Here is a 109,793-nt window from a genome sequence, read left to right on the forward strand (position 1 = left end):
ACGACAGCATTGCGCCGAAAACCCGTCTGCTTGGCTAGCGTCCGCGATGGCGGCAGCGGCTCGCCGGGCATCACCAGGCCGCCGACGATCATTTCGCAGAGCGCCTGGTACAGCCGATGCGCCGCGGAGGCGCCTTGCGTGACGTGCGGGCCGGTGAGGTCGAGCGGAAGCTCACTCTTTGCCGGCGATGGTCTGGAATTGGTCGAAATTTTTCGCATGGAATTGGAACTATCGCAGACCAAATCGGACGCTACAACTGGCTTCAAGATCGAATTCTCGACAGGAGCCATCCCGTGTCCGACGGTGAAAACCTCGCGTCCTATCCGACCTCCTCGCGCAACCAGGTAAAGCGGCGTCACGATCGCGGCTTCTACGACCACGAAACCGTCCACCGCATCCTCGACGCCTCGATGATGTGCCACGTCTCCTATGTGATCGACGGCCAGCCTTATTGCACGCCGACCTTCTTCTGGCGCGAAGGCACCAGGCTGTACTGGCACGGCTCGAGCGCAAGCCGCATGCTGCGCAACCAGTCGAGCGGGCAAAGGGTCTGCCTCACCGTCGCCCATCTCGACAGCCTGGTGCTGGCGCGCTGCGGCTTCAATCACTCCGCGGATTATCGAGCGGTGATGGCCTTCGGTACGGCCTATCTCGTCACCGACGTGGAAGAGAAAGAGCGCGCCGTCATAGCCATGGTCGACCGTTTCTTTCCGGACCGCACCGCGGGCCTGCGCCAGAGCAACACGCAGGAGATCAAGGCGACCTCCTTCATCGCGATGGAGATCGAGGAAGCTTCGGCAAAAATCCGCGCCAAGGGGGTGGCCGACGACGAAGAAGACTACGAATTGCCGATCTACGCCGAGCGTATTCCGGTGCGGACCGTGCTCGGCGCGCCCGAGCCTTGTTCGCGTCTGCTTCCCGGCGTGATGCGGCCCGAGACGCTGAATGGCTATTCGGAGGGCCGGCTGCTCGAAGATGCATTGCGAGATGCCTATTTTCTGCAGTACCCGACGCGATGAAATCGGCTAGCTTGCGGCTCCCAAACAACAAAAAGACCGATTGGAGTAGCCGCATGGATGCCGATACGCAGCAAAGGATCTTGGACGCCGTCGACGCCGGCTTCGAAGCCCAGCTTGCGACCACAAGCGATTTCGTTGCGATCCCCTCCACCCGCGGTGCCGAGGGCCCCTGCCAGGACATGATCGGCGATCTCCTGTGCGAACGCGGCTACGAGGTCGACGACTGGCACATCGACGTCGACGACCTCAAGGATTTGCGGGGCTTCGGTCCGATCGAGCACGATTTTTCCAAGGCGCGCACTGTGGTCGGCACGTACCGGCCGACCAGCAACGGCGGCAAATCGCTGATCCTGCAGGGGCACTGCGACGTAGTGCCGGCGGGTCCGCTCGATCTCTGGGAGACGCCGCCATTCTCGCCGGTCATCAAGGACGGCAAGATGTACGGCCGTGGCGCCTGCGACATGAAGTCCGGCACGATCGGTGCGCTCTATGCGCTGGATGCGATCAGGGCCGCGGGCTTGAAGCCGACGGCGCGGATCCATTTCCAGTCTGTGATCGAGGAGGAGAGCACCGGCGTCGGCGCGCTCTCGACCCTGCAGCGCGGCTATCGCGCCGATGCCTGCTTCATTCCGGAACCCACCAACGGCAAGATGGTGCGCTCGCAGGTCGGCGTGATCTGGTTCCGCCTGAAGGTGCGCGGTTATCCCGTTCACGTCGCGCATGCCGGCTCAGGCTCGAATGCCATCATGGCGGCCTATCATCTGATCCAGGCGCTGCAAAAGCTCGAGATCGAATGGAACGAGCGCGCCAAGCAGGACCGCCACTTCAAGACGCTCAACCATCCCATCAACTTCAATCCCGGCATCATCAAGGGCGGCGACTGGGCCTCCAGCGTCCCGGCCTGGTGCGAGGTCGACTGCCGCATCGCGGTGCTGCCGGGCTGGTCGGTCGCCGACCATCAGAAGGAAATCTTGGCCTGCGTCTCGGCCGCCGCCCGCAATCACGGCTTCCTTGCCAACAATCCGCCGGAGGTGGAGTGGTCGGGCTTCCTGTCGGAAGGTTATGAGCTGACGAACTCGGCTGCGCCCGAGGCCGCGTTCGGCAAGGCCTTCAACGCGGTCTATGGCGGCGCGGCGGAAGACCTCGTCTTCACCGCGCTGACCGACACGCGCTTCTACGGTCTCAACTACGACATTCCGAGCCTCTGCTTCGGTGCGACCGGCGCGGAGATGCACGGCTTCAACGAATATGTCGACCTGGAGTCGTTGAAGAAATCGACCAAGGCCACCGCGCTGTTCATCGCGGAGTGGTGCGGGGTGGAGAAGGGGTAGGGCTCCGCCGTCATGGCGGGCTGCGTAGGGTGGGCAACGGCGCTCTTGCGCCGTGCCCACCGTCTTTCCTCAACGGTGAAAAAGAGGTGGGCACGCTTCGCTTTGCCCACCCTACGGCATCTGCGTCTGACCGAAGCAGTGGCGCATCCAAATGCTTTAAGCTTAAAATAAAGACTGTTCCCGCGGCCTGGCCGGTGGCAGACTGGGTCCGACCGCCGCCGAGTCCACGAGGGAAAACGATGCGCGATTGGGACGATGCCTATGCCAACTCGGCCCATGTGCCGGGGTCGGACAAGCTGCCGGCACTGTGGACGGAGCGGGCGGCGGCCTATCGTGCGGCGCTCAAATCCTTCACGCCCGACATCGCCTATGGCGCGGGCGAGCGGCAGCGCTTCGACCTGGTCCTGCCTGACGAAGACAGCAAAGGTCTCGCCGTGTTCGTGCATGGCGGCTACTGGATGCGGTTCGACAAATCGTTCTGGACCGATCTTGCTGAAGGCGCGCGGTACCATGGCTGGACGGTGGCATTGCCGAGCTACACGCTGACGCCGGCCGCGCGTATCTCCGATATCACCACCGAGATTGCCGCGGCGATTGTCGCCGCGGCGGCGCGCGTGGCGGGTCCGATCCGGCTCGCCGGCCATTCCGCCGGCGGCCATCTCGTCACGCGCATGCTGTGCGACGACGGCCGCCTCGAACCTGCCGTCTACAACCGCATCGCATCGACGCTGTCGATCAGCGGCCTGCACGATTTGCGCCCGCTCTTGAAGACCAAAATGAACGACACGCTTCGTATGAGTCTGGAGGAGGCGACGCTGGAGAGCGCGGCGCTGCACCTGCCGCGCGGGCCATCGCCGGTCACCGCATGGGTCGGTGGCGGCGAGCGCCCCGAATTCATCCGCCAGTCCGAGCTGATGGCGAACGTCTGGACCGGTTTTGACGTGCCGACGCGCCTCGTCGTCGAGCCCGGACATAACCATTTCACCGTCGTCGACGGGCTGAAGGATCCATCCTCCGCCATCACGAAAAGCCTGGTTGGTCTCGACTGACGGCGGGCGGGGCAGGGATCGGAGAACGTGTCATGACCAGCAACGACTACGATCCCGCGAACGAAGGCGCCGAGACCGATTTCGCAAAGAAGATGTCGTACGGCGACTATCTTCAGCTCGATGCGCTGCTTGGCGCCCAGCATCCGATCTCGGACGCGCATGACGAGATGCTGTTCATCATCCAGCACCAGACCTCGGAGCTGTGGATGCGGCTTGCGATCCACGAGATCAGCGCCGCCCGCCGTGCGATTGCGCGCGACGAGGTGTCGCCGGCGATGAAGATGCTCGCCCGCGTCTCCCGCATCTTCGAGCAGTTGAACAGCGCCTGGGACGTGCTGCGTACGATGACTCCGAGCGAGTACACGCATTTCCGCGCGCGGCTCGGACAGTCCTCGGGCTTCCAGTCCTTCCAGTACCGGTTGATCGAATATCTCCTTGGCAATCGCAACCATGCAATGCTGAAGCCGCACGCGCATGATGCCGAGGTGATGGCCCTGCTCGAGGCTGAGCTCGCCACGCCGAGTCTCTATGACGAGGTGCTGCGGCTCGCCGACCGCAAGGGCCTCAAAATGCCCGCGACCGTGCTGGCGCGCGACGTCCGCGAGACCCATCATTTCGACGAGGGCGTGCTGCAGGCCTGGCGCAGCGTCTACGAGGCGCCCGAGTCGAACTGGACGCTCTACGAACTCGCGGAGAAGCTGGTCGACTTCGAGGACTACTTTCGCCGCTGGCGCTTCAACCACGTGACGACGGTGGAGCGCGTCATCGGCTTCAAGCGTGGCACCGGCGGTACCGGCGGCGTCAGCTATCTCAAGCGCATGCTGGAGATCGAGCTGTTCCCAGAACTCTGGCGCGTCCGCACCATTCTCTGAGCTGTAGCCATGACCGAGACCCGCCTTCGCGTTTACGACGACACCAGAGCGCTCTTCCATCTGCCGCCTGATGTGATCTATCTCGATGGCAATTCGCTCGGTGCCTTGCCGCTCGGGGTCGCCGAACGCGTCGTGCATGTGATCAAATCAGAGTGGGGCGACGAGCTCATCCGCGCCTGGAACACCGCCGGCTGGTACGTGCAGCCGCGCCGCGTCGGCGGCCGTATCGCCCGCCTGATCGGCGCGGAAGTGGGCTCAGTGATGATGGGCGATACGCTGTCGCTCAAGGTCTATCAGGCGCTCGCGGCCGCGCTGGACATGAACCCGGGCCGCAAGGTCGTGCTCTCAGACACCGGCAATTTTCCGACCGATCTCTACATGGCAGAAGGGCTGATCGCGACGCTTGGGCGCGGCCATCGTCTGCAACTGGCGGCGCCGGAGGATGTCGAAGCGCATCTCTCCGACGAGATCGCGGTGTTGTATCTCACCGAGGTCGACTACCGCACCGGCCGCCGCCACGACATGGCTGATTTGACCGCGAAGGCGCACGGGCTCGGCATCGTCACGGTGTGGGACCTCGCGCATTCTGCCGGCGCCTTGCCAGTCGATCTCTCGGGCGTCGGTGCGGATTTCGCCGCCGGCTGCACCTACAAATATCTCAACGCCGGCCCCGGCGCGCCGGCCTTCCTCTACGTCGCGCCGCGCCATGCCGACCGCGCGCGTGCCGCGCTCTCCGGCTGGATGGGCCATGCAAAACCCTTTGCGTTTGATCTTGGTTACGCGCCGGCCGGCGGCGTCGAACGCATGCGGGTGGGCACGCCGCCGGTGCTGGCGATGGCCGCGCTCGAAGCCTCGCTCGATATCTGGGATCGCGTCGACCTCAGGGAGGTTCGCGCCCGTTCGCTGGCGCTTGGCGACCTCCTGATCGCCGAGGTCGAACGCCGCTGCCCGTCTCTGAAACTGGTCACGCCACGCGCCCACGACCAGCGCGGCTCGCAAGTGTCCTTCGCCTTCGCAGGCGGCTACGCCGCCATGCAGGCCCTGATCGCCCGCGGCGTGATCGGCGATTTCCGTGCGCCGGACATCATGCGCTTCGGCATCACGCCGCTCTATATCGGCGAGGCCGAGATCATCCGCGCGGCCGAGAGCATCGAGGAGGTGATTTCCGGTGAAGTCTGGCGCCTGCCGGAATATCAGGTCGTCAATGCGGTGACGTGAGGGCGATGCGGATTCGCGGGATGGGCAAAGCGACTTGTCCGCCGTAGCTCGAAGAGCGAAGGCGGAAGCGTGCCCCCACTTGCGGCCATTGCGTCGTCTCCGTTTTTTAGTGGACAGAGGATTGAGTCTGATCGATGGAGGCCCGTTGCGGCAACGGAAGGCGCGGATCGGCCGCGCGGAGGGTTTCGATCGCGCGATAGGACAGCCAGATCAGGTTGAAGGCCTGCGCATAGTCCCGCTCGGCAAGCCGGTTGGCTGCTTGGGTAACCGTTGGTCCGCAATGTTCCAGGCCGGCATACTGCGCAGCGTTGGCCTCGAGATAGGCAGAGAGCGAGCGCAGGGTTGCTGCGAGCATATCTCCGATCATGTTCTCCGAAGCCTGATGATCGAGCACCGGGTTCGGGATCGGGAAGTTACCAGGCATCGTCCGGAACGACTGCTCGAAACCTTGCGATTGTAGGCGCATGAGCAGCGGCATCAAATTGCCGAGCAGGCCTGCAAGCTGCTGAATGTCGGACGAGCGCTGCTGCGACCCAGTTGTGGCAAAAGGATTGGAATCTGACATGAGGGCTCTCCTTCAGAGGAAGCGTGTAAGACGCTACATGCGCGACCGCCGCCTGTGGCGGCGGTCGCCGATTGCGCTCGGATCTGCGGCGAATTGCAGTCACATCATCCGCTGCTGTCCATAAGACTGAAGGTTACCGATGACCTGAGGAAGGACGCCGATCAGCTGCCGGGTTATGTCGGCGACATCCTGCTGCGTCAGTTGTCGCTGCTGGCCAAAAGCCATGGGACCGCCGAACGCCGCCTGGAATTGCGGCGCGCCGAACTGCGACCCCCAAGTCTGCGCAGGAGAAGCCTGCGACCCCCAAGTCTGCGCCGGATGGCCGGGACCGATTTGACCAAGACCTGCGAATTGACCGAAACCCGCGCCGCCGTGCATGGCGGAATGCTGCATATATGGCTGGCTTTGCAGCATTCCCACGATCTGGGGCACGATGGGCAGGATCTGCCGCACCACCTCGTTCACGTCCTGCGGGCTTAGCTGCCGCGGCGACTGGCCGTAGGCCGCATAGCCCATTCCTCCGAACGGAGTTTGCGCCTGGGCGAGGATTTGAGGCAGCGCCGGTACGAGCTGCCGCACGACCTCGCTCACATCCTGCTGCGAAAGCTGGCGTTGTTGTCCGCCCCACTGCTGACCCCACCCCATCGGTTGGGCGCCCCAGCCAGATGCGCCGAAGGTCGGCTGACCGCCGTACTGCTGCCCGTAGGCTGCTTGGCCCAATCCTCCATAGGGCTGCCCGCCTTGCGAACCGAATGCGTTCCATCCCCCTTGTTGCGGACCGAACTGGGAATGCCCGAGGTTCTGCTGCAGGGTGTCATAATGAGTCATCGCTTGCCTCCTTGCGATGGTGGATGCCCTCAGCCCGAATTCCTGCGAAAAGCCGTCCGCGTGCGCGGTCCTTATGGCAACAGCGGTCCGTCAGCTGCCAATTTCAAATGCTCAAGACGGAGCCACAAGACACCTTCCTCGTTGAGGCGCGCGAGCTGCGCTCCCCGAGGTGACTAGCGGATGGAAATATTTAGGGCGGCAAAACGAAAGCCGTTTGAGAGATGTGGGAGCGGGTTGTTATTTCTTGATGGCCACGTCCTGGAGGCCAGTCATTTACGTCCGCTCAGACGCTCTGCGATTGATCGCTGACTTCTCCCCGATTCTTCGGCGTGAGGAATTGGACGCAAACGCACGCAGGCCCGAATAGTTTCGCGGAAGCGCGGCGATATTTTGGCGGTGATCAAATTTCGAGTCGCGCGGATTCTTGTCAGTACTCTTTGCCTGGTCAGCGATCTTTCCGATGTGCATCGGCCTACGTTGACGCGAATGCTAATAGGCGAGGTTGAGCAAAGTGCCGACGCGCTCTGAAGTGGCGGGATGGCTGCGAAGCAAGCGCATCGGGTCATGCGCGACCGCTGACGCGCGCATCGGCGCAGCGCCAGTATGATGGCGCTCCAATTTCTCGAGTGCGGCGACGAGCGCCCGCGAGTCGCCGGTCAATTCGAGCGCTGTGGCATCTGCATCAAGCTCGCGAACGCGCGACAGCGCTAGCCCAAGGAGATGACCGAGAGTCGGAGCTGCGCTCAGCAGCGTCGCCAGCGGCCGGCTTGACGTCATGCCTCCGTGATGATGCCGCGTCCGCAGCAGTGTGAGGCCAGCGAGCGATGTCCAATCGATCGCGCGACGCAACGCTGTCGCCCAGCTCATCGTCCATGCGTCATTGTTGCGGATATGCGCAACTTCGTGGGCCAATATCCCGGCAATTTCCTGGCGCGTCATGCCGCGCAGCAGTCCCTCGGTCAACACGATGGCGCTGCGTTCCGGTCGGCCGAGCGCATAGGCATTCATGTCGCCCGGTGCCGGCAGACAATAGAGCTCGGGTAATCGGACCAGGCCGGCGCGGCTGCAGACCTTCGTCAGGATCGCAAACAGGTCCGGAACCTCGACGTGAGACAGCAGGCGCGCACCGAACCAGCGATACATGTTCTCGCGCGTAATGACCGTTCCATCCGGGCGAGGCGCGCTTTCCATAAGCGCCCGCTGCATTCCCGCGGCTCCGCCGACGATCCAGCCGCACACGGCAAGCAGCAACATCATTGCAAGGATCGCCAATGCAGACGATTGATGGTTCGCAGTCTGATGGGCCAGCCGCTGATGGCCAAACAAGTCCCGATGTCTTGAGTCCAGCTCGATACGGCATCGCAGGAAGGTACCCGCTGCTCCGGACGGTGTGTAAATATCCAGGATGACGGTCGTGTTGCACCGTGAAATGCGCAGCATTTGCATCGGTGCACTTCGTACCAAAGCGAATGAAATGCCTGGCGTGGGGCCGGCGACATCTCGTCCGGACCGACTACCACGCAAGGCCATCCGGCTTACGCCAGCGTCAAACACCTATCGATCCCCAATGCGCGCCCAACTCCAAAAAGCTAGGGATCGTCCGCTGTGTTGTCACGCCAATCCCATGCCGAAGACACAGAATCCACAGGAGTGTATCCGCGCTACCACGGCGAGTGCGTTCCTGGTTAATCAGGAACCAGGTTCCCATTCAAGATAAACGATGGTTTGGTCGGATCGCGCCCGGCCGGCGCCACACCGGCGAAAGCAGGTCAGCCCGGGCAATTCAGGACCGATCAATGGCGGTTGCAGAACACGCCTGCGATGTTCGTGCGAGGTGCATGATATTTTGCGACACCTCCGTGGCGGCAGCGGAAGGCGAAACCGTCCACATGCTCGCGCGCGTTGCTGTGTGGGCGTGATGCAGCAAGAAGCACGATGCCTAAAGCGGTGTCAGGCTTTACGAACCTCTCGATGCTCTTGTTCTCTGCCAGCACAAACGTTGGGCCCTTACGAGCAAGACAGCGAAGTCTCCCACTCATAGCCATTGCGCAAGGGACCTCGTGAAGATGGGGGTACTGGCAGATCATGTTGATGCCATCGACGCTACGTCCTGCCAGGCTTCGAAATACCAATGCGGTGACGTAGGGGATCGCGTTACAGCCTCGCGCGAAAGCTCGCCACCATGCCTCCGTCTGCGCCGTCGCTGCGCGACGCGTTCACAGGCGCTTCCCCCACAGCGCCGTGACAATCGCATCTAGTCCGTCCGTCAGCGCCGCCGGTCCCGGCTGCAAGATGATCGGCGACTTGATCTCGACGATGCGGTTGTTGCGCACGGCAGGGATCTGGTCCCAGCCGTCGCGTTTGCGGATGCGGTCGGGCACGACTTTCTTGCCGCACCATGACGCGAGGATCACGTCTGGCGCTGCCGCGCGCACGGCATCGGGCGTAACGATGCGGTCCTTGGCGGCTTGTCGATGACGCAGGTCTGGAAAGACATCCTCGCCGCCGGCGATCTCGATCAGTTCGGAGACCCAGCCGATGCCGGAGATCAGGGGATCATCCCATTCCTCGAAATAAACGCGCGGCCGTGGTGAAGGCCGCGGCGTCGCCGCGATCTGCGCCAGCCGCTTCTCAAATCCATCGGCGAGTTGGCTGGCGCGCTCGGCGCGTCCGACCAGAGCCCCCAGTGTGCGGATCATCGCCAAAATGCCGGCGATGTCGCGCTGGTTGAAGACGTGCACGTCGACACCAGCGCGAACGAGGTCGGCGACGATGCCGGCCTGGAGATCGGAGAAGGCGAGCACCAGATCCGGTTCCAGCGCCATGACCTTGGGAATGTCCGCAGAGATGAAGGCCGACACCCGCGGCTTCTCGCGGCGGACCTGGGGCGGCCGCACGGCATAGCCGGAGACGCCGACGATGCGGTCCTGTTCGCCAAGCAGGTACAGCGTCTCCACCGTTTCCTCGGTCAGGCAGACGATGCGGCGGGGCGGGAAGTGGGGCATGGGACGAGCATATGCCTCAATGTCGGCGCCCATGTCATTACGGCCATGACCTCAGACGTCATTGCTTTGCCGCGCCTGGCAATTCACCTTGGGCATTCAAGAGATTGGGAGGACAACCGATGACGCCGCTTGAGAAACTTCACGCGATGAAAATGCCGTTCGCCGAGCTCAAGGGCGTGCAGTTCGTGGAGGCCGAGAAGGATCGCGTAGTGGCGCGGATGACGGTCAAGCCGGAGCTCTGCACCCTTGGCCGCACCATTCACGGCGGGGCCATCATGGCATTGGCCGATTCCGTCGGTGCGGCTGCGACTGTCATCAATCTGCCTGAGGACGCCAAAGGCACCACGACGCTGGAGAGCAAGACCAATTTCATCGGCGGCGCCAAGGAGGGAACCACGGTGATTGCGACTGCGACCCCGATCCACCGGGGCCGGCGGACCCAGGTCTGGCAGACCCGGCTGGAGACCGAGGATGGTAAATTGGTAGCTGTCGTCACCCAGACCCAGATGGTCCTTGTATGATTACTGAGCTTTGATTTTGTTAACGAAATTTCACTTCCCGTGCCGCTATCTTGGCATCTTCCCGTCTTGAAAAAGATGGTGCGACGCACAATATTGGGGGCCTAGGGATTCGAACGCCTCCTCGAGGGACACCAAGAGGAGTTTTGACGTGGCACTTGACGAAACCATCCGTACCAAGCCCGTGTCGGGCTATGTGCGGACCCTGATCCAGCAGGAAGAACTTCCGCTCCTGCGCGATCATCTGCTGAGGCTCGATCCCGAAAGCCGGCACGACCGCTTCAACGGTTTTCTCGACGACAGCTTCATCGAGCGTTATGCCGCCCGCTGTGCGGACGACGGCACCGTGATCGTCGCCTACATCGTCGACGGCGTTGTCCGGGGCGCGGCCGAGCTGCATCCGCCGGAAGGCGATTCCCTGCCAGAAGTCGCCTTCAGCGTGGAAGCGTCCGCGCGCCGCCAGGGCGTCGGCAGCGTGCTGTTCCGCCGCCTGATCGCGGAAGCGCGCTGGAAGGGATTTGAGAGCCTGCGCATCACGACGGGCGCGGACAATCATGCGATGCGCGCGCTCGCAAAGAAGTTTGGCGCGCATCTGGTGTTCCGTCATGGCGAATCGACCGGCACGATCGATCTGACCAAGACGCCGGAAGCCGAACTGGCCGAGCTTGCCGCCGCGCCATTCCGGGCCGGACGCGCGATGCTCAGCTTCAACTCCACCTGGTGGAAGCTGTTCTCCAGCATGGTCGGCTCGAACCGCGCCGCCTGAACAAAAAAGCGGACCGGCCAGGGCCGGTCCGCTTCAAAACTCTGAACTGCAAAACCCCGGAACTGTAAGTGAGCGGCCTCAGGTGCCGATGCGCTTGTCGTTGCCGAAGCGGCGGACGACGCGGCGTTCGACCACCACCGAGCGCTGCGCGCCCTGTTCGCCGGCGATCACGCGGGTCGCGGTGATGCGATTGTTGACCCGCGCCTGCTTCTTGACCTCGGCCTGCACGACATCCAGCGGCATCCCCATCAGGGACGCGGCGATCTCGGCCTGCTGCTCCTGATCATCGGTGATGCCGACAGCCGCGAAAATCGCCTCGTCCAGGGTCGGTGGATCGTGGCGGACGCGCCGCGTGCCATATTTGGTATTCCAGTCTGCGCTCATAGGGGCCTCGTTTCGATCCGGGATACCTAGTGCCGACCATGTTGCATTGCAATATGAATTTGAGATGGCAATCCAGCCATGCACTCACAATTTCTCAATCCGGCTCGCATCGTAGAGCTCAAGCGTGGTCGCCCCTGCGGCGAGCGACCGCAGGGCGCGGACGAAGTCGCCCGAAGCCGGCACCTTGAAATGGGCGGCAAGGGCCGTCCTGTCAGCCCATTGCTCGAAAAAAACCAGCCGCAGCGGGTTCTCGCAGTCGACATGCACGGCGTGCGAGATGCAGCCGGGCTCGGTGCGCGAGCGATGCACATGCTCGAGGCTCAGCCGGCGCACCTCGTCGAACGTCTCGGGCCGGGCCGTCACGCTTCCAGTTACCACGATCATCCTGCGCTCCGTTATTTTGCTGCCGCGTCGAGCGCCATCTCGACCGCCGGCTGTTGCGGCCAGCGCTTCAGCGCGGCGTGGCCCGCATCGGTCAGCTCATAGATCCCGCGCTCGGCGCGCGCGAACCAGCCATAGACATTGTGCAGGAGAATCTTGCCGGCATCCGGGCATTGCACGCGCAGATCGCGTACCTTGCGCGGACCAGCTGCGAGCGCGGATGCGCAGGCGAGCGCCTGCTGGCGATAGGCGGTCATGATCGGCGCGCGTGTGCTGCCGCCGAGCACGGGATCGCCCTGGCGGCGCTGGTGTTCTGCGACGAGCCGCGAGCGCTTCTTCGGTTCGCGGCGCGGAGCTGATGTCGGCGGCTTCACCAGCACCTCGACCTGGCCGCGATCCGTGACGCCAAGCATGCCGAAGCCAAGGCGCCGGCAGAGATTGCGATAGCGTGCGTCACCCTCGCGTCCCTTGCCGCGCGCCGACATCTTTGCGGCGATCCAGATCTCGTCGCCCTTCGGCGCGCGATCGACCGCCTGCAAGATCAGTTCAAGATTGAAGGCGAGCTTCAACTCGCCGATCACAACGACCGGCGGATCGTCGGCACTGAGGCCCACGAGATCGCAACCGCCGATCTCACCTTTCACGGTGAAGCCGAGCTTTTCCAGGAAGCGTTTGACGGGCAGATAGAGCGCGGTTTCCACGGGCGTTCCGAGGCGGAGAATCAGTGCGGGCAGTCTAGCCCGGATTGCTCCCGCGCTGATCGGGCCTTTGGGAGGAGGTGATCCCTATACCCGCCCGCTTACTGGAATCAGTGCGCCGGTCACAGCGCTGGCGGCATCACTGGCCAGGAACAGGATCACCTCGGCGAGCTCCTGCGGGGTCACCCATTTGACGAAATCGGCGTTCGGCATGCTGGCGCGGTTGGCCTGCGTGTCGACGATCGAGGGCAGGACCGCATTCACGGTGACCTTGCCCTTCCATTCGTTGGCGAGCGCCTCGGTCAGGCGATGCACGCCGGCCTTCGAGGCCGCATAAGGGCCCATGCCGGAGCCGGCCTGGAGCGCGCCCATGGCGCCGACATTGACGATGCGGCCGCTCTTGGAGGCGGCGAGATGCGACAGCGCGGCGCGCGAGGCGTTGAGCGCGGTCAGCACGTTGAGCGCATACATGCGCTGCCAGGTCTTGGTGTCGCCGTCACCAACGGTCTCGAACGCAAAGCCGCCGGCGATGTTGATGAGCGCATCCAGCCGGCCGAAATGCATTGCGGCGGCCTCGATCGCCTTCTTCGCCTGCACCTCGTCGGACAGGTCGACGCCGCCGATCTCGAGATGGTCTGCGGTGGCCGGCGTCTGCGACGGCGCGTGGTCGATACCAGCAACGCGTGCGCCGCGTGACAGGGCCGTCTCCGCGACCACTTTTCCCAGCGCGCCGAGCGCGCCAGTGATGACAATAGCTTTTCCCTGCACGAGATCCTCCGTCGGCCCAGTTCGCATCGACTATTGCTCTCCGCGAATTCGACTTGCAATGGCGGCGGGCTCCGGACTGCGTTATAGATACAACTTTAGATCGTGAAGGAGGCTATTTTCATGTCCGACATTTTGCCGACCCTCGAATTTCCCTCTGCACTCGTTAATCTCGAGCATCCGCTGAACAACTTCCGAACGGCGCTAGCCGGAACGGGCCCCGTACGCATCGTGGCGATGGGATCGTCCTCGACGGCCGGACTCGACCATGTCGTGGCCTATCCCGCGCGGCTCGAGCTGTATTTGAGACGACACTTCAAGGATCATGATCAGCGTCCGAACATCCGGATCGACGTGTTCAACCGCGGCAAGGGTGGCGAAGATGCGCCGCAGGAAGTGAAGCGGTTCAACGACGACATCTTTGCCGACAACCCTTCGCTGGTGCTCTGGCAGGTCGGAACCAACGCCGTGTTTCGCAAGGAGCTGTTCAACTTCGATGAGGTGGTCAGCAAGATCGCCGAGGGATTGAAGATCCTGCGGGGCCATCCGACCATGGATGTCGTGCTGATCGATCCGCAATACGTGACGGCCATGCTCTATGACGACAATGCCGAACTCTCGGAAAAGATGGTCTTGGCGATCCGGACAGCGGCTGAAGACGCTAAGGTCAATTTGTTCCAGCGCTGGGCGCTGATGCGGCACTGGCACGTCTCCAACAACGCTTCGTTCGAGCAGCTGCTCGCAGCGGATGACAGTCTGAAGCTGCATCAGAGCGACTGGAGCACCATGCACGTGGCCCGTGCCTTGCGTTCGGCGATCCTCAAGGCTATCGGAGCCGCGCAAAAATGCGGGTGCTTGATTACGCCTGCAGATACCGCGCCCTCAGCGCCTCCCGCTCCGGTGGGCCAATCTTGAGTCCATCGCGCAAATAGGCTTCGAGGTCGCCGTACTCGGCGCTGACAGCCTCGAAGCCGGCGTTGAGATAGGAGGCCTCGACGCTTCCGATCGCGTCGCGCACGTCGTCCGGCAGCTCGGACGCAGCAGTGGCGTCGCGCCGGTAGAACTGGTTGGTCAGCAGATAGTCTTCCGCGATGACCTCGTCGGACACACCGAGTGCGTGCAGGATCAGCGCGCTGGCAAAGCCGGTACGGTCCTTGCCTGCCGTACAGTGGATGACGAACGGTGCGTGGTCTTCGAGCAGATGGCCGAACAGCGCGCGGAAGCTGTGCGTGTTGTGGCGGACATAGTTGCGGTAGGATTCGCGCATGATCTCCAGCGCAACGGGCGCCGTCAGCGTGCCGGCGTCGAGCCGCGCGCGCAGCGCTGCCACCACCGTCGGCTCGATTGGCAATGAATGCACGGTGATGTCACTCATCCCGCAAACGCCCCCCAAGCGTTCCTCGACGCCGCGGAAGTCGAATGCACGCCTAACGCCGAGGCCGCGGACGATCTCGCTGTCGGCTGCCGTGAGCTGGCCGAGATGGTTGGAGCGAAAAATCTGCCGCCAGCGCGTCAGGCGGCCGTCGGCGGTTGGATAGCCGCCGAGGTCGCGAAAATTGCTGGCGCCTTGCAGATTGAGGTGGCGGGAAGGGGAGTCTGACATCGGAGCAGCTTGAGCTATCTTGTTGGCGAGGAGCGGCGCGCGGCTGGCGCGTAGGGCTGTCTATTACAAGGGGCGAACATGGATCGGCACAAGGCCATTATTTTGGCTGTCGCAGTTCTGGCGGGCGGAACTGTCGGCGTGCGGCCGGCGGCGGCGCAGACGTTTCAGAATTATCACTGCGCCGACGGTACCAACTTCATCGTCGGCTTTTATGACTACGACAAACGCGCGTTCGTGCAGATCGACGGGGCGTCGCTGCCGCTGAAGAAGCGGGTCACGCTCTCGGGGGCGCGCTATTCGGGAGCGGGAATCACGCTGAAGATCGGCAAGGCCGGCACCACGATGCAGCACCTCAAGCGGCCGGTCACGGCCTGCGCGCTAGTCGAGCGAACATGAATCAAAAAGGGCCGAAACATCGTTGTTTCGACCCTTTTTCAAACTGCCGCCGGGCGCTTGTTGGCGCGGGGCGGTACCGAGACCGGTACAGACATCAGCGATCCCATTTCGGCTTGGCTTCCTCGATCGCCTCCTGGTGATACCAGCTTCCGCTGCACACCGTTTCAACGACGGGGGTGGAGCCTTGATTGGCCGGCAGCCTGGGCTCGCCGTAGCGGCGACCCCCGAGGGCGGCACGGCCCCCGACCGGGAACTGGAAGATCTCAGCAGATCCGACACTCAGACCATTGTTCATCATTGCGGTAGTCTCCTTGAGTCGGAGCGGTTGACCTCCATGGTGCGCCCGACTCGTTCGCTAGTGGTTACTGGAATCCCCATATCGGCCGCCCCTCCCGAAATTCAAAGTGCTGAAAATGAAATCAATGTTGGCCTATTTTTTGAGCAGTCGGGGTTCTGCACCCTCGAAGGCAGCGGCTGGATGACTAACGCGGAGGCCATTCCGAAGGTTGCGAAGACATGGCCTCCGGCTTCGCAAAAATTGCGGGCGGCTGATGCGTGTTTCATCGGCAGCGCAGTGCACAGCCTCAGGTGCAACAGAATCGGGCGTTTTCCCCGGGATTTTTGCGGTGCGGCGTCACGAACTCGTGCGCTGCTATGACGCACTCGCCTGTGAATTGCCCCGGGTCCGCGGATCCGGGTTCCCCGCAGTGGAAGACCTCCCGCAATGCGGCGTTTTGGCACGTTAAATGCTTGTAAGCGGGCGGCCGATGATGGCCGGGTACAACGTGCGGGGGCCTGAGGTCCCCACCTTTCGCATCATCTACAGAGAGGCTCAATGACCAAGTATAAGCTCGAGTACATTTGGCTCGACGGATATACGCCGACTCCGAATTTGCGCGGCAAAACTCAGATCAAGGAATTTTCGTCGTTCCCCACGCTCGAGCAGCTTCCGCTCTGGGGTTTTGACGGCTCCTCCACCCAGCAGGCCGAAGGCCACAGCTCCGATTGCGTGCTGAAGCCGGTCGCCGTGTTCCCGGACGCCGCGCGCACCAATGGCGTGCTCGTGATGTGCGAAGTCATGATGCCCGATGGCAAGACCCCGCACGCCTCCAACAAGCGCGCGACCATTCTTGACGACGCCGGCGCCTGGTTCGGCTTTGAGCAGGAGTACTTCTTCTACAAGGACGGCCGTCCGCTCGGCTTCCCGTCGTCCGGCTATCCGGCCCCGCAGGGCCCGTACTACACCGGCGTCGGCTACTCGAACGTCGGCGACGTCGCCCGCAAGATCGTCGAAGAGCATCTCGACCTCTGCCTCGCGGCCGGCATCAACCATGAAGGCATCAACGCGGAAGTCGCGAAGGGCCAGTGGGAATTCCAGATCTTCGGCAAGGGCTCGAAGACCGCTGCCGACCAGATGTGGATGGCCCGCTACCTCATGCTGCGCCTGACCGAGAAGTACGGCATCGACATCGAGTTCCACTGCAAGCCGCTCGGCGACACCGATTGGAACGGCTCGGGCATGCACGCCAACTTCTCGACCGAGTACATGCGCACGGTCGGCGGCAAGGAGTATTTCGAGGCGCTGATGGCGGCCTTCGACAAGAACCTGATGGACCACATCGCCGTCTACGGCCCGGACAACGACAAGCGTCTGACCGGCAAGCACGAGACCGCGCCCTGGAACAAGTTCAGCTACGGCGTTGCCGACCGCGGTGCTTCGATCCGCGTTCCGCACTCCTTCGTCAACAACGGCTACAAGGGCTATCTGGAAGACCGTCGTCCGAACTCGCAGGGCGACCCATACCAGATCGCTTCGCAGATCCTGAAGACGGTCTCGTCCGTGCCGACCGACAAGAAGGCGGCTGCTTAACGCATCCTCCGGCCCGGGCTGGGGGGCTTGCCCGGGCCGGCAATCAAATCCGCCGAGGCCGAAAGGCCTTGGCGGATTTTTGCATTTTGATGACAACTCGCCTCGCGGTGGAATTGGTGCTGCATTCTCGGCCCGCGCTATATCCAGCCAGGGCGAAAGCGGGATAAACTGCGTGCGGATGCGCGCAGGCCGGGGACGGCTGGTGTTTGAAGGTTTCTACAAGGTACGTTTTCAGCTTGCCGACGCCGTCGGCCGGAGCGTGATGCATGTCGGCAACGGCAAGATGCTGGGCGGCAACTCGGCCTTTGCGCATATCGGCACCTACGAGAAGACGGCCGATGGACTTACGATCGAGATCAAGACTTTTCGTCACAATCCCGATCCCCACTATCGCGCGATGGCGGGCACCGACAATGCGACGCTCATCGCCAAGGGTTGGGCGGATGGCGATCTCGTTCGCTTCAAGGGCGAGATGAAAGAACTGCCCGGCGTGCCCTTCCAATCCGTGATGACGCCGATCCGAGAGGACGAGGCGCCGATCGCCGGCAGCGTCGGCGAGGGCGGCATCGCCAACGGTCTCTATTCCATCCATTTGCGCATGCTCGACGGCGTCGACGGCGGGCTCACCGGCGTGATGCTGCTCAACCAGGGCCGCATCCTGGGCGGCGATGCCTCGTTCTACTATCTCGGCAGCTACACGGCGGCGAACGGCCGCTGGAAGGGCCAGATCCTCAACCAGGAGCACACGCCGGCGCGCGACGAGAATCCGGTGTTCGGCGGCCATGAGGTCGGCATCGGCTTCTCCGGCAGCTATGACGACGAACACGCCGTGCTGGAAGCAACGGCGCTCGCGGGCAAGCGCAGCCTGCGCCTGACCGCCGCGCTGCGGCTGATGCACCGCGCCTGATCGGCAAGACCATGGACACCATCCGCATGCTCTCCACGCTCGGCCTGATGGGCGCGATGCGCAGCATGTCATCGGCCTGCGAGGCCGCAACAGGCGTGCGTATCGATGTCGATTACGCGCCGACCATGGCGCTGTTGCAGCGGCTGCGCGAGGGCGAGGCGGCCGATGTCGTGATCCTCACCCGCGAGGGGCTCGACGAGGTGATCGCCGAGGGCCGCGTGGCCGCCGAAAGCGCTGTCGATCTGGCGCGCTCCTATGTCGGCATCGCTGTCAGGGCAGGGGACGCGCATCCCGACATCGCAACCGAAACCGCGCTGCGCAAGGCGCTGCTGGCTTCGCGCGCGGTCGCCTATTCGCGGCTGGGGGCAAGCGGCATCTACTTCGCGCAATTGATCGAGCGCCTCGGCATTGCCGATGAGATCAACGCCCGCGCCGTGATCGTGCAGCAGGGCTTTACGGCCGAGCGGCTCGTGAGCGGCGAGGCCGATCTTGCCGTGCAGCAGATCAGCGAGTTGAAGCAGGTCGCCCGCATCGAGGTCATAGGTTCGATCCCGCGCGAATTGCAGACGCCCGCGCTGTTTTCGGCGGGCCGGATGGTTGCGGCGAGGAATGCTGCGGGCGCCGACCGGCTGCTGCGCTATTTGGCGTCATCAGAGGTCGCGCCGGCCTTGCGGGCGTCAGGACTCGAGCCTTGAATTTGACGACGGCCGGACGCAACCTGCGCGTCATGCGAAAGATCGCGCTCGCCATCCTCCTCGCTCTCGCATCGCCGTTGCAGGCGCATGCGCAATCGGCCGACCTCGTGCTGTGTGACCGGCTGGCGGCCGACCCCAGCGATCCCGACAAGCCTGCCGACATCAGGGGCGTCGCCGAAGTTGCCCCCGCGGACATTCCGACCGCGATAAAATTCTGCAAGACCGCGTCCGGCGCCTCGCGGCGCGCGATGTTCGAGCTCGGGCGCGCCTATGCCGCCAACCGGCAAATGCCGGAGGCGCTCGCCGCCTGGCGCAAGGCCGCCGACAAGGGCTCGACCTCGGCGATGGTCGAGCTCGGCGTTCTCTACGGCACCGGCTCGGGCGTTGCGAAGGACGAAGCGCAGGCACGAAAACTGTTCGAGAAGGCGGCGGAGGCCGGCAATCCCCGCGGCGTCAGCAATCTCGCGGCGCTTGGCGGCGGCGCAGCCGCCCCCGCCAACCCCGCGCGCTCGCGCGAACTGCTCGGCAGGGCGGCCGAGACCAATGCCGAGGCGCAGTATCAACTCGGGCTGATGCTGTCGAACGGCAGCGGCGGCCAGCAGGACGACGTCGCGGCGCGCGCGATGTTCGAAAAGGCGGCGGCGCAAAACCATCCCGGCGCGCTGGAGCGGATGGGCGCCTTCGCCCAGGAAGGCCGCGGCGGGGCGAAGGACAAGGACGCCGCAAAGGCCTACTACGAGCGCGCCGCGGCGCTCGGCGACGAAGACGCAAAGAAAGCGCTGGAGCGGATCCGCTGTCCCTATGCGATCAAGAACAAGCAGGGCCAGCTCGTTACCACGCTGTGCTTCTGATTGCGACTGGGGGAAGGGGAATGTGGGCATCGATCAGGCGGCTTCTCGCGCGGACGAAGTCGCTTGAAGTCCTGTTTGGCGATGTCCTGTTTGAGTCCCAGCCTGTTCGTGGGCAATCGTCGCATTCGAACTTCCAGTGGCAGGTCAAACGCGGGTTGGACGAAAAATCCTACTACGTCTGCGTCAAGATGAAGCCCGATGGCTATGCAGGCCCGGAGGGCTCGCCGACCAATTACATATCCTTCGACCTCGCGACGGCCCTGAAGCTCCGCGCTGACATCGACGAATGCATCGCGCTGGCGCATTCGTACGCTAAAGCAGGTTCCCGCTCATCAGCGATTGCTCGCAAGCCGTGAAGGAACTTCCAACTTGCAGTCACGCTTGAGGGGAAGGAGGCGCCCAAAGAGGAGGAGCGATCATGATCCGCAAGCTGGCATCCGGCGAATACCGGCTCTATTCGCGCAAGGTGAACCCGAAGACGGGCAGGCGCCGCAACCTCGGCACCTTCAAGAGCCGTGCGGCGGCCGAGAAGCACGAGCGCGAGGTGCAGTATTTCAAGCGTCACTAAGGCGTGATGAATGCCCTCAGGAGGGCGGAACAGACAAAACATCGAAACAACCCCATGCAAAGTAGCCGGGACGCCCGGATACGGGATTGCTGATTTTACGAAATCGCTTGACGCGTCGGGCAAATCGGGGGTATTATGCTGACATCGCAGAGGAAGGCTCCACAACGGTCCCTGCGTGAAAAAGCCTGATAGATTCGGTGCGGAGGCGGTGCTAGGTAGCGCGCGACTCGCAATGGTTTTCCGGGATCTTTTCGTTGCTGAACGGGCTCTACAAGGTCGAATACGGCGTCAACGATGCGTTCGGCCGCAGCATCATGTGCATGCACAACGGCAAGCTGCTCGGCGGCAATTCGGCCTTTGCCCATCTCGGCAGCTATGAGGAGCGCGGCGGCGAGATCATCGGCGAGGTGATCACCGAACGTCACAATGACGATCCCCACTACAAGCCGCTGATGGGCATCGATGTCGCCACCATCCGCGTGCGTGGCCGGACCACCAGCCGCGGCATCCGCTTCGAAGGCGAGGCCACCCCGGTGCCCGGCGCGATGTTCTGGGCCGAGCTCACGCGGCTCGACGACGATGCGTTGCCGCCGCGGGGCATCGTCGGAGCCGGCGGCATCGCAAACGGGCTCTATTCGATCCATCTGAAGGCGCTCGACGGCGTCGAGGCCGGGTTGTCCGGCGTGATGCTGCTTATGGACGGCCGCATCCTCGGCGGCGATGCGTTTTTCTACTATCTCGGCTCATATTCGTCCGAGAACGGCCGCTGGAAGGGCGAGATCCTCAACCAGGAGCACACGCCGGCGCGCGGCGAGAATCCGGTGTTCGGCGGCTATGAGGTCGGGATCGGCTTCTCCGGAAACTGCAACGAGGACGGCGGCGACCTCGAAGGCATCGCGCTTGCGGGCAAGCGCAGCCTGCGACTGGCCGCGTCGCTGAAGCTGATGCGACGCGCGTGAGCATCGCAGGGCTCACGGAAGTGTTGAGAACAGTTGACGTGCTGCTCGAACCTCGGGAGTCTCATTGCTCTCCCTGAACTTGGCACAGATAGGGCCGAGAAGATTCCGCGCCTGAAGTTTCAGACCGGATGCAGCACACAACGCCGCCAAGCTCGTTGCTGATCTTAGCTCCCAGATCGCTGCCCCTTGACGGAGCGCCACCCGCAAAGCCTGCTTGAGGAGAGCCTCGGCTTGCGCCTGATTTCCGCCGGAGAGGTGCACGATTTCTGCTCGCAAGCGCAGGATTTCAGGGTCGCAAAGCGCTTCGCCGTTGTCTTCGGACTGTCGTTCGAGTTCCTCGAGAAGGCAGCTCGCCGGCTCAAGTCTCCCCATTTCGATCAGAGCGGTGGCCAGTTCGGCTTTGAAGCGGTTGTGATTGGCTGAAATTCCTCGGTCGTCCAGCCGCGCGATTCCTGCAGCTAGTTCCTTTGCGCCCGTCTCCACTTCTCCCTGACGGATCAGGATCATCCCGCGAAGGGAGGGCACCCAGTTGGCATACGGCCGATGACGCTGACCGTGGGTCTCGAGCCGGGTCAGATATTTCTCGGCCAGGTCCAGGCGACCGGCGAAGATCGCGGTCGGACATGCAGCCTGCTGGAGAGCGTAGAATTCCGACACAGGGTCCGCTCGAGATTCGGCTTCCCGAACGGCGTCATGCGCCGTGTCGATGGCCTCTTCGATTTCGCCGCGCAGAAATTGGACCTGCGCGAGCGTGCTCAGTGCAAGGCTCCTCTGATTGTACACGAGTCTCGCATCTATCGGAGTTTCCGACCGATCCAGGCGCTCCAGCACGCTTTGCAGAAGTCGTGCGGCTTCGATCTGGTCACCCATGACATGGCGGATATTGGCGATCAGCCGGTCTCCGATGAGTATCGCGGCAGCGTCCCCGTTGCGGACCCCCAGCTGTTTGAATGCCTCGGCATGTGCTGCCGAGACCTTGAATCGACCGGAGTTCCATGCGTTGACCATCAAGCTCCATCTGGCCCTCAATTGGTGGGGCAGATCGTTGAGAGTCTCCGCGACGGTGCGCGCACGCTCGGCGATCGCGATCATATGCGGTCCATGGGAGTCGATCTGGAGCAGCGATGCAAACAGTTCGACAAGGAGTTGCATCTCGGTTCGGGGATCGCCCGCAAGATCGGTGGACTCGAGGGCTTGGTTCACTCGCGCCCGGCACTCCTCGACAAGCTGCCACGACCACCAGAGTGGAACGGACGCCAGTGTGAGGGGCAGTCCGATCGCATATGCCTGTTCATGTGCGAAGGCCCAGTCGAGAGCCGCGCGAACGTCGTCGATCTGCACCGGCGCTTTTCGGCGTAGCCGCTCGAGCATAAGTAGCGCGTGCCGCTGGCGGATCGTTGCTTCCTCACCCTCCTGGCGAAGACGCTCCAGCGCGAAATGTCGCGTCGTGACCAGCATCCGGAAACGCCGCGTGTCTCCGTCAGATTCGATCGAAAGAAGCGATTTCACCGCCAAGGCAGCGAGTTTGCGAATTAGCGCCGCAGGTGGGCTGCTTTCATCCGCTGCAACCGCCACAGCGTCCTCGGCAGTGAACGCGCCAGCGAATACCGACAATCGCCGAAACAGCGCGCGGTCGGACGGCGAGAGCAGATCATGGCTCCACTGCAGCGTCGCGGTGAGCGTCTGATGGCGGGCGATAGCCGTCCTTCGCGAGCCCAGGTCTTCGAGCTGCAGCCGGCCGAGCTGTTCGGCTAAGCTCCTTACACCCAACGCATCTGCCTGCACCGCCGCCATCTCGATTGCGAGCGGCAGGCCGTCCAAGGCGCGGCAGAGGGCGCAGACATAGGGCGCTTCGCGATCGCCGAAGGCGAAGCCCCCAGCAGCCGCTGCGCGTTCAGCAAACAATTGGACGGCCGAATAGCTCAAGGCTTGCTGCGCCGAGGCCAGATCAACGTGGGGAACGTCGAGCGGATCGACCCGGTAGATCCATTCTCCTTCCACCCGCAGCATTTCGCGGCTGGTCGCGATAATGCGGACCCGTGGTGCACCTCGCGCCACCGTCTCGCAAAAAAGGGCGGCCGCATCGACGAGATGTTCGCAATTGTCCAGCAGTATGAGGACGCGCCTGTCCTTCAGGGCCGCGACCAGCATCTCCGTCGGATTTCCTGAAAGCACCACCTTTCCCAACGCCGTCGCGACCGCTGTTGGGACCCACTCGGGCTCGGCCACCGACGCAAGATCGACAAAGACCACGCCGTCTGGAAAGTCACGTTCCAGTCGGATCGACACGGCTTGGGCCAGCCGCGTTTTTCCGATGCCGCCGGCACCTGCGACAGTAACCAGTCGGTTTTGTTGGACCAACGCGGCCAGATGGTTGATGGCGGCCTCACGCCCGATCAGCGACGAGAGCGGTTGCGGAACGCCTTCCGGCGTGCGGGGCTCCTGCACCGCTGCACTCGGGTGGGCTTCAAGCGTTATAGGAGCCGCCAGCCGATAGCCCCGCCCAGATTCCGTCCGGATAAGGGACGCACCGCCTTGCGTTCGACCGAGCGCGTTGCGGAGCTTGGAGACGTGTGCCCGAAGTGTGCCGTCGTCGACGTGAACCCGCCCCCAGACGCGCGCAAACAAGTCCTCTCGGCTCACAAGATCGCCGCGAGCCTCTATCAAGGCGAGCAGGATTTCGAAGGCGCGGGGGCCGAGCGGGATCGGCGCTTCCCCCTCAAAAATCTGTCGTTTGAGGCGATCCAGGCGCAACCCTCCGAAACGGAGCACAACGTACTCCGGGACGTCAGCCGACCGCTCACCCGTCAGTGTCATCATCGGGCGCTCGCCCACCGCAACAATTCTTCGCAATACGCAACATACTCCTCGGTGCCGTCCCGTCTATAGTTCGCTTGGCCCTGTTGTCGCCGACAAGCATGGAGCTGGCGATGGGGAACACAACTCCGAAAACTGTCATTCTAGTCCATGGAGCTTGGGCTGACGGCTCTTGCTGGTCGCCCGTAATCACTCAACTCAATGGCGCAGGAGTCGAGGCAACCGCGGTCCAGCTCCCCTTGTCTTCGTTGGCTGAGGATGTAGCGACCGTTCAGCGGGCCATGGCTCTTGAGGAAGGACCGCTGCTGCTGGTGGGACATTCGTATGGCGGCGTGGTCATCACCCAGGCTGGCGATGATCCGAAAGTCGCGGGGCTCGTCTACGTGGCTGCGTTCGCGCCCGATGCGGACCAATCCGCCTTATCCATGGGCGAATTGCTTCCGCCATCACCCGCAGGATCGGAGCTGAAGCGCGATGGTTCCGGCTTTTTCAAACTCACTCGCAAGGGAATCTTCGAGGACTTCGCCCAGGACCTACCCGTCGGACAGAAGGAAGTCATGGTCTCCACTCAGGGACCGACATCCATCCACGCGCTCGGCGCTCCGGTCAGCAGCACCGCCTGGAGAGGCAGGTCTTGCTGGTACGTGCTGGCGGAAAATGATCGCACCATCTGGCCTGCGCTTCAGGAAAGAATGTCGAGTCACATCCGTGCCGAGACCATTCGCGTTCCCGCTAGCCACGTCGCGATGCTCTCGTGTCCTCAAAAGGTCGCCGAGGTGATCCTGCTCGCCAGCGCAGCAACGACGCCACGACAGACATTATGAGCACACGCCCTGGCGCAGGAGCGAAGTCATGAGCGAAGCAAACATTCTGATCAGCGGCGCGACCGGGCGTACGGGGGGAGCCGCTATCGACGAACTGCTCAAGATGGGCAAGCGCGTGCGGGCCTACGTACGCTCGGATGATGACCGGGCGGCTACGCTGAGGCGCCGGGGAGTTGATATCGCCATCGGCGGCTTCACTGATATCGACGACATCCGTGCTGCCATGGAGGACATCAGCTCGGTCTATTTCCTTCATCCGATTGCGCCGGGAATTATCGGCGCTGCCGCGTATTTCGCACAGGCCGCGAAAGAAGCGGGCGTGACAGCGATCGTGAACATGTCACAGATTTCGGCCCGGCGGGACTCGACGAGCCATGCCGCGCAAAATCACTGGCTTTCCGAGCGGGTCCTCGACTGGTCGGACGTGGCGACGACCCATCTGCGCCCGACGTTCTTTGCCGACTGGCTCGTCTCCCCGCATTTCGCGAAGGAGATCTGGGCCAAGAAAAGAATCGAATTTCCGTTCGGGAATGGGCGCCACGCTCCGATCAGCACGGAGGATCAGGGACGGGTCATCGCCCACATCCTCGCGAATCCGAAAGGCCACGAGAGCAAGATCTACACTCTGCACGGCCCGGTCGAGATGGACCACACCGAGATCGCCGCCGCCATGAGCGACGTGCTCGGCGCGAAAATCGCGTACGCGCCAACATCGATCGAAGAGTTCAGGCAGAGGATGGAACAAGTGTACAAGTTTCCCCCATTTCTGGTGCAGCACCTCGTCGAAGTAGCCCAGGACTATCAGGACGGCATTTTCGCAGGCACGAACGACGTCGTCGAGACAGTTACCGGAACGCCCCCACTATCCGTCGCAGCCTTCATCGGAAAAAACCGGAGAGCCTTTGCATGACGGTCACGCTTGGAGTTCGAGCAACTCAACCGAAGCTCTGACGGAAGAAAATCGCATTCATCGGTTTGTCCAACTGGAAGCTTCCGAGATCAGCGAAAGGGCATCCTTATGCCGAAGACATGGTTCATCACGGGTGCGAGCAGCGGCTTCGGACGGGAGCTGACTGAGCTTCTGCTTCATCGCGGCGACCGGGTAGCCGCCACGGTACGCAAGCCCGAGGCTCTCCAGGGCCTCGCGACAAAGTATGCCGAGCGTCTTTGGGTAGCCGTCCTCGACGTCACGAACGGTGAGGGCGTGCGCCAGGTCGTCAGCCGCGCCTTCGCCGAGTTGAAGCGGATAGACGTCGTGGTCAGCAACGCCGGTTACGCGCTGTTCGGCGCGGCGGAAGAGGTCAGCGACGTCCAGATCGAGCGCCAGATCGACACCAACCTGCTCGGTTCCATCCGGCTCGCCCGCGCGGCAATCCCCCACCTTCGGCTGCAGGGCGGTGGGCGGATCATTCAGATTTCGTCATCAGTCGGTCAAGCGGCCTATCCGACGATGGGCGTCTATGCCGCCACCAAATGGGGCATCGAAGGTTTCTTCGAGGGTACGATCCCGGAGATCGCACCCTTCGGCATCGAGGTCACGCTGGTTGAACCAGGCGCATCACGCACGAATTTCGCGTCGTCTAGCGCAGACGCGGGCCAAATCCTCCACGTTTATGACCAAACGCCTGCCGGCGACTTCCGTCGCATGGCAGAGTCAGCCGGCCTCGCGATGTTTCCCGGTGATCCGCGCAAGGTTGCTTCGGCGATCATCGCCTCCGCCGATCAGACCCCGGCGCCGAAACGTTTGACACTAGGCAGTGACGCTTTTGCGCTCGTCCATGCGGCGCTGACGGAACGGCTTGCAGCCCTGGAAAATCAGAAAGCATTGGCACACTCGACCGACGTGGCGATCCAAGGAGCCGCGTAGTGACCGCTCAAATCGAGAGAGCCGGGGAGACGTGCGCGATCTCGCATAGGTAACGCGCCGGAGCTCGCAGTTGTTGCAACACAGAACAACCACGGAAAAGGATCTTGAGATGGACTTCTTCACCGACGCAAACCTTGCCTCCCGCCGCGACTTGCTGTTTGCGACCGCTGGAGGCTTGGCTCTCGCTTTGGCCCATCCGGCCCGTGCAGCTCAAAACACGACGAGCGTTGAAGCGCCGATGGCCTCGGCCGTTCCATATGTCGAGCATCGCATAGCTCACGGCGGCCATATGATTTACGCTCGCGAATACCCCGGCCAGGATCCGACTTTCGTCCTGATGCATGGATTCCCGGACAATCTCCACATTTACGATTACCTGGTGCCGTATTTGACGCGCGCCGGCAGGCGGGTGGTGATGTTCGACTTCCTGGGCTTCGGCCAGTCGGAGAAGGTCTCAGCAGAAGGCTATCAGTACACATTCAAGCAGCAGGTCGGAGACGTTGCTGCCGTTGTCGATGCGCTGAAGATCGACAAGTTCGTTCCGGTCGGTCACGACTCCGGCGGCCCGTGCGCTGCCAACTACGCACTCGACAATCCCGATCGCGTGGCCTGGCTTTGCCTGCTGAACTGCTACTATTCGGACTCGCCAACATGGAGACTGCCCGAAATCATAGAAGTGTTTGGCGATCCCTGGCTCAGGGAGCTCGCTCAGGCATTTCTGTCCAATCCGGACAAAATGAATTGGCTGATCACGTTCCAGGACAACCATTTTCAGGTCAACATGCCGCCGAATTTGAGGGAGCGCTTTGTCGGCATCGTGCGACCGATCGTCGATGGCAACTTCGCCGGCGGCGCCGGCCCCGCCTTTTCGCAAATGACCTCTCAAGTGCGCGAGAGCGTCGCCTATAATACGTCGCGACTCCCGGACGTCCGTCGCTTCAGCCCAAAGGTCAACCTGATCTGGGGCGCCATGGATCCCTATTTGACATCCGCTACGGCGGCCGCGATCGCCGCGAACTATCCCCACAGCGAAGTAAAGTCGATCGAAGCCGGCCACTGGCTGATGATCGACAAGCCGGCTGAGGTGGCGCGGCTCCTGCTCACAGCGGCCTAACAATCATGCTTGCGCACCGCCTTCATTTGAGCGCTTGCGCAGGCTCACCCGCGGACGCTGCTGATATTGCGACCCGGGCTGAAAAGGCGCGGGCCTTAAATTCTGAGGAAGATACATGAGTACACCTGTCGCCATCGGAGGAATTGTTGCTCCGGATTCAGATCTCGCTCGCAAGAGCGCCGCACTCGCCGAGCATGCCCATTCCAAGGTTCTGCTCAACCACGTGCACCGGACGTGGTGGTTTGCCGAGTTTATCGGCAAGAAGAGAGAGATGAAATACGATCGCGAGCTCGTCTACATCGCATCGCTCCTCCACGACCTCGGCCTTTCGCCATCGCACGCCGCCGGCAAGCGATTTGAAGTCGACGGCGCCGATGCCGCCAGCCGTTTTTTGGCTGAAAGCGAATACCCGAAGGCGAAAGCCGACGTCGTATGGGATGCGATTGCACTCCACTCCCTCGCCGACATCGCCGACCGCAGGCAAGCAGAAGTGGCCCTTGTCCATTTCGGCGCACACGTCGACGTCATGGGGCTTCGGATCGAGGAAATTTCCCCGTCTCTGATCGACGATACCCTGGCTCTCTATCCGCGAATCGGAATGAAAGCAGCATTCACGGAAGCTCTGGCCGAGGTCGCCAGAAAGAAGCCGCATACGGCGATTGGCACAGGCTTGGCCGACATCGGGCGCCGCCTCGTGCACGGTCTCGAGATTCCGAACGTATGTGACATCATCCACGCCGCGCCTTTCGAAAGCTGAAAGTGCAGTCCGTCGAGTTGATGATTGCGGGCCTGCCTTTTGAGCAGAGGCCTCGCGGGCCGCGATGCGGCGACCACGCGAGATGTCGGCTGTCTGCCTGGGAGCTGCACCAAGGCAGCCATCACGAGAGGTCCGAGTTGGGCCGGTGCGTTTCGCAGTTCCAGTCGGTCGGAACGAATTACCTATTTGATCTATCTCAACGATCGTCTGGCCTGACTGCACGATTGCTCGTCCAAGAGGAGGCGGTCGTGACGCACGACAGTACGCGGATACTGCACTCGCTGGCCTGGACAGCAGCCTTGATCGGTCTGCTGGCTCTTGCCTCGATGCTCTGGTGAGTGGAGCGAAGGCGCGGTCGACCCCAAAAGTGCAGGGGCGAGAAAAGCCGTTCGGCTAATCCGGCCGAGGCCTTTTCCGCAATGGCAATTGGATCATTGCTCCGCGTGGTCTCGCCAGGCGTGCGTAGCTTCGAACGCCGCTTCCCAATAAGAGGACGGAGGCATCCTGTGCTGACGTAAAATCACCGCCAAATGCTGGATGGAAGCTATTGCATCCGCCCGATGCGGGTCATCTTGCTGCGTTGGTCTAAGGTCTTGCAATAGATTATTGAGCAGCTTTGTTGCTCGACCTTCGCTGGTTTCTCGCGCTTCTTGCAATGTCAGCAGCGCGTATCGCGCCTCTACATACTGGCTCATCATCGTCGCCTGCAAATGCAATTGACTCAACATTCACAGCGACCGAAATTGTTCCTCGGCTGCCGCTATTCGATCACCTCCATGGCCTGCGCGAGCAGAGTGGGCGGGACGGTGAGGCCGAGTGCATTCGCGGTCTTGCGATTGATGACGAGTTCGAACTTTGTCGGCAGCTCGACAGGCAGGTCAGACGGCTTTGCGCCCTTGAGGATCTTGTCGACGTAGCCGCCCGCGCGAATAAACAAATCGGCCAAATCGGGGCCGTATGAAATCAATCCGCCATTGGTGGCGAATAGTCGGAATAGGTAAATCGCGGGCAGACGATGCTTCGCCGCCAGCGCGGTAACGCGTGGGGCGTTGTTGACGGTCAAAGCATCGCCCAAAACACTTATTGCGTCGGCGTGCTCTGCTGCGGCCGAGGCAAAGGCGACGTCGAGTTCCTCCACCGTGGTCGCCTCTACTATCGGCAGAGCCACGCCTAGGTTCCGGGCAGTTTGGGGTAACTCCTCGGCGACTATCAGCCTGTGACCTGGAGTGCCGGGATTGACCAAGACTGCAATTTTCGAGGCGGTAGGAACCATCTCCCGCAGTAGCTCTATTAATTTGCCAACGAATCCGGGCGCGACCGCCGCGAGACCCGTTATGTTGCCGCCAGGATGCGACATACTTTGTACGAGGCCGAGCCTCTCAGGAAAGGAGGCCGCCACGAATACAATCGGAATGCTGGCAGTTGCCGATTTCAGCGCTGCGGCTGCTGGTGGATTGGGGGCGATGAGCAGATCGGGGCTGAGAGCTACAAGCTCGGCGGCGAAAGCTGGGAGGCGATCCGGGGAGGGGGCATAACGATACTCGATGATCAGGTTTCTTCCATCAATCCAGCCGTGCTTTCGCAGCCCCTCAAGCCACGCTTTTTGAACGGTCGGCTCCACCACATCCATGGCGAGAAAGCCAACCCGACGACGTGTCCCTTGCGCCAGCGAACGGCGCGGCGAAACGAGCAGCGCTGCACTGGCCGCAATGAACTCTCGCCGCTTCATTCGATCCTCCTCGCAGCTTGAGGAGACGGGTGGAGCGTATCACGTCTCGATGGTCACCGCATTCACTGCGGGTGCAGATGGAAGCTACTTCGGATTGCGCGGAAACGGGATGAACCCGTCCCGGTTCGGCATTCTCACCTTAGGCAGTGACTGCGCATCGATCACATCGTTCGATCCGACGATCCCGTTGAGATTGAGGATATAGGCCGATACCGCGTAGAGTTCGTCCGCGGTGAGCGATTTCGATTCCTGGAATGGCATTGCGCGGCTGATGTAGTCGAACAGCGTCGTTGCATAGGGCCAGAAACTTCCCACAGTCTTTATCGGTGTTTTGTCCGGCGCCAGTGTACCCATGCCGCCGACGAGTGCTCCAGCGAACGCGACACCGGGGTTGGTTCCCTTCTCGCCGTGACAGGCCTGACATTTCGCTGCATATATGGCTTCCCCCTCGATTGCGGTGCCACGACCAGGCGGCAGACCTGCGCCATCCGGTGCGATGCTGATGTCCCAGGCTGCGATGTCGGCGGGCTCGATCGGTTGCCCGAACTGCGGGGCCTGGGCCAGGGCCGCCGGTGCAATGGTCAGCATGGATACGCAGACTGAAATGGGTTTAAGCGTAGACATTGCTGGCCTCCCCCATCTCGTCGATGCGCCAGCTTGCGATGGCGTTGTAGTGATAGACCCCGCGCAAGCCGCGCTCGTCGGCGAACTGCGCGCGCGTTGGCTGCACCATGCCGGTGTCGTCGGTGGCGCGACTCTGCAGCACGGCGGGACCGCCATTCCATTGCCACGCTGCGCGGAAGCGCACAGGCGCCTTTGGCAGGATCGGGCCCTGCAAAGCCGCCGGCGCCCAGCTTCGTCCGCCGTCAGCCGACACGTCGACCTGCCGGATGCTGCCGTTGCCCGACCAGGCCAGCCCGGAAATCTCGTAGAATCCCGGTTCCCTTAGCGCGAGTCCCGGCGACGGACGCGTGATGATGGATTTTACTTCGATCGGGAACACGAACTGCCAGGCCTTCTCATCCTTGAGCAGGATCGTGTATTTCGATGTTTCGTCTTTGGTCATGGCGGGGCCCGCAGTCAGCTTGAGCCGGCGCAGCCACTTCACGTTCATGTTGCCTTCGAAACCAGGCAGCAGCAGCCTCACCGGATAGCCGTTCGAAGGCCGCACTCGCTCGCCATTCTGATAGAGACAGAGCAGCGCATCATCCATCGCCTTGGTGAGCGGGATGCTGCGGCTCATTGCGGCGGCATCGGCGCCCTCGGCGATCACCCAGCGCGCCTCGGGTTCGATGCCGGCTTCGTCGAGCAACGTGGAGAGACGCACGCCGGTCCATTCCGCGCAACCCAGCAGGCCATGAATAGCCGCCACATTGAGCGGCTGTGCCTGCGGCGCGTTGAGCGCCTGGCTGTTGCCGCCACACTCGATGAAGGCGATGCGCGATTGCATCGGATAGCGCGACAGCGCCTCGACCGTAAACACAAGCGGGCGCTTCACAAGTCCATGGATCAGCAGCCGGTGTTGATCCGGATCTATTTCCGGGATGCCGGAATGGCTACGCTCGAAATGCAACCCGGATGGTGTGATCATTCCCTCGAGCATGTGCAGCGGCGTGCGTGACGCGCCGACACCGGCCGGGTTGGGGGGCGGCGGAAAGATTTTGACGACCTTGCTCTCGAACGGTGAGGGTTGGCCGTAGCCCGGAAATCCCGGACCCGGCACCTTCATCCATGGCTGCACCGTAAGCTGTTCTGCCGATCCGCGGGACAGGCCCGCACCGGTCGCACCGACAACGAGCGCGCCTTCAAAAAAAATGCGGCGGCTTAGAATTCCATTGCCGGCCGCCGGATCGCCTGGTTCGGGATGTGTTTTTCTCATGAGCGGCACTCCCTCGTTGCGGTCAAGTTTAGCATTTCGCCTGCCCGTCCGCACGAGCGAGTGCTCGGTGAGGGACCGGCACCAAAGAACTGTCGGTTTTATTGAGTGTGATGCCCGCCGACGGCATTCCGCGCTGCCATTCGCTTCGAACGGAGACGTCGGCACGTCCTCGAAAAGCAGCTCTAGAAAAGACTACGCCCCTCCAAAAGACCTTCATATTGGCAAGGATGTCGCACAAGCAATCTGGTCAAAACCAGCGATTCCGATGTCCGAGTTGGGTCAAAATGCGAAGGACCCGGCGTAAGCAAATCGAGACCGCTAATGCCCGAGCGGATCTCCATGAGAGATGACGCGACCTCGCTGATGGGCCGAATGCGGAAGCAATCGGCACCGGCCCAGTCAACTGGTGCGTACAGCCAACCTCTTTCTCTCAGGCTCTCGGCCAGCCCTCGATATGCTCCCCCGTGAAACCATGTCCGCCGCGCTTAGTCGCAGTCCTTGTCGGCCGCCGTCATCTTCCGCTCGGACGGAGCGGGCTCGGCCGCACCGGCCGTCGCCTTCTTTGATTGCTCGGCGGCGGTGGGCTGGCTCTGCATCTGGCGCTGCGCGTCTTCCGACGACGTTGCGGTATTCTCCGAGGCTTTGCTCATTGAGGATGTCGGCGGTTGCTGCTTGGAATCAGCAGCTGTGGAGCCAGTGGTTTGTCCGGTATAGCCCGGGACATTCCCTGAGCCTGCGTCGCGGCTCGTCGTGTTGCAGGGACCCGCATACACGGAGCTGGCGCTGAAGGCGAGCGCCGCACCCAGGATCATAAGTCTATTAGCGATCATAGTCCTTCTCCTTTGAACTCTCTGGACGATTGAACAAAAGTGGGGGCCTTCCATTCCGGACGCGCGAGAGCAGCGCCAACATTGACGAGTGGCTGAGTTCACGGGGAAACAAGGCTGCCTCAGTTGGCGGCCTCGTCGTTTTCATCATCGTCCTTGCCCACGCCGCCTTCCACCGGAAGGCGAACGTGTCTCGACCAGCGAAGCCAAGGACAACTTCGGCCAGCTCGGCTGAAAGGACACCCGCGACCTTGACGCAGATTTTTCGCCAGCAGATTTCGCCATGAGTCATCGGAGCCGGAGTTGTCAGGATTGGCGCTGCGACATGTTCTCCGAAGCCAGGAACGCCCCGTGGCGGCCGAGTTAAGCTGACCAAACCACTTATGAGGGAGACGAAGTCACGGCCCGTGCAACAGCCCATCCGGATCATCAATGCATCTCGAGCGAAGACGTTCAAGGAACTGAGGTTTATGGAGCAGACGGCAAAAATATCGGTGAGATAGATCACCTCATCATCGACAAGGTGACAGGCCGCGTGGCTTATGCCGTCATGAGCTTTGGTGGATTTGTCGGGTTGGGCCACAGCCATTACCCCATTCCCTGGGGCGCTCTGACATTTGATACGTCGCGTGGCGGTTTTCGAACTGATATCACCGAGCAACAGCTGAAGGACGCGCCTGAGTTCAGTGATGACTCATGGCAAGATCGAGACTGGGAAACGCGCACCCATCGGTACTATGGGACGCCCACGTACTGGGAGGGCCGTGGAGGCCTATAACGCCCGGCAGCGCACCAAGGCGCGATTCCAGTCGCGCCCTGAGCGTTGCATCAAACGGCGCGTTCAATCGCTGGATCGCCGCGCGCTTCAGCCCTCAAGGAGCGGGGCAGGCAGCGCCGGTCTTGACCCAGGCTTCGACGAGCGCACCGGCCTGTTCCTGCGTGCCCGGCGCAGGTGAGCGGCCAAAGCCCGGCTTCCAGGCCCAGCCGACCAGCGTGTCCTTGCCGATGTGCTCGACGAGGTCCTGTGGCTTGCGGCCGCCATTGCGCGCGGGGTCGGTGATCTGCGCGCAGATCTCGCCGACCGTCTTGCCTTCCCAGGCCATCTCGCGCGGCGCCAGATGCCATTCGGGGTGGCCGGGCACGCGACCCGGCTCGAAATTGGCCTTCTGGTGGCAGGTGTGACAGCGCATCGCCTCCAAGCCGTGGCCGTCGGCGCCGCGCGTGACGGGCGGCTGATGGATGCGGGGATTGTCGCCCTGGCGCGGGCTGTCGCCGGCCGGATGGCAGTTGGTGCAACGCGGATGCGTCAGCACCTTGCCGAGCTCGGTGAACATCGCGGCCGATCGCTGCGCGGTGTCGCGGATGTCAGCAAAGCTTTCGGGAGAAGCAAGCGCATGGCTTCCCGTCTCCGAGGCCGCGTAGCCTGCGCAGAAGCTGCTGGTGAGTGCGGCAGTGATAACGAGCAGTCGAAACCGCGCGGGTCCCATGGTTTTTAACCCCGCGCTCATTTGGTGGCGATGAGGTAGCGCTTGGCGTCGGCCAAAATCACGTCGCGCACGGCCTCGTGGTACTTGATGTAGCCGGTGCAGCGGCAGAGATGGCCGTCGAGCGCTTCAGCGATGGTGGCCTCCAGCGCGTCGCGCGCGACCGGCGTGCGCGAGAGGCGTTCGAGCAGCACCTGTCCCTCGTTGAGGAAACCCGCGGTGCAGTAGCCGCACTGGAATGCGAAATGGTCGATGAAGGCCTTTTGCAGGGCGGAGAGCTCGCCGTCCCTGGCGTGACCCTCGACGGTGCGGATCGACTTGCCGTCAAAATTGACGGCGGGAGCGATGCAGGTCGGACTGGTGTAACTCGTGCCGTCGGGGTTATCGACGATGATGGCGCAGCTCAGGCACTGCGCGGCGCCGCAGCCGAACTTCGTCCCGGTCATGCCGAGCATCTCGCGCAGAAGATCGTTCATCGAGAGATCGTCGCGCACGTCCATCGGGCCGTGCTTGCGGCCGTTGATGGTGAGGCTAAGTATCGTCACGCGAGCACTCCCTTGAGCAGGCTTGCGGTGACCGGCAGCGCGCGGAAGCGGTGGCCGGTGGCGTCAAAGATGGCGTTGATGAGGGCGGGCACGATCGGGATCATGACGACCTCCGCCATGCCCTTCGGCGCCTCGTCCGGCGTCAGCGGCTTCAGCATCTCGATTTGGAGATCGCGCAGGGGCAGGTCCGAGCCGCGCGCGACCAGATAGCGGCCAAGATTCCATTCGCCGTTGCCGGGGCCGCCCTCGAACGGCGGCAGGCTTTCCAAGAGCGCGTAGCCGACACCCATGGCAAAACCGCCATGCGACTGGCCCATCACGGCCTCAGGCACCAGCGCGGTGCCGCATTCGAACACGCTGTAGGCTTTTGCGATGCGCAGGGCGCCCGAGGCGCGCTCGATCTCGACGCGGACCAGCGTGCCGCACATCGAGGTGTAGGCGGTGCCGATGCGGTTGTTGTCAGTCGGCGGAAATTTGACGCTTGTTCGGTTGATCCGCTCGAACTTGCCGTTGCCCTTGCGGATCGCGAGCGCGTCGATCTCGGCGCGGTACTGTTCGCCGAACAGGGGGAAGCGGGCGCGCGACCAGGCCCAGCGCGAAAAGGAGTGCGCGACCGCGCCGGTGACGAAGCCGCGCGCATGCGCGGTCGCGGCCAGCACCGGCAGCGCGAGCGGTGCGAGGTTGTCCATCACGAGCTGGCCATTCTGCCAGCGCACGTTCGCCCATTGTTTTGTACGGGGATCGGTCTTCGGGATATGCCAGAGCTCGAGCGCCGCGGGCCACAGGCCGAAGCGGAAAATGACGCGCGCGGCTTCCGATGCGGAATGCGTGCCGACATGGGCGCCGATGGAGGCTGATGTCGCCGAGCTGATCGAGGGCACCCAGCGCGGATTCCTCGCGGCGGCGTCCTGCGTCTTCTGGTCCATCGTGTAGGGATCGCCCGACGTGACGAGCCCGAGGACATCGTAGCTGTCGACCCGCGCGACCGAGACTTCGTCGGCGATGGCGCCGAGATGGCCTGCGACGCGGTTGGCAAGCGCCGTCCCGATGCCGTTGCCCATCTCGACGTGGTCGCAAAAGATCGCGATCCTGCCGTCGGGGGTGAGCTCGACGCGGCCGAGCGAGCAGTCGGCGCCGGAGCCGTAGTCCTTTGTCACGCAGGCGACGCCGGTGCCGACCAGTCGATCGCCGGATGTTTGCTTGAGCTGCGCGCGCTGCTGCCAGATCGGGTGCTTTTCGAGCTTGTCGAGAATTTCGGGCGTACGCACCGAGACGATGTAGGGATTGCCGGTCATGGTCCGGCCGTTCTGCGTCAAGGCATTGCGCCGGCGGAAGTCGATCGGATCGAGCTTCAATTCGGCCGCCGCCTCGTCGATCAGCACCTCCAGAGCCGTCATGGTCTGGAGCGTGCCGTAGCCGCGCATGGACCCCGCGGTCACGCCGCGCGAATGCATCGCCACCGTGGTGACGTCGACCTTGGGAATATCGTAGATGCCGATCGCACCGGTCGCCGCGACGACGGCGACGTTGGCGGAGAAGTTGGCGAGGCCGCCGCCGTCGAGCACGTGATCGGCGGCAAAGGCCTTGATCCTGCCCGTGGCCCGATCGATGCCGATGCGCGAACGCATCTTGATCGGGTGGCGCTTGATGCCGCCCTGGAACTGCTGGTAGCGATCATGCGCCAGCCGCACCGGCTTGCCGGGAAAGCAGACCGCGGCCAGCGCGACATAGAGAATGAACGGCGTGTGATCGCGGCCGCCAAAGCCGCCGCCGACATGGGCGAACTGTGCATTGATATGCGCCGGCTTGTAGGGCGCGCGGGCCTTGGCGAGCAAATGCGCGAGCGACTCCGCCGCCTCATAGGGCGACTGCACGCCGAGGACCAGCTCGAGATTGCCGGCCTTGCCGTCGTACCAGGCGAGCCCGCTTTCCGGCTCGAGGAACATCGGGTCGACCGACTGCGTCTCGAACTCGCGATCGAGCACCAGCACGGACGCATTGTCCGCGGCAAGCTCGGCGCGGATCTGGTCGCCATGTTTCGCGGCCTTCGCGTAGTCCGGCGGCATCTCCTTGGCGAGCGGCGACCACACCGGCAGCGCCGCGTTCTGCACCTTCTTCGGCGAAACCCAGCCGGCCTGGATCGGCGAATAAACGTCCGGCTGCTCGGGCGAGGCGCCTGCGACGCGCGTAAAACGGTAGGCCCCGTAATCGGGCATGATGACCGGGCCGGTTTCCTCGCCAAATTTGACGAAGCTGCCGTCGCGCAAGGCGAGCCGCGCCTGGTCGAAGGCGTCGAACCGCTCGAAGATCAGAAGCGCGACCGGCTGGCCCAGATAGATCGGCGTCTTGCCGACCGGGCAGAACAGGTCGCCTTTGTAGAACTCGGGAACCTGCGTGCCGATGCGATCGAGATCGGCTGATGTGACGACCACTGACGGCTTGAGCGCGCCGGAGAGGCGGGCGAGGTCCATGCCGGTGTAGACATGCGTGGCGTCATTGGCGCGTACGAGGATGGCGTGCGACGTGGTCGCGGGCCAGCCCGGCATGTCGTTGGCGCGGAAGTCGGAGGCGTAAAGTTTTGCGCCGGTGACCTTGGCGACGCCGTCGACGCGGCCGGCGCCTTTTGCCGCGGGATTGAAGTTGCCGCGTCCGGGCAGCGTCTCGTGCGTCGCGAACGGCGCTTCCTTCGCCAGAGCCAGGTGCGACAGGCTGACCGAGATGCCTCCCGCCGATAACCACTTCACGAACTCGCGTCGCGAAGGCCCCATGATCTCATCCTTGTGCAAGGTCTTGAGGGGCACGGCGATGCTGACGGCATCGATGCCCGAGACGAACGCGCCACCGCCGTTGCGACGTCACGATTCGTCACGCCACGATAGAAGCGGGTGGGGCGTTACCATTCAGTGAAGACGGCGGCGGTGATTCCGCCGCCGTGTGTCGCGATGTTTCGCTGATTATTTGAGATCGGCGATCGTCGCGGGGCCCGGGCCCGGCGTGACCAGCGTCGGCCACTGCTTCGAGCCGAATGGAACCAGCGGCGGCAGGAACGGCGTCATGCCGCGCTTGGCCGTCTCCGCGATGATGGCGGCGCGCGCGTCGCCTCCCATCAACTCGTAGTCCATCAGGTGATAATTGCCGAAGAACAGCGAGCCGACCGAGCGATCGGCGATGATCCGGGTCAGCGACTCCAGCATGTCCGCCGGCGTCGTCGTGAAGGAGACGGTCTCGATCAGAAGAAGGCGGGTGTTGATGGCGTCGGGGCCGAAGAACTGCGCGAGCACGCTGAAGATCACGTTGTTCTGCCGCGCGACATAGATGGTGTTGCTGGCGGCATAGGTCTTTTCCCAGTCGGGACCGAGCTGCGTCTTCCAGTCGGCGAGCACGCCCATCCAGTGCGCGACCTGGATCTGCGCGGCCCAGGCGACGTTCTTGGCGAGGAACGGCGCCTGCTTCTTGCCGAACGCCTCCAGTTTCGCGAAGGGAATGGCGCCGGCGGCGAGGCATTCATCCATGAAGGCGAGATTGTTTTGCAGGATGGTGCGGTTGTTGTCGCGCCAGTCGGCCTGCATCGGCGTTGCATCGAGGCTATCGAGCGCCGATTGCATGCGGGTGCGGAAGGCGAGCATCGGACCGCGCCACGACTTGTTGTCGGGATTGTCGACATAGGGGCCGACGACTTCGGCCAGCGCCATGGTGCTGTGACCGACCGATTTCAGGAGCTGATAGACGATCGGCACCTGCGGCGCGTCGAGCGGCGGCTGGCCCGGGCGGTAGAGGATCAGGCGGCCGCCGGCGCCGGAGAACAGGCCGAGGATGACCGGGTGCTTGCTCAGGATGTTCTTCTGGAACAGCTTTGCCGCGTCACCATACAGCTCGAACATCGCCGTGTTCAGCGCAAGCACGTCCTTGGTCGCGACCTCGCCGGGTGCGGCCGTGCTCTTGCCGGAGATCGGCGCCATGTAATCGGGCAGGTTTTGGGCGGTTGCGGCGGCGCCGCTGCCCAGCAGCAATGCGGCGGCGACGGCAAGGTGAAAGTGATGTTTCATCGGCATTTCCCCGGGGCTTTTTTTGAAGGCGTAACGTCGACACACGCCCGTTAAATTTCCGTCGGGCGCCTCAGCGCTTTTGGCGCAAAATTGCTAAGGATTTGTCAGGAACGCCGGATCCCCCAGGGCAACACCGGGACCTTGCCGGGCTTCCCCTAGCCGCCCATATGGATTAAGAGGCGGCAACGCAAAATTCCCCCGAAAAGAACTCATGATCCGCCTTGATAACGTCAGCAAGCAGGCTGGCCACCAGATCCTTTTTATTGAAGCCTCGGCGGCCCTGAACAAGGGCGAAAAAATCGGCCTCGTCGGCCCGAACGGCGCCGGCAAGACCACGCTGTTCCGGATGATCGCGGGCGAAGAGGTGCCCGACGAGGGGCAGGTCTCGACCGATCGCGGCATCACCATCGGCTATTTCAGCCAGGATGTCGGCGAGATGGCCGGCCGCAGCGCCGTGGCCGAAGTCATGGACGGCGCGGGGCCCGTTAGCGAGGTGGCAGCGGAGCTGCGCGAGCTCGAGGCCGCGATGGCCGATCCTGACAAGGCCGACGAGATGGACGAGATCATCGCGCGCTACGGCGAGGTGCAGCACCGCTTCGAGGAGCTCGACGGCTATGCGCTCGATGGCCGCGCGCGCGAGGCGCTCAACGGCCTCGGATTCAGCCAGGAAATGATGGAGGGCGACGTCGGTGCGCTCTCCGGCGGCTGGAAGATGCGCGTAGCGCTCGCCCGCATCCTCCTGATGCGTCCGGACGTCATGCTGCTCGACGAGCCGAGCAACCATCTCGACCTCGAAAGCCTGATCTGGCTGGAAAAATTTCTGCACGATTACGAAGGCACGCTGCTGATGACCTCGCACGACCGCGAGTTCATCAACCGCGTGATCTCCAAGGTGATCGAGATCGATAGCGGCTCGCTCACGACCTACACCGGCGATTACGAGTTCTACGAGCAGCAGCGTGCCCAGAATGAGAAGCAGCAGCAGGCGCAGTTCGAGCGCCAGCAGGCGATGCTTGCCAAGGAGATCAAGTTCATCGAGCGTTTCAAGGCGCGCGCTTCGCACGCAGCCCAGGTGCAGAGCCGGGTGAAAAAGCTCGACAAGATCGAGCGCGTCGAGCCGCCGCGGCGCCGCCAGAGCGTCGCGTTCGACTTTCCGCCGGCCCCGCGCTCCGGCGAGGACGTCGTGGCCTTGAAGAAGGTCTTCAAGGGCTATGGAGCCAAGCGCATTTATGACGGGCTCGATTTCATGATCCGCCGGCGCGAGCGCTGGTGCGTGATGGGCGTCAACGGCGCCGGCAAGTCGACGCTGCTCAAGCTGGTGGCGGGCGCGAGCGAGCCGGACGAGGGCACGGTGGCACTCGGCGGCAGCGTCAAGATGGGCTATTTCGCCCAGCACGCGATGGATCTGCTCGACGGCGAGCAGACAGTGTTTGAGTCGCTCGAATACGCGTTTCCGACCGCGGGGCAGGGAAGCCTGCGCGCGCTTGCCGGCTGCTTCGGTTTCTCCGGTGACGACGTCGAAAAGCGCTGCCGCGTGCTCTCGGGCGGCGAGAAGGCGCGCCTGGTGATGGCAAAAATGCTGTTCGATCCGCCAAACTTTCTGGTGCTGGACGAGCCGACCAACCATCTCGATCTCGCCACCAAGGAAATGCTGATCACGGCGCTGTCGGATTTCGAAGGCACCATGCTGTTCGTCTCGCACGACCGGCACTTTTTGGCGACGCTCTCCAACCGCGTGCTGGAGCTGACGCCTGAGGGCATCCACCAATATGGCGGCGGCTACACCGAATACGTCGCCCGCACCGGCCAGGAAGCGCCGGGATTGCGGTCTTAGGAAAGGGCAGGCTAGCGTGACCTAGTAGGCGCGGCCTTGTCGCCTATGGACGTGCCCTGGCGAGGCTTGATTTGGCTGCGGCGAATATGGGTTGGCGGAGCACGTGGCTGAGAGTCCCGACGCCGTCGCCCTGCACTGTTCCAGGGAAGTATAGCTGCAGTCAATGTAAGTGCCGCCGCTCTGTCCCCACCGCTGGAGGCAAAACGGATTTTGGGAATCGTATCGTTGAGCCGCGGCCGGGGCGACGGCCAGGATCGTCGTGAACGCCAGGACCATCCAGCGAAGCATGCGCATCGCAACCTCGTTCCAACCGGCGCCATAGAACAGGACCCCGCCGACCCGCGCAAGGTGCACTTGGCCGCGCTCAAGAAGAAGTGCGTGGTCGACGAGCGTGGACGATCTTCGATCGTCAGGGCGAATAAGGATCCGCCAGGGGCAATGTGCGTCGATAGCGAACGACGTGACGACCGAGGATGCGCTGCCGTTTGAGATGCCATGCGGTGCCGTGCCTTGACGCGTTGATACCTCCCGCTACGCTCGCCTCGCTTTTTGGAATGCGGGAGTGTCGAGATGGGCGGCTTGGTGATCGCGGGTGGCCGGGTGGTGGATCCGGCGAGCGGGATGGATGCGGTCGGCGACGTCGCGGTCATGGATGGCAAGATCGCCGCCGTCGGCACCTCGCTTTGCGGGGCCGAAAGGACCATCGACGCGACCGGGCTGGTCGTGGCGCCCGGCTTCATCGATCTGCACGCGCATGGCCAGTCGCTGCCGGCCGACCGCATGCAGGCATTCGACGGCGTGACCACGACGCTCGATCTCGAGGCCGGCGTGCTGCCGGTCGCCGCCTGGTATCGCAAGCAGGCAAGCAAGGGACGCGTGCTCAACTACGGCGCGGCAGCCAACTGGGCCTTCGCGCGCATCGGCGCGATGACGGGCTCGAACTCCGAGAGCTCGCTGGAGGCGTTTGGCAACGCCATGCGCGACCGGCGCTGGATCGAGAACGTCGCGAGCGAGACCGAGGTTGCCGGCATCCTCGATCGTCTCGCCGGCGGGCTCAACGAGGGCGGCATCGGCATCGGCATCCTCAACGCCTATGCGCCGGGCGCGGGCGTGCAGGAGCTCACCGCGGTGTGCCAATTGGCGGCCAAGCACGACGTGCCGACCTTCACCCATGTCGCCTTCATGTCCCGCATCGATCCCGAAAGCGCGGCGGAGGCCTATATCCGCCTGATCGGCTATGCCGGCGCCACTGGCGCGCATATGCACATCTGCCACTTCAACTCGTCCAGCAAGACCGACATCGAGCGCTGTGTCGCGCTGGTGGCCAAGGCACAGGCGCAGGGGCTTCCGATCACGGTCGAATCCTATCCCTACGGCACCGGTTCGACCGTGCTCGCGGCGGCGTTCTTCAGCGACCCCGAATTCGAGGCGCGCAACGGCACCGGCTACGAGTCCGTACAGCGCGTTACCGACGGAAAGCGTTTTCGCGATCGCGAGGAGCTGCTGGCAGCGCAGGCGGCCGAGCCCTCCACACTGGTGCTCTGGCACGTCCTCGATATCGAGAACAACGCGCATCATCGCGATCTCCTCGACATGGCCGTGCTCTATCCCGGCGGTGCGATCGCGTCCGACGCGATGCCCTGGACGCTGTCCGACGGCAAACCCTATACCGGCGATGCCTGGCCGCTGCCGAAGGACGCCACGTCACATCCGCGCTCGGCCGGTTGCTTCACACGCTTCATTCGCGAGTGGGTGCGCGAGCGCCGAAAAGTGTCGCTGCTGGAGGGCATCCGCAAATGCTCGCTGATCCCGGCGCAGATTCTCGAGCACTCTACGCCGGCAATGCGCGCCAAGGGACGGCTTGCGGCCGGCGCGGATGCCGACATCGTGGTGTTCGACTACAATACGCTGACCGACCGTGCCGAGTTCTCGGCGATGAACCGCCCGTCGGAGGGCGTGCGTCATCTCGTGGTGAGCGGCCATCCGCTGATCGCCGACGGTGTGCTGGATCTCGCGGCACGGCCTGGCCAACCGGTGCGCCGGCCCGTCGCGGAGGTCTGAGGCGTGGCCGTCCCGGTTCTGCTCGTGGCGGGCTTCCTCGGGGCGGGAAAGACCACGGTCGTGAACCACCTCTTGAAGCATGCCGAGGGCCGGCGGATCGCCGCCGTCGTCAATGATTTTGGCGCTATTAACATCGACGCCGAGCTGATCGCTGATGCCGCCGACGGCGTGGTGAGCCTTGCCAATGGCTGCATCTGCTGCACGCTGGAAGGCGATCTCTTGCGCACGCTTGCCGTTCTCCTGCAGCGCGAGCCACGGCCGGAGTTCATCGTCATCGAAACCAGTGGCGTCGCCGATCCCGCCGACATCGTGCGCAATCTGATGGACCCCGTGATCTTTCGCGAGGCGCCGCTGGAAACGGTGCTGTGCGTGGTGGACGCGTCGATGCCGGTGGCAAAGCTCGACGACGCGCTTCTGCGCTCACAGGTGCGCGCGGCCGATGTGGTTGCGCTGAGCAAGGTCGATCTGGCTGACGCCGCCGGTTCCGCGCAAATCCGCGATGCCGTGCGTGCGCTGCGTCCTGCGGCAGTGGTGGTCGATGCCATCCAAGGGCAGGTGCCGGCGGCGCTGCTTTTTTCGCCTGATGTCGATCGCGTTTCAGTGCCGCGCGAGGTCGGGCCGCGCCGGCCGGCGGTCGAGCGGTTCGAGACGCTGAGCTGGACTTCGGACAAGCCGGTGTCCTTGCCGCGACTGCAGGCGGCGATCGGCCGCCTCGCGCCAAAGCTGGCGCGGGCGAAGGGGGTGTTCGAAGCGGTCGAGCAGCCCGGGCGGTCGATGGTGTTTCAGCTCGCCGGCGGGCGGGCGACGCTGGCCGCGGGCGGGCCGAGGGCCGAAGGATTGCCGCGCACGCGGATAGTCTTCATCGCCGAACTCGGCGTGCTCTCGCGCGAGGCGATTGAAACGGCGATGCAAGGATGCGTCGTATAGGGCCGATGTCAACACAATCGCCGTGGCGAGTTACGGCTTAAGCCGGGCCATGATGATTTCGTCGTGATGGATATCGCCGATCAGGATCGCTCGCCGCTTGATGCCTTCCTCCACAAATCCCGCCTTGCGATAAAGGGCGATCGCAGCCGCGTTCGTTGCGAATACGCCGAGCTCGATGCGCTGAAACCCGAACGCATCTGCCGCTTCAATTGCGTGCCGCAGCAGTCCTTCGCCAAGGCCCTTGCCTCTATATTCCGGGATGAGGCCCATGAAGAGATCGCCGACATGCGCGGACACGGCCCGGCTCGCAGGGGGCACATTGCACCATCCGACGACCAGATCGTCCGTGACAGCGACGATCTGCGGATAGCCGTGCTCGACATTGCGTTTGACGAAGGCACGCACCTGTTCGATGGGCGGCGCCTCCAGCAGAGCAAGGTAGCTGCGTTCGCGGGCAACGCGGTCGATCGCCGCGCGAAAGGCGTCGGTATCTTCGGTCCGGATCTGGCGAAATTCGATAACCACGGATCGATCTCCCGCTTCGACAAGAATAAGCCCGCTGAAAGCGGATCTTCCGCTCAGGTCAATCCTGCGGCGCCCGCAATGCTTTCTACTGGAAGCCGACCCGAGGAGAGGGCCGACAAATATTCCGGTCAAGCGCCCCTATCGCGCGGCGGGAAGCGGCCGCCACGAGAGGTCGTCGGACCATAGGTAGATCGCAATTGCCGCAAGGCACAGAGCAATGCCGATCCAGAAGATCGGCGAATGATGGATCGGCCGTCGATCACGCGCAGTTGGCTTCATTCGATCACCTCATCGGCGCGGGCCAAGTCTGCAGATTGAGAGCCGTGAATTGGCAAAGATAAGCCCGCCGGAGGCGGGCTTATCGCTTGTTGCAAATTCCGGGCAGCCCTCACGCGCTGGTCTCGCACTTCTTCATAAAGCTGTTCTTGGCGGCGCCCGCGAGTGGCTTGCCGTCGGAGCCGACGGCCTTGGCGGTGCAGGCGTCTTCCTTGCACTTCTTCATGAACGACGTCTTGGCGGCGCCGGCCAGCGCCTTGCCGTCCTTCCCGACCGCCTTGCTCTCGCAGGTTTCTTGCGCGAATGCCGAGCCGGCCGCGAAGGTGGCAACGACCGCAGCCAGGAAAATCCGCTTCATCATGGGTGTCTCCCTAAACCAGAATTGGCGCTTCAAATTGAACGCGGAATCGTGGCGCAATCAAGCAGGATCGCATGAACGCGTCGTTCATATTCATTTCTTCCAACGCTCGACGGCGGCGCGCGCCTTGGTCAGGACATCGCCGAGCGCGGCCTGATTGGCGCCGACGGACTGCCGGCGCGACGAGGGCTCGTCGAAACCATGCGTCGCGCCCGGATAGAGCGTGATGTCGATCGGGGTGCCAGCCGCCCGCGAGCGCTCCGCGACGTCCTGGCATTTCACCGCCGACACTTCCTCGTCACTGGTGCCATGGAAGATCGCAATGGGCGTGGTCGTGACGACGGTCTGCTGAAGCAGAGCCTTCACGCCGCAGCCAGGGTAGAACGCCAGCGCGCCGCGAAAGCCCGTGCCTGCCCCCTGCCGGATCATCACATTGAGGGCCGTGCTGCCGCCGTTCGACCAGCCGTGCAAAAAGACCTGGCCGCCGCTGACGTCGCTTCGGCTGCGCAAATAAGCGAGCGCGCCCTCGGCATCCAGCGGCCGCACCGTCTTTTCATTGACGTCGTCGCGGTCGGGATCGCCGTGGGTGAAGCGGCCAAAGCCGTGCGCCTTGCCGCGCGGCCCAAAGCTGTCGGGCAGCAACGCCAGGTAACCGCGATCGGCCCAGTACTGGCCCCACATGACATTGCGCTTCGACAGCGTCGAGGCGTTGCAGGCCGATGTTATCTTTGGCGCGACGAGGGTGCAGCCGCCGTTGGTGTTGCTCGAATAGGGGCCGCCGCGACCGTGCAGCATGACGATGGCCGGGTAGGGGCCGGCCGTCTTCGGCTTGAAGACATAGCCGACGATTTGGGTCGTGCCGTCGCCACTCGGAAAATACACCGTTTGCGGTTCGGCGGCGGCGCCGGTGGCCAGCGACGTCCAGGCGAGGGCAGCACACAGGATCAAACGAGTTGGCATGGCCGGCAAGAATCTCTCCCCGCGACAGCAGACACCAGCACGGTTACGGTTTCAACCGTCCTTGCTGCACTGCGCGCTGACGGAGCTGTGGAGAGCTGCTAGCCTTGTCGGTAACAACGCTGGAACGGAGCAACGTCATGGACGCCGTGACATCAAAGGGATCGCAGACCGCCGATCAGCATTCCCATCTCGTGCAGCCGCAAGGCATGGAATGGCAGAAGACGCGTTTTCCCGGCTGCGAGGCCAAGACGCTCTTGTTCGACCGCTCTACCGGACTGATGACGGCGCTGATGCGCTTTGCGCCGGGTTCGGTGCTACCCGATCACGAGCACGTCGGCATCGAGCAGAGCTACGTGATCGAGGGCGCGCTCGTCGACAAGGAGGGTCCGGCCAAGGGCATCGCCTGCAAGGCCGGCGAGTTCATCTGGCGCGAGGCCGGCAGCCGCCACGCCGCCTGGTGTCCCGACGGCGCGCTGATCCTGGCGATTTTCCAGGCGCCCAACAAGTTCTTCGAGGCCGACGGACGCGTCGTTGACGCGTCGGGCCAGGACTGGGACGACGCCTGGGGCCATACCGACGCACAGCGGGCGCGCCGGGGCTAGAGCGCGCTCAGACGCCGCGCGTGAGCAAAACCTTGAAATCGGCGCGGGCGCGTTGCGCCTCGGCGCGTGCGACCTCCGACGTCTCGCCCATGCTGAAATAGCCGTGGATCAGGCCGGGTCCTTCGTGATGCTTGACTCGTACGCCGGCGGCTTCGAGGGCCCGCGCGTAGGCTGCGCCTTCATCGCGGAGCGGATCGAACCAGGCCGTGGTGACCACGGCCGGTGCTACGCCCGCGAGCGAGGCGGCGCGCAGCGGCGAGGCGCGCCAGTCGTTGGCGTGACCGGGGTCCGCAAGATAATGGCCGGCAAACCACTCCATCACGGCGCGTGACAGAAAATAGCCTTCGGCATTCTCGCTGCGCGAGGGGAAGCGGGCGTTCTCGCGCGTATCGGCGTAGTTGCCGACGGCGTCGGTCGCGGGGTAGACGAGGAATTGTCCGGCGAGCTTGATGCCGGCATCGCGACAGGCAAGGGCAGTTGCGGCCGCGAGATTGCCGCCGGCGCTGTCGCCGGCAACGCCGAGCCGTCTGGCATCGCCGCCAAATTCCGCGACACGGTTGAAGATGTCGCGTGTCGCCGCAAAGGCATCCTCGAACGCACCGGGAAAGCGCGTTTCGGGCGGGCGCCGGTAGTCCACGGACACGACGACCGCGCCGGTTTCGATCGCAAGAAACCGCGCCTGCCGGTCATGCGTTTCGAGATCGCCCGCGACCCAGCCGCCGCCATGGAAGAACACTACCGTCGGCGCAGGACCCGAACCGACGCGATAGACCCGCGCAGGAATCGGCCCCGCGCCGCCTTTCACCTGAATATCACTGACGCGGTCGACGGCCGGCGGCGGCACCGCCGCGCGTGCGGCAGCGAGTGCACGCAAGGACTCGCGCGCGCTCTGCGGCGTCATGGTCGCGGGATCGCGGAGCGGCAGCAGCGGAATGATCTGGGCGATGACGGGATCGAGCGGTGCGGCCATGATTATTCCCCGGATTTCCTTGACTGAGGGCTTCTTGGTTTTGATCGGTCGTTAGCATAGATTTCGCGCGCCGCGCCGGCAATCGGCCGGTCGATCATGCCCGCGTTGCGTCGAAGCAAGTGTCGGGCGAGGCCGCGGGCAAGGGCAGGGAGCAAAGACGTGGAATTCGAAGATCTGGTGCAGACGCGTCGCAGTGTGCGCGGTTTCAAGAAGCAGGCGGTGCCGCGCGCGGTGATCGAGGCGATCATCGATGTTGCCAAGCGTGCGCCGTCCTCGATGAACACGCAGCCCTGGCACGTCCACGTGCTCACGGGCGCACCGCTCGAAGAGGTGCGCCGCCGCAACATGGAGGAGATGATCGCCGGCGCCAAGGTCAAGCGCGACATCATCAGCCACGGCGAATACGAGGGTGTTCATCGTGGCAGGCAGGTCGATATTGCCAAGAAATTGTTCGGCGCGATGGGGATCGCGCGCGACGACAAGCCGATGCGGCAGGATTGGGTGTTGCGCGGCTTCCGACAATTCGACGCACCGGTGTCGCTGGTCCTGACTTATGATCGCGTGCTCGATCCCGGCGCGGTCTGCCACTTCGATCTCGGCGCGCTCTGTTACGGCATCGTGCTGGCGGCGTGGGATCGCGGGCTCGGCTCCGTCATCAACGGGCAAGGCATCATGCGCTCCGACATCGTGCGCGAAGTGGCGCGCATTCCCGAAGACGAAGTCATCATGACCTGTGTCGCAATGGGATATCCCGACGACACCTTCGCGGCGAACGCGGTGCGCTCCGATCGCGAAGAGAATCGCGACTTCGTGCGCTATGTCGGCTTTGCCGAGTAAAACCTGCGCGTGTATGCGAGAAGAATATTCTCTGAGGTGCGTGCAGAAAATATTTTGAGTGAGGACCCGTCGGTGGCTCTTGCAATCTCGATCGGTCGGGAGGAACAATAAGGCGTTACGAGGGTTTGTTGCTGGCGCGAGGGATTTGTTATGCGGCGGCTGGCTAGCCTGGTTCGATGGTTCTTCGGGCCACGTGTTATGCGACATCCAGTGGATGATGATCCTGGCCTGCCTTTCACACCCGACGAGTTCGGTCGCCTGATCCGCAGCGGAAATCACGAAGACATGAAGCGGCTGGCGGACGGACTGGCCTGCCGGTCGATCCCGCGCCGATCCAGATACCGCGCCACGCATTGATTCCGCCGGGGGATTACCGCGTCAGGGCCACTGCCTTGAACGACGCGACCAGCGCCTTCTCCAGCTTTCCGTTCATTCCGCAGAGAATATTGTAGGCCTCCTGCCGCGGCATCGTCGGCTTGTAGCGCCGGTGCTCGATCAGGGCCGCAAAGATGTCGGAGATGGTGAGGATGCGAACGATATCGGTGATGCTCTCGGCGCACAGCGCATCCGGATAGCCGCTGCCGTCGAGATATTCGTGATGGTGCCTGACGGCGTCGAGGATCTCGGGTGAGATGCCGTCATGGTCCTTCAGATACTCATATCCCGCGACGGGGTGCGTCTCGATGAGCGCGCGCTCGTCGGCGTCGAGACGGCCGGGCTTGTCGAGGACCGCCAGCGGAATCCTGGCCTTGCCGATGTCGTGGAACATGGCGGCAGTATAGAGCCGCTCGAGATCAGTCTTCCGAACTCCGAGGCTCAGGCCAAAGTCGATCGCGACGCCCGTCACCAGCAAGCAATGCTGGTAGGTTCCCTCGTGATGGCGCCGCACGGTTGTGAGCCATTCGGACAGTCCATGCTCGGAAATGCGATTGGCGATCTTGCGGCCGGCTTCCTTGGCGTTGTCGACGTCGATGGGCTGACCTAGCACGAGCGAGGTAAACATCGATGCGATCGCGGTGGCCCCGGCTTCGGCGGCGTTATCCGATTGCGTATCGTTCCCTGACGAAGAGGCTTCCGCCTCAGCCGGGTCCCTCAACGCCGCCAGTAGCCTCGTCTGGTCAATCGTTCCGGGCAACACGAGCGTTGCGCCGAGCGCGTAGGCTTGCGAGATGCAGACGTGAGAGGCCTGCTCGACGATAAAGATGCGCTTGGTTGTCTTGGCGAAGCGGGAGGCGCGCTTCTTGAGGGCGGCGATGTTCTCGAGCGCGCGCAAATCGGCGCGCACCACCACGGCGAGCGGGGCGTTGGGAAGCTTTGCTTCGGCATCGAGCCGTTCGCCTGCGACGGTGAAGTTGCGTTCCACGATCGAGCAGACGCTCGTCAGCTTGTCCGAGCTGTCAGCCAGCACGTGCACGAAGGCGTTCGCCGTCGACGCACCCCGGGTGCTGTCGCGATTTTCGGCTAGCTTCGTTGGCCTTGCACTCTGCACGGGTGGTCTACGTTCCGTTGATGCTCAAAAATACCCTGCTGTGTCTCTTATTTGCTCGCTGCCGGCTTCTGCTGCGCTGATGGCTGTGCGTCCGGTGCCTTGTGCCGGCCCTTCCTGTTCGCGAGAATGAAGTGAAGGCCCGCGGTGGTCCCGTCGATCCAGACCAGCTCGCAGCGCCGGTAGGCCAGCCCCGTCGACGACAGCAGCAGGAAGAATTCCTTGGCTTGCAGCACGTCGAGGGTTCCTTCGACCTCGACCTTGGCGCCGGTGTCCGAAATGTCGAGCAGGACGCAACTGCGTCGCCACGTTCCATCCGAGCCCATCAAATTGACGGGCTGGCGGTGATCCATGCGCACCCGAAGCGCCTTGCGATTGTCGAATTTCATCGGCCGTCCCCCGATCTTGCGACTTTGCTGTCCTTGGACGCAGCTCCCGCGCCAGCGGCCATTTCGCCCCAGCGGACCGCCCATTGGCTGGTCGAGAGGTGCAGCGTCTCGAATAATTGCTGGGCGCGTTCGCGTTCGTTGAAGGAGAGCCGCGCGCCGCGATTGCTGAGAATGGCAAGTGTGGTCTGCCAGTTCAGGCGGGACGCCCGGCAGGCCATCACCAGGCCTTCGCAGTCTTCGTCCGCCACGACCGTCTCGATGACGTCGATCGGGGCCCCCGACAGAACCGACAATGCGGTCAGCAAATTTGCGATCTCGCCGCGGATCGCGAAGCGGTTCACGGCGGAGTCGTTCAGCTTGCCGATACGGTTGAGAGCAACGATCTGGGGTCGCGCATCCTCATACTCGGCGGCGCACGGCCGGCCAACAGCCTTTGCCGAGCCCCCAGTCTCGACGGACGTGGCCGCGCTCTGCACGGTCGCTGCCGCCTCCGGCGATGCGGCCGCGAGCAGTCTTCGGACCACCATGTCGGGGACGTTCGGTCTCAGCGCCAGCTCCTTCGTGAGCTCGCCGTCATGCTCGGCCCGGGCGACCAGGATCGCATAGGCGGCGTCGGATAGTTGCGCGCCCTGGTTCTTGGCGATCGCGAGGCAGACCTTCTTGCCGCCGCGCTTCACCAGGATGTCGGCGAGCGCCTTCTCGATCTTGCGCCGGCCCGCGATGGCAAGAAGGTGCTGCTCGCCGCGTGCCGACGCGATCGCTTCGAGGTCCTCCTGCGCGAGAACCGGCGAGTTCCGCAGGACGGGGGCAGCGACCGCGGGATCCTCGTGAGCGGCAAGACGCCGCAGCATCTTCTTCGGGCCGATCTTCAGTTCGGCAAGCGAGACGCTGAGTGGAACCAACGCATCGGACGCGATGCGTTCCATCAGGTGAAGGAGGATATCGTCAAGAAGACTGACCTGTCGCTCTTTGAGCCTGTCCTGGCTTGCAAGCAGCAACGAAGTGGTCTGCTTGAGGATGAAAAGGCAGCGTTCGGGCGGGCAGGCCGCGATCGCATCCTCGAGCTCGACGACAATATCCGCAGGCGAAATCGCGCGCATGGCGGGCCTGGTCTCTTTGAAAAGGACTACGTTCTAACAGTTCAATTGCGCGCCAAAGTTGTTAACATGGGTTATAGAATTGAGTCGTTCGGGTATTTCAGCGCAGGAAAAGACTATCGAAATTTGGCAGGTCGCGTTGTTCTTTCGATTTTATGCATTGCAACGGGCATATGTGAGCCGACGGATTGGCTCACTGGAGCATCGCCAAGAGGGGGGGAAATAGCGCCGGCTATTTGCCGGACGCGCGTCATTTAATCACGCGCCAATTTCAAGAAGTTCCATGAGCATTGATGATGGAGCGCCAATGTTGGCGCCAAGGACGTTTAGATTCACCGACGTTGACGAGTTCCGCAGTTCCATACGAGCTCTCAACGTCGAATTCACGCCGCTCGTGCGCAAGATCGCGGCCGAGCAGGTGATCCTCAATCTCCCCGGCTGCGACGTCAATTTCACCAAGGCTTTTCCGCGCGTCATCGATGCGCAGCTCGGGCCGAACTGCACGGCGATCGGCTTCTTGATGGACGACCACGAGGTTCCCGTTCGCTTCAACGGCGCACAGCGCGACCGTGCGGCGATCGTCATCGGCCGCAGCGGGGGCGCCTACAACACATTTGAAGCGGTGGAGCGACGATATGCTTTCATCGTGTTCACGCCGGAGGTGAAGGATCGCGGCTGGCCCGAGACAAAGACGGGCTTTAAGATTGCTGAAACGAGCACCGTCGCACTTCATCAGTTGCGACGGCTGATCACCGAAGTGATCGCCACCGCATCCGAGCCTGCCGACGCGATCGAGGCGCGCCTGAAGGCGGCGGCGATGCGGCAATCCCTGCTCGGCGCGATCGATACGGCATTCGCCGCCGCCGTTCCGGCGCGATGGACGGTGCGCCCGAACGATGAGCGCCACTTCAAGATTTTCCAGGACATCAGGGCGCTGTTGTCGGACGATCTCGGCCAGCCCATTTACAGCGAGCAAGTGGCGAGGAAGCTCGGCCTCTCTGTCCGCAGCATCCACGACGCGGTTCAGCGCTATCGCGGCATGAGCCTGCACCGGTATCTGCGCCTGAGGCGGTTGTGGCTCGTGCGCAAGAGATTGCTGACCGGCCCCGAGAGCGTGAAGGCCACGGCTCTCGCCTTCGGCTTCTGGCATCTCAGCGATTTTTCCAAGAGCTATCGCGACCGGTTCGGCGAAACGCCGTCGGAAACGCTGGAGCGCGCCCGCAGGGCGTGAGGACTTGCGCGGACGTGACTCGGCCCGCATCCGGGCACGTGCTAGATCTTTTTTTGGACGCGTTTTCTTGACGCGAACCGGTATCCACTTCGCTTGAAAACGCTTTAGTATGCGATCATGAGCAACCGCATCCTCGTCCTTTACGGCTCCTACCGTTCCGACCGCATGGGCATTCGCCTTGCGCATTTCGTCATCGAGCGCCTGCGCCGCCGCGGCGAGGACGTCGAGCTGATCGACGCCAAGGCCATCGGCCTGCCGATGCTCGACCGCATGTACAAGGAACATCCCAAGGGCCAGGCGCCCGCGGCGCTGGAGAAGCTCGCGACCCAGATCCGGGAAGCCGACGGCTTCGTCTTCGTCACCGGCGAATATAATTGGGGCATCCAGCCCGGCCTGAAGAACCTCACCGATCATTTCCTGGAGGAGTGGTTCTGGCGGCCCGCGGCGATCGCGAGCTATTCCGCCGGCCGCTTCTCCGGCGCGCGTGCGGCGACCGCGTGGCACGGCACGCTGTCGGAAATGGGCATGGTGGTGGTGTCGAGCACGATCGCCGTCGGCCCGATCGCGCAGTCCTTGTCGGAGGCGGGCGAGCCGACCGGCGAGGGCGGTGCCGCGCTGGAGCGCGCCTTCCCCCGTTTTGCCGACGACCTTTTGTGGTGGGTCGAGGCCGCAAAAAGCCAGCGCGCCAGAAAGAAGCCGCCTTACTAAGGCGCGATGAGATGGAACTGGCGCGGCATTGACGCTGCACCCTCTCCCCTTGTGGGAGAGGGTGGCTTCGCGAAAGCGAAGCTCCGCGCGCGAGCCGCTCGCATCGAGTTCGCTGAGAGAACCCCTCATCCGGCGCTTCGCGCCACCTTCTCCCACAAGGGGAGAAGGAAAATCGCGGTCACTGAACCAAACGCAATCAGGCTTGAACGAGTTGCGCGTTCAGGCGGCTCGCACCTCAGATAGGAAGCGGTTCACTTGTCCTGCGAGGTCGCGCGACTGTGTCGAGAGCTGCTCGGCCGCGCCCAGCACCTGGTTGGCGGCAGCACCGGTGTCGTCGGCGGCACGCTGCACGCCGGTGATGTTGCTGTTGACCTCCTGGGTGCCGCGGGAGGCCTCCTGGACGCTGCGCGAAATCTCCTTGGTCGCGGAACCCTGCTCCTCGATTGCGGAGGCGATCGCAATCCCGATCTGGTCGATCTCGGCGATGACGTCGGCGACGTTGCGGATCGCCGCGACCGTCTCGTCGCTGGCGGTCTGGATTGCCGAGATCTGCTCGGAGATCTCTGTGGTGGCCTTCGCGGTCTGGCCGGCCAGCGATTTGACTTCGGAGGCGACCACGGCAAAGCCGCGGCCGGCATCGCCCGCGCGCGCGGCCTCGATGGTGGCGTTGAGCGCGAGCAGATTGGTCTGCTCGGCGATGCTCTGAATCAGCGTGACGACGTCGCCGATCTTCTGGGCGCCTTCCGCGAGCGCGCGCGCCGTGTCGCCGGTGCGGCGGGCGTTGTCGACCGCGCGGGAGGCGATCTCGGTGCTTTGTGCGACCTGACGGGCGATCTCGGCGATCGAGGAGGTCAGTTCCTCCGTGGCACTCGCGACCGTCTGCACATTGGTCGAGGTCTGCTCGGACGCCGCGGCGACGACCGCGGCCTGGCTGTTGGTTGCCGATGCGGTCGAGGTCATCGACTGCGCCGTGCTCTCCATCGTGGCGGAGGCTGACGACAGGCCGCCGACGAGTTCGCCGACCTTGGTCTCGAAGCTACGGGTGAGCTCATCGAGCAACTGGGCGCGCCGCATCTTGCCGTCGTTCTCGGCCTGCTTCTCGGCGGCGAGCCGGTCGGCCCTGATCATGTTGTTCTTGAAGACCTGGACGGCGGCGGCCATGTCGCCGATCTCGTCGGAGCGCGCGGCACCGGGAATTTCACCGGCCATGTCGCCGCCCGCAAGGCTCGACATCCGCGAGGTGAGGTTCACGATCGGTGCGCAGACGCGACGGCGGACCATCACGACGAGACCGATGCTGGCGACGAGCACTGCGGCGAGGCCGGCGAGCGCGATGGCAAAGCTCAGCCGCGCGGCCGAATAGGCCGAACCCAAGACCTGCTCGGCATTGTCGTAAAAGGCCTCGCGCACGCCGATGACGGCGCCCAAGCCGCGCTGCGAGCTCGCATAGAAGGTGTCGACCTCGATCTCGTATTTGCCGCTGGCGGCGCCGTCCTTGACCAGTTTGAGATCGCGGCCAAAGCCCTCGACATAGTCGGTGTTCATCTTCTCCAGCGCGGAGGCGACGTTGGCCGGCGTCGTCGGATTGCCGCGCAGTTCCTGCAGCGACATCAGGATCTGGTCGTTGCGGCCCTGCGAGCGGGCGATGTCGGCCTTCTCGGCGTCCGTTGCCGCCTTCTTTGCGCCGACGAGGTTCTTGTGCAGGCTGGCGTTGAAACCGCCGACATCGCGCAGCGCCCAGGCGACGTTGGCGTAGCTCGCCTGCCGGTAGGCGTCGCCGTTGAGAATCGCCATGCGGCGGACCTGCTCGTTGAGCAGCGCGGTGACGCCGGCGTTGAACACGGCATTGTCGGCGACGATCTTCTTCGCCGCGTCCTTGCGCGCGTCGGCGGGGCCATCGATGGCTTTGTCGATGGACTCGCGCAAGGCGGCAAACTTCGCATTCAGCGCCTCGATCTGGCTTGCGATCGTGCCGCCGTCGTCGAGCGAGCCCGGCAGTTGCTCCTTGCGCACCGCATTCATCTTGTCGCGGGCGCCGTCGGTCAGCTTGCGCAGCTTCTCGTGCTCGGCGCGCTGGGCCGGATCCACAGTCGCGGGCCCGTAGAGGATGTTGGTCGCAAAGCCGCGCTCGGGGTTGAGATAGCGCGGGATGTCGCCGACCGCACGCACGATTCCAAGCCGGCTCTGCGCCTCCGCAACCCTGTCCATCGTCTGGTACCGGGAAACTGCGACATAGACGGCAAGGCCGCCGCCGACGGTCGAGAGCGAGACGATGGCGGCCGTCAGAAGCGTACCGATTTTCATGATGGGTCCGGCCAATTTGCTGCGGGCGAAAAAGCGCCGCAACGATAGGTTGGCCGGATTAATCCTGGGTTTACGGTCGCCGCCGCGGCGACCTGAGTCTAGGCATAGGTCGCCGTCACCGTTCCGAAGGGCCCGTAGTCGGCCGTATAGGTCTCGCCGGCCTTGGGCCGCAGCATGCCCGTCAGCGTTCCCGTGCTGATGGTCTGGCCCGCCTTCAACCCGATACCGGTGCGCGACAGTTCGTTGGCGAGCCAGGCGAGGGGGACCATGGGATGATCGAGGGCGGCGGCCGCGCTGCCGCGCCGGCGCGGCGTGCCGTTGGAACTCAGCACCACCTCCTGTGCCGCGATATCACGGTCGCGCCAGTCGGCGATGGCTTCACCAATCACGATGGTGCCGGAGCCCGCGCCGTCAGCCAGGATCGCCGGCATCGGCGGGAAGGCTGCATCGTGCACGAAGCGGCATTCGGCAAGCTCGATGCCCGGATGGAGTGAAGCGACGGCCTCGGTGACCTCGGCGACGGAGTAGGGTTTTACGCGGGGCGGCAGGTCGGCGCCGAGACGGGCCTGGTATTCGACTTCCGGAATCGGGCTGCATTGCCGCGCGTGCTCGACGCGCCCGGGCGAGGCCATGAGGGGCACGAGCACGCGACCGTAGATCGGCGATGAGGTCCGCAATTGCTTTTGCAACTCGGCCTTCATGCCGGCGATCTTCCAGCCCACGACCTCCCAGCCCAGCTCCTCCTCGACCATCCGTGCGACGCGATAGGCCGTCTCCGCATCCGGCGGCACGAGACGCTCCTCCAGGCCGCTTTGCTGATGGCCCTCGCGGCGAAGGTTTGCGAGATGGCGTGCGAGCTCGCGCTGCCGGCTGATATCCATCGGCGTCTCCCGTTTTTATTCTGATGTTTGGCTGAGCGTGTCGGACAGGATCAGCTCGAGCTCCTGCTGCACCTGATCAAGCGGCAACGCGCTGCGTGCCGCGCGGCATAGCGCGACCGTACCCTCGATGGACGCGACGACGAGCGTCGCAAGCCGTTTTGCGCGCGGCGCCGGCAAGCCCTCGCGCCGGAGCGCCGCGTGCATGATCTTCTGCCAGTCGGCGAACACGCCGTTGGCGAGATCGAGCAGATGGTCTTGCGCGGCCGCGTCGAGCGCCTCGGCCTTGTCGGAGGGCTCGCCGACATAGTGATCGACCGCGACCGCAAGAACGGGGCAGCCGGCCTCGAACTCCGTCGTCACTAGCCGACGGCGCCAGGATACTACGAAGGCCTTTAGCCCTGCGATGGCGCCGAGCTCGTTGAGTGATTTTTCCAAGGGAATGGAGACCTGCTTTCCGGCGAACATCACAGCTTCCGCGATCAGTTGCGGCTTGCCGTCGGGGAAGTGATGGCCGATCGAGCCGCGCGGCGTCGCGGTGTGGCGGACGACGTCGCGCATGCTGGTGGCGTTGACGCCGCGACGGCTCATCAGGTCGGCGGCGCCGGCAATCATCTTGTTTCGTGTGGTGGAATTCATCTGGTCATCCGGATGTCATGCCGTCGAATATGACGCTTGACATAGTAGGGCGGGCGATGAAGTATGACAAGTGTCATATAACGGAGCCTGACGTGACCATCATTACCGTGACTGCGCCCACAGGTAGGCTTGGCCTCGACCAGCGCCGCCGCCTTGCCGGGAGCCTGACGGATGCGGTGCTCGAGCCCGAAGTGGGGCAGCTTGCGCCGGCTGCGCGGCCCGGCTTTCAGGTGCATTTCCATGAACTGCCCGCCGACTGCATGGCGATCGGCGGCCGGCTTTTGTCCGAGCAGGAGACACCGAGCGACATCATCACTATCAACGTCGCGGTCATGAACGCGGCCTGGCCCGCCGATGTGCGCGCGCAGGTGATCCGCAATTTGCTGGCGCGGCTTGCCGAGGCCTGCGGCATGGAAAAGCCATCGCCGACCTGGTGGGTCAACTTCGGGATCATCGAGGAGGGAAGCTGGGGCTCGCGCGGCAACGTGCTTTCGATCCTGCAACTGCTCGAGAGCGGCGTGTTCACGCCCGAGCGGATCGCGGCGATCCGCGCCGCCATGGCAGCGCCGGTCTGACGCTCGCCGACATATCGGAAATTCAAACGCAAAGCAGGGAGCAAGACATGTCCGAAGGACAGATCCGCAGCGAGGCCCATGGCCACATCTTCAAGATCATCATCGACAATCCCGCGAAGAAAAACTCCTTCACGCCGCTCATGATGGAGCAGCTCTCCGATGCGTTGACCGAGCTGCACAACAACGAGACCTATTGGGTCGGCGTCGTCTGCGCCGAAGGCAAGGACTTTACCGCCGGTCTCGACATGCCAAAATTCTTCGGCCCGACGGCGGAGAAGCGCAATATCAGGGACGGCAACGTCGATCCCTTTGGCCTCAGCAAGCGTTGTAAAAAACCTGTAGTCACGGCGGTGCAGGGCATCGTCTTCACCATCGGCATCGAGCTGATGCTCGCCGGCGACATCGTGGTGGCGACCGAGGATGCGCGCTTCTGCCAGATGGAATCCAAGCGCGGCATCGCCCCGCTCGGCGGCGCGCATTTCCGCTTCCTGTCGCGCGCCGGCTGGGGCGATGCGATGTACCATCTGTTCCTGTGCGACGAGTTTTCAGCGCAACGTGCGCGCGAAATCGGCCTCGTGCAGGAGGTTGTGCCGGCGGGCCAGCAGATCGAGCGTGCCATGGCGCTCGCCGAGATCATCGCGCGCAACGCTCCGCTCGGCATCCAGGTCACCAAGGAGGCGGCGGCCAAATATATCGAAGGCGGGGAGGCGGCGGCGATCGCCTATATTCCAAAGATCAAAGATCGCGTTCTCAACAGCGCCGACGCCCGCGAAGGCATCCAGTCCTTCATCGAGCGACGGGCCGCGGTTTTTCAGGGCCGCTGATCGAGCCTCGCCAGGATCTCCAGCGTCGCCCCATCGCGCTCGCCGCCAAAATATTTGGCGAGCGTGCGGTCGAACACTGGTTCGTCCGAGACCGCCGCGAACAGCGTCATCGAGGAACGGAGCTTGACGTCGTCGGGCGAGCCCATGATGGCGTTGATGGTCCGGTCCCTCACCGCAAGGACGAGGCCGGTGCATTCGACCAGCCGCGAGCCGAGGAGGGGGTGCGCAAGATAGGCCTCGGCCTCCCTGCGGGAGCCGATGGCATAGCGCTGCGACAAGGCGCTGAAGCCGAGGCCTGTGACCTGCGGGAAGATGTACCACATCCAGTGGCTCCGCTTCCGGCCGTCGGCGAGTTCGGCCAAAACCCTGGGATAGACCCCGTCCTGGGCCTCGACGAAGCGATTCAGGTCGAAAGTTGCGGTCATTGGCTACCTCGGCCCCCTCTGTGGTCGCGATTATGCCTCACTTTTGGACGCTGATATGGTAGCTGGTATAGAGTCTCGACGGGGTTGGGCACCCCGGGGGTTCGGGTCGATTTGGGGATCTGATGGTTTCCGACGCAAGGCATGCCGAAAGGCTGTTGTCGCGCCGCCGCAGTATCGGGCGGGGGGAGACCATTCTGCTGTCGCTCGCCGCGATGGCGCTGTCGCTCGGCGCGGCCGCCTGGATCGCCGACCTCGGTTCGAGCACGCCCTTTGCCACCGCCGCCCTGACCCCGGGCCCCCAAGCCTCGTTTGCCGACCGCTTTGCCCCGCCGATGGCGAGCGCGCCGGCCGGCCCCGATTCCAGCATTCGGCCGCTTGAGCGTTCGGCGGTCAGCGCGTTCCGCCTCAAGCTCCAGGATGCCAAGGCGCTCCTGGCCCAGCAGCTGCTCTACCAGGACTGGCGCGCGGGCCTTTCCGAAGATACCGATGACGACGACGCGCCGGCCGAGGACGCCAGGCAACCGGTGCAGAAGACCGACATCCCGATGCCGCGGTCGCGGCCGGCCCAAGCCGATATTGCGGCCCAGATCGCGTCCAGCCAGGCCTTTGCCAGCACAACGCCCGCGACCGACAACCGCACGATGCTGCAAAAGCTGGGCGATTTGTGGCCCGGGAAGATCCGACTGGCGTCGCTGACGCCGGGCGACGGTCTATTCCGCAAGGGGCCTGACCTCGCCGCCCTCGGCTATGATTCCCAGACCGCGGTCTACGACATCTCGGCGCGGGCGGTGTACCTGCCGGGTGGTCTTGTCCTGGAGGCGCATTCGGGCATGGGCAACCTGAAGGACGATCCGGATCACGTGGACAAGCGCATGGTCGGTGCCACACCGCCGGCCACCTACGACCTGAAGCCGCGCGAAAAACTGTTCCACGGCGTGCGGGCCCTGCGCATGACTCCGGCCGAGGGCAGCAGCGCGCTCGGGCGCGTCGGCCTGTTGACCCACAGCTACATGCTCGGGCCGGGCGGCGATTCCAACGGCTGTGTTTCCATCAAGGACTACGAACGGTTCCTAAAGGCCTACGACAATGGCGAGTTCAGCCGCCTCGTCGTCGTGCCGAACCTGAGCGGCGCGACGTCGGCGTCGAAGCGCGCCACGTCGTCGGACTCCTGAGCTTCATCGGAACGGCTTGCCTACATTGTCGTTTCGTTAAGCCGTCCTCCTCCAGAAGCAGCGTATGAGCGATCCGTCCAATTCCGAAACCCCGCTGCGCACCACGTTCAAGATCCGCCTGAACGGCGACACGCTGGCGATTGCGACCGTCGGCCAAGCTTATCAGTTCCTCACCAATTTCAACTCGGTCGAGTGGATGGAATTCCGCACGCTGCATGACGAGGCTGTCGCAGCGCTCGAAGGCGCCGCCGAGAACGCGATGCTCTCGGTGCAGGCGACGAATGCCGTCCGCGCGCTGTTCGTGAGCGCGAAGCTGCTGTGAGTACGGGTCTGTCACCGTCACCCTGAGGTGGCCGCTTCTTCAGCGGCCCTCGAAGGGCGACGGCCCGGCTGCATCGGGGCCGTTCATCCTTCGAGGCTCCCGCACGGCGCATTTGCGCCGCGCACTCGCACCTCAGGATGACGGGTTGGCACGGGCTTCGTCCTCACCCCGGCGAAATCTCGAACCACATTCCGCATCACTGCGACGAACACCCGGACCATCATTGGGCAGGGAGCGTGTCGCATGGACCTCGCAAAATTCATTTCCGGTATCGACTGCGGCGACGCGCCAAAACCGACGGCGGCGGCGCTGGAGGAGTTTGAGACGCGGATCGGCTGCCGATTGCCGGAAGACTATCGCCTGTTCCTGCTAACCTGCGCCGGCGGCTATTGCGAAGGCCCTGCGGACTTCAACTGGCCGCACGGGGATTGGGCCGGTGCCGTCCAGATGGTCGGCGGATTGCGGCAGGACAATCCCGACAGTTCGCTGCTCCAGGTGCGCACGACGCCGCAATGGCCGACCGTGGACGAGCTGCTCTGGATCATGTGCGATCACGGCGGCAACCCCATCTGCATGACGATCGATCCCGCGCATTTTGGCCAGATCTGGTTCGTCGACCACGAAGTCGCCGAGTACGACAAGCCATGGACCCTGGCCGAGGCGATGTCGGATAATTGGGGCTATGTCTTGCCGCTCGCGCCATCATTCAGCGAATTCATCGCTGGACTCTACGAGGACGGCGACGCGGCCTGATTCGCCTGCGTACGGCCGTGTGGACGACGCCATTGCCGGCCCTTGTTGCGCTCGACGGGCCCCGATCGGGTTGTTAATCCCGCTCTCCGCTGGGGGAGAGTTTGAGTCGGAATATGACCGTTGCGATCGAGATGGGGCACACGAGCGCCGGCGCCCCCGCGACTCTCGACCTCGAGGAGTTGCTTGCGACCCGCCTCCTGGTGCAGGGCAATTCAGGTTCCGGCAAATCCCATCTGCTGCGGCGGCTGCTGGAACAGAGCGCCGCCTGGGTGCAGCAGGCCATCATCGATCCCGAAGGCGACTTCGTGACGCTGAGCGAGGCTTTTGGTCACCTCGTGATCGATGCCGAGGACCATACCGAGCGGGGCCTCCAGGTCGCGGGCGAGCGGGCGCGCATCCACCGCGTCTCGACCGTGCTCAACCTCGAAGGGCTGGACGCCGAGAATCAGATGCGCCGCGCCGCCGCTTTTCTCAGCGGTCTCTTCGACGTCGAGCGTGACCACTGGTACCCGATGCTCGTCGTGGTCGACGAAGCCCAGCTCTTTGCGCCGGCGGTTGCGGGCGAAGTGTCGGACGAAGCGCGAAAACTCTCGCTCGGCGCCATGACCAATCTGATGTGCCGCGGCCGCAAGCGCGGCCTCGCCGGCGTCATCGCAACCCAACGCCTGGCAAAGCTCGCCAAGAACGTTGCGGCCGAGGCGTCCAATTTCCTGATGGGCCGGACCTTCCTCGATATCGACATGGCGCGCGCCGCCGATCTGCTCGGCATGGAGCGGCGACAGGCCGAGGCCTTCCGCGACCTCGAGCGCGGACAATTCATGGCGCTTGGCCCGGCGCTGTCGCGCCGTCCACTCGGCCTGCGCATCGGTTCGACCGACACGCGCGCGCGCAATGCCAGCCCGAAGCTTATGCCGCTCCCCGAAGCGGCACTCGAGGATGCGCGTGCCGTGATCTTGGCGGCCCCGCCGCCCGAGGCCGGCCGCCCTCAGCGCCGGCCGTCGCCTGATCTTCTCGATCAATTGAGGGCGGCGAAGGCTGCTGCGACCGAGATTCGTTCCGAGGCGATCGAAATCCCCGTCAGCGCCGAGCAACTTGCCGAGCGGCGCGAGCGAGTGGATGGCATCCTCGGTGCGATCCTGGCCGAACCGGATGCGGGATTCCGCGCCGTCGGCGTGCTCTACCAGGAGTTCGTGGTTCGCTGCCGGATCGAGGGCCTCGGTTCTGATGTGCCTGATCTCGGTGAATTCCGCCGCATGCTGACGCGCGCCCGCGCAGGCCTCGGCTCCGATCTCGCCGAGGACGAGGCGTGGGAGGACGTCACGCTCCGCGCCGGGATTTTGCCGGAGGATATGCAGGGCGTTTTCATGATGATCGCCCGTGCCGCGAAGGAGGGCTGGCCGTGCCCGAGCGATATCGCGATCGCGCGCGCCTATGGCTCGCATTCGCTGCGCCGCGCCCAGCGCCTGCTCAGCTATATCGAGGAGCAGGGGCTCATCGTCTGCCAGCTCGACGGCGCTGGCCGGCGCATCGTGACGCTCGTCGAGCTCGCCTGGGCGACGGCGCCCGGCGACCCTAACGCCGAGGAGGCGTTGCAGAGCAGGGCGGGTTGAGCTCCCGCTCAGACGCGCCGCGGGGGCCGGCGTCGGATCCGATAGACGGACGCCGGCGGGATGTTGAGCGCCGTTCGCCCGACTAAGCTGGCCTTCAGTCCAAGACGATCGAGAAGCGGCCGCGGCACCGGGCAGCGCGGTCCGTATGTGAATTGATAAAGCGTGCCTCCCTCCTGCATGTGACGGAAGGCGCCGGTCAGGATTGCGATCACCTTGCGCGGCGACATCGACAGGAGCGGGAGGCCGCTGACGACGGCAGCGGCAGGCGCCATGAACGGCTCGTATTGCCAGAGCTGGCGTGCATCCATCCAGAGCACGCGCGCCTTCGGAAAACGTTCTTGCAGAAGGTGGACGAAATCCGAGCCGTATTCGACGAGCAACAAGTCGCGTTCCGGCACGCCGCGCCGAATGACCGCCTTGGTGAAAATGCCGGTCCCAGGCCCCAGTTCGATTACCGGTCCGGCACCGGGTACGATCTCCTGCGTCATCAGGCGCGCCAGCGACTGACCTGACGGCGCTACGGCGGAGACTTGCCAGGGATTGGAAACATACGAACGGAAGAACTGGAAAAAGTCTGCAACGGCGCTGGCGTTCATCGCGGTCCTCTTTTTCCGTTCGCAATGAGCAAACGGACTCATTTCATGGAAAGCGGCTGGCACGACTACGACGCGATGTTGTGCGGCCTTGCTTCGCCTTGCGCTGCGTTGGAAAGAAGCTCCCACGCTTCCCACGTCGCGAGCCGTTCCGCGTAAACGGCACGGGCGTGCGGCAATCCCTCCGTACCGACGAAGAACCGCAACGGAGGGTTCTTGGCGTCCACGATCTTCAGGATCACATCGGCCGTCGCTTGCGGGTCGCCGAATGCGAGCTTGGCGCCCGCCGCAAACACCTCCGCCCTTGTATTGCTGTAGGCCTCGATGACGGGCGAGATCCTGAGCGAAGCCATGCTGGCGAACCCAGTCGCGTAGGCGCCCGGCTCGAGCAGCGTGACCTTGATCCCGAAGCTCTTGACCTCCTGCGCCAGGCTCTCATGAAGGGCTTCGAGCGCAAATTTCGAGGCATTGTAGAATCCGGTGATCGGGCCGGCGACGACGCCGGCGACACTCGACACGCCGATGATATGGCCGCTGCGCTGCCGTCGCAGCAGGGGGAGGGCGGCCTGAATGACCCGAAGGGAGCCGAAGAAGTTCGTGTCGAACTCGGCGCGAACATCGGCCTCGCTCGCTTCCTCGATCGCGCCGACGAGCGCGTAGCCCGCGTTGTTGAGGACGACGTCTAGCCGTCCGAAGTGCAAATGAGCCCTGCCCACGGCGCTCTGGACTGCCTGGGCATTGGTCACGTCCAGTGCCATCGGGAGCACCGCGTCACCATAGCTGTCCGCAAGGTCAGCCACGTCTGCCGCGATGCGGGCGGTGGCCGCCACCTTGTCGCCGCGCTTGAGCGCGGCCTCGGCCCAGATACGGCCAAAGCCGCGCGATGCTCCGGTGATGAACCAGATTTTGCCAGACATGCGATACCCCTTCGTGAGTTGAGTTGGTCTGCTGGTTTTCGTAGCGCCGGGCGGGGCGATCGGCAGTGGCGAACCGCGCCAACGAAGTTGCCGCAAGCGCCAAAGAACATGGAGGACGAACGGAGGGCAGGCGCTCTCGGTATCGCCTGATGTCGGCAGCGTTCGGCTCCGAACGATCAGTGGATTTTGTTGCCGTGCAGCTCTCGCCAGCGGCTGGGCGTCACGCCTTCCCAGTATCGGAAAGCGCGATAGAAGGAGCTTGCATCCTGGTAGCCGAGCAGGCACGCGACCTCGTCGATCTCGGCCGTCGGATCCGACAGAAGTTGCCGCCCGAGTTCCTGCCGGGCCTCAACGAGAAGGTCGCGGAAGCTCGTGTCTTCTTCGGTGATACGCCGCTGCAGCGTTCGTTCGCTCAAACCAAGGTCGCGCGCCACCTCCGACAGGTCCGGTCGCCCGCTTGCCAGGCTTCTCTTGAGGACGACCTTGACCTGCTCCCTGATCGAGCTGCGCGCTTGTAGCTCGCCCAGCGCGGAAGCCAACGCCGGCGTAAGGATTTCGAGCAGTTCCTGGTTGTGTCCGGGGAACGGGCGATCCAGATCGGCAGGCTTGAGGATGAGGAGGTTTTGTGCCGCGCCAAAGCGGAGCGGGCACGCGAAGTAGTCTTGATAGGCGTCGCTCTTCGGGCGAGGACGGACGAGTTCCACACGCTTCGGTGTCAAGTGCTGTCCCGTGCCGCGCCGTCCGAGCTCGACCAGCGACGCGAATGTCACATCGGTTGAAATCGCGGGCTCGGGTTCGCTTGCGTACGGCCACTCCGCCCTGATGATGCATTCATCCTTGCCTTGTTCAACGCTTAGCTGTTCGGGCGAGCACAGCCGCTTGAAACGAGCGATGCGGAGCAGCCCGTCGCGATAATCTCTTGCGTAGAACGCAGCCAGGCTCGACGGGGGGTGAACGGCCGTTTCGGTACGCTGGACCAGCTTGAGACCGAGACCAGGCTCCGGCTTGAGTTGCTCCAGAGCCTTCCAGAGAGCAAAGAACTGGTTCGTGGTGACCTGCCCCTGTTCATTCAGGTGCAAGGTGGCCGGCAGCTTGGCCTGTCGCAACAGCGCCGCCGGCGGGACGCCGATATGCTCGACGGTCTGCCAGAAGGCCCGTGGCACCTTGCATCGGTCAGCTGCCGTTCCACTCATCGCGGGGTCTTGATCCTTAGCGCATCTGGCTCATGATCACGCGGTCGAACATCCGATCGCCCAACCATTCGCGGATTTTGATCATGGGCAAGGCGTACCTGCCAGCGACGTAGCGCGTACGCGGCTTGGCTGCTGCGACGGCCGTCGAGACGACGTCGGCGATGACGCTCGGGTTGGTGCCGCGTCCCTGGCCATAGGCGTCCCGCGTCGATTTTGCGACCGCTTGCGTGAGCTTGGCATACGGACCCGCACCCGAGCGCTGGAGCAGGCCATTGGCAACGACATCGCCGAATCCCGTCTCGATCAGGCCGGGCTCGACGACGACGACGTTGATGCCGAACGGAGCGAGTTCGAGCCGCAGACAATCGGACCAGCCTTCCAGTGCATGCTTGGTCGCGTGGTACCAGGCGCCCAGCAGGGTATAGATCTTGCCGCCCATCGAGGTGATGTTGACGATGGTGCCGGAACGCTTTTCCCTCATCTTCGGTAGCAGAAGCTGCGTCAGCCGGGCGGCACCGAACAGGTTCACTTCGAACTGGTACCGAGCTTCGTCGATGCCGACGTCCTCAACGGGACCGTACAACCCGAACCCCGCGTTGTTGACGAGCACATCGATGCCGTCGACCTCTTCGAGGATGGTGTCAACAGCCGCCTTGATCTCGGCGTCCTTGGAGACATCCATACGCAACGGCTTCGCGCCGAGCTTTGTGAGGTCGCCCATTTTCTCGACGCTGCGCGCGGCGACGTAGACCTGGAAGCCGTCCTTGATCAGGCGCTTTGCGATTTCCTTCCCCATGCCGGACGAGGCTCCGGTCACGAGTGCGGTTCTTTTTGACTTGTCCGACATGCCAACCTCTCTTCGTTCTCGTGTCTCTTGTGGGCCCTCCATGAGGCGACTGGACTAACAGAGCGCGCCAATAGACTTGCGCAATGCGCCAATTCCGGTGAACCTTTTAGGTCATTATAATTGCAGGAGAATTCCAAAAGAAGAAGCGCGGCGTGGGCCGCGCTTCGGCAAAACGATTTCGGATCTGACGGAAATCCGTTCAGCCCCGGGCGCGGTGGAAGGCGCGGGTTTGCCCCATGGCCGGAAGACCGAGATATCCTCTGAGGTGCATCTTGCCGTCTTTGACGGTGGCCTTGCAGTTGTAGGTGCGGCCGGACGAGGCGTCATAGATCGAACCGCCGCTCCACTCGCCATCCGCCCAGCGCAAGCCCGTGATGAACACGATGTTCTTCAGCGACCGCGAGCGCAGCGCGGGATCAGGGTTATTGGCGTCCTTCTTGAAGGTGACGTTGTCCGCTTCGACGATCTCGTTGCCGTAGAGCATGCGGGCCTGGAATTCCGCTCCAGCCTTGAACATGTCGAGCTTCACAGTGCCGTCGTCCGCTTCCCATGTCCCGACGATGGCATCGGTGACGGGCGGCTCGCCATGCGCCATCGGCATCAATCCGACATTCAGGGTCGCCATGAGCAGGAAAATCGCGGATCGCCGGGAAAGCGGGGATGTTTGCATGCTGTGTTCCTTGGTTTGCAGTGGAGGCGAGCGATCAAGCCGTGCGCTCGGTGGTCTCGCAGGTGTCTGTAGATTTCGGTGTTGGAGTCGGCAGCGGCAGAAGGCGCCAGCCGAATTGCGCGACACGCCAATCGAGGGTGAAGGGCATGCATCAGACGCGAGGAGTTGACGTCCCTGTCGCAATGACGGGTGTGTTGACGCAGCCGCGCCTCCGCCGTCCCACCCGAAAGCCCTGGCGACCGGCCATCCCCGGGTTCCACGTAACCCCACGGGAGAAATTAACTCGCCATTAACCACGTCGGGCCGATCATTAACACTTCAATAACAAGGACGAGTCGGCCGCCATGGAGGCAGCAGCAGCAAGACCCCAACGCCAATTGGTTCGCCTGCGCGGGCGCTCCTATGTTGCTTTCGTCTTCGTGCCGACGGTCCCGATCGTGGACTGGCTGCAGGAGATCGACGCGACGATTGCGCGTTCGCCGGGTTTTTTCGTCGGCCGCCCGGTGGTGGTCGACCTGTCGTCGGTCGATCTCAGCCAGTCCGGCATCACGCATCTCCTGGCGAGCCTTCAGGAGCGCAACATCCGCGTGCTCGGCATCGAGGGGGTGGAGGAGGCGCGCCTGACTGCCGCGATGCCGCCGCTGCTCTCGGGCGGCCGCTCCTGCGCAATCGAGCAGAGCGCGCCGAAAAAGCCGGCGGCAAAGATCGACCTCAAGCCGACCTCGCTGCTGCTGGAGCACCCGGTCCGCTCGGGTCAGACCGTGATCTTCCCGGAAGGCGACGTGACCATCTTGGGTTCGGTCGGCTCCGGGGCCGAGGTCGTGGCGGGCGGTTCCATCCACATCTATGGCGCGCTGCGCGGACGCGCCATGGCCGGTGTCAACGGACACTCCTCCGCGCGTATCTATTGTCAGAAGATCGAGGCTGAACTGCTTGCAATTGATGGATTTTACCAGACCGCGGACGACATCGACGCCGCCTTGCGCGGCAAGCCGGCCCAGGCCTGGCTACAGGGCAATACCATGCGAATTACAGCACTGAACTGACCAGAAAAGGAGACATTTCAGATGAGTAAGGTACTGGTCGTGACATCAGGCAAGGGCGGGGTCGGCAAGACCACGACCACAGCGGCCCTTGGCGCGGCGCTGGCGCAACGCGGCGACAAGGTCGTCGTCGTCGATTTCGACGTCGGCTTGCGCAACCTCGACCTCGTGATGGGCGCCGAACGCCGCGTGGTGTTCGACCTGATCAATGTGGTGCAGGGGGTGGCGAAGCTCCCGCAGGCGCTGATCCGCGACAAGCGGCTGGAGAACCTCTGGCTGCTTCCGGCCTCCCAAACCCGCGACAAGGACGCGCTGACGGAAGAGGGCGTGGGGAACGTCATCTCCGACCTGCGCTCGCGGTTCGACTGGGTGATCTGCGACAGCCCGGCGGGCATCGAGCGCGGCGCCTCGATGGCGATGCGCTTCGCCGACGAGGCCGTGATCGTCACCAACCCTGAAGTCTCCTCGGTGCGCGACTCCGATCGCATCATCGGCATGCTCGATTCCAAGACGGTGCGGGCCGAGCGCGGCGAGCGGGTCGAGAAACACATTCTCATCACCCGCTACGATCCCGTGCGTGCCTCGCGCGGCGAGATGCTGACCATCGACGACATCCTCGAGATCCTGGCGACGCCCTTGCTGGGCATCATCCCCGAAAGCCAGGACGTGCTGAAGGCCTCCAACGTCGGTACGCCCGTGACACTGTCCAATGCGGACGGTGCGCCCGCGCGGGCCTACATGGACGCGGCAAAGCGGTTGTGTGGCGAAAACATCCGGATGTCCGTGCCCTCGGAGAGAAAAGGCTTCATGGATCGCCTCTTGCGACGGAGGGCGGCATGAGCATGGGTCTGCTCCGGCTTCTGCGCGGCAAGAAGGCGTCTGCACCGGTCGCTCGCGAGCGGCTGCAGATCCTGCTGGCGCATGAACGCGGAATGCGCGGTCAGCCCGATCTGCTCGGTGTGCTGCGTGAGGAAATTCTCGCCGTGGTTTCCAAGCATGTGATGCTCGACCCGACCAAGGTCGTCGTGCGGCTCGAACGCGGCGACGAGGTATCGACGCTCGAGGTCGACATCGAGGTGCCCAACGATATTGATCGCAAGCGCGTGGCGGTCGCATAGCGCCCGGCCCGAAAGAATTTGAATCAACTGCGTGAGGGCAGTCCGCTGACGAAGCGGACTGCCCTCTTAATTTTGATTTTGCCGGATTGCCCTTCGACCCTAGATTGCCACCGATCGGTGTTGCTCTCTCGGATCGTCGAAACGGGGATGCGGAACATGCAGCAGAGGAATTCCATCCGCCGACGCTTCGCGGCGCTCGGTCTTGCCGCAGCGATGGCCGGCATTCCATCCCTCGCGTTGTCCTGCACGCGCCTCGTCTACCACGGCGTCGGAAATCAGGTGATCACGGCGCGGACGATGGATTGGAGGAGCGACGTCGAGACCAATCTCTGGATCTTCCCGCGTGGCATGGCGCGTAACGGCGAAGTCGGGCCGAATTCGCTGAAATGGACATCGAAATACGGCAGCGTCATCGCATCGGGCTATGACTTTTCCACCACGGACGGGCTGAACGAGGCCGGCCTCGTCGCCAACATCCTGTGGCTGGTTGAGTCAGAATATCCAAAATTCGACCAGAGCAGGCCGGGCCTCACGATTGCGGCTTGGGCACAATTTATGCTGGACAATTTTGCGACGGTACAGGAGGCCGTGGAGGCGTTGGAGAAGGAGCCGTTCATCATCGTGACCGACAACGTGCCGGGCGAGAAGCGGCTCGCGACGCTGCATCTGTCGATCTCCGATGCCACCGGCGACAGCGCGATCGTCGAATATATCAGGGGTAAGCAGGTCATCCATCACGATCGCAAATACCAGGTGATGACCAACTCGCCCGTGTTCGACGAGCAGCTCGCGCTCAACGCCTATTGGGAGCTGATCGGCGGCACGGTATTTCTGCCGGGCACCAACCGCGCCTCCGACCGATTTGCGCGCGCCAAGTTCTATGTCAATGCGATCCCCAAGCCGGAAGATCCCAATCGCGCGCTGGCGAGCGTCTTCAGCGTCATCCGCAACGTCTCGGTACCGTTCGGCATCACGACGCCGGACGAGCCGAACATCTCCTCGACGCGCTGGCGCGCCGTGGCCGACCATCAGCGCAAGCTCTACTTCTTCGAATCGGCACTGACGCCGAACACATTTTGGGTCGATCTCAAGAAGATCGATTTCTCGCCTTCGACAGGCAAGGTGAGGAAGCTCGACCTCGGTCCGGACCAGGACCACACCTTCTCAGGCGATGCGACCGCGAGTTTCCGCGACACCGAGCCGTTTAGGTTCCTGGGGCTGCCGATGTGAGCTCCCGGGGAACCCGGCCTCCGCGAAGCCGTTGATCGGTAGCCGCGGCGGATCCTGCGCGATCCGACGCTGTTCCGACGCGTCAAATGGGAGAGCGCCCATGATCTCCGAGATTCAGATTCATACGATCGCTCGGCAGATGCTCGAAAAGCACGGCTTCGAAGCGATTGCCCAGGCCGCCAGCCAGGCACAGGCCTGCGAAAGCCGAGGTGAGACGGATGAGGCACGGGAATGGCGCCATATCGAGGACGCCATGAAGATCATCCGTGGACCGCATCAGAGCTGAGCGTTCAGAGCGTTTTCGAGCGAAGTGGATACCGGTTCGCGTCAAGAAAACGCGTCAAAACAAGAATCTGGAGCCGCGTTCCGATTTCATCGGAACGGAAACGGCTCTAATGCTGGTCTCCGGCCTGTGTTGGGGACCGATGCTGCGTTTGCGTCTGGTTGTTGCGCTCGCCGGTCTCCTTGCACGGGAGCTGGATCCAGGAACCGTCGTCCGCCTGCTGATAGGCGCTGCAGGACGAGGCGGCCGATTTATCCTCGGCCTTCTGGGTCTCGGAATTCTTCGCCAGCACCGGCGCGGTGAGTGCCGCGAGCGCCATGATTGCGGCGGTGGCGGCTGAGGCAATCCGCATGGATGTTCTCCTTTGAAGAAGCTGCAGCCATGCTTGTGAGGATTGTGACGATTATTGGCCGCGCGGCGGGTTCCATCGCCGCGTGCTTAACTCTGCCAAAACGTAGGCCCGTCTCACTGCCCGGCGGGCTCGATCGAGATGCCGTTGCGGCGGGCGCAGGCGCGCAGCCAGCCGATCACGCCGCCATGGACCGAAAATTCGTACTTGTCCTCGACCTTGCTTGCCCTGAGCTCGAAGACGGAGCGCTTCTCGAGCGCGGCCACAAGCGCGTTACCATGCTGCGGGAATAGGCCAATTTCGTCGTGACCGAGCACCTGGGCGGACAAGGCCGGGAACGGCTCGCCGCCAACCTTCAGCGTCGCTTCGATGGTCGTGCCATCAGGCAGATCGAGCTTGGAGTCCTTCACCATCATCGAAAACCCCTTCAGCCGGCTCGCCATCAGGAAGGTGCCGAACCGGCGCGGGGGGCCGTCGCCTGGGATGACGTAGTGGCGGCGGATGAAGCAGACCATGATGGCGCCGTCGCGGTTGCGCAGCTCGGAGGCGTCCCAGCCTTCGATCTTCTGCTTATCCTCGATGCCTGGCGGGCCCGCCGGTGTGGCCTGCATGACTGCGATCTTCGGCGAGCGCGGCCGCGGTGTCGGCATGTCCGGCGCGTTGGGATCGGTCGGCTTGTCGATTGCGATGTCAAAGGTCTTGCCGCATTGCGTGAGCCAGCCCAGCGCGTCCTGCGGAAGGTTGATGGCAACAGCGCCGGAATCGATGCCGGCGCCGTCTGAGCGCAGCGTCACCTGCTTGGCCTTGCCGAGCGCGGTGAGCGCGCCGTCGGCATCGCCGGGATGAAGCGCGAACGCGGTGCCGACCGAAAATCCAACGGCCGGAAAGCTCCGGCCGTCGATCACGATCTCGGCCTGGTCGTCCAGCACCTGTTCGGTCGGCAGGCCGTCGTCCATCATCGTAAAGACGAGGCCGGAGCCGCGGCTGATGTTTAGTGCAAAGCGGGTATCGACTTTGCCGTTCGCGTTGGTGCGTTGCCGCAGTGCGACCAGGACGCATTGGCGGACCTGGCCGTCGGGACCGGTCTGGGGCAGGGCGCTCCAGGCTCCTTGCGGAAAGCGGACCTGCTGCCCGGCGACGGGCTTGTCGGCCGGTGCCGCGGAGGCGGCGGGCGACGGAGCCGCCGCTAGCAGCGCTGCGAGCGCCGCCGCGGCCTTCCAAAGATGTCTGAGGCTTGCCGGCATGGGCCCTCGCGCGATGTCCTCTGCAGGATTTGACGCGGAGGGCCGGGCCGAGGTTCACGGACTGTGCAGTCCGTGGTGCGCGGACTAGTTGTTGCGAATGAGGCCGGCGAGGGCGGCCTTCTGGGTTGCGCACCAGCTCGTCATGCCGAGGCGGCGCTGATCCATGTCGGTTGCCTGAGTCGCCACGGCGACCTCAGCCATCAGATCGTCGTCCTGCTTCTCGCCCATCTTGCCGCCGGTATGCATGAAGGCGATCGCCTTGCGGACCTTCTCGGTGGTGCCGTCCGGAAGGTGCATGTCCTGCGCCTTCTGCACCATGCCCTGATAGACGACATCCGTGCCGGGGCATTCCACCTTGGCGGCAAATGCTTGCAGCACCATCGTCACATAGACCGATCGCGGCTCAGCCTGTGCGGGTGCAGCAACCAAGAGCAGGCCGGCGATCAACAAACCGTAGCGCATTCCAACGTCCTCCCGTTTTTTGGGAGGCTAGCGTCCGCTGCGCCGCTCTGCAATGGGGGTACGCGGCGCGATCTTGCCGGATTGTCGATGGCCGCGCGGCTGCGCTATCGTGAACGCCTTGGTCCGGGAGTTCGACATGAGCCTGTTGAGCACACCATTCGATCCTGCGCGCGATACGGCTGTTGTGACCGGCGCCGGCAACGGCATCGGCCGCGCCATTGCGCTGGCCCTGGTCGGCGAGGGCGTGCGGACGGTGCTCGCCGACGTCAGCGAGGAGCGGGTGAGCGCCGCGGTCAAGGCCGCGGCCCGGCCCGAGCTCGCGCTGCCCTGGGTCGGCGACCTCTCCAGTCTCGAATCCTGCGACGCATTGCTTGGGACCGCCGTTGCTGCGTTCGGACAGGTCACGCATTTCGTGCACAGCGCATCGCCGCCGCGACGGGAGGCCGATCACGCGCTCGCGGTCGATCGCACGACGTGGCAGGAGATGCACGCGGTCAATCTCGATGCCGGCTTCCATCTGTCGCGCGAGATCGCGAAACGGCTGATCGCGGCGAAGCAGCCCGGCTCGTTCCTGTTCCTGACGTCGCTGCATGCGGGCACGCCGCGCAACCTGCCGCATTATTCGACCGCGAAGGCGGCGATGGCGATGCTGGTGAAGGAGCTCGCGAAGACGTATGGCCGTTACAACATTCGCGTCAACGCGCTGGTGCCGGGCGCGATCGCGGCAGGCGGCTTCATCGCCGATCCCTCGCTTGCGCGGCACATCCCGCTCGGTCGTCTTGGCGAGGCCGACGATCTCGCGCCGATGGCGCTCGCGGTGCTCTCGAACAAGCTTTCAGCCTATGTCACCGGTGCAGCCTTCGTCGTCGACGGCGGACTGTCGCTGACGAACTGGTTCGAGCCGCCGGAGCTCGAGGGTTGAGCTCTTTTGCTTGAGCATGATCTTCCGGAAAACCGCTACACACTTTTCCGGATCATGCTTTAACTCGATCGTTGCCAACTCGGCACGGGATCGAGCGGCGTGCGATAGAGCTCGTTATGGTCGCGGTCGGTGACGCGCACCGCGCAGCCCTTGCTCTGAAGCTCGGGCTTCACCTGCGACAACTCGCTCGCCAACTGGTGGGCGCGATCCGAGGCGACCTCCAAGTCTTCGAGGATAATGCCGCCCTGGTTCTTGAACTCTTCACCAACCACAAGATCGAAATAGTAGTAAGGCATCCGAATTCCCCGAGTCCAACGTCCTCAAGTCCATGAGGGATCGTACCACTGAGTCGATCGTTATCGAATGAACGGCGCGCGTAATCTCTGTGCTTATGGCGCAAAAATCATGTGCAGCACGAGCGCTCGTTAAGTTTTTATTAAATATATCTGCACGATGCTGTGCGCATGGGAATTGCAACGGAACCGGGCTCCGGGAACCGGCAGTTGCAAGAGAAGGCCGTCGGCATAGATCCCGGCGGCCTTTTCTCTTTGCGCATGGCGCTCACCGTAGTCGCCCGGGATTAACGCCGCGCGCCGACTCAGGAAACGTCTACTGCGGCCTTCGCGCCAGCATCCATCGCGCCAATGCGACGAGTGCGTAGAGCGCGATGGCCAGCGGCGTGAACAACACGAGCATGCCGAACAGCGTCATGACGTCGGCGACGAAATTATCCGACGCCTGAGTGCCTGCGATGCGCGCGATGATCGCGCTTGCGAGGCCGATCAGCGTGAACGCAACCACCGTTGCAAGCAGCATGACGAGCGGCGGTGCCGCCAGCCACGCATTCGAGATCAAGCGTCGGGTCGTCATCACAACATTGGACCAGAGGACCGCTTGCGGAATGCCGCGGGCCTCTGCCTTTGTGTCGAACGCGCCCTGATCGGTTCAGTCGCGCTTTACCGTACCGGCATCGGCGGCCGCACCACCGGCCCGTCATCATCGGCGACGGCCTGCGTCGGCGCCGGCGGCGGGGGAATGGCGGCCGCCTGCGAGGGCGGCGGCGCGATCGGCATCGGCGCATAACTCGGGGCATATGCCGACGTGTAGGCCGGCTTCGGCTTCCGCACCGGCGGCACCGCCGTTGCGGTCGGCTTCGGCGGGAGAGCGGAGACCCTGGCGCGGGGATCGACGATCTTTGCTTCGGCAGGTTTCGGTGCCGACGCCTTCGCCATCTCGCGGGCCATCTGCTCCTGACCCGCTTTCAGCTCTGCAATCGTCGCTTTCAATTGCTCGATCTGCTGTCCCATCGCGGCGAGATCGCGCGTCATCGATTGCAATGCCTGCGGCGCCTCTGCTGGTGCTACTGCTACTGCTACTGGTGCAGCTGCTGCCGGTGCCACTGGGGTCGTGTCCTGAGGCGGCTCGGCGGGTGCTGCCGCGGGTTGATCCACCGCGGCCACCTGAGTCTCGGACGCGGCAGGTTGCTCGGCGGCGGCGGGCGTTGCCTGCGAGGCGGTCAGCGTCGGCACCCAGGCGGCAATCATCTCCTTTGCGGTGTCGCCATGCGCCTGCCAGGCGATGGTGGCGGCCGCGCTGCCCGCGGCGAACAGCATGCTGAGCGACGCCCCCGCAAGCCATCTGCCGACCCGCGAACGCTTGCGGGTGACCCGAAGATCGTTCGCCGCTTCACGCACCGCCGTATCGACCGACGGCGCGGCAGTGGGGAATACGGGTGTCACGCTGACCTTTGGTTCGGCGATCTTTGGTTCGGCTCTCACCGTCGGATCGGGCGCGAGCGTCGCCGCGTCCGCATCGGGGCGCGAGGCGCGCACGATGTCGGGCAAGATCTTGAACGCGTCGTGCGGATCGTTGTCCTTCACGACTTCCTTCGCCCCATCCTTGACCGCGTCCTTGGCCACATCCTTGGCAATGTCCTTGACGATTTCATCGACGATTTGCTTGCTGTTCAGCGTCGCGAGCATCGAAGCTCCCCTAAAGCCTGATCGTCCGCATTCGCGCGAGCCGATTGAAATGAGGTCAGCCGACCTCTGTCCCTGACAGCACGACTCCAGCCGGGTTTGACCAAAGCAAGGCGAAGGGAAGGAGAGTGTGGGGCCGTAATTTGCCGGACGTCAGGGAACCCGAATTTATTGAACACGTCTAAGTGTTCCACGCCCATTGCCATCTTTTTTGCACGATTTGGGCAGTATGATTTCGTTCCAATCTGCACTGGAGGCAGGCGGTGCAAAAGTCCCTTTTGGCAGGGCTGCTGGCGGCGTTGCTGCCGCTGGGCGGCTGCATGCAAGCGACCCTTTCGCCCTCATCCAGCGCCAGCATGACGCCGCGTGACCGGCAGTTGCTGGCGCATACGCCTTACGCGCAGGCGAGCGTGCCCGAGCAATATCAGCGGCATATCGTCGACTATTCGCGCAAGGAGCAGCCCGGCACGATCCTGGTCGATACGGATGCGCGCTATCTCTACTACGTGCTGCCGGACGGCAAGGCGATTCGCTATGGCGTGGCCGTCGGCGAAGAGGCGATGGCGTTCTCCGGCGTCGCGCGAGTCGGCCGGATGGCGGAGTGGCCGGATTGGATTCCGACGGCGGAGATCCAGGCGCGCCTCGGGCCCTATCCGGCGCGCGTTCCCGGCGGCCCGGCAAACCCGCTCGGCGCCCGTGCGCTCTATCTCTACGCCGGCAACAAGGACACGCTCTATCGCATCCACGGCACCAATCAGCCGGAATATATCGGGCAGGCGATTTCATCGGGCTGCATCCGGATGCGCAACGAGGACGTCATCGACCTCTACGACCGGGTGAAGGCGGGTTCGATGGTGGTGGTGCTGCCACCGGCGGCGGCGGCCGCGACCGGATCGCGCTGGCGCGGGTGAGGGGAACCCGTGGCGGGTTCGTCGCCGACAATTTTATCCAATCCTTTGCGTCGCCCGTAACGACTCGCGTCTAGCGTGCAAGCGAGAAGGGGTTGCTCGCATGCACATCGTCAAGAATTCGCCGCGCGCGCTTTTTGTCGCGCTGATCCCGCTGGCTCTGGTTGAAGCCGTGCTGCTCGTCTTTGCCCTGGCGGGCGCGCAGGTGACGGACCCCGTGGGCGTGCCGACGCCCGACCAGATTCTCGTCTTTTACGCCGAGCGCATGGCGCTGAACGCCGGCCTGCTGTTCGCCGGACATTTCATGCTGCGGCAGTGGACGATCTCCAGCCGGCTTGCCTATTCGCTGATGGGCGGCGTGATGGCCGCGATCAGCTACGGCATTGCGATCCGCAACCATCTCGAGCTCGCCGCGCCCGGCGACGGCACGGTGGTGACCATCGGCCTGTTGCCGACCCTTGCGGGAATGATCTGTGGATTTCTCTATGGGCAGTTCGCTGGTCTCAGCGTCGTTGCGGGCGCGCCGCGAGCCGCGTCCTCTGCAGGGGCAGATTCACCTGCAAGCCCGGCGCCTGCACTGGTCTTCGATGGGCCCGTCCGGGTGCGCACCTCGGTCGCCGGAATTGCGATTGCCGCAGTGCTGCCGGCGGCCCTGGCGACTCTGGTGCCCTACACGCTGTTGCCGTTGCTGCTGCACGGCTTCTCCGACAAGAGCGCCGCGCATATCTTCGCAGCCGTCATCCCTGCGCAGACGTTCCTGACAATGCTGGTGGTGACGGCCATTCCCTCGACCATCTTCGCGCTGTGCATGCATCACATCGCCCGCGCCATGGGCCGGCATCGCGCGCTCGACTACGCGGCGATCGGAGCCGCCATGGCGTTCACCTGCATCCTCCTGCTCACGCTGCTGTCGCCGCTGGTCGCCGTTCTCCTGGTGCCTGCGGCGGTCACCGGCGCGATCATGGGCGCGCTCTATCGCCGTTTCGCCGGCCTCGAGCCGGTGCCGCTGCCCGAGGCCGTGATCGCGAGCGACCCCGCCGCACTGGTCGGCGCCGATCATCCGTCACGGCGCCAGCACGGCGTGATCCTCAGCAACTGATCGCGACGGAGACGGTCATGAAAGAGCTCGCGGCGCTCGGCGCCGGTGTCCTCATCGCGGCGGTGGCTGCGCTGTGGTTCACGACCAAGCCAGTGCTGGTGAATGCGAAGGTGAGGCCGCTGCAGGCAAGCGCCGATGTGCCGGCCTTCAGGCCGATTGCGCCTGATGGTCGAGCCGATTAGGCCGGCTGGCCTCCGCGCGGTGACTTACTCTTCCGGCCGGGCGACCCGCCAGAGCATGGTCGTGGCGTTGCCGTTGATGTCCCCGGGGGCCTTGTCCGCGGGCGACGTATAGAGCGGGCGATAGCGATAGGCCCACATCTTGCTGCCGTCGTTGCGGGTGATGATCGTGAAATCGCCGACCGCCTTGGCGTCCTTTGGCGCGGAGAGCGGGGTCCAGCTCTCGGTGCATTTGCCGTCGCAGCTCGACGTCTTTCCGCTGGTATCGCGCTCATAGTAGTAGAGCGTCATGCCCTTGAGATCGACGAGCTTCGGGCCTTGCTTGGTCTGGACCACGCGCGCCGGCGAGGTCTGCGCGTCCGGCTTCGGCGGCGGCGGTTCCGAAGAGCCGCCATGTCCGTTCGCAAGCGCCTGGTCAGCCGAGACCAGCACGGCCGCGGCCAAAAATGCGAACTTCAACATCCAAGCCCCCGATCGCAAAGTTAATCGCGCGTTAAGCGCCGAATAGAGTGCGGATGGTAGCCGCAGAAGGTTAGTTCCAGGTTTCGCGCGGCTGCGGCAATTATGGGCAAGCGCGCTTGGCCCTCCGGCATGAACGGCGGATGAATGATGCGGTCGCGCATTTGCGCAATCGCTCCACCTTTCGGCGAATGCCGCGGAACGCCTCTTCTGCTCGAACGTTCGGCCATGAGAGGAGGAACGTGTCATGAAACTGAAAGGCGTTTTGATAGCAGCATTGCTGCTCGCGCCCGGCGCAGCGTTGGCGGCGCCGGGTATCGTCACAGCATCCGTAGGCCTGCGCGCAGGCCCGGGACCGGGCTTTCCGATGGTCGATCGCATTCCCGCGGGCGCCCGCGTCAACATCCACGGCTGCCTCAGGGGCAATGCCTGGTGCGACGTGAGCTGGACCGACGATCGCGGCTGGGTATCGTCGCAATATCTCGAATATCTGTACCGCAACCGTTACGTCTATCTCCCCGATTATGTCGACGAGATCGACGTGCCGGTCGCGCCGTTCGTGCTGAGCTCGTACTGGTCGAGCTACTATTCTGGGCGGCCCTGGTATCATCGCCGTGCCTACTGGAATGACTATTGGAGTTCGCATCAGAGCACCGCGATGCGGCCGACCATCGATCCGCGCGCCGCTCGTATCGGCCGCGCCGCCGCCGCGCGCGATGCCACGATTGCCGTCCGCGGAGACACCGCCAAGCGCGACGCCGCGCCGGTCGCAGGCCGGACGCGAGCCGGTGTCAGCGAACGCGTGACGCGCGAGCAGACCATCGACCGCGCACGCGATGCGCGTGAGGCGCGTGGTCGCGCACTGGACGCACGGGCGCGCATGACGCGTGAGAACGGTCCGGCGCGTGCAGCCGCCCGCGTGCAGCAGCAGCCGATCGCGCATGCGCGTCCGCAACCGCCGGCGATGGCGCGTGGCCATGAGGCGCCGCGGGTTTCGGCCGCCCCGGCGGCACGTCCGGCGACGCCGCACGTCGCGCAACCCAGTGTCAGTCACGGTCCGCCGATGAACGCGCGTGCGCAAATGCCGGCGCCGCGCGCGGCCGCGCCCGCGATGCCGCATGCCGGGGGCGGCGGCGCGCCCCACGTCAACGCCGCGCCTCGTGGCGGTCCGGCGGCCGGCGGCCCTCCCGGGCATCAAAAGCACTGATAATTCCCTCGAAAGCCCGGCCTTGCGCCGGGCTTTCCTTTGGCGTCATCGAAAGGGCATGGAACCCGCAAAGGATGCAATTTGATCCAATTGCACCCAAGCAGATTTCATTGATCGTAACATCTCGCATCAATGCTGAAACCATCCACTCGGGCAGGGGGCTCGGAGGGATGAACGATGAAGCATCAGAACCAACTGGAGACGCGACGCCAAAATGTCGCTTTGAAGTCGATGTCGAAGGAAGCCAAGCAACTTGCGGGCCTGATCGCCGGCCTTCGCAAGTCGCTCTCCGGTATCGACAAGCAGCGGACCAAGGACGGGTTGTCGAACGCCGACATCGGGATCTTGGATGAACGGCGGAATAATTTGCAGGTGACGATTGCAGCATTGGAAGACCGCCTGTCGGCGGTGCAGGGATTGATCGACCTGGGGCGTCCGCACATCATTCGCGTGCACTGATAGTCCTACGTAAGCGGCGCACGATCCGTGTCCACGCAAAGGCGGCGGCCTTGCGGGACCGGGCAGTCCTTGCATTCCCCAGGAAATTGGTGAAACCCTAGGTCCACAAAACAACAATTGGACTGAGGGAGATCCGCCATGGCCTTTTCGCTCTACGACGCAACGGTCGCCAACTATCTGCAAATCCTCGGCGCCGCCAGCGGCTTCCTCGACAAGGGTCTCGCCCATTGCAAGGAGAAGGGCATCGATCCGGCCGAGGTGGTCGAGACGCGGATTGCGCCCGACATGCTGCCGTTCCGCTTCCAGGTCGTCTCGCTCGCGCATCATTCGCGCGGCGCGATGCAGGCGGCGAAGAACGGCGTGTTCGTGCCGCCTGCGCCCAAGGGTGAGGACTATGCCGCCCTGCAAGCCCTGGTGACGGCCGCGCGCGACGAACTATCCGCCTTGACGCGTGAGGAGGTCAACGCGCTGCTTGGCCGCGACGTCATGTTCAAGCTCGGCGAGCGCACGCTGCCGTTCACGGCGGAAGGCTTTTTGATGTCGTTCTCGCTGCCAAATTTCTTCTTTCACGCGACCACTGCCTACGCCATCCTCCGCCACAAGGGCGTGCCGCTCGGCAAGCGCGACTTTATGGGGCGGTTGAATCTGAAGACGTAGGCGCGCCTGCTAGGCCTGCGCGTCGCGCAGCGGCGCGCGGCTCAATTCGTTGCCGGCTGCAATGGCCTTGCGCATCAGCCGCATCAATTCGGCCGCTTCCTTAGGCGTGAGGCCGCGCAGCATCATGCGCTGGGCCTCCTCGACCGCCGGCGTGATCGCGCGCAGCGTCCGCTTGCCTTCGTCAGTGATCTCCAGCTCGCGGGCGCGGCGGTCGCGGCTCGAGGCGCGGCGCTCCAGCAAATTCTTCTGCACCAGACGATCGACCACGCCGGTGATGGTGGTTCGGTCGTAGGCGATCAGCCCGGCCAGCGTCGCCTGGTCGATTCCCGGGTTCGCCTTGATCGAGGCGAGGGCTGCGTATTGCACCGGCGTCAGGTCGAAACCGGCCTCTCCGACCTCTGCCAGGAACACCGCCACCGCGATCTGCTGGAAACGGCGGGCCAGATGCCCGGGCATCTCGTTGTTGTCTCTCACGGAAACCTCCGAAGGCGGCGTGATATTGACAAGTATACTGATAGTCAGCATACTGAGCAATATCGAAGTGAACGCCGGGCCGCAGAATGCAGCCCATGACGGGGAGGAGCTGGCCATGCAATTCCATCTCAACGGCTTTGAGCCGGGCGATCCCGAGATTGCCGATCCCGCCGAGCGCGTCCTGCCGTCGGGCATGCCGGGCGCCGTTCCGGAAGAGGTCGACGTCCTCATCGTCGGCTGCGGGCCCGCCGGGCTGACGCTGGCGGCGCAGCTCTCCCAGTTTGCGGACATCAAGACCTGCATCGTCGAGCAGAAGGCCAGCCGGCTGTTGCGCGGTCAGGCCGACGGCGTCGCCTGCCGCACCATGGAGATGTTCAACGCCTTCGGTTTTGCCGAGCGGGTGTTGAAGGAGTCCTGCTGGATCACGGAGACGACTTTCTGGAAGCCCGACGCGAAGCGGCCGGACAGGATCGCACGCAGCGGACGGGTGCAGGATGTCGAGGACGGGCTGTCGGAATTCCCCCATGTCATTCTCAACCAGGCGCGCGTGCATGACGGCTACCTCGACGTCATGCGACGATCACCGACCAAGCTCGATCCGTACTACGCGCGCCGTCTGCTCGATCTGACGGTTGACCCAAATGCGTCGCATCCGGTGACGGTGAGGCTCGAACGGGTCGATCCCGACAACGAGGGCAAGGTCGAAACCGTCAGGGCGCGCTACGTCGTCGGCTGCGACGGCGCGCGTTCGTCGGTGCGCAAATCGATCGGGCGCGAGCTCGTGGGCGAGTCCGCCAACCACGCCTGGGGCGTGATGGATGTGCTCGTGGTCACCGACTTCCCCGACATCCGCTTCAAATGCCTGATCCAGTCCGCCCATGACGGAAGCATCATCATCATTCCGCGCGAGGGCGGCTATCTGGTCCGGCTCTATGTCGAGCTGACGAATCTGGACGCAGGCGAGCGCGTCGCCAACCGCAACATCACCGCCGACGATCTGATCGCGAAAGCGCGGCGAATCCTTCATCCCCATACGCTCGAGGTGAAGGAGATCGCCTGGTGGTCGGTCTATGAGATCGGCCAGCGCCTGACCGACAAGTTCGACGACGTGCCGGAGAGCGAAATCGCAACGCGCCTGCCGCACGTGTTCATCGCCGGCGACGCCTGCCACACCCACAGCCCGAAGGCCGGGCAGGGCATGAACGTCTCCATGCAGGACGCCTTCAATCTGGGCTGGAAGCTGGCCGCCGTGTTGCGCAAGCGCTCTCCGCCGAGCCTGCTGCACAGCTATTCCGCCGAGCGCCGCGCGATCGCCAAGGAGCTGATCGATTTCGATCGCGAGTGGGCCGACATCCTCGCCTCCGCCAAGGGCGACGGCGTAGGCGCCGACGCCGCGAAAACGCAGGATTATTTTGTCCGGCACGGGCGCTACACCGCAGGGACCGCCGCGCATTATCGCCCGTCGCTTCTCACGGGCGAGGCGACGCACCAGGACCTTGCCAGGGGATTTGTGGTCGGCATGCGTTTTCATTCGGCGCCCGTCGTGCGCCTGTCGGATGCAAAACCGGTTCACCTCGGCCATGTCGCCAAGGCCGATGGCCGCTGGCGGATCTACGCCTTTGCCGGAGCGCAAGAGGCAGGCATTCGCGGCTTGTGCGACTTCCTCAGCGATGACACGAAATCGCCGGTCAGGCGCTACACGCCGGCCGGGGCTGACATCGATGCGGTGATCGACGTCCGCGCGGTATTCCAGCAGGCGCATACGGCCCTCGACATCGCGGCGATGCCGTCGCTGCTGCTGCCGGCGAAGGGGCGCTATGGCTTACGCGACTACGAGAAGGTGTTTTGCCCCGACCTCAGGGACGGCCAGGACATTTTTGCGATGCGCGGCATCGACCGCACCAGGGGCTGCGTGGTGATCGTGCGGCCGGATCAGTACGTCGCACAAGTGCTGCCGCTCGACGCGCACCGGGAGGTTGCGGCGTATTTCGACGCGTTCATGCTGCCGCAGGGGTGAGGCGGTACCGCTCGCCGGCGCCACAATTGTCTCGATCCGGCCAAAAACTGCGCTACGATGGCGCTTAGCGCGCGTCAGCCGCGCAGAGAGCAACGAGACGATTGAGGAAACGATATGAAGGTGACGAAGACGAAGGCCGCGGTGGCTGTGGTGGGCGCGGCGATGACGGCGGCTTTTGCCCCGAGCTGGGCCCACGGGCCGACCCGGCAAAAGGTGCGGGAATCCATCGAGATCAACGTGCCGCAGGCCAAGGTCTGGGCGGCGATCGGCAATTTCCAGGACATGAGCTGGCTCGCGCCGGTCACCAAGACCGAGGGCGAGAAGGGCAATGAGATCGGCGCGACGCGGAAGCTGACCCTGACGGGCGGCGCGACGGTTGACGAGGAGCTCTACAAATACGAGCCGGACATGCTGAGCTATTCGTACCGGATCACGGCCGTGGATGTAAAAGTGCTGCCGGTCACCAATTATTCCTCGACGCTGACCGTGTCGCCGGCGTCAGACGGCAAGTCGAAGGTGGAATGGGCCGGTGCGTTCTATCGCGGCTTTCCCAACAACGATCCGCCGCCGGAGCTGAGCGACGAGGCCGCCGTGAAGGCGGTGAGCGGGCTTTACAAGGCCGGGCTCGAGGGCCTGAAGAAGAAGCTCGAAAGCGGAAGCTGAGCCGTGCGCGTCCTGGTTCTGGCGGCGCTCGCCGCCAGCATCGCGCAGGCCGCGGTTGAAGGCGCCTCCGCCGAAGAAGCCTTCGTCACCAATCAGCTCAGCGAAAATCTGACGGTCGTCGACCTCGCAACCGTGCGGCCGGTCGCGACCATCGCGATCGGTGGCAAGCCCGCGGGCGTCGCCGTCACCCGGGACGGACGCTTCGCCTATGTGACGAGCCCCGACGCCAAGGCGCTGACGGTGGTCGATGCCGCCGCCCGCCAGATCGTCGGCAAGATCCATGTCGGCGGCGGTCCGCTCGGGGTCGCGGTGGCGCCGGATGGTGCGGCGGTCTATGTCGCCGATTGGTACGCCGCGGCCGTGCGGGTGATCGATCCGAAAGAGCTGCGCGTGATCGCCGATATCGCGGTCGGCGCCTCGCCGTCGGGGCTTGTGCTGACATCGGACGGGCGGCTCCTGCTCTCGGCGGACCGCGATGCCGACAGCGTATCCGTCATCGATACCGCAACGCGCGAGCGGCGGGCCGTCATCAAGGTCGGGGTGCGCCCGTTTGGCATGACCATCGATGCCGAGGGACGGCGCGCCTACACTGCCAATGTCGGATCGAACGATGTGTCGGTCATCGATGTCGCGGAGGCCCGCGAGATCGGACGTGTGAAGACTGGTCTTCGCCCCTATGCGGTGGCGCTGGCGCAGGGCCGCGGCTTCGTCACCGACCAATATGACGGCACCGTCAGCGTGTTCGATCTCGCCACGCTTGCGCCGGTCAAGCGCATCGGCGTCGGCGACTATCCCGAAGGAATCGCGGCGACAGCGGACGGCAAGCGCATCATCGTGGCGAACTGGGAGAGCAACTCGCTCAGCATCATCGACGCGGTCGAGCTGAAAGTGGTGGGCGAGGTCAAGGTCGGCGACGGCCCGCGCGCGTTCGGGGCATTCTTGCGGAAGACGGAGTAGGGGCGGCGTGGCCATCGAACCAAATGTTGCGCTCCGCCGACAGATGCTATCTAGGATTGCTTTGAGCCGCCATGCGCGGTGAGACTGGAGATGTTTTTTGATGGGCAAATGGGTGGAGTTGCTGATCTCGTGGATGCCGTTCGTGGTGCTGATGGGGCTCTGGTTTTGGTTTTCGCGAAGGAACGGAATGCAGGCACGTGGCTCGTCAGGCGCGACCTTGATCGAGCTTTACGAGCAACAGGTCGTCGAGACACGGCGGATGAACGGTTTTCTTGAGCGGATCGCGGCAACGTTGGAAAAGCGCGAGACGGCGAGGTAGGTGCGTAGGGTGGGTTAGCCCCGCGGCCGCGCGAAAGCGCAGTCCGCTCGGCGTAACCCACCGCTTTAGTTTCCGCGTCAACAGAAGTGGTGGGTTACGCCTAGCGAATTGCGCTTTGCGCAATCCGCGGGGCTAACCCACCCTACGGCACTTTCGACGCGGCGAAGGCCTGCAGCTTTAGGAAAAAGTCCCTCAGAATCGGATTGCGGTTGACGTAGGTGACATAGCGGATCGCATGACGCCGGCGATCGGTGCTCCATGTCATCTGATCCGTCAGAACCGGCGATGGAATGATCACGCTCGGCGCCCAGTCGGGGTTGAGCAGCCAGCCGACCGGCGCCATGTCCCAGATCTCCTTGGCCCAGCCGAGATGGTCGGACGAATACTCCTTGAAGCGCATGGCGAGGAAGGCGCCGATGCTGCCGTGCGGTTCGACGTAGCGCTCGATCTCCGCCACGGTCGAGTGAAGGTGCGAGGTGACGCCCTTGCACGGCACCAGCACCAGCGGCACGCCGCTGTCGAGCAGCACCTGCGCGCCGCCGACGTCCTGCTTGAGATTGAACTCGACGGTGTCAGGCCATTCCAGCGCATGGCCGCCAAGCCAGACCACGACGGTGCGATCGATGATGTCAGGCGCCTTCAGAAGCGCCGAAGCGACGTTGCTGATGGCGCCGATGGCGACGATATAGAGCGGTTTGTCCGGCGAGCCCGCGCGGGCGCGGGCAATCATGTTGTCGACGGCGGACGCTTCCCGGGCTTGCTTGGCGGGTCCGACATAGTCGGTGACACCACGGTGAACCAGGCCTTCGGGCGTGACGTTCATGCGCTCCAGCAGGCGCAGGATCTCCTGATAGCTCAGCTCCATGCCGTGACCGGGGCTGTCCGCGCGCGTGTTGAAGAACGGCGCGGCGTAGATCGCCTCGACGTCGAAGCGGTCTTTGGACAGCAGCAGCTGGACCAGCGCAAATTGGTCGTCGATCTCGTTGTAGGTGTCGGTGTCGAGCACGACGCGCACACGGCCGACGGGCGGGGTCAGGAGTTTGAGGCGCGCTGCTTCCGTCAGTGCCATCATCGTCTCCCTGGGCGCGCCTCGGCGTTGCTCACGCCTGCGCCAAAGTCCGGCGCAAGCATAGCCACGATCTCGTCCATCCGCTCGAACATGTGATCCGGCGCCAGTGCCCGCAGCGCCGCCGGCGCGGCATAGCCCCAGCACACTGCGCCGCAGGCAATTCCGGCACTGCGCGCCGCCTCGATGTCGCGCACCTCGTCACCGATCGAAATCACGTCGGCCGGCTTCGCGCCCGCGCGGCGGACGACGCGACGGAATTTCGTCGCCTTGCCGAACAGCGAGGCGGAGCAATCGAAATGGGCGATCAGCGTCGCGGCAGGCCCAAGCTTCTCCCGCGCATTGGCCTCGCTGTCCGACGTCACCAGCGCCAACTGCACGCCGTTATCCACGAGCGTCCGCAGCATTGCCTCGACGCCCGGAAAGAGCGGGATGGTCGCCGCATGCTCCGCTTTCAGTCGCCGCGCATACCGGGCGATCATCGGCAGTTTCCAGACCGGCACCTCGAGCGCGCTCAGGATCTCGCGGGTGGAGGCATGACGCAACGCTTCGATCTCGTCATCGGCCACCCGGCGAAAGCCGAAGCGATCGGCGATGTCGTTGATGGTGCGCAAAAACCACGGAAAGCTGTCGGCCAGCGTGCCGTCGAGATCGAAGATGGCGAGGGAGTAGGGCATGATATAGGTTATTCAAGCCACATCTCCTATCCAGATGTAAAGAGCGGACGCTTTGACTATGAATGAAGAGCAACGCAAGCTTTGCCGCGGCTTGATCATGAGCCCAAGAGGATCAAGAGAGATTTCAAAGGAGACCTTCTTGCAGCGGTTTCCTTCTGCTGTCGACGATGGCGGTCTCGCTTTGAAGTGGCTTGATGAAGCCTATCGAGCGCGACACGCCAAAGATTTGGACTGCTCTCTGATCGTCGGATTTGTTTTTGGTTTTACTCCGGAGCACGTGGTTATTCTCTGCCGTCTCGTAGATGCCGACTGGCATCATAGCCACGAAGATGTTGTCAGCGCATTGGATGAGCTGCGGACTCCAGCAGCGGCAGAGGCGCTGTTTCGCGCAACTCGATGGGTGCCGAAATATCTCGAATTTGATGATAGCCGGGCTTTGGCAAGCAAAGCCATTTGGGCGCTTGGGAAACTAGCCGGCGGTGAAGCCGAGAGCAAGCTGGCGATACTTGCCGCATCCGACGATGAGTTTCTGAGAAACGCGGCGCTCAAACAAATCGAGCGGCGGCGCAGATCGGTCGTTCGCTGACGCCGAAAAGTCAGGTTGGCCGCCGCTCCCGAGTGCTACTCTGCCGCCTCACTCGCCGTCCGCCGCCGCTTCGGCTTGTTCGCCTTCTCCAGCACCGGGGCCAGGAACTTCCCCGTATAGCTCCGCGGCGCCTTGGCGATGTCCTCGGGTGGGCCCCAGGCGACGATTTCGCCGCCGCCGTCGCCGCCTTCGGGGCCGAGGTCGATGACCCAGTCGGCGGTCTTGATGACCTCGAGGTTGTGCTCGATGACGACCACCGTGTTGCCTTGGGCGACCAGCTCGTGCAGCACCTCCAGCAGCTTCTTGACGTCGTGGAAGTGCAGGCCGGTGGTCGGCTCGTCCAGGATGTAGAGCGTGCGTCCCGTCGCGCGCTTCGACAGCTCTTTTGCCAGTTTAACGCGCTGGGCTTCGCCGCCGGACAGCGTCGTGGCCTGCTGGCCGACATGGATGTAGTCGAGGCCGACGCGGTGCAGGGTGTTGAAGGTTTCGCGGACGCGCGGGACGGCCTTGAAGAACTCGGCGGCCTCCTCGACGGTCATGTCGAGCACGTCGGCGATGCTCTTGCCCTTGAACAGGACCTCCAGCGTCTCGCGGTTGTAGCGCTTGCCCTTGCAGACGTCGCAGGTGACGTAGACGTCGGGCAAGAAGTGCATCTCGATCTTGATGACGCCGTCGCCCTGGCAGGCTTCGCAGCGGCCGCCCTTGACGTTGAAGGAGAAGCGGCCGGGCTCATAGCCGCGCGCTTTCGCCTCGGGAAGTCCGGCGAACCACTCGCGGATCGGCGTGAAGGCGCCGGTATAGGTCGCGGGGTTGGAGCGCGGGGTGCGGCCGATCGGCGACTGGTCGATGTCGATGATCTTGTCGATATGCTCCAGGCCCTCGATGCGGTCGTGCGGCGCGGCACCCTCGCTCGCATTGTTCAGCTTGCGGGCGATGGCGCGGTACAGCGTGTCGATCAGCAGCGTCGACTTGCCGCCGCCGGAAACACCGGTGACGCAGGTGAACAGGCCGAGTGGAATCTCGGCGGTGACGTTCTTGAGGTTATTGCCGCGCGCATTCACCACCTTGATGGTGCGGCGATGGTTCGGCGGGCGCCGCTCCGGCACCTCGACCTCGAGCTCGCCGGTGAGATATTTTCCGGTCAGCGATTTCGGGTTGCGCATGATCTCGGCGGGCGTGCCTTCGGCGACGATGTGGCCGCCATGCATGCCTGCGCCGGGGCCGATGTCGAGCACGTAGTCGGCGAGGCGAATGGCGTCCTCGTCATGCTCGACCACGACCACGGTGTTGCCGAGGTCGCGAAGTCTCTTGAGCGTATCGAGCAGGCGCGCATTGTCGCGCTGATGCAGGCCGATCGACGGCTCGTCCAGCACGTAGAGCACGCCTGTGAGACCCGAGCCGATCTGCGAGGCCAGGCGGATGCGCTGGCTCTCGCCGCCGGAGAGCGTGCCGGAGGAGCGGGAGAGGGTGAGATAGTTGAGGCCGACGTCGAGCAGGAAGGTGAGGCGCTCGCGGATCTCCTTGAGGATGCGGCCGGCGATCTCGTTCTGCTGCTTGTTCAGCGCCTCGGGCACGGTCTCGAACCACTCGCCGGCGCGCTTCACCGAGAGTTCTGAGATATCGCCGATATGCTTGCCGCCGATCTTGACGCAGAGCGCCTCAGGCTTCAGGCGATGGCCCTTGCAGGCATCGCAGGGTACGTCGTGGAAATACTTGGCCAGCTCCTCGCGCGCCCACTCGCTCTCGGTCTCGCGATAACGGCGATTGATGTTGGTGATGACGCCCTCGAACGGCTTCTTGGTGTCGTAGGAGCGCACGCCGTCTTCGTAGGAGAACTTGATCTCGTCCTCGCCGGAACCGTAGAGGATCGCGTTCTGCGTCTTCTTCGGCAGGTCCTTCCATTTGGTGGTCGGTGTGAATTTGTAGTGCTTGCCGAGCGCAATCAGCGTCTGCAGGTAATAGGGCGATGACGATTTTGCCCAGGGCGCGATCGCTCCCTTGCCGATGGCGAGTTCCTTGTCGGGGATGACGAGGTCCTCGTCGACATGCTGCTCGACGCCGAGGCCGCCGCAGGCGGGGCAGGCGCCGTAGGGGTTGTTGAAGGAAAAGAGTCTGGGCTCGATCTCGGGGATGGTGAAGCCGGACACCGGGCAGGCGAACTTTTCCGAGAACAGGATGCGCTCGGGCCCGCTCTTGTCGTGGATTTTTGCGGTCTTCTTCTTTTCCTCAGGCTGTGCGGCCGCCGGTGCGTCGGCGAATTCGACGACGGCAAGGCCCTCGGCGAGTTTTAGCGCGGTCTCAAAACTCTCGGCGAGGCGCTGGCCGATATCGGCGCGCACCACGATGCGGTCGACGACGACGTCGACATCGTGCGGGAATTTCTTGTCGAGAACAGGCGCTTCGGCGAGCTCGTAGAAGGCGCCGTCGATCTTGACGCGCTGAAAGCCCTTCTTGAGCCATTCGGCGAGCTCCTTCTTGTACTCGCCCTTGCGGCCGCGCACGACGGGCGCGAGCAGATAGAGGCGGGTGCCCTCGGGCAGCGCGAGCACGCGGTCCACCATCTGCGAGACGGTCTGGCTCTCGATCGGCAGGCCGGTGGCGGGCGAATAGGGCACGCCGACTCGGGCCCAGAGCAGGCGCATGTAGTCGTAGATCTCAGTGACGGTGCCGACGGTGGAGCGCGGGTTCTTCGAGGTCGTCTTCTGCTCGATCGAGATCGCCGGCGAGAGGCCGTCGATCTGGTCGACATCAGGCTTCTGCATCATCTCCAGGAACTGGCGGGCATAGGCCGAGAGCGACTCGACGTAACGGCGCTGGCCCTCCGCATAGATGGTGTCGAAGGCGAGCGAGGATTTGCCGGAGCCGGACAGGCCGGTGAACACCACGAGCTTGTCGCGGGGAATCTCGACGTCGATGTTCTTGAGGTTGTGCTCGCGCGCGCCACGGATCGTGATTGCGCGCAGGTGTGATCCCGCGTTCTGTTGTTGGCGCTTCGCCTTGATCACTTCGTCCATCCCGGTGGTCCCCAAGGAAAAACCCAAAGACGCCGAACGCGCCGATGGTCAGGCGCGCCTCGCCCGGAACCGGGGATGGACGCCATTGGGTGTGCTGCGAACGTAGGAAGAACGACGGCGGATTTCCAGTGCGAGTTGCGAATCGTCAACGGATTGTTGGGCGCGTGGCGGGACGTGGCAGGAGCGGCCGAGACGGTGAGGTGTGAGATTAACCACAGACCGCAATCTCAGATTGTGCTATAGTGCATTCAATAGTTTTACTGACGTCTATTTCATTTCCGGGAGGGCACATGGAAGTCCTCACCAAATTCGCGATCTATTTCACGGGTGGCCTGGCGCTTCTGGCCTGCAATGTCTGGTTCTTCAGCGCGGTCTACCAGAGCGTAACGGGCGGAAATCTCGTCGTCGCGCCGGTCAAGGTCGTGGGCGGAACCGGCGATCCGAACCTTGCCGGCGAGGCGTTGGCGCGGCTGATCATTGCGCGCCTCCAGGCGCTGCAATGGGACCTGAAGGAGTCGCAGTCGTCCCTGACGTCGGAAAATCAGCGGCAAATTCAAGCGCAGCAGCAGGCCAGGCCGGCCGCCTCCGAGATCGCGCTGCCCCGCGGGGTAGCCGCTGGCATGCTCGGAATCCCCCAAACCGCGGCCTTGAATGCGCAATTGTTCGAACCGACGACGATCGACGTCAAGGTGGCGGGCGTCGACGTCGGCGGGCTGCTGCCCGGCATCCAGCGCTGGTTCGTCCACGACAAGACGCTAACCTTCGCCGTCTCCATGGATGGGACGTCCGCCATCGTCGCGGGAAACATCGATCCGCTCGCACCGGGCAAGGCCAAGCCAATATGGATGTCGGTCAAGAACGCCAATCCGAATGCCATCGCGGACGCCATTGCGTTGGCCCTCATTCACCGGCGCTGGGCCACCGACAGTCCCCAATACCGAGAGCTCAGCGATGACGAGTTCAGTCAGCTCGTCGAGTCCATCAACGGGACGGCGAAGGCCAATCGCCGCTTCACGATCTACGGTGACGAGGCCAAGCCCGATTTCGTGAAGATTTCGGATGCGCTCCATCCACTCGCAGATCGCATGGTGAGCTGGAACGAGCTGACGTCCTTTGCCGCCTCGATTGCGGAGAGCGCCGAGAACTACGAGCGCGCGCTGAGCTATTATCGCCGGCTCGCGGCCTCGCCCAAGCCTGGACTGGACCCGCAAACCCTGCAGGCAAAGATATCGGCGATCGAAGCGCTCGCGGCCAAGCTCGGCCCGGCGGCTGCCAAGCTCGCCCCGGCGGCGACGGAAGACGTCGCGCTGAAGAAGATGCGCGGGCACGTCGCCGACGCCACCCGCATCCTGAACGGCCTCTTCAACGCGAGTTTGCCTGAACCCGAGCTTAAGCTCATTTCGGACGACCAGCGCAACGCATATTGGGATGGCACAGCGATCAACGTTCCCCCGAGCGTGCAGGACATCCCTGATGTGATCTATCACGAGGTCGCCTGGCCATTCGTTCAATCGCGCTGGCCCAAGTTCAAGTATGAGGGGCAGGAGGGAGCGCTGGTCCAATCCTACACGGACGTGCTCGCAACGCTGGTGAAGCAGAAGAAGCTGAACCAGACCGCGTCGACCGCCGATTGGGTCATTGCGCCTGGGGCGATGGCGTGGATCGAGGGCAAGCCCGATCGCACCGACACGCGACCGCTGCGCTCGATGAAAGCACCCGGGACGGCCTATGACCGGGATGCGCAGTCAAACCATTTCAGCAAGCTCTACAAGGCGCCCAACACCGCCGCCGGCGATTTCGGCGGCGTGCACATCAACTCCGGGATTCCGAACCGCGCATTCTACGAGACGGCGATGAAGATCGGCACCGACAGCGCAGGAAAGATCTGGATCGCGAGCCTTGACCAGTTCAAGTCACCGACGGACCTGCGCACGGCGGCCAAGGTCATCCTCGAGACCGCCACGAAGCTGAACGGCGCGGACAGCAAGGAGACGAACTCCGTCAAGGCAGCGCTTGATACGGTCGGACTGCTTTAGGACGACGTCGTCTCCCAGCCTCCTCGAAAAGCAAAAAGGCCGGCACAAGGCCGGCCTTTCGCAAGTGAGATGATGTCGGGCGAAGATCAGTACTTCGCGACCACCGGACCGCCGAAGTGATAGTTCACGCCGACCTGGACGCTGTGCAGGTTGAGCGTGCCCGAGGGGACGCCGAAATAGTTCTCGCTGCCCAGGCTGCGGTAAAGATACTCGCCCTTGACCGACCATTGCGGGGCGAAGAAGGCCTCGATACCAGCACCAACGGTCCAACCGTTGTGGAAGTGGCTCTCCGAGACGGTCACGCCCAGCGCGCTGACGCTGAACTTGTTATCGATCCAGGCATAGCCGCCGGTCGCATAGAGCAGCACCTGATCGAAGGCCACGCCGACGCGGCCGCGAACCGTGCCGAGCGCGTCGATGCGTGCGCTGGTGGTCACCGGAGCGACAACGGCGCCGAAGACGACGGGCACCGTCGAGGAGGCGTTCACGTCAGCCCAGGCGCCATCGGCCTCGAGACCGAAGACGATGTTGCTGGTCTGCCAGTTGTAGCCGATCGTGCCGCCGACAAAGCCGCCCTTCATCTTGGGGTCGCCGCCGCTTTCCGAGGCGTAGCCGCCCATGGCACCGATGTAGAACCCGGTCCAGTTGTAGACTGCGGCGAGCGGCGCCGGCGCCTTGGTGTAGGGCCGCGCAGCCAGATCGGCCGCCATGGCCGGCGCAAATGTGCTGAATGCCAACAGACTGGCCGAAGCCAGCAAAACCTTCTTCATTTCAATAATCCCCAATCACAGAGTCTTCTTGCCTTCCACGATCTGGAAGGGTGCCCGGGCGTCGCCGCCCAACCAGTTCCGTCTGTACAGGGATAAACGCGTAAGTTGTGTATCAAATCAGCAACATTGCACGAGAAACGTGTGGAGCCATGCAATTACGTACAGGTGGCTGTGTTGCGCCCAACAAAAAGGCCGGCACGAGGCCGGCCTTTTCTACAGAAGAGGAATTTCAGGCGAAGATCAGTACTTCAATCAGTACTTCGCAATGATGGGGCCGCCCCAGCGGTAGTTCACGCGGATCAGGCCGAGGTCCACGTCCTGACCGACGCGATCGCTCTGGAAGGCTACGCCGGCGGCGGTGTTGAGGGTGAGGGTGCGGTTGCCGCTGAAGATGTGGTCGTACTCGACGCCGACCGACCAGTTCGGCGCAAAGCCGACCTCGAGGCCGGCACCGACCGTTCCGCCCCAGCGGGTTTCACGGGCCGAGGCGAGCAAGACGCCGCCAGGCGTGGTGAAGACGTCGTATTTGTCGCCGACAACAGCGCCGCCGCCCTTCACGTAGAACAGCACGTTGTTCCAGGCGTAGCCGAGCTGACCGGTGACCAGGCCAAAGGCGTCGATGCGGCTGCGGTTGAGCTGGGCGGGAAAGAGGACGCTGGTGTTGCTGCCGGAGAAATCGGCCCAGTTGCCCTGGCCTTCGACGCCGAACACCCAGTTACCTGACTGCATGCGGTAGCCGAGCTGGCCACCGACCGTGCCGCCGGTTGCGTTGTGGCAGCCTTCACCGCCAACGAGCACGCCGGCGAATGTGTAGTTGTCCCAGCACTTGTGCGCGGAGCCGCCGCCGCCGTTGAGGCCGATGTAGAAGCCGCTCCAGTCGTAGATCGCGGCGATAGGGGTGGGGGCCTTGACGTAAGGACGGGCCGCGAGGTCCGCGGCGCTTGCCGGAGCAGACAGGCTCAACGCGATCGCACCGATTACACCGACCAAAATCTTCTTCATTTTGTATCCCCGGCTGTGGCCGCTTCTTGCTGTCCCCGAAGCGGCCAATCAGGCGCGACGCCCAAATGATCAAATTCCGGTGCGATCCTAGCCCGGTTTCACGCCAGCGTCCGTCTCCCAAGTGCAACACTCGGGCGAGAAGCGTCGTGAGTACAAGTCAATGCGGACGAACGGTTTTCCCCAGCGTTCCGAGACGGCATCGCGCTGTGCACGGCGCCGTGCAGTGGCTGGCTGGCGACCAGCAAAAAGGCCGGCGCAAGGCCGGCCTTTTCAGGAGATGATGTCAGTACTTCAGATCAGTATTTGGCGACGACCGGGCCACCCCAGTTGAAGTGGTAGTTCACGCCAGCCTTGACGGTGTGGACGGTGTCGGTCCACTCGGAACGATTGGCCGGAGTGGGGTCGTACTGGAGCGTGCTCCTGCCGAAATCGATGTAGTTGTACTCGACCTTGGCCGACCAGTTCGGGGCGAACATGTATTCGGCGCCGGCGCCGACCGTCCAACCCCAGCGGGTGGTGCTGGTGGCAGCGGAGCCGCCGAACGGGTTGTCATAGCGATGCTGGAGGTCGCCGACGGCGGCGCCACCGCTGACGAACCACAGCGCCGGACCGGTCGAGTAGCCGAGGCGGCCCTTGATATCGCCGAAGCCGCGGATGCGGGTGAAGAAGCTGTCACCAACGCCAAGGTTGACCTCGGCGGAACGGCCATTGATGTCAGCCCAGTGATAGTCGCCCTCGATGCCGAACACGACCGGGCCCGACTGCCAGTTGTAGCCGAACACGCCGCCGACGAAGCCGCCGCTGGTGTCATAGCTCTGGCTGCCAAGGAACACGGGCGAATTCGGCAGCAGGAAGAAGGTTTCGTTGCTGCGGCCCCAGCCGCCACCGCCCTGGATACCGACGTAGAACCCGGTCCAGGTGTAGATCGGAGCCGGCGCCACAACCGGAGCCTTGGTGTAGGGGCGTGCTGCCATATCCGCCGCGCCGGCGGGGGCCGAAACAGCCAAGGCAACTGCACCGACGGTACCCAACAAAATCTTCTTCATCTTTTTTCTCTCCAAGTACGGTCCGCTTCTGGCTGTCCCCAAAGCAGAGGTCAGGGGCGAGGCCCAAACATCCAAATCGTGAGCAAGCCTTAGCTCGATTCCGGGGCAGAGTCCGTCTCCCAAACGCAACACTTCGGAGTGAACTGCGCCCGCGCTAACTTAATGAATGTTAAGTATTTTTTCCCATTTTAGGGAACCCAAAAAGGTTCCATCCGGTTCCGCCTTTTGAGCAACTTTTTGCTGCCTGATTGCCGACATATTTGGCGCCAATTCGACTTGGAACAAAGCTGGAACGTTTCGGCGGCCAATGCTATATATGGGGATAACCTGCGGGATCGTGGGCTCGCTGGCGCGGCCCGGCGTATAGGGTCCTCAGCAGGGGCGCGGCTGGTGGTTTTCGGGCGACGGGCCCATCTTTTCGAATAGTTCAGCGGTTGGAGTGGAGAGCGGCGATGGCGGGAAGCGTCAACAAGGTCATTCTGGTTGGAAATCTCGGCAAAGATCCTGAAATTCGCCGTACCCAGGACGGGCGGCCGATCGCGAATTTGAGCGTCGCCACCTCGGAGACGTGGCGTGACAAGGCGACCGGTGAGCGCAAGGAAAAGACCGAGTGGCACCGCGTCGTGATCTTCAATGAAGGGCTCTGCAAGGTCGCCGAACAGTACTTGAAGAAGGGCGCCAAGATTTATGTCGAGGGCGCGCTTCAGACCCGCAAATGGACCGACCAGAGCGGCGTCGAGAAGTACTCCACCGAAGTCGTGCTCCAGGGCTTCAACTCGACGCTGACGATGCTTGACGGCCGCGGCGGTGGAGGGGGCGGCAGTTTTGGCGACGATGCGGGCGGCGACTTCGGCTCAAGCGGTCCTGTCTCGAGCGCGCCGCGCCGTGCCGTGGCCGCCGGCGGTGGCCGCAACAACGACATGGACGACGATATTCCGTTCTGAGGCGGGGCACGGCGCGAGCACAGCGTCGGAAGGGCGGTGCTCGCATCTCACTCGAACTGTCAGCATCCCTTACCAATCTATCGGTATTGCTGGGGTTTTCCTGGCTGCGTTCACGTAGCGCCTGAAGTTCTTGACGAGGCGCGCCACGGAACCATGTCGTTCCGGGCGTCGTGATTGTGAGCACCGAGCATGACGTTGGCGCCACTACTTGACGCTGCTCCCGCGATCCCGCTGCATGCCTCTGCGGCCATGGGTGCCTTCATCCTCGGTCTCGTTCAATTCGCCGCGCCAAAAGGCACGCTACCGCACCGGACGATCGGCTGGATTTGGGTCGCCCTGATGCTGCTGGTGGCGGTGTCCTCGTTCTGGATCCACACCATCCGCCTGGTCGGCCCCTTCAGCCCGATCCACCTGCTGTCGATCCTCACTTTGGTCGTGCTGCCGCTCGCGGTTTGGCGGGCGCATACCCATCGGGTGGCCGATCATCGGCGGATGATGATCTTCCTGTTCGCCGGCGCGCTGGTGATCGCAGGTGTGCTCACGCTGCTGCCGGGACGGGTGATGCACCACGTGATTTTCGGGTCGTGAGAGGCGGTTTTGGCCGGTCGATTCCGCGGCTCCTAAAAGAGACTCGGCAAGGCCCGTAAGTCTCTGGAAAAATTAGCGGAAAAACCGGTTTCAAAACGCGCCCGAGGGTGGTTATCAGGCCTCCAATGCGCTATATGATTCCCGGATCAAAACTCACCGGATTCCCCCTTGGCCGACGAAGACGACAACAAGCCTGGCGATAAGCCGGAGCCCTCTGACATTCGCCCCATCTCGATCCTCGACGAGATGAAGAAGTCCTACCTCGATTACGCCATGAGCGTGATCGTGTCGCGTGCGCTGCCCGATGCGCGCGATGGGCTGAAGCCGGTGCACCGCCGCATCCTGTTTTCGATGAACGAGCAGGGGCACACGCCGGACAAGAAGTACGTCAAATCCGCCCGCGTGGTCGGCGACGTCATCGGTAAGTATCACCCGCACGGCGACCAGTCGATCTACGACGCCATGGTCCGCATGGCGCAGGACTTCTCGATGCGCGTGCCGCTGATCGACGGCCAGGGCAATTTCGGCTCGGTCGATGGTGATCCGCCCGCCGCCTATCGTTATACCGAAGCGCGCCTCACGCCGTCTGCACTGGCTCTGCTGGCCGATATCGACAAGGACACCGTCGACTTCCAGCCGAACTACGACAACAACGAGACCGAGCCGTCGGTTCTTCCGGCCAAGTTCCCGAACCTCCTGGTCAACGGCGCCGGCGGCATCGCCGTCGGCATGGCGACCAACATCCCGCCGCACAATCTCGGCGAGGTCGTCGACGCCTGCGTGGCGTTGGTCGACAATCCTGCGCTCACCATCGACGAGCTCATGAACATCGTGCCGGGACCGGATTTTCCGACCGGCGGCGTCATTCTCGGACGCCAGGGCATCCGCGCCGGCTACCATCTGGGCCGTGGCTCGGTCGTCATGCGCGGCAAGGTCACGATCGACACCATCCGCAAGGAGCGCGAGGCGCTCATCATCACCGAGATTCCGTACCAGGTGAACAAGGCGACGATGGTCGAGCGCATCGCCGAACTGGTCAGGGAAAAGAAGATCGAAGGCATCGCCGACCTGCGCGACGAATCCGACCGCGATGGCTTCCGCGTCGTCGTCGAACTGAAGCGCGACGCCGTGCCTGACGTGGTGCTGAACCAGCTCTACAGATTCACGCCGCTGCAGACGAGCTTCGGCGTCAACATGGTGGCGCTCGACAGCGGTCGTCCGCAGACCATGAATCTGAAGGATTTGCTCTCCATCTTCGTCGATTTCCGTGAACGGGTCGTCACACGGCGAACCAAGTTCCTGCTGGGGAAGGCGCGCGACCGCGCGCATATCCTCGTCGGCCTGGCGATCGCGGTGGCCAACATTGACGAGATCATTCGCGTCATCCGCACCTCGCCCGATCCGACGACGGCGCGCGACACCCTGATGTCGCGCGACTGGCCTGCACGGGACGTCGAGGACATGCTCACCTTGATCGACGATCCGCGGCATCGCATCAGTGCGGACGGCACGATCCGCCTGTCGATGGAACAGACCAGGGCCATTCTCGACCTGCGGCTTCAGCGTCTCACCGCACTCGGCCGCGACGAAATCCGTGACGAGCTCGACAAGCTCGCCGGCGAGATCGGCGACTATCTCGACATCCTGCGCTCGCGCGCCCGCGTGCAGGGGATCGTCAAGGCAGAGCTCGCCGAAGTGAAGGCGGAGTTCGCCACCCCGCGCCGCACCGTGATCATGGAGCAGGAGGGCGAGGTCGAGGACGAGGACCTGATCCAGCGCGAGGACATGGTCGTTACTGTCTCCCACGCCGGCTACGTCAAGCGCGTGCCGCTGTCGGCCTACCGGGCGCAGCGCCGCGGTGGCAAGGGCCGCGCCGGCATGCAGACGCGCGACGAGGATTTTGTCAGCCGGCTGTTCGTGGCTTCCACGCACACGCCCGTGCTGTTCTTCTCCTCGCGCGGCCAGGTCTACAAGGAAAAGGTCTGGCGCCTGCCGATGGCCGCGCCGAATGCGCGCGGCAAGGCGCTGATCAACATCCTGCCGCTGGAGCAGGGCGAGCGCATCACCACCATCATGCCGCTGCCGGAGGACGAATCCACCTGGGGCGAGCTCGACGTGATGTTCGCGACCACGGGCGGTAATGTCCGCCGCAACAAGCTGTCCGACTTCGTCGACGTACGCCGCTCCGGCATCATCGCCATGAAGCTCGACGACAACGAGGCGATCGTCGACGTGCAGATCTGCACCGAGCGCGACGACGTGCTGCTCACGGCGGCCGGCGGCCAGTGCATCCGCTTCCCCGTCACCGACGTCCGCGTGTTCACGGGCCGCACCTCGATGGGCGTCCGTGGTATCGCGCTCGGCGACGCCGACAAGGTGATCTCGCTGGCGATTTTGCGTCATGTCGAGACGACCTCGGATGAGCGCTCGGCGTACTTGAAGATGCGCCGCGCGGTTGCCGGCGAGGGCGTGACCGAGGAGGCCGCGGCTGATGTCGAGGCCGAGGAGACGTCCGGTGCGAGCGAGCTGTCGCAGGAGCGCTATGTCGAGATGTCGGCGGCCGAGCAGGTCGTGCTCACCGTCTCCGTCAACGGCTATGGCAAGCGGACCTCATCCTACGAGTACCGCACCACGGGCCGCGGCGGCAAAGGCATCGTGGCGATGAGCGTCAACAACCGCAACGGCAATCTGGTGGCCTCGTTCCCGGTCGAGGAGGCCGACCAGATCATGCTGGTGACCGACAAGGGCCAGCTCATCCGCTGCCCGGTCGAAGGCATCCGCATCGCCGGCCGCTCGACCCAGGGCGTGATCGTGTTCGACACCGCCGAGGACGAGCACGTCGTCTCGGTCGAGCACATCACGGAAGAGGCCGAGAACGGGAACGGCGAGTAGGGAACGGGCAACCGAACGGCGAATAGGGCGGTTACCCTATTCGCGAGCTGACTATGTCTCGTTCGATTGATGAGTCGTCACGCGCCCGCGGCGATGGGTATGCGTTGCGCCTCACCAATTGTAGCGCAGGCCGATATTGCCCTGGGCGCCGGGGCGGCTTCCGGCAATGTTCTGACGGAGCGTAAACTGGTAGCCGCCTTGCGCGTAGAGGCTGAGCTGGCTGTTGAGCCTCGACGTTACGCCTGCAAAGGCATCGACACGTTCCGCATTCTCGACGAGGAGCGCCTCGTCAGTGCCGGAAAACGTCGTCGCGGACAGCGTGCTCCAGGTCTTCCAATAGTTGATCCCCGCATAAGGCTGCCACACGATCCCATTGCTCGCCTCAATCGTCCATCGGCCTCGGACACCCAAGCGCCCTGTCGGCCCTGAGGTCGAGCCTGGGGCAACGAGCCCGAGGCCATCATTGGCGTCGGCGAACGACACTCTCTGCCAAATGAGCTGCGCTTGCGGCTCGATCACGAAGCGCGGGCCAAGCGGCAGCGGGATCGGATAGCCGGCCTCGAGCGAAGCAATGATGCCTGAGCCTTTGGTCGGCAATTGCGCAAACTCGGTCGTCGCACTGCCTCGGTACAGGGTGCCCTGGAGGATCGCATCGAAGTACCAGCCCGCGGGACCGTAATGCGTCCAATAGGCCGCGGCAGAATACGCATCGAGATTGAACGCTCCGGTGTGCGTCAACACATAGGCGGTCGCGGCCGGATTGGTAATGAGGCCGTCGACATTGGTGCCCGCGCGGCTATAGGCGAGGTAGACGCCGGCCGCATCGCGATGGCCGGGAAGTGAGCTGCCTCGCCACAGATCGACGCCGCCCTGGAAACCGGCGAGCCATCCACTGGTTCGCGGATCGGCGAATGCCCGGTAGTGATTGTCCACCTGCTGACCGAAGAAGCGCCCCCAGTCCGGCCGGCCCCATCCTGTCGAAGCGCCGGCCGCGTTCGCGGGCGTCATCGTGTCTCCGATGCGCTGGTTGAGCGTGCCGAGCGTCGCAAGACCCAGCTGCCGCGCCACCGGTTGAATCACCCCATAGGTGGCGACTTCGGGCCCGATGATAGGATACACCCCGGGCGGGAGCGTAGTCGGCGGGGGATCTGCCGGCAGGACCGGCGGTGGGATGATCTCCTCGGGCGGCTCGGGCGTCGGGATGGGCGGCTGCACCTCGAAGGTCGATCGCAGGAACCAGTCGTTCGCAGAGCCGCCGTTGAGGCCACCTCGATACAAAAAGTAATCATAGGCGCCGCCGCGCACCTCGCCGGCAAGCGAAAACGCACCGGCAGCCGTCGTGCCGCCATCGGTCGTGCTCACGACCAGGATGCCGTCCGCGACCGTCTCGGCGCCCGGGCCGTTGGTGTTTTGAATCCTCAGCCGGGTCGAGCCCGTGGCAGTGCCGCCGTTCACGACCAGCCGGTCGGACGGCGAATTGTCCCCGCCGAGATACGTGTTCAGCGTGATCGTTCCGCCGCTTCCCGCGTAGTTCGTCACCGTCAGCGTCTTGAAGGCATTTCCCGATGGCGCCGTGAAGACGATGTTGCTGTCGTTGTTCGCGAGATTGGTGACATTGGAACTCGCAGTCATGGTCCAGACCGTTTGCGCGCTCAGCGAGACATTGGTGGTGCTGGAGCTGTCGGTGAAGATGGCGCCCGTCAGATCGGATCCGCGGTTCGTCATCGTAACGGCCGCGCTCTGCGAGGCGCTCAACAGGATTCCGTTGTTGCTGGTCACGACGGAGCCGACGGTGTCGATGCTGGCGCCGCCGCCCTGGACGACGAGCGCGTCGAAGGTGGATGTGACGAAGGTACGGTCGAGGCTCAGCCCGTTCGTTACGCCGGTTGCAGCCTGAAGCAGAAAACCGAAACTGCCACCGGTGCCGGTCGTCGTGACGCGGCTGTCGGTCAAGGCAATCGACGCGCCGTTCATCAGCACGCCGCCGCGCGCGTTTCCGCCGCTGGAGACGTCGATCGTCATACCGTGTCCGGCGATGTTGCTGCCGGAACCGGTCGCCAGCAGACCGTTCTCGCCGCCGCCATTTCCGGTAACGCTGATCAATCCGCCGTTGAGCGTGGCGGCGGCGCCGGTATCGGCGCGCACGCCGGTATCGTTGCCGCCAGCACCGCCGCTGCTCGGGAGCCTGACAATTGCGTCGTTGGTGATGACTTGGCTGTTTGTGCCTGAGGCCCAGAGGCCGGTATTGCCGCCGCCGCCCGGAAGAAAGTTGATCGAGCTTCCGTTGTTCAGGGTCACCGTGCCGCCGTTGGTGGCCTGGGCACCCACGTTATTTCCAGCACCGCCCAGGTTCACCGCCAGGCCGGTCGCGATGATCTGGCTATTGGCTCCGTCGGCAATCACGCCGACATTCTGGCCGCCGCCATTGATGCCGAGGTTGATCGTCGATCCGCCGAATAACGGATCGACGCCAAGGGTGACGATGCCGCCGTTGCGGGCCTGGGCGCCGATGCCTTGGCCGTTCATGAAGCTCGCCGTGACGCCATTGGCGGTGATCTGCGCTGCGTCGGCGCTGATCGAGGTCGGCGACGGGTAGGGCGACGCACCAAGTGAGGTGCCGGGGTCGATCGCGCAGGATGTGCCGACGACGGCAACGTAGGTGCCGTTGTAATTTGAAGAGATCGAGCAGGCGGCCTCGGCAACGTCGAACACGCTTGCCCCGGCCGACCACATGAGGGTTGCGAGCAGGAACGAACGCCAGGCGACGGTCTGTCGGTACTGGCGCCGCGCCAGCGCGATGTCACCGGCGAACAATGCACGCGTTACATTGCGTGCCGAGGCTCCCGCCATCTGTTCATCTCCGAACAGGTTGCAATCGCCTACGTCATCAAATGTCGCGTGAAACTACGAATCGCCCAATCTACACGTTCGATCTTACAGTGCTGGTCTATCGATCTGCAACGATGGGTAGCGTCGCGATTGGCGGCTTCGCCGACCAAATCGATGGATGTTGCAGATCGGCAGCACATCGATGGAACTTGACGAAAATTCTCGTCAGCGCGGGCTTTGCGCTCGCAAGGGTTGTCCTCGATTGCAGCTTTGAGTAGAGTCAGGCTACCGACGGTAGAGCGCTTGTGAAATTTGGACTCGCTAGGAACGTGCGTGCCATCTGCATTTTGGTTGTTGGATGGCTTGCGGCCGCGTTAGCCGGGCACGCCGTGGGCCAGAGTGCTTCCAGCGCTGCCGCTGACACTTGCCGCGCTGATATCGAAGACAACAAGCTCGACGCCCGAGAGCTTGTATGTTTGCGCGAGCTTGGAAGGCTCGCGAACCGCCGTGGTGATACGCTGTCGCTCCAACTCGAGAACGGCACGTCAAAAGTCTATCGGACCGATACCAAGGCCTGTGAGGCCGACGACGCGCAGCATTGCGTTCAGTACTGGCTCGCCGGCTACCATCCGGTGGCCCACGTCTATTCCATCGTGGTTAAGTATTACGAGGGTAGCGGCGTCGAGCTCGTCAGCGCACGCACGGGGGCCAAGCTGCTTCTCCCTGGCGTGCCATTCTTTTCGGATGACGGCGCGAATTTTCTCATCATCGATAATGATTATGCGCATGGCGGCGAGTATGACCTCGCCGTCGGCTCGACTGCGGGCGACGCGCCTGCGCTGCAATGGAAGCACGCGCAGGACGCGCTATTCGAATGGCGCCATCAGCGCTGGATCGACGAGGATCACGTCGCGCTGCGCGTATTTCCAGCCGACACCGAGCAGAAATGTCCGGACGATAACTGCGACGCAGTCTTGGTGCGTTTTAACGACGGCTGGACGGTTCGGCGGGTGCCGGCCACATCAAAGTAAGAGCGGCAGTGCGGGCTAACGGCCAGTCTCGTTCGATGTGCTAGATCTCCAGCTCCGTGCCGAACTCGATCACCTGTCCTGTCGGCACGCCGAAGAACGCCGCCGAGCGTTCGGCGTTGCGCTGCAGGAATGCGAACAGCGACTCGCGCCAGACCCACATGCCCGGCACGTCCTCGCGTGGGATGATGGTTTCGCGGCCGACGTAATAGGTGATGTCTGAGAGGTCGATGCCCGGCAGCTTGCCCTGCCGGCAGGCGAGCTTCAGCCCCTCGTAGATGGTCGGGTTCTGCATGAAGCCATAGTGCAGGACCACGCGCGCGATCGCCGGGATGATCTCGATCACCTCGGCGCGCTCCTCGTCGGGAACGTGCGGGACCTCTTCGATCAGCACGGTGACGAGAACCACGCGCTCGTGCAGCACGCGGTTGTGCTTGACGAACTGGGTCAGCGCAAGCGGCACGCCTTTCGGCGCCGAGGCGAGGTAGACGGCGGTGCCGGGGAGCCTCGCGCGACACTTGTTGACGGCGGTCTCGATCAGGTCTTCCTCGGGCTGGCGCAGCTTTCCGCGCGCGCTTTCGACCAGCTTCACGCCGCTGCGCCAGGTCAGCATCAGGAAGGCGACGAAGCCTGCGAGCAGCAGCGGAAACCAGCCGCCCTCGAACAGCTTGATCGAATTGGCAGAGAAGAAGATCACGTCGATCACGAAGAAGAAGCCGTTGACCGCGATGACCAGCCACGGCGAATAGCCCCACTGGATCGCCACGAGCGCGGCAAGCAGCGTGGTGATGGCCATCAAGAGCGACACCGCGATGCCGTAGGCACCGGCCAGCGCGTCCGACGAGCCAAAGGAGAGCACGGCGCCGAGCGTTGCGGCGGCGAGCAGCCAGTTCACCAGTGGCACATAGATCTGACCCATCGCATGGCTGGTGGTGTGACGGATCTGCATGCGCGGCAGGAAGCCGAGCTGGATCGACTGCTGGGTCAGCGAGAACACGCCGGAGATGATCGCCTGCGAGGCGATCACGGTCGCGACCGTCGAGAAGGCGACCAGCGGATAATGCAGCGCATCGGGGCAGAGCTGGAAGAAGGGATTGTCGATCATGCCGGGATCCGTGACCAGAAGCGCGGCCTGGCCGAAATAATTCAGCACCAGCGCCGGCAGGCAGATCGCGAACCAGGCGAGCCGGATCGGGAAGCGCCCGAAATGCCCCATGTCGGCATACATCGCCTCGCCGCCGGTGACGGCGAGGAAGGCGGCGCCGAGGATACCGAAGCTGACGTGGAAATCCTGGTGGATCAGGAACTCGAAGGCATAGAGCGGGCTCAGCGCCGCCAGCACCGCCGGCGCCTTGGCGATGCCGTGGATGCCAAGTGCTGCGAGCACGAAGAACCAGGCGAGCATGACCGGGCCAAAGATCCGCCCTATGAAGGCGGTGCCCTGTTTCTGAATCATGAAGAGGCCGACCAGAATCGCGATGGTGAGGGGCACCACGGCGGGTGCCAGCGACGGAGCGTCCACCTTCAGGCCTTCGACGGCGCTCAGCACCGAGATGGCCGGCGTGATCGCGCCGTCGCCGTAGAGCAGCGCTGCGCCGACGAGACCGACGATCAGGAGATGGGCGCGCCAGGTGCCGGGCTGGGCGTGGCGGGCGTGCAGCAGCGCCAGCAGCGCGACTATGCCGCCTTCGCCGCGGTTGTCCGCGCGCAGGATCAGCAGCGCATATTTCAGGGAGATGATCAGCAGCAGCGCCCAGAGGATCAGCGATGCCACGCCGAGCACGGCGTCAGGGCTTATCGTTCCGCCGTGGGCGGCAGCCCTGGCGGCTTCCTTCAGTGCGTAGAGGGGGCTGGTGCCGATATCGCCATAGACCACCCCGAGGGCGCCCATGGTCATTGCTAGCGGGAGTTGGTTGGAATGGCCGGCGGCGACGGCGGGACTGGACAAAGGCAACCCCCATTGGCGACATCGCGCCCCGACGGGTCATTCCGAGGGGCGCGCGTGACGCAGTCTGCGACGAGACGTCGCAAATTTCCATGGGGTTCGTGTGACGAAAGGCTAGGCAGCCAACTGGAGCTTCCGTTCCGAAGCTCCTGATTCTTGTCTTGGCGCGTTTCTTGGCGCGTCTTCTTGGCGCGAACCGGGGTCCACTTCGCTGGAAAACGCTCTACGGGGTGCGGTCCGCGCTGACCAGGCGGGCGACCCGGACGTCCTTCTTGGTGCCGGCCTGCCGCAGGCAGGAGGCTTCGAAATTCGGCCAGGCCTGCTGCGAGCAATCCTTGCCGATCACACGGATGTCCAGCCGGTCGCTCTTGGCAAGCGGCTGCGGGACGCTGGCTTCCACCTTCGGGGCAAAGCCCGGCAGGACGGTGAGGGCTGCGGCTACGCACGCGGCGAGAGCGATCGCTGAAAGAGCCTTGATCATTGACGGTCCCCTGTGATCGGCCGCTGCGCCCATTTTGCTGCGGCCCGTCGTTTCGTTGGCCGGATTAGTAACCATGGCCAGTTTCCGGACGTCTTCGCGGATGGGCAAAATGGTTTCGTTCGCCATCCGTTTTGTTTCGTCGCTGCCTCAAGGACGAAACACTTCGGGCGATTCCGACAGGTTTTGCGGAAAAACCGGCAGAAAACCTGTCCGGCTTGCCGGGCTGCTCGGAGCGCGGTAGGACGGGTCCATGCCGCGCATTGCTTTCTATCCGGGTTCCTTCGACCCCATCACCAACGGCCATCTGGACGTCGTCCGGCACGCCGTTCCCCTATGCGACAGGCTTGTTGTCGCAATCGGTGTCCATCCCGGCAAGAAGCCGCTGTTCTCAAGCGAGGAGCGGCTGAAGATGCTTCACGATGTCTGCGGGCCGGTGGCCGCCCAGGCCGGCTGCGCCTTCGAGGCCACCACGTTCGACGACCTCACCGTCACCGCGGCGCAGAAGCACGGCGCGACCATCATGATCAGAGGTCTGCGCGACGGCACCGACCTCGACTACGAGATGCAGCTCGCCGGCATGAACGGGGCGATGGCGCCGGACGTGCACACCATCTTCCTGCCGGCCTCGCCGATGGTCCGCCCGATCACCGCCACACTGGTGCGCCAGATCGCAGCCATGGGCGGCGATGTTTCGACGTTCGTGCCGCCGCTCGTTGCAGCCCAGCTCAAGGCCAAATTCGCCTGACAAAGGCGACTGCTATTCTTACCTGATCCGGAGTTTTCATGATCCGTCGTCTCGCAATTCTTGCCACGATTTTCGTCGCGCTCGCCGGCGCGGCCCCGGCGGTCGCGCAGTCCCTGCCGGCGAATCTCGACAAGGCCAATGCCATCGTCATCGACACCACCAAGGGCCGCATCGTCATCAAGCTGCGGACCGACATCGCGCCCCAACATGCCGAGCGCATCAAGCAGCTCACGCGCGAAGGCTTCTACAACAACGTGCCGTTCCACCGCGTGATGGACGGCTTCATGGCGCAGACCGGCGACGGCCAGAACGGCAACGGCACCGGCGGCTCGAAATATCCGAACCTGAAGCAGGAATTCTCCAAGGTGCATTTCGCGCGCGGCATCGTCGGCATGGCCCGGCGCGGCGATAGCGTGGATAGCGCCAATTCGCAGTTCTTCATCATGTTCGCGGACGGCGGCAGCCTCGACAACAACTACACCGTGATCGGCGAGGTTGTGCAGGGCATGGACGTCGTCGACAAGCTGAAGAAGGCGCCGCCCGGCTCGGGCAGCGGCACCGTCACCGATCCCGACAAGATGGTGAAGGTGCAGGTCGCCTCCGACATCAAATAGCCGAGCCATGGCGCGCCGCGGCCAAAAGCTCATCGTAGCTGCCGCGGTGCTCCTGCTTGGCGCGAGCGGCGCATCGGCGCAAGGCGAGCAGGTCAATACTATCCGCGATATCTTCGTGCGGTTGGGCCGTTGCTGGAAACCGCCGCCGCCCTCGAAGGCTCGCCCCATCGACATCACCGTCGTCGTGAGCTTTAACCGCGCCGGAGAGATTTTGGGTCATCCGAGGATCACCTACGAGTCCAAGGATGCTTCAGATAATGACCGGCTCCAGTACCGGGTCGCTGTGATGGAGGCATTGCAACGCTGTACGCCGATGCCATTTACCGAAACGATGGCAGGCGCCGCTGCGGGGCGTCCATTCGCGGTCCAGTTCCACGGCCGGAAGACTTCACCCCCAACCCAAGAGAGAAAAGCATGAGCGTCACCGAAAACACCTTGATCCTCGAAACCACGCAGGGCCCCGTCACCATCGAGATGCGACCCGACCTCGCGCCCGGCCACGTCGCGCGCATCAAGGAGCTGGTCCGCGAGGGCTTCTACGACGGTATCGTGTTCCATCGCGTGATTGACGGCTTCATGGCGCAGACCGGCTGCCCACACGGCACCGGCACCGGCGGCTCCGGCAAGAAGCTGAAGGCCGAGTTCAACGCCGAGCCGCATGTTCGCGGCACCGCCTCGATGGCGCGCGCCGCCAATCCCGATTCCGGCGACAGCCAGTTCTTCATCTGCTTCGACGACGCCCGCTTCCTCGACAAGCAGTACACCGTATGGGGCAAGGTCACGGCGGGCATGGAGAACGTCGACAAGATCAAGCGCGGCGAGCCCGTGCAGAACCCCGACAAGATCGTCAAGGCATACATGGCGGCGGACGCGAAGTAAGCGGCTTTTGCCGGTGTCATGCCCCGCGCAGGCGGGGCATCCAGTAATCACCAGCGGTGGTTACGGCACGATCGTGAGTACTGGATCGCCCGCCTGCGCGGGCGATGACAAGTTCTGGGCATGCGCACCGACCTTTTCGATTTCGATCTTCCCGTCGAGCGCATCGCGTTGCGTCCGGCGCATCCGCGCGATTCCGCGCGGATGCTGGTGGTGCAGGAGGCGGGACTGCGCGATCAGATCGTCTCCGAGTTGCCGCAATGGCTGAGACCCGGCGATCAGCTCGTGGTCAACGACACCAAGGTGATCGCCGCGCAGTTGAAGGGCCGCCGCATCGGGCGGGAGACCGAGCCGAAGATCGAGGCGACGCTGATCAAGCGGCTGGACGGCTCGCGCTGGCAGGCGCTGGTGAAGCCCGCGAAGAAGCTGGTCGCCGGCGACCGCATCCGCTTCGGCAATGAGGGCAAGGTCTGTCTGCTCGGCCATCTCGATGCCGAGGTTGAGGCCAAGGGCTCCGAAGGCGAGGTGACGCTGTCGTTCTCGTTCCACGGGCCGACGCTCGATCAGGCGATCGCCGATCTCGGCAGCCCGCCGCTACCGCCCTACATCGCATCGAAGCGTACGCCTGACGAGCAGGACATGGCCGACTACCAGACCATGTTCGCGGCCAATGAGGGCGCGGTGGCTGCACCGACCGCCGGGCTGCATTTCACGCCCGCTCTGGAAGAGGCGTTGCGCGCGCGCGGCGTCGGCATCGTCAGCGTCACGTTGCATGTCGGGGCAGGGACGTTTTTGCCGGTGAAGGTCGAGGACACCGCCGGCCACAAGATGCATGCGGAATGGGGAACGATCTCGGCGGAAACCGCGGAGAGGCTGAACAGCGCGCGGCGCAAGGGCGGCCGCATCGTCGCGGTCGGCACCACCTCGCTGCGGCTATTGGAAAGCGCAGCCAGCGAAGACGGCACGATCCGGCCGTTCGAAGCCGAGACCTCGATCTTCATCACACCCGGCTATCGCTTCCGCGCGGTGGATATCCTGCTCACGAATTTTCATCTGCCGCGCTCGACGCTGTTCATGCTGGTGTCGGCCTTCGCGGGCCTAGACACGATGAAGCAGGCCTACGCGCATGCGATCGCGCGCGGCTATCGGTTCTATTCGTATGGGGATGCGTGCCTGCTGTTTAGAGCATCGCCGTCACCCTGAGGTGCTCGCCTCTTCGGCGAGCCTCGAAGGGCGACGGCCCGGCTGGCGCATCACGGGCCGTTCATCCTTCGAGGCTCCCCATGCGGCGCCTTGCGCCGCATGGCTCGCACCTCAGGATGACGGAGTGGGGACAGAGGCTCGTTACGCCATCGCGCGCTCCGGCAAGAGCTCCGCGATCTGCACCGCGTTGAGCGCCGCGCCCTTCAAGAGCTGATCCGCGGCGACGAACATCGAGACCGAATGCCCCGATGGATCGCTGAGATCCTTGCGGATGCGGCCGACCAGCACGTCGTCCTGGCCGGA

Annotated in this window: 118 protein-coding genes (2 of these 118 only partly in view); 62 read left to right on the plus strand and 56 right to left on the minus strand. The window is 63.8% G+C overall.

Features of this window, described 5'->3' with window-relative positions; translation table 11 throughout:
- A protein-coding gene (gene pdxR, locus KUF59_RS21175; protein WP_212459488.1) for a MocR-like pyridoxine biosynthesis transcription factor PdxR crosses the window boundary here: on the minus strand, nt 1-218 show its 5' portion. The gene continues 1,246 nt to the left of window position 1, outside the view; the window shows 218 of its 1,464 coding nt (coding positions 1-218); the start codon lies at nt 216-218; the stop codon falls past the left edge of the window.
- Nucleotides 219-293: 75 nt separating this feature from the next.
- Between pdxR and KUF59_RS21180 the strand changes: the two genes are divergently transcribed.
- The 5 genes from KUF59_RS21180 to kynU all read left to right on the plus strand — a co-directional run bounded on the left by KUF59_RS21180 (nt 294) and on the right by kynU (nt 5,489).
- The gene (locus KUF59_RS21180; RefSeq protein ID WP_212459489.1) at nt 294-1,019 is read left to right on the plus strand and encodes a pyridoxamine 5'-phosphate oxidase family protein; all 726 of its coding nucleotides are present in this window, start codon (nt 294-296) and stop codon (nt 1,017-1,019) included.
- Nucleotides 1,020-1,072: 53 nt separating this feature from the next.
- Nucleotides 1,073-2,350, plus strand: coding sequence for an ArgE/DapE family deacylase (locus KUF59_RS21185; RefSeq protein WP_212459490.1), 1,278 nt, complete (start codon nt 1,073-1,075; stop codon nt 2,348-2,350).
- Nucleotides 2,351-2,589: 239 nt separating this feature from the next.
- Nucleotides 2,590-3,399, plus strand: a complete 810-nt coding sequence (locus KUF59_RS21190) for an alpha/beta hydrolase (RefSeq protein ID WP_212459491.1) — start codon at nt 2,590-2,592, stop codon at nt 3,397-3,399.
- 32 nt (nt 3,400-3,431) lie between these two features.
- Entirely contained in the window at nt 3,432-4,271 is an 840-nt protein-coding gene (kynA, locus tag KUF59_RS21195; protein ID WP_212459492.1) for a tryptophan 2,3-dioxygenase, read from the plus strand.
- Nucleotides 4,272-4,280: 9 nt separating this feature from the next.
- The gene (gene kynU, locus KUF59_RS21200; RefSeq protein WP_212459493.1) at nt 4,281-5,489 is read left to right on the plus strand and encodes a kynureninase; all 1,209 of its coding nucleotides are present in this window, start codon (nt 4,281-4,283) and stop codon (nt 5,487-5,489) included.
- A 106-nt stretch (nt 5,490-5,595) separates the two neighbouring features.
- Here the strand turns inward: kynU and KUF59_RS21205 are convergent, their stop codons facing one another.
- The 4 genes from KUF59_RS21205 to KUF59_RS21220 all read right to left on the minus strand — a co-directional run bounded on the left by KUF59_RS21205 (nt 5,596) and on the right by KUF59_RS21220 (nt 9,887).
- Entirely contained in the window at nt 5,596-6,054 is a 459-nt protein-coding gene (locus tag KUF59_RS21205) for a hypothetical protein (protein WP_212459494.1), read from the minus strand.
- A 99-nt stretch (nt 6,055-6,153) separates the two neighbouring features.
- Nucleotides 6,154-6,882, minus strand: a complete 729-nt coding sequence (locus KUF59_RS21210) for a hypothetical protein (protein ID WP_212459495.1) — start codon at nt 6,880-6,882, stop codon at nt 6,154-6,156.
- Between the two features lie 489 nt (nt 6,883-7,371).
- Nucleotides 7,372-8,088, minus strand: coding sequence for a M48 family metalloprotease (locus KUF59_RS21215; RefSeq protein WP_258769922.1), 717 nt, complete (start codon nt 8,086-8,088; stop codon nt 7,372-7,374).
- Between the two features lie 1,010 nt (nt 8,089-9,098).
- Entirely contained in the window at nt 9,099-9,887 is a 789-nt protein-coding gene (locus tag KUF59_RS21220) for a cobalamin-binding protein (RefSeq protein WP_212459497.1), read from the minus strand.
- 119 nt (nt 9,888-10,006) lie between these two features.
- Here KUF59_RS21220 and KUF59_RS21225 point away from each other — a divergent pair, with 119 nt between their 5' ends.
- Entirely contained in the window at nt 10,007-10,408 is a 402-nt protein-coding gene (locus tag KUF59_RS21225; RefSeq protein ID WP_212459498.1) for a PaaI family thioesterase, read from the plus strand.
- A gap of 148 nt (nt 10,409-10,556) precedes the next feature.
- Complete coding sequence (locus KUF59_RS21230) at nt 10,557-11,171, plus strand: GNAT family N-acetyltransferase (protein WP_212459499.1); 615 nt, start codon at nt 10,557-10,559, stop codon at nt 11,169-11,171.
- Between the two features lie 78 nt (nt 11,172-11,249).
- Here the strand turns inward: KUF59_RS21230 and KUF59_RS21235 are convergent, their stop codons facing one another.
- The 4 genes from KUF59_RS21235 to KUF59_RS21250 all read right to left on the minus strand — a co-directional run bounded on the left by KUF59_RS21235 (nt 11,250) and on the right by KUF59_RS21250 (nt 13,402).
- On the minus strand, nt 11,250-11,555 hold the full coding sequence (locus KUF59_RS21235; protein WP_212459500.1) for a hypothetical protein: 306 nt from the start codon (nt 11,553-11,555) through the stop codon (nt 11,250-11,252).
- An 84-nt stretch (nt 11,556-11,639) separates the two neighbouring features.
- Entirely contained in the window at nt 11,640-11,939 is a 300-nt protein-coding gene (locus KUF59_RS21240; RefSeq protein ID WP_212459501.1) for a putative quinol monooxygenase, read from the minus strand.
- 11 nt (nt 11,940-11,950) lie between these two features.
- Nucleotides 11,951-12,637 carry a DUF2161 domain-containing phosphodiesterase gene (locus KUF59_RS21245; protein WP_212459502.1) on the minus strand — a complete coding sequence of 229 codons (687 nt, stop codon included), beginning with the start codon at nt 12,635-12,637 and terminating at the stop codon, nt 11,951-11,953.
- An 84-nt stretch (nt 12,638-12,721) separates the two neighbouring features.
- The gene (locus KUF59_RS21250; RefSeq protein WP_212459503.1) at nt 12,722-13,402 is read right to left on the minus strand and encodes an SDR family oxidoreductase; all 681 of its coding nucleotides are present in this window, start codon (nt 13,400-13,402) and stop codon (nt 12,722-12,724) included.
- A gap of 120 nt (nt 13,403-13,522) precedes the next feature.
- Between KUF59_RS21250 and KUF59_RS21255 the strand changes: the two genes are divergently transcribed.
- On the plus strand, nt 13,523-14,314 hold the full coding sequence (locus KUF59_RS21255; RefSeq protein WP_212459504.1) for an SGNH/GDSL hydrolase family protein: 792 nt from the start codon (nt 13,523-13,525) through the stop codon (nt 14,312-14,314).
- Here the strand turns inward: KUF59_RS21255 and KUF59_RS21260 are convergent.
- Nucleotides 14,259-15,002, minus strand: a complete 744-nt coding sequence (locus KUF59_RS21260; protein ID WP_212459505.1) for a tyrosine-protein phosphatase — start codon at nt 15,000-15,002, stop codon at nt 14,259-14,261. The genes KUF59_RS21255 and KUF59_RS21260 overlap by 56 nt on opposite strands.
- A 78-nt stretch (nt 15,003-15,080) precedes the next feature.
- Between KUF59_RS21260 and KUF59_RS21265 the strand changes: the two genes are divergently transcribed.
- Nucleotides 15,081-15,398 carry an MliC family protein gene (locus KUF59_RS21265; RefSeq protein ID WP_212459506.1) on the plus strand — a complete coding sequence of 106 codons (318 nt, stop codon included), beginning with the start codon at nt 15,081-15,083 and terminating at the stop codon, nt 15,396-15,398.
- A gap of 94 nt (nt 15,399-15,492) precedes the next feature.
- Here KUF59_RS21265 and KUF59_RS21270 read toward each other — a convergent pair whose 3' ends face one another.
- Entirely contained in the window at nt 15,493-15,696 is a 204-nt protein-coding gene (locus KUF59_RS21270; RefSeq protein WP_212403965.1) for a DUF2735 domain-containing protein, read from the minus strand.
- A 537-nt stretch (nt 15,697-16,233) separates the two neighbouring features.
- On the opposite strand from KUF59_RS21270, the gene KUF59_RS21275 reads away from it, so the two are divergent.
- From KUF59_RS21275 to KUF59_RS21305, 7 genes are all read left to right on the plus strand, one after another.
- Nucleotides 16,234-17,268, plus strand: coding sequence for a glutamine synthetase beta-grasp domain-containing protein (locus tag KUF59_RS21275; protein WP_212459507.1), 1,035 nt, complete (start codon nt 16,234-16,236; stop codon nt 17,266-17,268).
- Between the two features lie 202 nt (nt 17,269-17,470).
- Complete coding sequence (locus KUF59_RS21280; protein ID WP_212459640.1) at nt 17,471-18,175, plus strand: GrlR family regulatory protein; 705 nt, start codon at nt 17,471-17,473, stop codon at nt 18,173-18,175.
- An 11-nt stretch (nt 18,176-18,186) separates the two neighbouring features.
- Nucleotides 18,187-18,870, plus strand: coding sequence for a substrate-binding domain-containing protein (locus KUF59_RS21285; RefSeq protein WP_212459508.1), 684 nt, complete (start codon nt 18,187-18,189; stop codon nt 18,868-18,870).
- Between the two features lie 32 nt (nt 18,871-18,902).
- Nucleotides 18,903-19,721 (plus strand): tetratricopeptide repeat protein, encoded by an 819-nt coding sequence (locus KUF59_RS21290; RefSeq protein ID WP_212459641.1) that lies wholly within the window; start codon nt 18,903-18,905, stop codon nt 19,719-19,721.
- Between the two features lie 20 nt (nt 19,722-19,741).
- The gene (locus KUF59_RS21295; protein WP_212459509.1) at nt 19,742-20,077 is read left to right on the plus strand and encodes a hypothetical protein; all 336 of its coding nucleotides are present in this window, start codon (nt 19,742-19,744) and stop codon (nt 20,075-20,077) included.
- Nucleotides 20,078-20,139: 62 nt separating this feature from the next.
- Nucleotides 20,140-20,289, plus strand: a complete 150-nt coding sequence (locus tag KUF59_RS21300) for a hypothetical protein (RefSeq protein WP_212459510.1) — start codon at nt 20,140-20,142, stop codon at nt 20,287-20,289.
- Between the two features lie 254 nt (nt 20,290-20,543).
- The gene (locus KUF59_RS21305) at nt 20,544-21,248 is read left to right on the plus strand and encodes a GrlR family regulatory protein (protein WP_212459511.1); all 705 of its coding nucleotides are present in this window, start codon (nt 20,544-20,546) and stop codon (nt 21,246-21,248) included.
- A gap of 12 nt (nt 21,249-21,260) precedes the next feature.
- Here KUF59_RS21305 and KUF59_RS21310 read toward each other — a convergent pair whose 3' ends face one another.
- Entirely contained in the window at nt 21,261-24,068 is a 2,808-nt protein-coding gene (locus KUF59_RS21310) for an ATP-binding protein (protein WP_212459512.1), read from the minus strand.
- 110 nt (nt 24,069-24,178) lie between these two features.
- Between KUF59_RS21310 and KUF59_RS21315 the strand changes: the two genes are divergently transcribed.
- From KUF59_RS21315 to KUF59_RS21335, 5 genes are all read left to right on the plus strand, one after another.
- Entirely contained in the window at nt 24,179-24,889 is a 711-nt protein-coding gene (locus KUF59_RS21315; RefSeq protein WP_212459513.1) for an alpha/beta hydrolase, read from the plus strand.
- Nucleotides 24,890-24,917: 28 nt separating this feature from the next.
- Nucleotides 24,918-25,799, plus strand: coding sequence for an NmrA family NAD(P)-binding protein (locus KUF59_RS21320; RefSeq protein WP_212459514.1), 882 nt, complete (start codon nt 24,918-24,920; stop codon nt 25,797-25,799).
- 108 nt (nt 25,800-25,907) lie between these two features.
- On the plus strand, nt 25,908-26,756 hold the full coding sequence (locus tag KUF59_RS21325) for an SDR family oxidoreductase (protein ID WP_212459515.1): 849 nt from the start codon (nt 25,908-25,910) through the stop codon (nt 26,754-26,756).
- 109 nt (nt 26,757-26,865) lie between these two features.
- Nucleotides 26,866-27,870, plus strand: a complete 1,005-nt coding sequence (locus KUF59_RS21330) for an alpha/beta fold hydrolase (protein WP_212459516.1) — start codon at nt 26,866-26,868, stop codon at nt 27,868-27,870.
- A gap of 115 nt (nt 27,871-27,985) precedes the next feature.
- Complete coding sequence (locus KUF59_RS21335; protein ID WP_212459517.1) at nt 27,986-28,627, plus strand: HD domain-containing protein; 642 nt, start codon at nt 27,986-27,988, stop codon at nt 28,625-28,627.
- A 431-nt stretch (nt 28,628-29,058) separates the two neighbouring features.
- On the opposite strand, the gene KUF59_RS21340 is transcribed toward KUF59_RS21335, so the two are convergent.
- From KUF59_RS21340 to KUF59_RS21360, 5 genes are all read right to left on the minus strand, one after another.
- The gene (locus tag KUF59_RS21340; protein ID WP_212459518.1) at nt 29,059-29,355 is read right to left on the minus strand and encodes a hypothetical protein; all 297 of its coding nucleotides are present in this window, start codon (nt 29,353-29,355) and stop codon (nt 29,059-29,061) included.
- 32 nt (nt 29,356-29,387) lie between these two features.
- Complete coding sequence (locus KUF59_RS21345) at nt 29,388-30,356, minus strand: ABC transporter substrate-binding protein (RefSeq protein ID WP_212459519.1); 969 nt, start codon at nt 30,354-30,356, stop codon at nt 29,388-29,390.
- 84 nt (nt 30,357-30,440) lie between these two features.
- A complete protein-coding gene (locus KUF59_RS21350) occupies nt 30,441-30,980 on the minus strand; it encodes a c-type cytochrome (protein ID WP_258769924.1) in 540 nt (179 codons plus the stop codon).
- Nucleotides 30,967-32,400, minus strand: coding sequence for a sulfite dehydrogenase (gene soxC / locus KUF59_RS21355; protein ID WP_258769926.1), 1,434 nt, complete (start codon nt 32,398-32,400; stop codon nt 30,967-30,969). Before soxC ends, KUF59_RS21350 begins: the two co-directional genes overlap by 14 nt.
- 320 nt (nt 32,401-32,720) lie before the next feature.
- The gene (locus tag KUF59_RS21360; RefSeq protein ID WP_249140438.1) at nt 32,721-32,885 is read right to left on the minus strand and encodes a hypothetical protein; all 165 of its coding nucleotides are present in this window, start codon (nt 32,883-32,885) and stop codon (nt 32,721-32,723) included.
- Between the two features lie 613 nt (nt 32,886-33,498).
- Here KUF59_RS21360 and KUF59_RS21365 point away from each other — a divergent pair.
- Complete coding sequence (locus tag KUF59_RS21365) at nt 33,499-33,840, plus strand: PRC-barrel domain-containing protein (protein ID WP_212459643.1); 342 nt, start codon at nt 33,499-33,501, stop codon at nt 33,838-33,840.
- Between the two features lie 94 nt (nt 33,841-33,934).
- Here KUF59_RS21365 and KUF59_RS21370 read toward each other — a convergent pair whose 3' ends face one another.
- The 4 genes from KUF59_RS21370 to KUF59_RS21385 all read right to left on the minus strand — a co-directional run bounded on the left by KUF59_RS21370 (nt 33,935) and on the right by KUF59_RS21385 (nt 39,137).
- Complete coding sequence (locus KUF59_RS21370; RefSeq protein WP_212459522.1) at nt 33,935-34,549, minus strand: Isoquinoline 1-oxidoreductase subunit; 615 nt, start codon at nt 34,547-34,549, stop codon at nt 33,935-33,937.
- A gap of 17 nt (nt 34,550-34,566) precedes the next feature.
- Nucleotides 34,567-35,091, minus strand: coding sequence for a (2Fe-2S)-binding protein (locus KUF59_RS21375; RefSeq protein ID WP_212459523.1), 525 nt, complete (start codon nt 35,089-35,091; stop codon nt 34,567-34,569).
- On the minus strand, nt 35,088-37,859 hold the full coding sequence (locus tag KUF59_RS21380; RefSeq protein WP_212459524.1) for a xanthine dehydrogenase family protein molybdopterin-binding subunit: 2,772 nt from the start codon (nt 37,857-37,859) through the stop codon (nt 35,088-35,090). Before KUF59_RS21380 ends, KUF59_RS21375 begins: the two co-directional genes overlap by 4 nt.
- A gap of 186 nt (nt 37,860-38,045) precedes the next feature.
- A complete protein-coding gene (locus tag KUF59_RS21385) occupies nt 38,046-39,137 on the minus strand; it encodes a hypothetical protein (protein WP_212459525.1) in 1,092 nt (363 codons plus the stop codon).
- Nucleotides 39,138-39,348: 211 nt separating this feature from the next.
- Between KUF59_RS21385 and KUF59_RS21390 the strand changes: the two genes are divergently transcribed.
- The gene (locus KUF59_RS21390; protein ID WP_212459526.1) at nt 39,349-40,971 is read left to right on the plus strand and encodes an ABC-F family ATP-binding cassette domain-containing protein; all 1,623 of its coding nucleotides are present in this window, start codon (nt 39,349-39,351) and stop codon (nt 40,969-40,971) included.
- 21 nt (nt 40,972-40,992) lie between these two features.
- On the opposite strand, the gene KUF59_RS21395 is transcribed toward KUF59_RS21390, so the two are convergent.
- Complete coding sequence (locus KUF59_RS21395; RefSeq protein ID WP_212459527.1) at nt 40,993-41,265, minus strand: DUF3551 domain-containing protein; 273 nt, start codon at nt 41,263-41,265, stop codon at nt 40,993-40,995.
- A 276-nt stretch (nt 41,266-41,541) separates the two neighbouring features.
- Here KUF59_RS21395 and KUF59_RS21400 point away from each other — a divergent pair, with 276 nt between their 5' ends.
- Nucleotides 41,542-43,032, plus strand: a complete 1,491-nt coding sequence (locus tag KUF59_RS21400) for an amidohydrolase family protein (protein WP_212459528.1) — start codon at nt 41,542-41,544, stop codon at nt 43,030-43,032.
- 3 nt (nt 43,033-43,035) lie between these two features.
- The gene (locus KUF59_RS21405; protein WP_212459529.1) at nt 43,036-43,959 is read left to right on the plus strand and encodes a CobW family GTP-binding protein; all 924 of its coding nucleotides are present in this window, start codon (nt 43,036-43,038) and stop codon (nt 43,957-43,959) included.
- 30 nt (nt 43,960-43,989) lie between these two features.
- Here KUF59_RS21405 and KUF59_RS21410 read toward each other — a convergent pair whose 3' ends face one another.
- The 3 genes from KUF59_RS21410 to KUF59_RS21420 all read right to left on the minus strand — a co-directional run bounded on the left by KUF59_RS21410 (nt 43,990) and on the right by KUF59_RS21420 (nt 46,078).
- Nucleotides 43,990-44,484 (minus strand): GNAT family N-acetyltransferase, encoded by a 495-nt coding sequence (locus tag KUF59_RS21410; protein WP_258769927.1) that lies wholly within the window; start codon nt 44,482-44,484, stop codon nt 43,990-43,992.
- A gap of 388 nt (nt 44,485-44,872) precedes the next feature.
- Nucleotides 44,873-45,121: a hypothetical protein gene (locus KUF59_RS21415; RefSeq protein ID WP_212459530.1), complete on the minus strand. Its 249-nt coding sequence runs from the start codon at nt 45,119-45,121 to the stop codon at nt 44,873-44,875.
- A gap of 90 nt (nt 45,122-45,211) precedes the next feature.
- Nucleotides 45,212-46,078: a dienelactone hydrolase family protein gene (locus KUF59_RS21420; protein ID WP_212459531.1), complete on the minus strand. Its 867-nt coding sequence runs from the start codon at nt 46,076-46,078 to the stop codon at nt 45,212-45,214.
- Nucleotides 46,079-46,215: 137 nt separating this feature from the next.
- Between KUF59_RS21420 and KUF59_RS21425 the strand changes: the two genes are divergently transcribed.
- Nucleotides 46,216-46,680: a cupin domain-containing protein gene (locus KUF59_RS21425; RefSeq protein ID WP_212459532.1), complete on the plus strand. Its 465-nt coding sequence runs from the start codon at nt 46,216-46,218 to the stop codon at nt 46,678-46,680.
- A gap of 7 nt (nt 46,681-46,687) precedes the next feature.
- Here the strand turns inward: KUF59_RS21425 and KUF59_RS21430 are convergent, their stop codons facing one another.
- On the minus strand, nt 46,688-47,650 hold the full coding sequence (locus KUF59_RS21430; protein ID WP_212459533.1) for an alpha/beta hydrolase: 963 nt from the start codon (nt 47,648-47,650) through the stop codon (nt 46,688-46,690).
- Nucleotides 47,651-47,809: 159 nt separating this feature from the next.
- On the opposite strand from KUF59_RS21430, the gene KUF59_RS21435 reads away from it, so the two are divergent.
- Nucleotides 47,810-48,487, plus strand: coding sequence for a nitroreductase (locus tag KUF59_RS21435; RefSeq protein WP_212459534.1), 678 nt, complete (start codon nt 47,810-47,812; stop codon nt 48,485-48,487).
- A gap of 370 nt (nt 48,488-48,857) precedes the next feature.
- On the opposite strand, the gene KUF59_RS21440 is transcribed toward KUF59_RS21435, so the two are convergent.
- The 3 genes from KUF59_RS21440 to KUF59_RS21450 form a co-directional block, all read right to left on the minus strand.
- Nucleotides 48,858-49,901, minus strand: a complete 1,044-nt coding sequence (locus KUF59_RS21440) for an HD-GYP domain-containing protein (RefSeq protein ID WP_212459535.1) — start codon at nt 49,899-49,901, stop codon at nt 48,858-48,860.
- A 122-nt stretch (nt 49,902-50,023) separates the two neighbouring features.
- Nucleotides 50,024-50,362, minus strand: a complete 339-nt coding sequence (locus KUF59_RS21445; RefSeq protein WP_212459536.1) for a PilZ domain-containing protein — start codon at nt 50,360-50,362, stop codon at nt 50,024-50,026.
- Entirely contained in the window at nt 50,359-51,462 is a 1,104-nt protein-coding gene (locus KUF59_RS21450) for a DUF2336 domain-containing protein (RefSeq protein WP_212459537.1), read from the minus strand. Before KUF59_RS21450 ends, KUF59_RS21445 begins: the two co-directional genes overlap by 4 nt.
- 280 nt (nt 51,463-51,742) lie before the next feature.
- On the opposite strand from KUF59_RS21450, the gene KUF59_RS21455 reads away from it, so the two are divergent.
- The gene (locus KUF59_RS21455) at nt 51,743-52,690 is read left to right on the plus strand and encodes an AraC family transcriptional regulator (RefSeq protein WP_212459538.1); all 948 of its coding nucleotides are present in this window, start codon (nt 51,743-51,745) and stop codon (nt 52,688-52,690) included.
- A 117-nt stretch (nt 52,691-52,807) separates the two neighbouring features.
- Nucleotides 52,808-53,398: an NADPH-dependent FMN reductase gene (locus KUF59_RS21460; RefSeq protein WP_212459539.1), complete on the plus strand. Its 591-nt coding sequence runs from the start codon at nt 52,808-52,810 to the stop codon at nt 53,396-53,398.
- A 219-nt stretch (nt 53,399-53,617) separates the two neighbouring features.
- On the opposite strand, the gene KUF59_RS21465 is transcribed toward KUF59_RS21460, so the two are convergent.
- The 3 genes from KUF59_RS21465 to KUF59_RS21475 form a co-directional block, all read right to left on the minus strand.
- Nucleotides 53,618-55,702, minus strand: a complete 2,085-nt coding sequence (locus tag KUF59_RS21465) for a methyl-accepting chemotaxis protein (RefSeq protein WP_212459540.1) — start codon at nt 55,700-55,702, stop codon at nt 53,618-53,620.
- A 98-nt stretch (nt 55,703-55,800) separates the two neighbouring features.
- A complete protein-coding gene (locus tag KUF59_RS21470; protein ID WP_212459541.1) occupies nt 55,801-56,583 on the minus strand; it encodes a 2-keto-4-pentenoate hydratase in 783 nt (260 codons plus the stop codon).
- Nucleotides 56,584-56,598: 15 nt separating this feature from the next.
- Nucleotides 56,599-57,219 (minus strand): TetR/AcrR family transcriptional regulator, encoded by a 621-nt coding sequence (locus KUF59_RS21475; RefSeq protein WP_212459542.1) that lies wholly within the window; start codon nt 57,217-57,219, stop codon nt 56,599-56,601.
- A 92-nt stretch (nt 57,220-57,311) separates the two neighbouring features.
- On the opposite strand from KUF59_RS21475, the gene KUF59_RS21480 reads away from it, so the two are divergent.
- On the plus strand, nt 57,312-57,794 hold the full coding sequence (locus KUF59_RS21480) for a tautomerase family protein (protein ID WP_212459543.1): 483 nt from the start codon (nt 57,312-57,314) through the stop codon (nt 57,792-57,794).
- A gap of 47 nt (nt 57,795-57,841) precedes the next feature.
- Nucleotides 57,842-58,618 carry a crotonase/enoyl-CoA hydratase family protein gene (locus tag KUF59_RS21485; RefSeq protein ID WP_212459544.1) on the plus strand — a complete coding sequence of 259 codons (777 nt, stop codon included), beginning with the start codon at nt 57,842-57,844 and terminating at the stop codon, nt 58,616-58,618.
- On the opposite strand, the gene KUF59_RS21490 is transcribed toward KUF59_RS21485, so the two are convergent.
- Nucleotides 58,606-59,043 (minus strand): DUF1810 domain-containing protein, encoded by a 438-nt coding sequence (locus KUF59_RS21490; RefSeq protein ID WP_212459545.1) that lies wholly within the window; start codon nt 59,041-59,043, stop codon nt 58,606-58,608. The two genes, KUF59_RS21485 and KUF59_RS21490, sit on opposite strands and share 13 nt — an antisense overlap.
- Before the next feature lie 194 nt (nt 59,044-59,237).
- Here KUF59_RS21490 and KUF59_RS21495 point away from each other — a divergent pair, with 194 nt between their 5' ends.
- The 4 genes from KUF59_RS21495 to KUF59_RS21510 all read left to right on the plus strand — a co-directional run bounded on the left by KUF59_RS21495 (nt 59,238) and on the right by KUF59_RS21510 (nt 62,900).
- Nucleotides 59,238-60,215, plus strand: a complete 978-nt coding sequence (locus tag KUF59_RS21495; protein WP_249140466.1) for a DUF2778 domain-containing protein — start codon at nt 59,238-59,240, stop codon at nt 60,213-60,215.
- Nucleotides 60,216-60,279: 64 nt separating this feature from the next.
- Nucleotides 60,280-60,537 (plus strand): hypothetical protein, encoded by a 258-nt coding sequence (locus tag KUF59_RS21500; RefSeq protein ID WP_212404009.1) that lies wholly within the window; start codon nt 60,280-60,282, stop codon nt 60,535-60,537.
- A 243-nt stretch (nt 60,538-60,780) separates the two neighbouring features.
- Nucleotides 60,781-61,290 carry an SMI1/KNR4 family protein gene (locus tag KUF59_RS21505; protein WP_212459547.1) on the plus strand — a complete coding sequence of 170 codons (510 nt, stop codon included), beginning with the start codon at nt 60,781-60,783 and terminating at the stop codon, nt 61,288-61,290.
- A 113-nt stretch (nt 61,291-61,403) separates the two neighbouring features.
- Nucleotides 61,404-62,900 (plus strand): helicase HerA domain-containing protein, encoded by a 1,497-nt coding sequence (locus KUF59_RS21510; RefSeq protein WP_212459548.1) that lies wholly within the window; start codon nt 61,404-61,406, stop codon nt 62,898-62,900.
- 8 nt (nt 62,901-62,908) lie between these two features.
- Here KUF59_RS21510 and KUF59_RS21515 read toward each other — a convergent pair whose 3' ends face one another.
- The 5 genes from KUF59_RS21515 to KUF59_RS21535 all read right to left on the minus strand — a co-directional run bounded on the left by KUF59_RS21515 (nt 62,909) and on the right by KUF59_RS21535 (nt 67,075).
- A complete protein-coding gene (locus KUF59_RS21515) occupies nt 62,909-63,496 on the minus strand; it encodes a class I SAM-dependent methyltransferase (protein WP_212459549.1) in 588 nt (195 codons plus the stop codon).
- Between the two features lie 65 nt (nt 63,497-63,561).
- Nucleotides 63,562-64,410 (minus strand): SDR family NAD(P)-dependent oxidoreductase, encoded by an 849-nt coding sequence (locus KUF59_RS21520; RefSeq protein WP_212459645.1) that lies wholly within the window; start codon nt 64,408-64,410, stop codon nt 63,562-63,564.
- Between the two features lie 176 nt (nt 64,411-64,586).
- Entirely contained in the window at nt 64,587-65,603 is a 1,017-nt protein-coding gene (locus tag KUF59_RS21525) for an AraC family transcriptional regulator (RefSeq protein ID WP_212459550.1), read from the minus strand.
- A gap of 16 nt (nt 65,604-65,619) precedes the next feature.
- Nucleotides 65,620-66,450 carry an oxidoreductase gene (locus KUF59_RS21530; RefSeq protein ID WP_212459551.1) on the minus strand — a complete coding sequence of 277 codons (831 nt, stop codon included), beginning with the start codon at nt 66,448-66,450 and terminating at the stop codon, nt 65,620-65,622.
- A gap of 199 nt (nt 66,451-66,649) precedes the next feature.
- The gene (locus tag KUF59_RS21535) at nt 66,650-67,075 is read right to left on the minus strand and encodes a DUF2147 domain-containing protein (protein WP_212459552.1); all 426 of its coding nucleotides are present in this window, start codon (nt 67,073-67,075) and stop codon (nt 66,650-66,652) included.
- Between the two features lie 389 nt (nt 67,076-67,464).
- Here KUF59_RS21535 and minC point away from each other — a divergent pair, with 389 nt between their 5' ends.
- The 5 genes from minC (at nt 67,465) to KUF59_RS21560 (ending at nt 70,797) form a co-directional block, all read left to right on the plus strand.
- A complete protein-coding gene (minC, locus tag KUF59_RS21540; RefSeq protein WP_212459553.1) occupies nt 67,465-68,166 on the plus strand; it encodes a septum site-determining protein MinC in 702 nt (233 codons plus the stop codon).
- Between the two features lie 21 nt (nt 68,167-68,187).
- Nucleotides 68,188-69,003 (plus strand): septum site-determining protein MinD, encoded by an 816-nt coding sequence (gene minD, locus KUF59_RS21545; protein WP_212459554.1) that lies wholly within the window; start codon nt 68,188-68,190, stop codon nt 69,001-69,003.
- Nucleotides 69,000-69,281, plus strand: coding sequence for a cell division topological specificity factor MinE (gene minE, locus KUF59_RS21550; protein ID WP_212459555.1), 282 nt, complete (start codon nt 69,000-69,002; stop codon nt 69,279-69,281). The genes minD and minE overlap by 4 nt, the downstream gene beginning before the upstream one ends.
- Before the next feature lie 213 nt (nt 69,282-69,494).
- Nucleotides 69,495-70,511 carry a linear amide C-N hydrolase gene (locus KUF59_RS21555; protein ID WP_249140467.1) on the plus strand — a complete coding sequence of 339 codons (1,017 nt, stop codon included), beginning with the start codon at nt 69,495-69,497 and terminating at the stop codon, nt 70,509-70,511.
- A 100-nt stretch (nt 70,512-70,611) separates the two neighbouring features.
- Nucleotides 70,612-70,797 carry a hypothetical protein gene (locus tag KUF59_RS21560; protein ID WP_212459557.1) on the plus strand — a complete coding sequence of 62 codons (186 nt, stop codon included), beginning with the start codon at nt 70,612-70,614 and terminating at the stop codon, nt 70,795-70,797.
- A 106-nt stretch (nt 70,798-70,903) separates the two neighbouring features.
- Here KUF59_RS21560 and KUF59_RS21565 read toward each other — a convergent pair whose 3' ends face one another.
- The 3 genes from KUF59_RS21565 to KUF59_RS21575 all read right to left on the minus strand — a co-directional run bounded on the left by KUF59_RS21565 (nt 70,904) and on the right by KUF59_RS21575 (nt 72,849).
- Nucleotides 70,904-71,146: a hypothetical protein gene (locus tag KUF59_RS21565; protein WP_212459558.1), complete on the minus strand. Its 243-nt coding sequence runs from the start codon at nt 71,144-71,146 to the stop codon at nt 70,904-70,906.
- A gap of 113 nt (nt 71,147-71,259) precedes the next feature.
- Complete coding sequence (locus tag KUF59_RS21570; RefSeq protein ID WP_212459559.1) at nt 71,260-72,387, minus strand: hypothetical protein; 1,128 nt, start codon at nt 72,385-72,387, stop codon at nt 71,260-71,262.
- An 84-nt stretch (nt 72,388-72,471) separates the two neighbouring features.
- Nucleotides 72,472-72,849: a hypothetical protein gene (locus KUF59_RS21575; protein WP_212459560.1), complete on the minus strand. Its 378-nt coding sequence runs from the start codon at nt 72,847-72,849 to the stop codon at nt 72,472-72,474.
- Nucleotides 72,850-72,985: 136 nt separating this feature from the next.
- Between KUF59_RS21575 and KUF59_RS21580 the strand changes: the two genes are divergently transcribed.
- Nucleotides 72,986-73,771, plus strand: coding sequence for an SDR family NAD(P)-dependent oxidoreductase (locus KUF59_RS21580; RefSeq protein WP_212459561.1), 786 nt, complete (start codon nt 72,986-72,988; stop codon nt 73,769-73,771).
- 59 nt (nt 73,772-73,830) lie between these two features.
- Here the strand turns inward: KUF59_RS21580 and KUF59_RS21585 are convergent, their stop codons facing one another.
- The 3 genes from KUF59_RS21585 to KUF59_RS21595 all read right to left on the minus strand — a co-directional run bounded on the left by KUF59_RS21585 (nt 73,831) and on the right by KUF59_RS21595 (nt 75,753).
- On the minus strand, nt 73,831-74,067 hold the full coding sequence (locus tag KUF59_RS21585; RefSeq protein ID WP_212459562.1) for a DUF6894 family protein: 237 nt from the start codon (nt 74,065-74,067) through the stop codon (nt 73,831-73,833).
- Between the two features lie 313 nt (nt 74,068-74,380).
- Entirely contained in the window at nt 74,381-74,641 is a 261-nt protein-coding gene (locus KUF59_RS21590; protein ID WP_212459563.1) for a hypothetical protein, read from the minus strand.
- Nucleotides 74,642-74,727: 86 nt separating this feature from the next.
- Nucleotides 74,728-75,753, minus strand: coding sequence for a hypothetical protein (locus KUF59_RS21595; RefSeq protein ID WP_212459564.1), 1,026 nt, complete (start codon nt 75,751-75,753; stop codon nt 74,728-74,730).
- A 317-nt stretch (nt 75,754-76,070) separates the two neighbouring features.
- On the opposite strand from KUF59_RS21595, the gene KUF59_RS21600 reads away from it, so the two are divergent.
- From KUF59_RS21600 to KUF59_RS21610, 3 genes are all read left to right on the plus strand, one after another.
- A complete protein-coding gene (locus KUF59_RS21600; RefSeq protein WP_212459646.1) occupies nt 76,071-76,661 on the plus strand; it encodes a L,D-transpeptidase in 591 nt (196 codons plus the stop codon).
- A gap of 100 nt (nt 76,662-76,761) precedes the next feature.
- Nucleotides 76,762-77,757: a hypothetical protein gene (locus KUF59_RS21605; RefSeq protein WP_212459565.1), complete on the plus strand. Its 996-nt coding sequence runs from the start codon at nt 76,762-76,764 to the stop codon at nt 77,755-77,757.
- 17 nt (nt 77,758-77,774) lie between these two features.
- Complete coding sequence (locus tag KUF59_RS21610; protein ID WP_212459566.1) at nt 77,775-77,939, plus strand: hypothetical protein; 165 nt, start codon at nt 77,775-77,777, stop codon at nt 77,937-77,939.
- Nucleotides 77,940-77,963: 24 nt separating this feature from the next.
- On the opposite strand, the gene KUF59_RS21615 is transcribed toward KUF59_RS21610, so the two are convergent.
- Nucleotides 77,964-78,398, minus strand: a complete 435-nt coding sequence (locus tag KUF59_RS21615) for a COG4315 family predicted lipoprotein (RefSeq protein WP_212459567.1) — start codon at nt 78,396-78,398, stop codon at nt 77,964-77,966.
- A gap of 244 nt (nt 78,399-78,642) precedes the next feature.
- Here KUF59_RS21615 and KUF59_RS21620 point away from each other — a divergent pair, with 244 nt between their 5' ends.
- From KUF59_RS21620 to KUF59_RS21630, 3 genes are all read left to right on the plus strand, one after another.
- Complete coding sequence (locus KUF59_RS21620) at nt 78,643-79,602, plus strand: SH3 domain-containing protein (RefSeq protein ID WP_212459568.1); 960 nt, start codon at nt 78,643-78,645, stop codon at nt 79,600-79,602.
- A 177-nt stretch (nt 79,603-79,779) separates the two neighbouring features.
- Nucleotides 79,780-80,061, plus strand: coding sequence for a hypothetical protein (locus tag KUF59_RS21625; RefSeq protein WP_212459569.1), 282 nt, complete (start codon nt 79,780-79,782; stop codon nt 80,059-80,061).
- Nucleotides 80,062-80,199: 138 nt separating this feature from the next.
- A complete protein-coding gene (locus tag KUF59_RS21630) occupies nt 80,200-80,718 on the plus strand; it encodes a DUF1993 domain-containing protein (protein WP_212459570.1) in 519 nt (172 codons plus the stop codon).
- Between the two features lie 9 nt (nt 80,719-80,727).
- On the opposite strand, the gene KUF59_RS21635 is transcribed toward KUF59_RS21630, so the two are convergent.
- Nucleotides 80,728-81,192, minus strand: coding sequence for a MarR family winged helix-turn-helix transcriptional regulator (locus KUF59_RS21635; RefSeq protein ID WP_212459571.1), 465 nt, complete (start codon nt 81,190-81,192; stop codon nt 80,728-80,730).
- A 115-nt stretch (nt 81,193-81,307) separates the two neighbouring features.
- On the opposite strand from KUF59_RS21635, the gene KUF59_RS21640 reads away from it, so the two are divergent.
- The 4 genes from KUF59_RS21640 to KUF59_RS21655 all read left to right on the plus strand — a co-directional run bounded on the left by KUF59_RS21640 (nt 81,308) and on the right by KUF59_RS21655 (nt 85,148).
- Entirely contained in the window at nt 81,308-83,209 is a 1,902-nt protein-coding gene (locus KUF59_RS21640; protein WP_212459572.1) for an FAD-binding monooxygenase, read from the plus strand.
- 114 nt (nt 83,210-83,323) lie between these two features.
- Nucleotides 83,324-83,872, plus strand: coding sequence for an SRPBCC family protein (locus tag KUF59_RS21645; RefSeq protein ID WP_258769929.1), 549 nt, complete (start codon nt 83,324-83,326; stop codon nt 83,870-83,872).
- 3 nt (nt 83,873-83,875) lie between these two features.
- Nucleotides 83,876-84,829 (plus strand): YVTN family beta-propeller repeat protein, encoded by a 954-nt coding sequence (locus KUF59_RS21650; protein WP_212459574.1) that lies wholly within the window; start codon nt 83,876-83,878, stop codon nt 84,827-84,829.
- A 100-nt stretch (nt 84,830-84,929) separates the two neighbouring features.
- Nucleotides 84,930-85,148 carry a hypothetical protein gene (locus tag KUF59_RS21655; protein WP_212459575.1) on the plus strand — a complete coding sequence of 73 codons (219 nt, stop codon included), beginning with the start codon at nt 84,930-84,932 and terminating at the stop codon, nt 85,146-85,148.
- 142 nt (nt 85,149-85,290) lie between these two features.
- Here the strand turns inward: KUF59_RS21655 and KUF59_RS21660 are convergent, their stop codons facing one another.
- Both KUF59_RS21660 and KUF59_RS21665 read right to left on the minus strand, forming a co-directional pair.
- A complete protein-coding gene (locus tag KUF59_RS21660; RefSeq protein WP_212459576.1) occupies nt 85,291-86,217 on the minus strand; it encodes a nucleoside hydrolase in 927 nt (308 codons plus the stop codon).
- Complete coding sequence (locus KUF59_RS21665) at nt 86,217-86,891, minus strand: HAD hydrolase-like protein (RefSeq protein ID WP_212459577.1); 675 nt, start codon at nt 86,889-86,891, stop codon at nt 86,217-86,219. Before KUF59_RS21665 ends, KUF59_RS21660 begins: the two co-directional genes overlap by 1 nt.
- 58 nt (nt 86,892-86,949) lie before the next feature.
- On the opposite strand from KUF59_RS21665, the gene KUF59_RS21670 reads away from it, so the two are divergent.
- Complete coding sequence (locus KUF59_RS21670) at nt 86,950-87,477, plus strand: hypothetical protein (protein WP_212459578.1); 528 nt, start codon at nt 86,950-86,952, stop codon at nt 87,475-87,477.
- A 35-nt stretch (nt 87,478-87,512) separates the two neighbouring features.
- On the opposite strand, the gene uvrA is transcribed toward KUF59_RS21670, so the two are convergent.
- A complete protein-coding gene (uvrA, locus tag KUF59_RS21675) occupies nt 87,513-90,491 on the minus strand; it encodes an excinuclease ABC subunit UvrA (RefSeq protein WP_212459579.1) in 2,979 nt (992 codons plus the stop codon).
- Nucleotides 90,492-90,781: 290 nt separating this feature from the next.
- On the opposite strand from uvrA, the gene KUF59_RS21680 reads away from it, so the two are divergent.
- Nucleotides 90,782-92,527 (plus strand): M4 family metallopeptidase, encoded by a 1,746-nt coding sequence (locus KUF59_RS21680; protein ID WP_212459580.1) that lies wholly within the window; start codon nt 90,782-90,784, stop codon nt 92,525-92,527.
- A gap of 86 nt (nt 92,528-92,613) precedes the next feature.
- On the opposite strand, the gene KUF59_RS21685 is transcribed toward KUF59_RS21680, so the two are convergent.
- From KUF59_RS21685 to KUF59_RS21695, 3 genes are all read right to left on the minus strand, one after another.
- On the minus strand, nt 92,614-93,297 hold the full coding sequence (locus KUF59_RS21685) for an outer membrane protein (protein WP_212459581.1): 684 nt from the start codon (nt 93,295-93,297) through the stop codon (nt 92,614-92,616).
- A 252-nt stretch (nt 93,298-93,549) separates the two neighbouring features.
- Nucleotides 93,550-94,299 carry an outer membrane protein gene (locus KUF59_RS21690; RefSeq protein ID WP_212459582.1) on the minus strand — a complete coding sequence of 250 codons (750 nt, stop codon included), beginning with the start codon at nt 94,297-94,299 and terminating at the stop codon, nt 93,550-93,552.
- Nucleotides 94,300-94,595: 296 nt separating this feature from the next.
- Nucleotides 94,596-95,345: an outer membrane protein gene (locus tag KUF59_RS21695; protein WP_212459583.1), complete on the minus strand. Its 750-nt coding sequence runs from the start codon at nt 95,343-95,345 to the stop codon at nt 94,596-94,598.
- A gap of 452 nt (nt 95,346-95,797) precedes the next feature.
- Between KUF59_RS21695 and KUF59_RS21700 the strand changes: the two genes are divergently transcribed.
- The 3 genes from KUF59_RS21700 (at nt 95,798) to gyrA (ending at nt 99,769) form a co-directional block, all read left to right on the plus strand.
- A complete protein-coding gene (locus tag KUF59_RS21700; protein WP_212459584.1) occupies nt 95,798-96,289 on the plus strand; it encodes a single-stranded DNA-binding protein in 492 nt (163 codons plus the stop codon).
- 189 nt (nt 96,290-96,478) lie between these two features.
- Nucleotides 96,479-96,877 carry a DUF2306 domain-containing protein gene (locus KUF59_RS21705; protein ID WP_212459585.1) on the plus strand — a complete coding sequence of 133 codons (399 nt, stop codon included), beginning with the start codon at nt 96,479-96,481 and terminating at the stop codon, nt 96,875-96,877.
- Between the two features lie 168 nt (nt 96,878-97,045).
- The gene (gene gyrA, locus KUF59_RS21710) at nt 97,046-99,769 is read left to right on the plus strand and encodes a DNA gyrase subunit A (RefSeq protein ID WP_212459586.1); all 2,724 of its coding nucleotides are present in this window, start codon (nt 97,046-97,048) and stop codon (nt 99,767-99,769) included.
- Nucleotides 99,770-99,880: 111 nt separating this feature from the next.
- On the opposite strand, the gene KUF59_RS21715 is transcribed toward gyrA, so the two are convergent.
- Nucleotides 99,881-102,619: an autotransporter family protein gene (locus tag KUF59_RS21715; RefSeq protein WP_212459587.1), complete on the minus strand. Its 2,739-nt coding sequence runs from the start codon at nt 102,617-102,619 to the stop codon at nt 99,881-99,883.
- A gap of 308 nt (nt 102,620-102,927) precedes the next feature.
- On the opposite strand from KUF59_RS21715, the gene KUF59_RS21720 reads away from it, so the two are divergent.
- The gene (locus KUF59_RS21720; protein WP_212459588.1) at nt 102,928-103,629 is read left to right on the plus strand and encodes a hypothetical protein; all 702 of its coding nucleotides are present in this window, start codon (nt 102,928-102,930) and stop codon (nt 103,627-103,629) included.
- A 40-nt stretch (nt 103,630-103,669) separates the two neighbouring features.
- Here KUF59_RS21720 and KUF59_RS21725 read toward each other — a convergent pair whose 3' ends face one another.
- Both KUF59_RS21725 and KUF59_RS21730 read right to left on the minus strand, forming a co-directional pair.
- Nucleotides 103,670-105,523, minus strand: coding sequence for a potassium transporter Kup (locus KUF59_RS21725; RefSeq protein WP_212459647.1), 1,854 nt, complete (start codon nt 105,521-105,523; stop codon nt 103,670-103,672).
- Nucleotides 105,524-105,794: 271 nt separating this feature from the next.
- Nucleotides 105,795-106,052 (minus strand): hypothetical protein, encoded by a 258-nt coding sequence (locus KUF59_RS21730; RefSeq protein WP_212404086.1) that lies wholly within the window; start codon nt 106,050-106,052, stop codon nt 105,795-105,797.
- A gap of 250 nt (nt 106,053-106,302) precedes the next feature.
- Here KUF59_RS21730 and coaD point away from each other — a divergent pair, with 250 nt between their 5' ends.
- From coaD to queA, 5 genes are all read left to right on the plus strand, one after another.
- Nucleotides 106,303-106,797: a pantetheine-phosphate adenylyltransferase gene (coaD, locus tag KUF59_RS21735; protein WP_212459589.1), complete on the plus strand. Its 495-nt coding sequence runs from the start codon at nt 106,303-106,305 to the stop codon at nt 106,795-106,797.
- A 38-nt stretch (nt 106,798-106,835) separates the two neighbouring features.
- Complete coding sequence (locus KUF59_RS21740) at nt 106,836-107,411, plus strand: peptidylprolyl isomerase (protein WP_212459590.1); 576 nt, start codon at nt 106,836-106,838, stop codon at nt 107,409-107,411.
- 7 nt (nt 107,412-107,418) lie between these two features.
- Nucleotides 107,419-107,829, plus strand: a complete 411-nt coding sequence (locus tag KUF59_RS21745; protein ID WP_212459591.1) for a hypothetical protein — start codon at nt 107,419-107,421, stop codon at nt 107,827-107,829.
- Nucleotides 107,826-108,290: a peptidylprolyl isomerase gene (locus KUF59_RS21750; RefSeq protein WP_212459592.1), complete on the plus strand. Its 465-nt coding sequence runs from the start codon at nt 107,826-107,828 to the stop codon at nt 108,288-108,290. The genes KUF59_RS21745 and KUF59_RS21750 overlap by 4 nt, the downstream gene beginning before the upstream one ends.
- 120 nt (nt 108,291-108,410) lie before the next feature.
- Entirely contained in the window at nt 108,411-109,490 is a 1,080-nt protein-coding gene (queA, locus tag KUF59_RS21755; protein ID WP_212459593.1) for a tRNA preQ1(34) S-adenosylmethionine ribosyltransferase-isomerase QueA, read from the plus strand.
- A 141-nt stretch (nt 109,491-109,631) separates the two neighbouring features.
- Here queA and KUF59_RS21760 read toward each other — a convergent pair whose 3' ends face one another.
- A protein-coding gene (locus tag KUF59_RS21760) for an aspartate-semialdehyde dehydrogenase (RefSeq protein WP_212459594.1) crosses the window boundary here: on the minus strand, nt 109,632-109,793 show its 3' end. Its footprint extends 864 nt past the window's final position; only the last 162 of its 1,026 coding nucleotides appear in the window; its start codon lies off the right edge, out of view; it ends in the stop codon at nt 109,632-109,634.

It is taken from the genome of Bradyrhizobium arachidis, assembly GCF_024758505.1.
Lineage (GTDB): Bacteria > Pseudomonadota > Alphaproteobacteria > Rhizobiales > Xanthobacteraceae > Bradyrhizobium > Bradyrhizobium manausense_C.

What these genes read in the sequence shown, in the direction of transcription:
- KUF59_RS21415 (WP_212459530.1), bottom strand. Translation starts at nt 45,121, where the DNA reads ATGATGAAGCGGATTTTCCTGGCTGCGGTCGTTGCCACCTTCGCGGCC.
- KUF59_RS21625 (WP_212459569.1), top strand. Translation starts at nt 79,780, where the DNA reads ATGAAGCATCAGAACCAACTGGAGACGCGACGCCAAAATGTCGCTTTG.
- KUF59_RS21485 (WP_212459544.1), top strand. Translation starts at nt 57,842, where the DNA reads ATGTCCGAAGGACAGATCCGCAGCGAGGCCCATGGCCACATCTTCAAG.
- KUF59_RS21605 (WP_212459565.1), top strand. Translation starts at nt 76,762, where the DNA reads ATGCACATCGTCAAGAATTCGCCGCGCGCGCTTTTTGTCGCGCTGATC.
- KUF59_RS21190 (WP_212459491.1), top strand. Translation starts at nt 2,590, where the DNA reads ATGCGCGATTGGGACGATGCCTATGCCAACTCGGCCCATGTGCCGGGG.
- minE (WP_212459555.1), top strand. Translation starts at nt 69,000, where the DNA reads ATGAGCATGGGTCTGCTCCGGCTTCTGCGCGGCAAGAAGGCGTCTGCA.
- KUF59_RS21320 (WP_212459514.1), top strand. Translation starts at nt 24,918, where the DNA reads ATGAGCGAAGCAAACATTCTGATCAGCGGCGCGACCGGGCGTACGGGG.
- KUF59_RS21315 (WP_212459513.1), top strand. Translation starts at nt 24,179, where the DNA reads ATGGGGAACACAACTCCGAAAACTGTCATTCTAGTCCATGGAGCTTGG.
- minC (WP_212459553.1), top strand. Translation starts at nt 67,465, where the DNA reads ATGGAGGCAGCAGCAGCAAGACCCCAACGCCAATTGGTTCGCCTGCGC.
- KUF59_RS21640 (WP_212459572.1), top strand. Translation starts at nt 81,308, where the DNA reads ATGCAATTCCATCTCAACGGCTTTGAGCCGGGCGATCCCGAGATTGCC.
- KUF59_RS21285 (WP_212459508.1), top strand. Translation starts at nt 18,187, where the DNA reads ATGGACACCATCCGCATGCTCTCCACGCTCGGCCTGATGGGCGCGATG.
- KUF59_RS21255 (WP_212459504.1), top strand. Translation starts at nt 13,523, where the DNA reads ATGTCCGACATTTTGCCGACCCTCGAATTTCCCTCTGCACTCGTTAAT.
- KUF59_RS21295 (WP_212459509.1), top strand. Translation starts at nt 19,742, where the DNA reads ATGTGGGCATCGATCAGGCGGCTTCTCGCGCGGACGAAGTCGCTTGAA.
- KUF59_RS21240 (WP_212459501.1), bottom strand. Translation starts at nt 11,939, where the DNA reads ATGATCGTGGTAACTGGAAGCGTGACGGCCCGGCCCGAGACGTTCGAC.
- KUF59_RS21290 (WP_212459641.1), top strand. Translation starts at nt 18,903, where the DNA reads ATGCGAAAGATCGCGCTCGCCATCCTCCTCGCTCTCGCATCGCCGTTG.
- KUF59_RS21335 (WP_212459517.1), top strand. Translation starts at nt 27,986, where the DNA reads ATGAGTACACCTGTCGCCATCGGAGGAATTGTTGCTCCGGATTCAGAT.
- KUF59_RS21580 (WP_212459561.1), top strand. Translation starts at nt 72,986, where the DNA reads ATGAGCCTGTTGAGCACACCATTCGATCCTGCGCGCGATACGGCTGTT.
- KUF59_RS21350 (WP_258769924.1), bottom strand. Translation starts at nt 30,980, where the DNA reads ATGTCTACGCTTAAACCCATTTCAGTCTGCGTATCCATGCTGACCATT.
- KUF59_RS21520 (WP_212459645.1), bottom strand. Translation starts at nt 64,410, where the DNA reads ATGTCTGGCAAAATCTGGTTCATCACCGGAGCATCGCGCGGCTTTGGC.
- KUF59_RS21515 (WP_212459549.1), bottom strand. Translation starts at nt 63,496, where the DNA reads ATGAACGCCAGCGCCGTTGCAGACTTTTTCCAGTTCTTCCGTTCGTAT.
- queA (WP_212459593.1), top strand. Translation starts at nt 108,411, where the DNA reads ATGCGCACCGACCTTTTCGATTTCGATCTTCCCGTCGAGCGCATCGCG.
- KUF59_RS21475 (WP_212459542.1), bottom strand. Translation starts at nt 57,219, where the DNA reads ATGAATTCCACCACACGAAACAAGATGATTGCCGGCGCCGCCGACCTG.
- KUF59_RS21460 (WP_212459539.1), top strand. Translation starts at nt 52,808, where the DNA reads ATGAGCAACCGCATCCTCGTCCTTTACGGCTCCTACCGTTCCGACCGC.
- KUF59_RS21620 (WP_212459568.1), top strand. Translation starts at nt 78,643, where the DNA reads ATGAAACTGAAAGGCGTTTTGATAGCAGCATTGCTGCTCGCGCCCGGC.
- KUF59_RS21730 (WP_212404086.1), bottom strand. Translation starts at nt 106,052, where the DNA reads ATGATCAAGGCTCTTTCAGCGATCGCTCTCGCCGCGTGCGTAGCCGCA.
- KUF59_RS21570 (WP_212459559.1), bottom strand. Translation starts at nt 72,387, where the DNA reads ATGCCGGCAAGCCTCAGACATCTTTGGAAGGCCGCGGCGGCGCTCGCA.
- KUF59_RS21680 (WP_212459580.1), top strand. Translation starts at nt 90,782, where the DNA reads ATGGAAGTCCTCACCAAATTCGCGATCTATTTCACGGGTGGCCTGGCG.
- kynU (WP_212459493.1), top strand. Translation starts at nt 4,281, where the DNA reads ATGACCGAGACCCGCCTTCGCGTTTACGACGACACCAGAGCGCTCTTC.
- KUF59_RS21660 (WP_212459576.1), bottom strand. Translation starts at nt 86,217, where the DNA reads ATGGCACTGACGGAAGCAGCGCGCCTCAAACTCCTGACCCCGCCCGTC.
- KUF59_RS21705 (WP_212459585.1), top strand. Translation starts at nt 96,479, where the DNA reads ATGACGTTGGCGCCACTACTTGACGCTGCTCCCGCGATCCCGCTGCAT.
- KUF59_RS21430 (WP_212459533.1), bottom strand. Translation starts at nt 47,650, where the DNA reads ATGGCCGCACCGCTCGATCCCGTCATCGCCCAGATCATTCCGCTGCTG.
- KUF59_RS21420 (WP_212459531.1), bottom strand. Translation starts at nt 46,078, where the DNA reads ATGCCAACTCGTTTGATCCTGTGTGCTGCCCTCGCCTGGACGTCGCTG.
- KUF59_RS21395 (WP_212459527.1), bottom strand. Translation starts at nt 41,265, where the DNA reads ATGCGCATGCTTCGCTGGATGGTCCTGGCGTTCACGACGATCCTGGCC.
- KUF59_RS21345 (WP_212459519.1), bottom strand. Translation starts at nt 30,356, where the DNA reads ATGAAGCGGCGAGAGTTCATTGCGGCCAGTGCAGCGCTGCTCGTTTCG.
- KUF59_RS21270 (WP_212403965.1), bottom strand. Translation starts at nt 15,696, where the DNA reads ATGATGAACAATGGTCTGAGTGTCGGATCTGCTGAGATCTTCCAGTTC.
- uvrA (WP_212459579.1), bottom strand. Translation starts at nt 90,491, where the DNA reads ATGGACGAAGTGATCAAGGCGAAGCGCCAACAACAGAACGCGGGATCA.
- KUF59_RS21360 (WP_249140438.1), bottom strand. Translation starts at nt 32,885, where the DNA reads ATGAGCAAAGCCTCGGAGAATACCGCAACGTCGTCGGAAGACGCGCAG.
- KUF59_RS21425 (WP_212459532.1), top strand. Translation starts at nt 46,216, where the DNA reads ATGGACGCCGTGACATCAAAGGGATCGCAGACCGCCGATCAGCATTCC.
- KUF59_RS21565 (WP_212459558.1), bottom strand. Translation starts at nt 71,146, where the DNA reads ATGCGGATTGCCTCAGCCGCCACCGCCGCAATCATGGCGCTCGCGGCA.
- KUF59_RS21750 (WP_212459592.1), top strand. Translation starts at nt 107,826, where the DNA reads ATGAGCGTCACCGAAAACACCTTGATCCTCGAAACCACGCAGGGCCCC.
- KUF59_RS21325 (WP_212459515.1), top strand. Translation starts at nt 25,908, where the DNA reads ATGCCGAAGACATGGTTCATCACGGGTGCGAGCAGCGGCTTCGGACGG.
- KUF59_RS21510 (WP_212459548.1), top strand. Translation starts at nt 61,404, where the DNA reads ATGACCGTTGCGATCGAGATGGGGCACACGAGCGCCGGCGCCCCCGCG.
- KUF59_RS21265 (WP_212459506.1), top strand. Translation starts at nt 15,081, where the DNA reads ATGGATCGGCACAAGGCCATTATTTTGGCTGTCGCAGTTCTGGCGGGC.
- KUF59_RS21310 (WP_212459512.1), bottom strand. Translation starts at nt 24,068, where the DNA reads ATGATGACACTGACGGGTGAGCGGTCGGCTGACGTCCCGGAGTACGTT.
- KUF59_RS21215 (WP_258769922.1), bottom strand. Translation starts at nt 8,088, where the DNA reads ATGCAGCGGGCGCTTATGGAAAGCGCGCCTCGCCCGGATGGAACGGTC.
- KUF59_RS21445 (WP_212459536.1), bottom strand. Translation starts at nt 50,362, where the DNA reads ATGAAATTCGACAATCGCAAGGCGCTTCGGGTGCGCATGGATCACCGC.
- KUF59_RS21470 (WP_212459541.1), bottom strand. Translation starts at nt 56,583, where the DNA reads ATGGATATCAGCCGGCAGCGCGAGCTCGCACGCCATCTCGCAAACCTT.
- KUF59_RS21715 (WP_212459587.1), bottom strand. Translation starts at nt 102,619, where the DNA reads ATGGCGGGAGCCTCGGCACGCAATGTAACGCGTGCATTGTTCGCCGGT.
- KUF59_RS21275 (WP_212459507.1), top strand. Translation starts at nt 16,234, where the DNA reads ATGACCAAGTATAAGCTCGAGTACATTTGGCTCGACGGATATACGCCG.
- KUF59_RS21690 (WP_212459582.1), bottom strand. Translation starts at nt 94,299, where the DNA reads ATGAAGAAGATTTTGGTCGGTGTAATCGGTGCGATCGCGTTGAGCCTG.
- KUF59_RS21695 (WP_212459583.1), bottom strand. Translation starts at nt 95,345, where the DNA reads ATGAAGAAGATTTTGTTGGGTACCGTCGGTGCAGTTGCCTTGGCTGTT.
- KUF59_RS21610 (WP_212459566.1), top strand. Translation starts at nt 77,775, where the DNA reads ATGAAAGAGCTCGCGGCGCTCGGCGCCGGTGTCCTCATCGCGGCGGTG.
- KUF59_RS21370 (WP_212459522.1), bottom strand. Translation starts at nt 34,549, where the DNA reads ATGGGACCCGCGCGGTTTCGACTGCTCGTTATCACTGCCGCACTCACC.
- KUF59_RS21560 (WP_212459557.1), top strand. Translation starts at nt 70,612, where the DNA reads ATGATCTCCGAGATTCAGATTCATACGATCGCTCGGCAGATGCTCGAA.
- KUF59_RS21615 (WP_212459567.1), bottom strand. Translation starts at nt 78,398, where the DNA reads ATGTTGAAGTTCGCATTTTTGGCCGCGGCCGTGCTGGTCTCGGCTGAC.
- KUF59_RS21490 (WP_212459545.1), bottom strand. Translation starts at nt 59,043, where the DNA reads ATGACCGCAACTTTCGACCTGAATCGCTTCGTCGAGGCCCAGGACGGG.
- KUF59_RS21505 (WP_212459547.1), top strand. Translation starts at nt 60,781, where the DNA reads ATGGACCTCGCAAAATTCATTTCCGGTATCGACTGCGGCGACGCGCCA.
- KUF59_RS21685 (WP_212459581.1), bottom strand. Translation starts at nt 93,297, where the DNA reads ATGAAGAAGGTTTTGCTGGCTTCGGCCAGTCTGTTGGCATTCAGCACA.
- KUF59_RS21185 (WP_212459490.1), top strand. Translation starts at nt 1,073, where the DNA reads ATGGATGCCGATACGCAGCAAAGGATCTTGGACGCCGTCGACGCCGGC.
- KUF59_RS21205 (WP_212459494.1), bottom strand. Translation starts at nt 6,054, where the DNA reads ATGTCAGATTCCAATCCTTTTGCCACAACTGGGTCGCAGCAGCGCTCG.
- KUF59_RS21300 (WP_212459510.1), top strand. Translation starts at nt 20,140, where the DNA reads ATGATCCGCAAGCTGGCATCCGGCGAATACCGGCTCTATTCGCGCAAG.
- KUF59_RS21390 (WP_212459526.1), top strand. Translation starts at nt 39,349, where the DNA reads ATGATCCGCCTTGATAACGTCAGCAAGCAGGCTGGCCACCAGATCCTT.
- KUF59_RS21330 (WP_212459516.1), top strand. Translation starts at nt 26,866, where the DNA reads ATGGACTTCTTCACCGACGCAAACCTTGCCTCCCGCCGCGACTTGCTG.
- KUF59_RS21340 (WP_212459518.1), bottom strand. Translation starts at nt 29,355, where the DNA reads ATGTTGAGTCAATTGCATTTGCAGGCGACGATGATGAGCCAGTATGTA.
- KUF59_RS21455 (WP_212459538.1), top strand. Translation starts at nt 51,743, where the DNA reads ATGAGCATTGATGATGGAGCGCCAATGTTGGCGCCAAGGACGTTTAGA.
- KUF59_RS21630 (WP_212459570.1), top strand. Translation starts at nt 80,200, where the DNA reads ATGGCCTTTTCGCTCTACGACGCAACGGTCGCCAACTATCTGCAAATC.
- KUF59_RS21400 (WP_212459528.1), top strand. Translation starts at nt 41,542, where the DNA reads ATGGGCGGCTTGGTGATCGCGGGTGGCCGGGTGGTGGATCCGGCGAGC.
- KUF59_RS21385 (WP_212459525.1), bottom strand. Translation starts at nt 39,137, where the DNA reads ATGAAACATCACTTTCACCTTGCCGTCGCCGCCGCATTGCTGCTGGGC.
- KUF59_RS21525 (WP_212459550.1), bottom strand. Translation starts at nt 65,603, where the DNA reads ATGAGTGGAACGGCAGCTGACCGATGCAAGGTGCCACGGGCCTTCTGG.
- kynA (WP_212459492.1), top strand. Translation starts at nt 3,432, where the DNA reads ATGACCAGCAACGACTACGATCCCGCGAACGAAGGCGCCGAGACCGAT.
- KUF59_RS21450 (WP_212459537.1), bottom strand. Translation starts at nt 51,462, where the DNA reads ATGCGCGCGATTTCGCCTGCGGATATTGTCGTCGAGCTCGAGGATGCG.
- KUF59_RS21600 (WP_212459646.1), top strand. Translation starts at nt 76,071, where the DNA reads ATGCAAGCGACCCTTTCGCCCTCATCCAGCGCCAGCATGACGCCGCGT.
- minD (WP_212459554.1), top strand. Translation starts at nt 68,188, where the DNA reads ATGAGTAAGGTACTGGTCGTGACATCAGGCAAGGGCGGGGTCGGCAAG.
- KUF59_RS21530 (WP_212459551.1), bottom strand. Translation starts at nt 66,450, where the DNA reads ATGTCGGACAAGTCAAAAAGAACCGCACTCGTGACCGGAGCCTCGTCC.
- KUF59_RS21260 (WP_212459505.1), bottom strand. Translation starts at nt 15,002, where the DNA reads ATGTCAGACTCCCCTTCCCGCCACCTCAATCTGCAAGGCGCCAGCAAT.
- coaD (WP_212459589.1), top strand. Translation starts at nt 106,303, where the DNA reads ATGCCGCGCATTGCTTTCTATCCGGGTTCCTTCGACCCCATCACCAAC.
- KUF59_RS21745 (WP_212459591.1), top strand. Translation starts at nt 107,419, where the DNA reads ATGGCGCGCCGCGGCCAAAAGCTCATCGTAGCTGCCGCGGTGCTCCTG.
- KUF59_RS21220 (WP_212459497.1), bottom strand. Translation starts at nt 9,887, where the DNA reads ATGCCCCACTTCCCGCCCCGCCGCATCGTCTGCCTGACCGAGGAAACG.
- KUF59_RS21465 (WP_212459540.1), bottom strand. Translation starts at nt 55,702, where the DNA reads ATGAAAATCGGTACGCTTCTGACGGCCGCCATCGTCTCGCTCTCGACC.
- KUF59_RS21700 (WP_212459584.1), top strand. Translation starts at nt 95,798, where the DNA reads ATGGCGGGAAGCGTCAACAAGGTCATTCTGGTTGGAAATCTCGGCAAA.
- KUF59_RS21740 (WP_212459590.1), top strand. Translation starts at nt 106,836, where the DNA reads ATGATCCGTCGTCTCGCAATTCTTGCCACGATTTTCGTCGCGCTCGCC.
- KUF59_RS21655 (WP_212459575.1), top strand. Translation starts at nt 84,930, where the DNA reads ATGGGCAAATGGGTGGAGTTGCTGATCTCGTGGATGCCGTTCGTGGTG.
- KUF59_RS21585 (WP_212459562.1), bottom strand. Translation starts at nt 74,067, where the DNA reads ATGCCTTACTACTATTTCGATCTTGTGGTTGGTGAAGAGTTCAAGAAC.
- KUF59_RS21645 (WP_258769929.1), top strand. Translation starts at nt 83,324, where the DNA reads ATGAAGGTGACGAAGACGAAGGCCGCGGTGGCTGTGGTGGGCGCGGCG.
- KUF59_RS21595 (WP_212459564.1), bottom strand. Translation starts at nt 75,753, where the DNA reads ATGCTCGCGACGCTGAACAGCAAGCAAATCGTCGATGAAATCGTCAAG.
- KUF59_RS21670 (WP_212459578.1), top strand. Translation starts at nt 86,950, where the DNA reads ATGAATGAAGAGCAACGCAAGCTTTGCCGCGGCTTGATCATGAGCCCA.
- KUF59_RS21500 (WP_212404009.1), top strand. Translation starts at nt 60,280, where the DNA reads ATGAGCGATCCGTCCAATTCCGAAACCCCGCTGCGCACCACGTTCAAG.
- KUF59_RS21575 (WP_212459560.1), bottom strand. Translation starts at nt 72,849, where the DNA reads ATGCGCTACGGTTTGTTGATCGCCGGCCTGCTCTTGGTTGCTGCACCC.
- KUF59_RS21725 (WP_212459647.1), bottom strand. Translation starts at nt 105,523, where the DNA reads ATGACCATGGGCGCCCTCGGGGTGGTCTATGGCGATATCGGCACCAGC.
- KUF59_RS21210 (WP_212459495.1), bottom strand. Translation starts at nt 6,882, where the DNA reads ATGACTCATTATGACACCCTGCAGCAGAACCTCGGGCATTCCCAGTTC.
- KUF59_RS21235 (WP_212459500.1), bottom strand. Translation starts at nt 11,555, where the DNA reads ATGAGCGCAGACTGGAATACCAAATATGGCACGCGGCGCGTCCGCCAC.
- KUF59_RS21380 (WP_212459524.1), bottom strand. Translation starts at nt 37,859, where the DNA reads ATGGGGCCTTCGCGACGCGAGTTCGTGAAGTGGTTATCGGCGGGAGGC.
- KUF59_RS21225 (WP_212459498.1), top strand. Translation starts at nt 10,007, where the DNA reads ATGACGCCGCTTGAGAAACTTCACGCGATGAAAATGCCGTTCGCCGAG.
- KUF59_RS21590 (WP_212459563.1), bottom strand. Translation starts at nt 74,641, where the DNA reads ATGACGACCCGACGCTTGATCTCGAATGCGTGGCTGGCGGCACCGCCG.
- KUF59_RS21555 (WP_249140467.1), top strand. Translation starts at nt 69,495, where the DNA reads ATGGCCGGCATTCCATCCCTCGCGTTGTCCTGCACGCGCCTCGTCTAC.
- KUF59_RS21535 (WP_212459552.1), bottom strand. Translation starts at nt 67,075, where the DNA reads ATGGCGACCCTGAATGTCGGATTGATGCCGATGGCGCATGGCGAGCCG.
- KUF59_RS21665 (WP_212459577.1), bottom strand. Translation starts at nt 86,891, where the DNA reads ATGCCCTACTCCCTCGCCATCTTCGATCTCGACGGCACGCTGGCCGAC.